General features: G+C 43.5%; 96 protein-coding genes and 4 tRNA genes (2 of these 100 cut by a window edge). 51 read left to right on the top strand and 49 right to left on the bottom strand.

The annotated features are described in order from the left end of the window. The 3 genes from lptB to G7092_RS22485 form a co-directional block, all read left to right on the top strand. A protein-coding gene (lptB, locus tag G7092_RS22475) for an LPS export ABC transporter ATP-binding protein (protein WP_166092786.1) crosses the window boundary here: on the top strand, positions 1-143 show its final stretch. 598 nt of this gene lie to the left of the window's left edge; only the last 143 of its 741 coding nucleotides appear in the window; the start codon falls outside the window, past its left edge; the stop codon is at positions 141-143. Positions 144-332: 189 nt separating this feature from the next. Beyond that, entirely contained in the window at positions 333-1,856 is a 1,524-nt protein-coding gene (locus G7092_RS22480) for a GH3 auxin-responsive promoter family protein (protein WP_166092788.1), read from the top strand. A gap of 245 nt (positions 1,857-2,101) precedes the next feature. Further along, positions 2,102-2,566, top strand: coding sequence for a transposase (locus G7092_RS22485; protein WP_369074295.1), 465 nt, complete (start codon positions 2,102-2,104; stop codon positions 2,564-2,566). A 209-nt stretch (positions 2,567-2,775) separates the two neighbouring features. Here the strand turns inward: G7092_RS22485 and dnaA are convergent, their stop codons facing one another. Together dnaA and G7092_RS22495 are read right to left on the bottom strand one after the other, a co-directional pair. After that, positions 2,776-4,200 carry a chromosomal replication initiator protein DnaA gene (gene dnaA / locus G7092_RS22490; RefSeq protein WP_076371801.1) on the bottom strand — a complete coding sequence of 475 codons (1,425 nt, stop codon included), beginning with the start codon at positions 4,198-4,200 and terminating at the stop codon, positions 2,776-2,778. Between the two features lie 532 nt (positions 4,201-4,732). Next, positions 4,733-5,263, bottom strand: coding sequence for a DUF7935 family protein (locus G7092_RS22495; RefSeq protein WP_166092791.1), 531 nt, complete (start codon positions 5,261-5,263; stop codon positions 4,733-4,735). Positions 5,264-5,355: 92 nt separating this feature from the next. Between G7092_RS22495 and G7092_RS22500 the strand changes: the two genes are divergently transcribed. Beyond that, positions 5,356-5,703, top strand: a complete 348-nt coding sequence (locus G7092_RS22500) for a HesB/IscA family protein (protein ID WP_166092793.1) — start codon at positions 5,356-5,358, stop codon at positions 5,701-5,703. Positions 5,704-5,762: 59 nt separating this feature from the next. Here the strand turns inward: G7092_RS22500 and G7092_RS22505 are convergent, their stop codons facing one another. Beyond that, complete coding sequence (locus G7092_RS22505) at positions 5,763-6,485, bottom strand: TlpA family protein disulfide reductase (protein ID WP_166092796.1); 723 nt, start codon at positions 6,483-6,485, stop codon at positions 5,763-5,765. Between the two features lie 143 nt (positions 6,486-6,628). Between G7092_RS22505 and G7092_RS22510 the strand changes: the two genes are divergently transcribed. Then, complete coding sequence (locus tag G7092_RS22510; RefSeq protein ID WP_166092798.1) at positions 6,629-7,867, top strand: ABC transporter permease; 1,239 nt, start codon at positions 6,629-6,631, stop codon at positions 7,865-7,867. Between the two features lie 92 nt (positions 7,868-7,959). Here G7092_RS22510 and G7092_RS22515 read toward each other — a convergent pair whose 3' ends face one another. The 4 genes from G7092_RS22515 to G7092_RS22530 all read right to left on the bottom strand — a co-directional run bounded on the left by G7092_RS22515 (position 7,960) and on the right by G7092_RS22530 (position 11,944). After that, positions 7,960-8,700, bottom strand: a complete 741-nt coding sequence (locus tag G7092_RS22515) for a tyrosine-protein phosphatase (protein WP_166092800.1) — start codon at positions 8,698-8,700, stop codon at positions 7,960-7,962. Between the two features lie 47 nt (positions 8,701-8,747). Next, positions 8,748-9,800 (bottom strand): dTDP-glucose 4,6-dehydratase, encoded by a 1,053-nt coding sequence (gene rfbB, locus G7092_RS22520; protein ID WP_166092802.1) that lies wholly within the window; start codon positions 9,798-9,800, stop codon positions 8,748-8,750. A 126-nt stretch (positions 9,801-9,926) separates the two neighbouring features. Continuing rightward, the gene (gene galE / locus G7092_RS22525; protein WP_166092804.1) at positions 9,927-10,946 is read right to left on the bottom strand and encodes a UDP-glucose 4-epimerase GalE; all 1,020 of its coding nucleotides are present in this window, start codon (positions 10,944-10,946) and stop codon (positions 9,927-9,929) included. A gap of 14 nt (positions 10,947-10,960) precedes the next feature. After that, the gene (locus G7092_RS22530; RefSeq protein WP_166090053.1) at positions 10,961-11,944 is read right to left on the bottom strand and encodes a UDP-glucuronic acid decarboxylase family protein; all 984 of its coding nucleotides are present in this window, start codon (positions 11,942-11,944) and stop codon (positions 10,961-10,963) included. A gap of 169 nt (positions 11,945-12,113) precedes the next feature. Here G7092_RS22530 and G7092_RS22535 point away from each other — a divergent pair, with 169 nt between their 5' ends. From G7092_RS22535 to hemH, 9 genes are all read left to right on the top strand, one after another. Further along, on the top strand, positions 12,114-13,316 hold the full coding sequence (locus tag G7092_RS22535) for a 3-deoxy-D-manno-octulosonic acid transferase (RefSeq protein ID WP_317170010.1): 1,203 nt from the start codon (positions 12,114-12,116) through the stop codon (positions 13,314-13,316). A gap of 142 nt (positions 13,317-13,458) precedes the next feature. Continuing rightward, positions 13,459-14,268 (top strand): alpha/beta fold hydrolase, encoded by an 810-nt coding sequence (locus G7092_RS22540; RefSeq protein ID WP_166092808.1) that lies wholly within the window; start codon positions 13,459-13,461, stop codon positions 14,266-14,268. Positions 14,269-14,271: 3 nt separating this feature from the next. After that, positions 14,272-14,895 (top strand): 1-acyl-sn-glycerol-3-phosphate acyltransferase, encoded by a 624-nt coding sequence (locus tag G7092_RS22545; protein ID WP_166092810.1) that lies wholly within the window; start codon positions 14,272-14,274, stop codon positions 14,893-14,895. Between the two features lie 28 nt (positions 14,896-14,923). Continuing rightward, a complete protein-coding gene (locus tag G7092_RS22550) occupies positions 14,924-15,550 on the top strand; it encodes a 1-acyl-sn-glycerol-3-phosphate acyltransferase (RefSeq protein ID WP_166092813.1) in 627 nt (208 codons plus the stop codon). A gap of 2 nt (positions 15,551-15,552) precedes the next feature. Next, positions 15,553-16,641: a glycosyltransferase family 2 protein gene (locus G7092_RS22555; RefSeq protein WP_166092816.1), complete on the top strand. Its 1,089-nt coding sequence runs from the start codon at positions 15,553-15,555 to the stop codon at positions 16,639-16,641. Further along, entirely contained in the window at positions 16,620-17,294 is a 675-nt protein-coding gene (locus G7092_RS22560; protein WP_166092818.1) for a carotenoid biosynthesis protein, read from the top strand. The genes G7092_RS22555 and G7092_RS22560 overlap by 22 nt, the downstream gene beginning before the upstream one ends. 242 nt (positions 17,295-17,536) lie before the next feature. Further along, positions 17,537-18,388, top strand: a complete 852-nt coding sequence (locus tag G7092_RS22565; RefSeq protein WP_166092821.1) for a 4-hydroxy-3-methylbut-2-enyl diphosphate reductase — start codon at positions 17,537-17,539, stop codon at positions 18,386-18,388. Between the two features lie 30 nt (positions 18,389-18,418). Next, positions 18,419-19,111 carry a fatty acid desaturase gene (locus G7092_RS22570; RefSeq protein ID WP_166092823.1) on the top strand — a complete coding sequence of 231 codons (693 nt, stop codon included), beginning with the start codon at positions 18,419-18,421 and terminating at the stop codon, positions 19,109-19,111. A 173-nt stretch (positions 19,112-19,284) separates the two neighbouring features. Beyond that, positions 19,285-20,316 (top strand): ferrochelatase, encoded by a 1,032-nt coding sequence (gene hemH / locus G7092_RS22575; RefSeq protein ID WP_166092825.1) that lies wholly within the window; start codon positions 19,285-19,287, stop codon positions 20,314-20,316. 112 nt (positions 20,317-20,428) lie between these two features. On the opposite strand, the gene G7092_RS22580 is transcribed toward hemH, so the two are convergent. From G7092_RS22580 to G7092_RS22605, 6 genes are all read right to left on the bottom strand, one after another. Next, entirely contained in the window at positions 20,429-21,829 is a 1,401-nt protein-coding gene (locus G7092_RS22580; RefSeq protein ID WP_166092828.1) for an aminopeptidase P family protein, read from the bottom strand. Positions 21,830-22,356: 527 nt separating this feature from the next. Next, positions 22,357-23,826, bottom strand: coding sequence for a 1-hydroxycarotenoid 3,4-desaturase CrtD (gene crtD / locus G7092_RS22585; protein WP_166092830.1), 1,470 nt, complete (start codon positions 23,824-23,826; stop codon positions 22,357-22,359). A gap of 158 nt (positions 23,827-23,984) precedes the next feature. After that, positions 23,985-24,182 (bottom strand): hypothetical protein, encoded by a 198-nt coding sequence (locus G7092_RS22590; RefSeq protein WP_166092832.1) that lies wholly within the window; start codon positions 24,180-24,182, stop codon positions 23,985-23,987. A gap of 323 nt (positions 24,183-24,505) precedes the next feature. Then, positions 24,506-25,399, bottom strand: a complete 894-nt coding sequence (locus G7092_RS22595; RefSeq protein ID WP_166092834.1) for a LysR substrate-binding domain-containing protein — start codon at positions 25,397-25,399, stop codon at positions 24,506-24,508. Positions 25,400-25,408: 9 nt separating this feature from the next. Further along, on the bottom strand, positions 25,409-26,197 hold the full coding sequence (locus G7092_RS22600) for a hypothetical protein (protein ID WP_166092836.1): 789 nt from the start codon (positions 26,195-26,197) through the stop codon (positions 25,409-25,411). 76 nt (positions 26,198-26,273) lie between these two features. After that, a complete protein-coding gene (locus G7092_RS22605; RefSeq protein WP_166092838.1) occupies positions 26,274-27,281 on the bottom strand; it encodes an aspartate-semialdehyde dehydrogenase in 1,008 nt (335 codons plus the stop codon). Between the two features lie 793 nt (positions 27,282-28,074). Here G7092_RS22605 and G7092_RS22610 point away from each other — a divergent pair. The 4 genes from G7092_RS22610 (at position 28,075) to G7092_RS22625 (ending at position 31,268) form a co-directional block, all read left to right on the top strand. Further along, positions 28,075-29,025, top strand: a complete 951-nt coding sequence (locus G7092_RS22610) for an NAD-dependent epimerase/dehydratase family protein (RefSeq protein ID WP_166092840.1) — start codon at positions 28,075-28,077, stop codon at positions 29,023-29,025. 100 nt (positions 29,026-29,125) lie between these two features. Then, complete coding sequence (locus G7092_RS22615; protein WP_166092842.1) at positions 29,126-29,851, top strand: YebC/PmpR family DNA-binding transcriptional regulator; 726 nt, start codon at positions 29,126-29,128, stop codon at positions 29,849-29,851. Positions 29,852-30,009: 158 nt separating this feature from the next. Then, complete coding sequence (locus G7092_RS22620) at positions 30,010-30,225, top strand: DUF2442 domain-containing protein (protein ID WP_166092845.1); 216 nt, start codon at positions 30,010-30,012, stop codon at positions 30,223-30,225. An 89-nt stretch (positions 30,226-30,314) separates the two neighbouring features. Next, on the top strand, positions 30,315-31,268 hold the full coding sequence (locus tag G7092_RS22625; protein WP_166092847.1) for a hypothetical protein: 954 nt from the start codon (positions 30,315-30,317) through the stop codon (positions 31,266-31,268). Positions 31,269-31,370: 102 nt separating this feature from the next. Here G7092_RS22625 and G7092_RS22630 read toward each other — a convergent pair whose 3' ends face one another. The 5 genes from G7092_RS22630 to G7092_RS22650 form a co-directional block, all read right to left on the bottom strand. Continuing rightward, positions 31,371-32,168, bottom strand: coding sequence for a carboxylesterase family protein (locus G7092_RS22630; protein ID WP_166092850.1), 798 nt, complete (start codon positions 32,166-32,168; stop codon positions 31,371-31,373). A 258-nt stretch (positions 32,169-32,426) separates the two neighbouring features. After that, complete coding sequence (locus G7092_RS22635) at positions 32,427-33,779, bottom strand: glucoamylase family protein (protein ID WP_166092852.1); 1,353 nt, start codon at positions 33,777-33,779, stop codon at positions 32,427-32,429. Positions 33,780-33,890: 111 nt separating this feature from the next. After that, the gene (locus G7092_RS22640; RefSeq protein WP_166092854.1) at positions 33,891-35,375 is read right to left on the bottom strand and encodes a RagB/SusD family nutrient uptake outer membrane protein; all 1,485 of its coding nucleotides are present in this window, start codon (positions 35,373-35,375) and stop codon (positions 33,891-33,893) included. Between the two features lie 11 nt (positions 35,376-35,386). Next, on the bottom strand, positions 35,387-38,431 hold the full coding sequence (locus tag G7092_RS22645; protein WP_166092856.1) for a SusC/RagA family TonB-linked outer membrane protein: 3,045 nt from the start codon (positions 38,429-38,431) through the stop codon (positions 35,387-35,389). A 261-nt stretch (positions 38,432-38,692) separates the two neighbouring features. After that, positions 38,693-41,584 (bottom strand): ligand-binding sensor domain-containing protein, encoded by a 2,892-nt coding sequence (locus G7092_RS22650; RefSeq protein WP_166092858.1) that lies wholly within the window; start codon positions 41,582-41,584, stop codon positions 38,693-38,695. 169 nt (positions 41,585-41,753) lie between these two features. Between G7092_RS22650 and G7092_RS22655 the strand changes: the two genes are divergently transcribed. After that, positions 41,754-41,957, top strand: coding sequence for a hypothetical protein (locus G7092_RS22655; RefSeq protein ID WP_166092860.1), 204 nt, complete (start codon positions 41,754-41,756; stop codon positions 41,955-41,957). A 120-nt stretch (positions 41,958-42,077) separates the two neighbouring features. Here G7092_RS22655 and trhO read toward each other — a convergent pair whose 3' ends face one another. The 3 genes from trhO to G7092_RS22670 form a co-directional block, all read right to left on the bottom strand. Continuing rightward, a complete protein-coding gene (gene trhO, locus G7092_RS22660) occupies positions 42,078-43,037 on the bottom strand; it encodes an oxygen-dependent tRNA uridine(34) hydroxylase TrhO (protein WP_166092862.1) in 960 nt (319 codons plus the stop codon). Between the two features lie 202 nt (positions 43,038-43,239). Further along, positions 43,240-45,720 carry a DUF5686 family protein gene (locus G7092_RS22665; RefSeq protein ID WP_166092864.1) on the bottom strand — a complete coding sequence of 827 codons (2,481 nt, stop codon included), beginning with the start codon at positions 45,718-45,720 and terminating at the stop codon, positions 43,240-43,242. Between the two features lie 553 nt (positions 45,721-46,273). Continuing rightward, positions 46,274-47,518 carry an alpha/beta hydrolase-fold protein gene (locus tag G7092_RS22670; protein ID WP_202985380.1) on the bottom strand — a complete coding sequence of 415 codons (1,245 nt, stop codon included), beginning with the start codon at positions 47,516-47,518 and terminating at the stop codon, positions 46,274-46,276. Positions 47,519-47,767: 249 nt separating this feature from the next. Here G7092_RS22670 and G7092_RS22675 point away from each other — a divergent pair, with 249 nt between their 5' ends. The 5 genes from G7092_RS22675 to G7092_RS22695 all read left to right on the top strand — a co-directional run bounded on the left by G7092_RS22675 (position 47,768) and on the right by G7092_RS22695 (position 55,328). After that, on the top strand, positions 47,768-48,991 hold the full coding sequence (locus G7092_RS22675) for a glycoside hydrolase family 76 protein (RefSeq protein ID WP_166092866.1): 1,224 nt from the start codon (positions 47,768-47,770) through the stop codon (positions 48,989-48,991). A gap of 305 nt (positions 48,992-49,296) precedes the next feature. Then, positions 49,297-50,484, top strand: a complete 1,188-nt coding sequence (gene kbl / locus G7092_RS22680) for a glycine C-acetyltransferase (RefSeq protein ID WP_166092868.1) — start codon at positions 49,297-49,299, stop codon at positions 50,482-50,484. A 496-nt stretch (positions 50,485-50,980) separates the two neighbouring features. Beyond that, complete coding sequence (locus G7092_RS22685) at positions 50,981-52,264, top strand: glycoside hydrolase family 99 protein (protein WP_166092870.1); 1,284 nt, start codon at positions 50,981-50,983, stop codon at positions 52,262-52,264. Between the two features lie 27 nt (positions 52,265-52,291). Then, positions 52,292-52,828: a hypothetical protein gene (locus G7092_RS22690; protein WP_166092872.1), complete on the top strand. Its 537-nt coding sequence runs from the start codon at positions 52,292-52,294 to the stop codon at positions 52,826-52,828. Positions 52,829-53,063: 235 nt separating this feature from the next. After that, positions 53,064-55,328, top strand: a complete 2,265-nt coding sequence (locus tag G7092_RS22695; RefSeq protein ID WP_166092874.1) for a glycoside hydrolase family 3 N-terminal domain-containing protein — start codon at positions 53,064-53,066, stop codon at positions 55,326-55,328. Between the two features lie 550 nt (positions 55,329-55,878). Here the strand turns inward: G7092_RS22695 and G7092_RS22700 are convergent. The 6 genes from G7092_RS22700 to G7092_RS22725 all read right to left on the bottom strand — a co-directional run bounded on the left by G7092_RS22700 (position 55,879) and on the right by G7092_RS22725 (position 65,187). Then, positions 55,879-57,174 (bottom strand): glycoside hydrolase family 99 protein, encoded by a 1,296-nt coding sequence (locus G7092_RS22700; protein ID WP_202985381.1) that lies wholly within the window; start codon positions 57,172-57,174, stop codon positions 55,879-55,881. Positions 57,175-57,221: 47 nt separating this feature from the next. Further along, positions 57,222-58,220, bottom strand: coding sequence for a family 43 glycosylhydrolase (locus tag G7092_RS22705; RefSeq protein ID WP_202985382.1), 999 nt, complete (start codon positions 58,218-58,220; stop codon positions 57,222-57,224). 101 nt (positions 58,221-58,321) lie between these two features. Next, a complete protein-coding gene (locus G7092_RS22710) occupies positions 58,322-59,473 on the bottom strand; it encodes a hypothetical protein (protein ID WP_166092876.1) in 1,152 nt (383 codons plus the stop codon). A 21-nt stretch (positions 59,474-59,494) separates the two neighbouring features. Beyond that, positions 59,495-60,199 carry a DUF3823 domain-containing protein gene (locus G7092_RS22715; RefSeq protein WP_166092878.1) on the bottom strand — a complete coding sequence of 235 codons (705 nt, stop codon included), beginning with the start codon at positions 60,197-60,199 and terminating at the stop codon, positions 59,495-59,497. 18 nt (positions 60,200-60,217) lie between these two features. Next, entirely contained in the window at positions 60,218-62,035 is a 1,818-nt protein-coding gene (locus G7092_RS22720; protein WP_166092880.1) for a RagB/SusD family nutrient uptake outer membrane protein, read from the bottom strand. A gap of 11 nt (positions 62,036-62,046) precedes the next feature. Then, positions 62,047-65,187, bottom strand: coding sequence for a SusC/RagA family TonB-linked outer membrane protein (locus tag G7092_RS22725; protein ID WP_166092882.1), 3,141 nt, complete (start codon positions 65,185-65,187; stop codon positions 62,047-62,049). A gap of 313 nt (positions 65,188-65,500) precedes the next feature. Between G7092_RS22725 and G7092_RS22730 the strand changes: the two genes are divergently transcribed. The 3 genes from G7092_RS22730 (at position 65,501) to G7092_RS22740 (ending at position 69,333) form a co-directional block, all read left to right on the top strand. Continuing rightward, complete coding sequence (locus G7092_RS22730; RefSeq protein WP_166092884.1) at positions 65,501-65,707, top strand: hypothetical protein; 207 nt, start codon at positions 65,501-65,503, stop codon at positions 65,705-65,707. Between the two features lie 338 nt (positions 65,708-66,045). Then, positions 66,046-67,416, top strand: coding sequence for an alkaline phosphatase family protein (locus G7092_RS22735; protein ID WP_235953917.1), 1,371 nt, complete (start codon positions 66,046-66,048; stop codon positions 67,414-67,416). Positions 67,417-67,524: 108 nt separating this feature from the next. Continuing rightward, entirely contained in the window at positions 67,525-69,333 is a 1,809-nt protein-coding gene (locus tag G7092_RS22740; RefSeq protein ID WP_166092886.1) for a cytochrome-c peroxidase, read from the top strand. Here G7092_RS22740 and G7092_RS22745 read toward each other — a convergent pair. Both G7092_RS22745 and G7092_RS22750 read right to left on the bottom strand, forming a co-directional pair. After that, positions 69,330-70,949, bottom strand: coding sequence for a rhomboid family intramembrane serine protease (locus tag G7092_RS22745; RefSeq protein ID WP_166092888.1), 1,620 nt, complete (start codon positions 70,947-70,949; stop codon positions 69,330-69,332). The genes G7092_RS22740 and G7092_RS22745 overlap by 4 nt on opposite strands. A gap of 36 nt (positions 70,950-70,985) precedes the next feature. Continuing rightward, positions 70,986-72,044 (bottom strand): helix-turn-helix transcriptional regulator, encoded by a 1,059-nt coding sequence (locus G7092_RS22750; RefSeq protein WP_166092890.1) that lies wholly within the window; start codon positions 72,042-72,044, stop codon positions 70,986-70,988. Positions 72,045-72,155: 111 nt separating this feature from the next. On the opposite strand from G7092_RS22750, the gene G7092_RS22755 reads away from it, so the two are divergent. Beyond that, positions 72,156-73,658, top strand: coding sequence for an RtcB family protein (locus tag G7092_RS22755; protein ID WP_166092892.1), 1,503 nt, complete (start codon positions 72,156-72,158; stop codon positions 73,656-73,658). 59 nt (positions 73,659-73,717) lie between these two features. On the opposite strand, the gene G7092_RS22760 is transcribed toward G7092_RS22755, so the two are convergent. Beyond that, positions 73,718-74,221: a DinB family protein gene (locus G7092_RS22760; RefSeq protein ID WP_166092894.1), complete on the bottom strand. Its 504-nt coding sequence runs from the start codon at positions 74,219-74,221 to the stop codon at positions 73,718-73,720. Positions 74,222-74,686: 465 nt separating this feature from the next. Between G7092_RS22760 and G7092_RS22765 the strand changes: the two genes are divergently transcribed. Further along, a complete protein-coding gene (locus tag G7092_RS22765; RefSeq protein WP_166092896.1) occupies positions 74,687-76,294 on the top strand; it encodes a glycoside hydrolase family 99 protein in 1,608 nt (535 codons plus the stop codon). Between the two features lie 49 nt (positions 76,295-76,343). On the opposite strand, the gene G7092_RS22770 is transcribed toward G7092_RS22765, so the two are convergent. From G7092_RS22770 to G7092_RS22785, 4 genes are all read right to left on the bottom strand, one after another. After that, positions 76,344-77,336 (bottom strand): hypothetical protein, encoded by a 993-nt coding sequence (locus G7092_RS22770; protein ID WP_166092898.1) that lies wholly within the window; start codon positions 77,334-77,336, stop codon positions 76,344-76,346. A 494-nt stretch (positions 77,337-77,830) separates the two neighbouring features. Beyond that, a tRNA-Cys gene (locus G7092_RS22775) sits at positions 77,831-77,904 on the bottom strand. 204 nt (positions 77,905-78,108) lie between these two features. Further along, positions 78,109-78,180, bottom strand: a tRNA-Ile gene (locus G7092_RS22780). Between the two features lie 12 nt (positions 78,181-78,192). Beyond that, a tRNA-Pro gene (locus tag G7092_RS22785) sits at positions 78,193-78,266 on the bottom strand. Positions 78,267-78,740: 474 nt separating this feature from the next. On the opposite strand from G7092_RS22785, the gene G7092_RS22790 reads away from it, so the two are divergent. Together G7092_RS22790 and G7092_RS22795 are read left to right on the top strand one after the other, a co-directional pair. Beyond that, the gene (locus G7092_RS22790; protein WP_166092900.1) at positions 78,741-80,285 is read left to right on the top strand and encodes a serine hydrolase domain-containing protein; all 1,545 of its coding nucleotides are present in this window, start codon (positions 78,741-78,743) and stop codon (positions 80,283-80,285) included. Positions 80,286-80,479: 194 nt separating this feature from the next. Next, entirely contained in the window at positions 80,480-80,662 is a 183-nt protein-coding gene (locus G7092_RS22795; protein ID WP_166092902.1) for a hypothetical protein, read from the top strand. 144 nt (positions 80,663-80,806) lie between these two features. On the opposite strand, the gene G7092_RS22800 is transcribed toward G7092_RS22795, so the two are convergent. After that, a complete protein-coding gene (locus G7092_RS22800) occupies positions 80,807-81,157 on the bottom strand; it encodes a hypothetical protein (protein ID WP_202985383.1) in 351 nt (116 codons plus the stop codon). Positions 81,158-81,265: 108 nt separating this feature from the next. Between G7092_RS22800 and G7092_RS22805 the strand changes: the two genes are divergently transcribed. The 5 genes from G7092_RS22805 (at position 81,266) to G7092_RS22825 (ending at position 86,443) form a co-directional block, all read left to right on the top strand. After that, the gene (locus tag G7092_RS22805) at positions 81,266-82,858 is read left to right on the top strand and encodes a TROVE domain-containing protein (RefSeq protein ID WP_166092904.1); all 1,593 of its coding nucleotides are present in this window, start codon (positions 81,266-81,268) and stop codon (positions 82,856-82,858) included. 331 nt (positions 82,859-83,189) lie between these two features. After that, positions 83,190-83,666: a hypothetical protein gene (locus tag G7092_RS22810; RefSeq protein WP_166092906.1), complete on the top strand. Its 477-nt coding sequence runs from the start codon at positions 83,190-83,192 to the stop codon at positions 83,664-83,666. Between the two features lie 683 nt (positions 83,667-84,349). Further along, positions 84,350-84,424 (top strand) — tRNA-Ile (locus G7092_RS22815). 191 nt (positions 84,425-84,615) lie between these two features. Beyond that, a complete protein-coding gene (locus G7092_RS22820; protein ID WP_166092909.1) occupies positions 84,616-85,380 on the top strand; it encodes a nucleotidyltransferase domain-containing protein in 765 nt (254 codons plus the stop codon). Beyond that, a complete protein-coding gene (locus tag G7092_RS22825; RefSeq protein WP_166092912.1) occupies positions 85,370-86,443 on the top strand; it encodes a DNA polymerase beta superfamily protein in 1,074 nt (357 codons plus the stop codon). Before G7092_RS22820 ends, G7092_RS22825 begins: the two co-directional genes overlap by 11 nt. 58 nt (positions 86,444-86,501) lie before the next feature. Here G7092_RS22825 and G7092_RS22830 read toward each other — a convergent pair whose 3' ends face one another. From G7092_RS22830 to G7092_RS22840, 3 genes are all read right to left on the bottom strand, one after another. Next, entirely contained in the window at positions 86,502-88,061 is a 1,560-nt protein-coding gene (locus tag G7092_RS22830; RefSeq protein ID WP_166092914.1) for a DHA2 family efflux MFS transporter permease subunit, read from the bottom strand. 79 nt (positions 88,062-88,140) lie between these two features. Then, positions 88,141-88,833 carry a ferredoxin reductase domain-containing protein gene (locus tag G7092_RS22835; RefSeq protein WP_166092916.1) on the bottom strand — a complete coding sequence of 231 codons (693 nt, stop codon included), beginning with the start codon at positions 88,831-88,833 and terminating at the stop codon, positions 88,141-88,143. Positions 88,834-88,909: 76 nt separating this feature from the next. Beyond that, complete coding sequence (locus G7092_RS22840; RefSeq protein WP_166092918.1) at positions 88,910-89,770, bottom strand: AraC family transcriptional regulator; 861 nt, start codon at positions 89,768-89,770, stop codon at positions 88,910-88,912. 91 nt (positions 89,771-89,861) lie between these two features. Here G7092_RS22840 and G7092_RS22845 point away from each other — a divergent pair, with 91 nt between their 5' ends. After that, positions 89,862-90,305 carry a DinB family protein gene (locus G7092_RS22845; RefSeq protein WP_166092920.1) on the top strand — a complete coding sequence of 148 codons (444 nt, stop codon included), beginning with the start codon at positions 89,862-89,864 and terminating at the stop codon, positions 90,303-90,305. Between the two features lie 122 nt (positions 90,306-90,427). Here the strand turns inward: G7092_RS22845 and G7092_RS22850 are convergent, their stop codons facing one another. Both G7092_RS22850 and G7092_RS22855 read right to left on the bottom strand, forming a co-directional pair. Beyond that, positions 90,428-91,531 (bottom strand): AAA family ATPase, encoded by a 1,104-nt coding sequence (locus G7092_RS22850; protein WP_166092922.1) that lies wholly within the window; start codon positions 91,529-91,531, stop codon positions 90,428-90,430. Beyond that, positions 91,515-92,225: an RNA ligase family protein gene (locus G7092_RS22855; protein WP_166092924.1), complete on the bottom strand. Its 711-nt coding sequence runs from the start codon at positions 92,223-92,225 to the stop codon at positions 91,515-91,517. Before G7092_RS22855 ends, G7092_RS22850 begins: the two co-directional genes overlap by 17 nt. A 220-nt stretch (positions 92,226-92,445) precedes the next feature. Between G7092_RS22855 and G7092_RS22860 the strand changes: the two genes are divergently transcribed. From G7092_RS22860 to G7092_RS22910, 11 genes are all read left to right on the top strand, one after another. Further along, positions 92,446-92,907 carry a DUF1801 domain-containing protein gene (locus G7092_RS22860; protein WP_166092926.1) on the top strand — a complete coding sequence of 154 codons (462 nt, stop codon included), beginning with the start codon at positions 92,446-92,448 and terminating at the stop codon, positions 92,905-92,907. A 465-nt stretch (positions 92,908-93,372) separates the two neighbouring features. Beyond that, the gene (locus G7092_RS22865) at positions 93,373-93,948 is read left to right on the top strand and encodes a TerD family protein (protein ID WP_166092929.1); all 576 of its coding nucleotides are present in this window, start codon (positions 93,373-93,375) and stop codon (positions 93,946-93,948) included. Between the two features lie 99 nt (positions 93,949-94,047). Next, positions 94,048-94,716, top strand: a complete 669-nt coding sequence (locus tag G7092_RS22870) for a TerD family protein (RefSeq protein ID WP_166092931.1) — start codon at positions 94,048-94,050, stop codon at positions 94,714-94,716. Between the two features lie 109 nt (positions 94,717-94,825). Next, complete coding sequence (locus G7092_RS22875) at positions 94,826-95,533, top strand: HAD family hydrolase (protein ID WP_166092933.1); 708 nt, start codon at positions 94,826-94,828, stop codon at positions 95,531-95,533. A 105-nt stretch (positions 95,534-95,638) separates the two neighbouring features. Continuing rightward, positions 95,639-96,484, top strand: coding sequence for a phosphoribosyltransferase family protein (locus G7092_RS22880; protein ID WP_166092935.1), 846 nt, complete (start codon positions 95,639-95,641; stop codon positions 96,482-96,484). Further along, entirely contained in the window at positions 96,474-97,028 is a 555-nt protein-coding gene (locus G7092_RS22885; protein WP_166092938.1) for a TerD family protein, read from the top strand. Before G7092_RS22880 ends, G7092_RS22885 begins: the two co-directional genes overlap by 11 nt. A 6-nt stretch (positions 97,029-97,034) precedes the next feature. Further along, positions 97,035-97,649 (top strand): TerD family protein, encoded by a 615-nt coding sequence (locus G7092_RS22890; protein WP_166092940.1) that lies wholly within the window; start codon positions 97,035-97,037, stop codon positions 97,647-97,649. 79 nt (positions 97,650-97,728) lie between these two features. Further along, on the top strand, positions 97,729-98,877 hold the full coding sequence (locus tag G7092_RS22895) for a toxic anion resistance protein (RefSeq protein WP_166092942.1): 1,149 nt from the start codon (positions 97,729-97,731) through the stop codon (positions 98,875-98,877). A gap of 248 nt (positions 98,878-99,125) precedes the next feature. Then, positions 99,126-100,088 (top strand): hypothetical protein, encoded by a 963-nt coding sequence (locus tag G7092_RS22900; RefSeq protein ID WP_166092944.1) that lies wholly within the window; start codon positions 99,126-99,128, stop codon positions 100,086-100,088. A 35-nt stretch (positions 100,089-100,123) separates the two neighbouring features. Beyond that, positions 100,124-100,945, top strand: coding sequence for a TerC family protein (locus tag G7092_RS22905; protein ID WP_166092946.1), 822 nt, complete (start codon positions 100,124-100,126; stop codon positions 100,943-100,945). Positions 100,946-101,062: 117 nt separating this feature from the next. Further along, positions 101,063-101,527 (top strand): phosphatidylglycerophosphatase A family protein, encoded by a 465-nt coding sequence (locus G7092_RS22910; protein ID WP_166092948.1) that lies wholly within the window; start codon positions 101,063-101,065, stop codon positions 101,525-101,527. Between the two features lie 116 nt (positions 101,528-101,643). Here G7092_RS22910 and G7092_RS22915 read toward each other — a convergent pair whose 3' ends face one another. The 3 genes from G7092_RS22915 to G7092_RS22925 form a co-directional block, all read right to left on the bottom strand. Next, on the bottom strand, positions 101,644-103,368 hold the full coding sequence (locus tag G7092_RS22915) for a GMC oxidoreductase (RefSeq protein ID WP_166092950.1): 1,725 nt from the start codon (positions 103,366-103,368) through the stop codon (positions 101,644-101,646). 85 nt (positions 103,369-103,453) lie between these two features. Further along, complete coding sequence (locus G7092_RS22920) at positions 103,454-104,185, bottom strand: 6-phosphogluconolactonase (protein WP_166092952.1); 732 nt, start codon at positions 104,183-104,185, stop codon at positions 103,454-103,456. Between the two features lie 6 nt (positions 104,186-104,191). Beyond that, positions 104,192-105,277 carry a Gfo/Idh/MocA family protein gene (locus G7092_RS22925; protein ID WP_166092954.1) on the bottom strand — a complete coding sequence of 362 codons (1,086 nt, stop codon included), beginning with the start codon at positions 105,275-105,277 and terminating at the stop codon, positions 104,192-104,194. Positions 105,278-105,657: 380 nt separating this feature from the next. Between G7092_RS22925 and G7092_RS22930 the strand changes: the two genes are divergently transcribed. Continuing rightward, a complete protein-coding gene (locus G7092_RS22930) occupies positions 105,658-107,997 on the top strand; it encodes a glycoside hydrolase family 3 protein (protein WP_202985384.1) in 2,340 nt (779 codons plus the stop codon). A 216-nt stretch (positions 107,998-108,213) separates the two neighbouring features. Here the strand turns inward: G7092_RS22930 and G7092_RS22935 are convergent, their stop codons facing one another. Further along, a complete protein-coding gene (locus G7092_RS22935) occupies positions 108,214-108,525 on the bottom strand; it encodes a hypothetical protein (protein ID WP_166092956.1) in 312 nt (103 codons plus the stop codon). A gap of 192 nt (positions 108,526-108,717) precedes the next feature. Between G7092_RS22935 and G7092_RS22940 the strand changes: the two genes are divergently transcribed. Further along, positions 108,718-110,256, top strand: a complete 1,539-nt coding sequence (locus G7092_RS22940) for a carboxylesterase/lipase family protein (protein ID WP_166092958.1) — start codon at positions 108,718-108,720, stop codon at positions 110,254-110,256. Positions 110,257-110,259: 3 nt separating this feature from the next. On the opposite strand, the gene prfH is transcribed toward G7092_RS22940, so the two are convergent. From prfH to G7092_RS22965, 5 genes are all read right to left on the bottom strand, one after another. Next, entirely contained in the window at positions 110,260-110,874 is a 615-nt protein-coding gene (gene prfH, locus G7092_RS22945) for a peptide chain release factor H (protein ID WP_166092959.1), read from the bottom strand. A 1-nt stretch (position 110,875) separates the two neighbouring features. Next, complete coding sequence (locus tag G7092_RS22950; RefSeq protein WP_166092961.1) at positions 110,876-112,276, bottom strand: RtcB family protein; 1,401 nt, start codon at positions 112,274-112,276, stop codon at positions 110,876-110,878. A 12-nt stretch (positions 112,277-112,288) separates the two neighbouring features. Next, positions 112,289-113,014 carry a hypothetical protein gene (locus G7092_RS22955; RefSeq protein WP_166092963.1) on the bottom strand — a complete coding sequence of 242 codons (726 nt, stop codon included), beginning with the start codon at positions 113,012-113,014 and terminating at the stop codon, positions 112,289-112,291. Positions 113,015-113,537: 523 nt separating this feature from the next. Next, a complete protein-coding gene (locus G7092_RS22960; RefSeq protein WP_166092965.1) occupies positions 113,538-113,840 on the bottom strand; it encodes a winged helix-turn-helix domain-containing protein in 303 nt (100 codons plus the stop codon). After that, a complete protein-coding gene (locus tag G7092_RS22965) occupies positions 113,837-114,457 on the bottom strand; it encodes a hypothetical protein (RefSeq protein ID WP_235953918.1) in 621 nt (206 codons plus the stop codon). Before G7092_RS22965 ends, G7092_RS22960 begins: the two co-directional genes overlap by 4 nt. An 831-nt stretch (positions 114,458-115,288) precedes the next feature. On the opposite strand from G7092_RS22965, the gene G7092_RS22970 reads away from it, so the two are divergent. Continuing rightward, on the top strand, positions 115,289-115,343 hold the start of the coding sequence (locus G7092_RS22970; RefSeq protein ID WP_166092967.1) for a DCC1-like thiol-disulfide oxidoreductase family protein. 770 nt of this gene lie beyond the right edge of the window; 55 of the gene's 825 nt are visible here — the first part of the coding sequence; it begins with the start codon at positions 115,289-115,291; its stop codon lies off the right edge, out of view.

Here is a 115,343-nt window from a genome sequence, read left to right on the forward strand (position 1 = left end):
CTATCACTGATCGGGCCTATTTGCTTTTTGAAGGTAAGATACTGGAGTCGGGTGTTCCGGAGGTACTGGCTGAAAATGAAATGGTACGTAAGGTTTACCTTGGTGCGAATTTTGTTTTGAAAAGAAAAGTATTCCCGCAGTAATTCGGGGAGCAGGGATTTTGAGAATATAGATTCATTTTTTGTCCTGTATTCAAAAACTTACCTTCTACCTGTTAATGTCTTTGCTCTAAAAATCCATATTCATAACGCCGCCTATGGATAGAGCTTTTACGATTAAACAGATTTTTCCTATCTTGACTCTTGATTCTTATATCTTGACTCTACTATACTATGACGATCTTTAATTCGGTATTCACCTGGTTCATGAAAAAGCGTATCCATCAGATAGAGCTTTTTATGAAGTACCCCAATGAGGTGCAGGAGGAATGGTTTGAACAACTGATATCCGGTGCCGAAAATACCGAATGGGGACGCAAATACCAGTATAAAAGCATTGAGAACCTTAATCAGTTTAAAGAGCGGGTACCTATACAAAGCTATGATACGCTTAAGCCCTATATCGAGCGTATGCTCCTTGGCGAGAAAAATGTATTGTGGCCTTCGGAGATTCGCTGGTTTGCCAAATCCTCAGGAACGACCAATGATCGGAGCAAGTTTATTCCCGTAAGCGAGGAAGCGCTGGAGGAATGCCATTTCAAAGGCGGTAAAGACCTGCTCACCATTTATTTTAATAACCAGCCGAATGCCCGCATGTTCACCGGGAAGATATTGACATTGGGTGGTAGTCACCAGATGAGTCAGCTAAGCGCCGATACTTCTTTTGGCGATCTTTCTGCAGTAATCATGAAAAACTTACCTCTTTGGGCTGAGTTTCACCGTACGCCCGATCTGGACATAGCCCTGCTGGAAAACTTTGAGGAAAAGATAGAAAAGATTGCACAGGCCACCAAAGATGTGAATGTAACCAGCATCAGCGGGGTACCCACCTGGAATCTGGTGCTGTTTAAACGTATACTGGAAATTACCGGCAAAAAAAATCTATTGGAAGTATGGCCCAACCTGGAGATGTATTTTCATGGCGCGGTTAATTTTACCCCCTATCGCGAGCAGTTTAAGGCGCTGATTCCAAGTGATGATATGTATTACCTGGAGAATTACAATGCCTCTGAAGGCTTCTTTGGTATTCAGGATACCAAAGAGCCGGGAGATATGCTGCTGATGCTGGATTATGGGATATTTTACGAGTTTTTACCTCTGGAGAACCTGTATGACGAAAATCCCAAAACGCTTACATTGGATGAGGTGGAACTGGATAAAAACTATGCACTCATTATAACCACTAACGCCGGATTGTGGCGTTATATGATAGGCGATACCATTAAGTTTTCCTCGTTGTCGCCATTTCGCATACAGGTTACCGGGCGTACCAAGCATTTTATCAATGCGTTTGGTGAGGAAGTAATTATTGACAATGCCGAGCGGGCCCTGGAAGAGGCTTGTCGCCAAACCGGTGCTATCATCAGGGAATACACTGCCGCTCCGGTCTACTTTAATGGAAATGATTGTGGTGCGCACGAGTGGATCATTGAGTTTGAAAAAAAACCCGCCGAATTTGAACGTTTTGTTGATCTGCTTGATGAAACCTTGCGCCGTATCAATTCCGACTATGATGCCAAGCGTTTTAAAGATATGGCCCTGCGCCGCCCCATTGTGCGCCGTGCACCCGAAGGCACTTTTTTCAATTGGATGAAAGAAAAAGGCAAATTGGGCGGTCAGCATAAAGTACCCCGCCTGGCCAACAACCGTGAATATATTGACGCCATTTTGAAAATTATGGAGCCGGTGGGGAGTTAGATTCGTCGGCAGGGGGCCAGGTTATAACCGTCACTCGGCTGGAGCCAAGCGACTGCAGGAGTCTATTGGATAGATTTAGGTAGAAAATAAAACGATTAAAAAAACAACAGCCGTCGCTCGGCTCCAGCCGAGTGACCACTATTACCCGGCCTCCGGCCGATATCAAAAGACACAAATGTCCGAATTCCGCAAAGCCAATACCGATCGGCCATTTTTTATTACGCTTACAGTAGTTGGCTGGATAGATAGATGTATTTACCAGAAGCGAATACTGCGAAGAGTTTTTAAAGAATCTGGAATTTTGTCGTACCAACAAAGGCCTGAAAGTATATGCTTATTGTATCATGAGTAACCATATTCATTTGATTGTAGGTTGCGAAGAAGCTAAACTTCCTCAAATTTTCCGGGATCTTAAAAGCTATACAGCGAAAAGGTTGATAGAAATGATAAGCAATGACCCTGGTGAAACCAGAAAGGAATGGTTACTTTATCTATTCAGATATTTTGCCAATAGCACCTTACAAAACAAGGAGTATCAATTTTGGCAAAAAACAAATCATCCCACGGAATTAATAACTGCAAGTGTATTTGATCAGAAGGTCGATTATATTCATCATAATCCGGTACAGTCGATGACGGTTAATGATCAGACAGCTTTTGTGTATAGCAGTGCTAATCCAGATTCTACTTTTAAGGTTGATGAAAGTTAATTGTCTTCGTCGGCCGGAGGCCGGGTTATAGTCATCACTCGGCTGGAGCCGAGCGATTGCTTGCTCTTTTTTGTTTCATGATATGATGTGCCGTCGCTCGGCTCCAGCCGAGTGACCGATATTACCCGGCCTCCGGCCGATAGCTTCAACACAAAAAAAGCCCTGCATGAAAAACGTGCAGGGCCCATAGTAATATGATAATAGGTCAGTTATGACATTTTAAGCTTCTTTTGAATGTCGGCAACGTAACCCTTAAATTTCTTATCGGTATCAATAAGGTCTTCAACGGTTTGGCAGGCGTATATCACGGTAGAGTGGTCGCGGCCGCCAAAGAAGTGACCGATTGATTTTAATGAACTTTTGGTGTGTGCTTTGGCCAGGTACATAGATATTTGACGAGCCTGTACAATTTCGCGTTTGCGGGTTTGCGATTTTACCATTTCAATAGGCACTTCAAAATACTCGCAAACCAGACTTTGGATATACTCCATCGAAATTTCTTTGGATGAGTTTTTCACAAAGTTCTTCAGCATTTGCTTAGCCAGGTTCAGGTCGATCTCCTTGCGGTTCAAGGTTGATTGAGCCAGCAGGGATACCATGGCGCCTTCCAGTTCACGCACATTGTTATCAATGTTATGCGCTACATACTCAATTACATCGTTTGAAAGCTCGATGCCGTCCTGGTAGATCTTGTTTTTAAGGATAGCCATACGGGTTTCCAGATCAGGGATCTGCAAATCGGCAGAAAGCCCCCATTTAAACCTCGAAAGCAAACGCTCTTCTAAACCGGCCAGGTCCTTAGGCGCTTTATCTGATGTGATGATCAGCTGCTTGCCCGATTGATGTAAGTGGTTAAAGATGTGGAAGAAGAAATCCTGTGTTTTTTCTTTACCGGCAAAATTGTGCACATCATCCATGATCAGTACATCAATAGCCTGGTAAAAGTTCACAAAATCATTAATGTTATTGTGTTTAAGCGCATCAACAAATTGCTGGGTGAATTTTTCGCACGATACATAAAGTACCAGTTTATCGGGCAATGAGCGCTTTATCTCGTTACCAATGGCCTGGGCCAGGTGGGTTTTACCTAAACCAACACCGCCGTATATCATTAAAGGATTAAAAGAAGTACCTCCGGGTTTTGCAGCAACGGCATAACCGGCAGAGCGGGCTAAACGATTGCAATCACCTTCAACAAAGTTTTCAAAAGTGTAGTTTCTGTTTAACTGCGGATCAACATTTAATTTTTTCAAGCCGGGGATCACAAAAGGGTTTTTAATGTCCTTATTGATCGAGATCGGGATCGGCATTGACTGATTTTTGGACTCGGCACCATTTCCGTTCGAAGGCATATTAGTGGTGTATGGTTTACTTGATGATTGCTCAACAACTATATTATACTCTAAACGTCCTTCGTCGCCTAATTGTTTTTTAATTGTTTTGCGCAGTAAACCTACATAGTGCTCCTCGAGCCACTCGTAAAAGAATAAACTTGGTACCTGTATCGTCAGAACGCTTCCTTCCATGCGTAAAGCTTTTATTGGCTCGAACCAAGTTTTAAAGCTTTGTGCTGGTATGTTATCTTTTATGATCTGGAGGCAGCTATTCCAAACAGTAGTACAGGTTTTTTCCATATAGATATTAGTAATATATTGATTTCCAACCCCCAGCGAAACAATTTTTGGGCCTGCTACGGAACATCGAATATTGCCAAAAAAAGCTTATAAAAAAATTAAATTTTCACTTTTTTGGCAAATAAATTTCTGGCATGATAATCAGCTTTTTAATAAAAAAACCTTATTAAATATTGCTTTTTATGACAAAAATTGCAATTATATTTCCGTTAGTCCCAATTAATATGAACCGATTAATTTAATAAAAAATCAGGATAATTACCAGGGGGATAATTATTTTTTATACCGTGGCGTGCAACAATAGTTGAGCCAAATTGTTGTTTGTACAACTGTTAAAAATTAATGTTCTGGTATACTGGTAAATAAAATATGGCCCTGCTTTTATTTATTGGTATGAAGGTATAAGCAGTGTCTGCAAAAATTTACACTATGTGATACTATCTATTACTAACCAAACGCAGTGCGTCAGCAATTTTCCCAACGGGGCAGGCTTTGCCCATACATCTTTACTGCCGGATGCTTTGCTATGAAGTTAAAATAATTCTTCTATATCCTGCCGTACCAGGCCGGTAGCTATTTCATATGGATCCTGTTCCTGTTTACTTAAATGGATCAATATAGTTTTGCTCATTTCTGTACCGGAAGCATCCTGTGGAAGGGCCTTCATCGTATTGTTCACCAGGGCCAGTGTATCATCCTTTACCCTTTTTACCACATTCCATACCCGTACGCTCACATAAATTTGCTGGGTAACATTATGCTGAAACTCATTCCTGATCTCGGTAACAACCATCATATGTAGTTCGGCAGCCGAAAGGCCCGAAGCGTTCAGGCGGATAAGCATACTGGCCGGGTTAGCTCTTTCAATAAATAAGATAACGCGCTCATAAGCCTGCAGGCGTAAGGGCAGCGTTTGACTGCTAACGGCCCTTTTGAGCTCCAGTATCTGTATTTGTTCGGCTTTATCCAGATAGGGTTTAAATAAATAAAGGGCTACCCACACCACCCCAATGCCGGCAACGGTGTATTTTAAAATATCAAGTATATAGGGTAATGTTTGCATGTTTTATAAAATGTTAAACTGAGGTCATAAAATACCGGTTGCAACAAAAATCTACATTTTACATTATATTTGTATAGTTAAATAAAAATAAGATGAGTACTGCTGTTGAAATTGCACCGGTAACCTTTACTCCGGGAGCCGTTAAAGAACTTTTTAAATTAAAGGATCAGCAAGAGATAGGCGATGATTTTGGCCTGCGTGTTGGTGTTGAAGGTGGTGGCTGCTCGGGCATGAACTATGTGCTTGGCTTTGATCAAAAAAAGGATGGCGACCAGGAATATGATATCGACGGTATAAGGGTATTTATGCATAAGGCCCATGGTTTGTATCTGGCTGGTATGCAGATTGATTTTCAAGATGGCTTAAATGCACGCGGATTTACCTTTAATAATCCTAATGCTGCCAGTACCTGCGGCTGTGGCACTTCTTTCTCGGTATAATTTCTAATCTCCAGATAGAAGATATTATTTTAAAGGCAGCCCACGGGCTGCCTTTTTTGTTAGTTAATTTCATCGATAGTTTTCCGTATCCAATATGGAACAGCGCCTTCGCCATACCCCTGACTGTTAAATCTGATGGTCCCATCTTTATCCACTACCAAACTTGCCGGACATTGGTCAACTCCATAGTAAGCAAATAATGGCATTGAATCACCTACGATGTGGTATTTAAATGGCGATACTTTCAGAAATCGCTCAATATTATCCGTTTTATCTAAAGAAATTCCAATAAACACAACATCTTTCCGGCCTTGATAGGCTTCTGTGAGGCGGTTAAGTTCGGGCATTTCATACCTGCATGGCGGACAGGCTATAAACCAAAAATTTAATACCACAATTTTTCCTTTCAGATCAGCCTGTCTGAGTATGGTGCCATTAACTTCTTTCATGTCAAAAAAGGTGAATGAATTGCCGTTTTTAAAAAACTTGGTTTCTTCAGGCTTAGGGGCTTTAGCCATTACCTTATTTTCAGCGGTTTCATCCCTTTCTGTCAGTATAAAAGCAGTGCTGTCGCTATCATGTTGAACGGGGCTTAATTTGTACTTACCGGTTGACATTAATTTACTCCAATCCTGATAAGTGAGTTTTTTACCCCGGGCGTTGGTAACTATAGTGGTTTTGTTAAACCCTAGTTGTTCAATAGGGCGTGTGATCTCAATTTGAGCCTGAACGCTTAATGCAAAACTGAAAGCTATAACGAATGATAGTAGAATTTTATTCATGAATAAGGTTTTTCTCCCTGAAAGTAGATGATTATTGCTATACAAACAAGTAAGCTGTATATTATTTAGTTTAACGGTTGAGTTTGCTGTAACAAAATGATACGGTGCACAGTCAAACCGCAAAGTTTTTTTATTTTTATACCATGCCGGTAAAAACGTCCTACAAAGAAAATGTCTCCATTGCATTACAATCTATAGCCGGCAACAGGCTGCGTACATCGTTAACTTCGCTCATTATTGCCATAGGTATTATGGCCCTGGTAGGTATTTTAACCGCCATTGAGGGTATACGGCAGTTTACTAATGATGCCTTTGCCGATTTGGGCGCCAATTCATTCACTATTCAAAACCGGGGCGAAGGATTAAACTTTGGTAATGGTGGAAACCACAAGGCTTACCCGGCAGTTACTTACGACCAGGCCGAACGATTTAAAAATACGTTTAAATTACCTGTATTAACGGCCATCAATCTGGATGTTACAGGTACGGCAGTGGCTAAGTATGGTAGTGAAAAGACAAACCCCAATATTTCTATTTCGGGATCTAATGAAAATTATCTGGCTACCAGCGGCAAAAAATTATCCTTCGGGCGTAATTTTTCATCGTCAGAGCTGGAGCACGGCGCCAATGTGGTGCTTATTGGTGACGAGATCAAATCAAAACTTTTTAAAAAGGAAGATCCTATTAATAAATCGCTTTTTATTGGGAGTAATAAATACCGTATAGTTGGCGTAATTGCGTCAAAAGGATCCAGCTCATTTGGCGGCGACAAATTTTGCATTATACCTATTTTGAAAGCCAAACAGATAGATACAGTACGTAATATATCCTATACCATAACTATTAAGGTTGCCACTCCGGGTGCGCTTGATGCCACTATTGGCGAGGCTACCTCTTTATTCCGCAATATCCGCGGCCTCAATATCGCCAACGACACTAATTTTGATATTACCCGCAGCGATTCTATACAGAAGGAGCTTTCGGGCCAGTTAACAGGTATTACAATAGCTGGCTTTGCCATAGGTATCATTACCCTCATCGGGGCCGCCATCGGGCTCATGAACATTATGCTGGTATCGGTTACCGAACGCACGCGCGAGATAGGTGTGCGTAAAGCTATCGGCGCCACGCCTGCAGTGATCCGCAAACAGTTTTTAATTGAAGCTATTGTAATATGCCTTATAGGCGGGGCCGTTGGTATATTATTAGGAATGGCTATAGGTAACCTGATAGCGGTTCAAATCAGCGGAACGTTTGTTGTGCCATGGGCATGGCTGTTTTTTGCTGTACTGTTATGTACTTTTATTGGTCTGATATCAGGCTATTATCCGGCAAAAAAAGCCTCCAGGCTTGATCCGGTAGAGGCGTTGAGATACGAATAAGAAGAGATGCAAGAAGTAAGAGTCAAGAATCAAGACTCAGTATTTTATATCTTGATTCTTGACTCCTATGACTCCTATCTCTTGCATCTAAGTTAAAGCAGTAAAGTATTTTTCAACGGGTAGTCAAAAAGCAATTTCTCCACGTAAGTAGTACGCAGTGCCTCTTTTAACGCAGCAGCGTGTTTGGGATGGTGCATATCACTTGATATGAAATCGATCAGCTCATTATCAATCAAACTTTCGGCCATTTTCTTTGATTCGCGGCCATAATAACCGGTTAGTGAAATGGTATTCAACTGAAAATTACAACCCCAGGAATGCAGGTTTTTAAACTGTTCCAAATCCATGTAAGGATACCTTTCGGGATGGGCCAGGATCGGCTTATAACCCATGTCGTTCATTTTTTGAATAACAGGTATGGCATTTGGAGGTTTATTAATAAATGAAAATTCAAATAGGGCATAATTATCCCCCATCGTAAGCAGTCTGCGTTCTTCTACACGGGCCTCAAAAGTTTCGTCGAAATAGTGCTCTGCGGCCGCTTCAACGGGTATATCAATGTTTTCTTTTACCAGCTCGGCCTTTAATATGTTAAGTGCATTATTAATGGTTTCAGGGGTGTTCCTGTAAAAATCAACCATGATATGCGGGGTGGCAATAATTTTTTTTATGCCCAGCTCCATCATCTTACGAATCAGTATAATGGAGTCTTCCGGCGTTTTGGCGCCATCATCAATTCCGGGTAATACATGCGAGTGCATATCAACCATGATAGAATCATAGTTAAAGTGTGCATGTCTTTTTTCCGGTTTCTTTTTAAATAACCCAAACATATTATTCGCAGTTAATCATTGCTCTGGCGCTCATGCCCATGGTGCGGTTAACGGTTAGCATACTGTTCACTATAATATTGCTGATAATGACCCGATGTAACGTTTTCCAGCCATTCTTCATTCGCCAGGTACCAGTCAACAGTTTTTTCCAGCCCCTCTTCAAAGGTTATCCCGGGTACCCATCCTAATTCATCTTTAAGTTTGGATGCGTCTATAGCATATCTTAGATCGTGCCCGGCCCTGTCTGTTACAAAAGTGATCAGTTTGGCCGATTCACCTTCGGTCCTGCCCAATTTCTTATCCAGTATAGTACATAACAAATTGATGAGGTCAATGTTCTTCCATTCGTTATGACCGCCGATGTTATAGGTTGAGCCAGCTTTTGCCTTGTGGAAAATAAGGTCGATAGCGCGGGCATGATCTTCCACCCAAAGCCAGTCGCGTATGTTTTCGCCTTTGCCGTATACCGGTACAGGTTTGCTTTGTTTAATGTTATTAATGGCTAAAGGAATCAGTTTCTCCGGAAAATGATAGGATCCATAGTTGTTTGAGCAATTGGATAGTACCGTGTTCATGCCATAGGTGTCCTGATAGGCACGTACAAAATGATCAGAACTGGCTTTTGATGCCGAATATGGAGAATGCGGATCATAGGCTGTTGTTTCAGTAAACATGCCATCATCGCCCAGAGTGCCGTAAACCTCATCGGTTGATACATGATAAAAACGGGTTTGGTCATAGCGGCCTTTCCAGTTTTCGCGCGCAGCGTTAAGCAGGTTAACGGTGCCCACCACGTTGGTCATCACAAATTCCAGCGGACTTACGATAGAGCGATCCACATGCGATTCTGCTGCCAGGTGTATCACCGCATCGGGTTGTTCTGTGGCAAATAGTTCGTTAATAAATGCAATATCAACAATATCGCCTTTTACAAAACGGTAGTTGGGTTCATTTTCAATATCGACCAGGTTGGCCAGGTTACCGGCATAGGTAAGCTTATCTAAATTGATAATGGTATAATCGGGATAGTTTTTTACAAAACGCCGCACCACATGTGATCCTATAAAGCCAGCACCACCAGTAATAATTATTTTCTTCATCGGTAGAATATTAATAAACACTAATTGCACGAATTTAATCGAATTTGATTAATTGGCGCATTTTGATCAATGCAATTTAACCCTTGAAATTGGATTAAATTCGTGCAATTGGGTTTATTTTGTTTTTTATAAAGGATTTTGTGATATGTATTTTTCCCATTCCCAGGCTGATTGCATCATGGTTTCAACACCCAGTTCGGCTTTCCAGCCCAGTTTATTAGTTGATTTGGTTACATCGCCCCAAACTTTTTCTACATCACCCGGGCGGCGCGGGCCAATCTGGTAATTTAATTTTACACCCGTAGCGCGTTCAAAGGCGTGTATTACCTCTAATACGGTGCTGCCATTCCCGGTGCCTATGTTAAACACATCATAACCGGTAAAGCTTTCTTTTTCGGCCAGTTTTAGGGCGGCCACGTGCGCTTTGGCCAAATCAACTACGTGTATGTAATCGCGAACACAGCTTCCATCTGGAGTGTCGTAATCGTTACCAAATACGGTCAGTTTTTCGCGTTTACCTATAGCTGTTTGGGTAATAAAAGGTACCAGATTTTGCGGCACACCAATAGGTAGCTCGCCTATAAGTGCAGTTTCATGAGCGCCTACCGGGTTAAAATACCGTAACGCTATTACTTTATAATTGCTTCCCGAAGCTACCATATCGCTCAGTATCTCTTCGGCAATTTGTTTGGTGTTGCCATAAGGTGATTCTGCGGGTTTTACCGGTGCGCTTTCGGTAACGGGTAATATGTCTGGCTGCCCGTAAACGGTACAGCTTGATGAAAATACAAAGTTTAATGATTTACCATAATAAGCTTCCAGCAAATTGATGAGGGAGTAAAAATTATTGCGGTAGTATTTTAATGGTTTTTGTACCGATTCTCCTACTGCCTTGAAAGCAGCAAAATGAATGATGCCGTCAATATCGGGCTCATTTGCAGCCAGCTCTTTTACGCTATGCTCGTTGCTGAGGTCAAGTTTATGGAAAACGGGCTTGTAGCCTATTATCCTGGCTATCTGATCCAATATTTTAGGATCGGAGTTTGACAGGTCGTCAACAATAACAGGCTCGTAGCCTGCATTTACCAATTCAACAACGGTATGTGAGCCAATAAAACCCAAACCGCCTGTTACTAATATTTTCATTTTAAGTAGGTATGTTATTTATTATAGTACGCAAAATCCTTGTGGTTTATTTCTTTTTCGGGCAGAGATTTAAAATAATCCAGCGTGATCTTCAAACCCTCGCTCCGGGATACTTTGGGCTCCCAGCCTAAAATGGCTTTGGCTTTAGTGATATCCGGCCGGCGTTGTTTAGGATCATCAACCGGCAATGGCAGGCTGATGAGTTTTTGATCGGTACCGGTTAGCTTGATAATCTCTTCGCCAAATTGTTTTATTGTGATCTCATCGGGGTTACCGATGTTTACCGGCTGTGCATAATCACTGTGCAGCAGGCGGTAGATGCCTTCAACCAGATCGTCTACATAACAAAATGAGCGGGTTTGTGAACCATCGCCAAACATGGTTAATGATTCGCCCCTCAAAGCCTGACCAATAAAGGCGGGTAATACACGTCCGTCATTTAACCGCATACGCGGGCCATAGGTGTTAAAGATTCGCACAATACGGGTTTCCAGTCCGTGGAAGGTATGGTAAGCCATAGTTATAGCTTCCTGGAAGCGTTTGGCCTCGTCATAAACACCACGTGGCCCAACCGGGTTTACATTGCCCCAATATTCTTCGGGTTGTGGGTTTACGTTAGGGTCGCCATAAACTTCTGATGTAGAGGCAATCAGCATCCGGGAACCTTTGGCACGGGCCAGCCCAAGCAGGTTATGGGTACCCAGCGAACCCACTTTTAGGGTTTGGATCGGTATTTTTAAATAATCAATCGGACTTGCCGGCGATGCAAAGTGTAGTATATAGTGAAGTTCGCCGGGAACATGCACAAATTTGGATACATCATGGTTGTAAAACTCAAAGTTCTCCAGTTTAAACAAGTGCTCAATATTACGCAGATCGCCGGTAATCAAATTATCCATACCAATTACATGGTAGTCTTCTTTGATAAACCTATCGCACAGGTGCGAACCCAGAAAGCCGGCTGCTCCGGTTATTAATATCCGTTTACGAGTTGACATATTTGTTCCGTTATCACGGGTGAGTGGTTGATTGGGTGAGTAGGTGAATGGTTAAATAGAAACAGTTATAAACTTAATCAACTACTCACCCAATCAACTACGCACCTCATATTGTAATTATTGTTATTACTTTTATGCCCGGCTAAGATAATCATTCATACTTAAATTGATGTTTTTATATAACATTGGGATCAAATTATATTACTTCGTTATATGGCTCGCTTCGTTTTTTAACACAAAAGCCGGCCTGTGGATAAACGGGCGCCGGCAACAAAAAATAAAGCCACGTAATAGCAGCATCTGGTTCCATTTTGCATCCCTTGGCGAGTTTGAACAGGGCCGGCCTATTTTAGAAGCTGTGCGCGAACAGTACGCCGGCAAAAGTATTGTGATTACTTTTTTTTCGCCCTCCGGTTATGAGATCAGGAAGAGCACTCCCCTTGCCGATGCGGTTTACTACCTGCCTTTGGATACCCCAAAGAATGCCCGCGAGTTTATTGATACAATAAAGCCGGATATGGCCATATTTACCAAGTACGAGTACTGGTATCATTATTTTAAAGAGCTGAACAGGCAAAACATTCCACTATATATCGTCTCGGGTATATTCAGACCAGGACAGGTTTTTTTTAAATGGTACGGAGGCTTACACCGTAAAATGTTAAGTTTTGTAACACACTTCTTTTTGCAGGACGAAAGTTCCGAACAATTGCTCAACAAGCTTGGCCTTACTAGTATAACCGTAAGCGGCGACACCCGTTTTGACCGGGTTTGGGCCAACGCGCAAAACCCAAAAGAAATAGCCGGAGTAAGAGAGTTTAAAAACGGACAAAAACTTTTTATAGCAGGCAGCACCTGGTCCGAAGATGAAAAGCTGCTGGCTACCCTGCCTGCCCTGTACCCTGACTGGAAATTTATTTTTGCCCCGCATGAAGTTGGTGAGGAAAAAATAAACCACCTGATAGGTTTATTACCCTCAAGCTTAACCGTCAAATATTCACAACTCACAACGCACAACGCACAACTCCAAATCCTCGTCATTGATAACATTGGTATGCTGTCGTCTTTATATGCCTATGGTGATATTGCTTATATTGGTGGTGGCTTTGGTGCCGGTATCCATAACACGCTCGAAGCCGCGGCTTTTGGTCTGCCTGTAATATTTGGCCCCAGGTATTTGAAATTTAATGAGGCTCGCGAATTAATAGCACTGAAAGCTGGTTTCAGTATCAGCAATGAAACCCAGCTAAAAGGCATTGTGGATACTTTGATTACCGATGAGGCTTTTTACAGTACAACCAGCAAAAAAATATACAACTATGTACAGGAACATACCGGTGCCACGGAAATGATCATGAGCCATATTGTCTGAACCCGAATTTTTAGAATGAAAGAATTAATGGAATCTGAATGAAATAAATTCATAAAATTCCCTAATTCTAAAAATTCAGGTTCAGACAATTTGCATATTTGCAGATCAAAAATTCCCCCTTTAGGGGGCTAGGGGGCTAACAATGGGTTTTTTACATCTGCCCGGTTTGGGTAAAGCGCATTTTCATGAATATGGTACCGGTCATAGGCCGCTGCTGGCTTTTCATGGCTATGGCATGACGGGGAAGCAGTTTCAGGTGCTCGAGCGTTCTATCCTGCCCAAATATCATATTTACGGGTTTGATCATTTTTTTCATGGAGACAGCAAACTGGAAGGCTGGACAGAGGAACAGATTACCACTGGAATGTCCAAAAACATGGTGCATAGCTATATGCGGGAATGGTTCAAAATGTATGGTGAACAGCGGTTCTCGGTGATGGGTTATTCCATTGGCGCCAACCTGGCCCTGATATTATTGGAAGAATATGCGCATTTAATTGACGATGTGATATTAATGGCCCCAGACGGGCTGTCGGTATATAAAGGTTTTCATTTTTTATTGCACAACCCCTTGGGTAAATTTATGTTCCGCAGGGTAACCAAAAGTAAATGGCTGGCTCCTTTTGTATTGAAAACCGCGAAACGGGCAGGCATGATAGATGATAACCTGTACCAGATAGCCTATAATGAAATTGATACGGAACAAAAACGGCTGGATACATATTATACCTTAAATTTGATCCGTTTGCTGAAACCAGATGTGGAAAAAATAGCCATGCTGATCAATCAATATAAGATCAATTGCCAGCTGATATTTGGTAAAGACGATAAGCTGTTCCCCAAATCGGCAGCGATGCCCTTTATTGAAAAGTTGGATAATGCCGAGGTGCACGAACTGGCCCTGGGCCACTGGTTGGTTATTAAAGCATTGGATGAATATTTAGTACGATAAATTATGTTGCCATCGCGCCAGAATGATACTTTAAGCCGAATGTTTTACCGCTTTATGCGTTGGTGGATGGGGCGTAATTTTAAAGAGATCAGCATACAGCCATTTGAGCCGCGTCCCGGGCATTCCATCCTGTTGCTTACCAACCATTTTAGCTGGTGGGATGGTTTTTTTGCCAATTATGCAGCCTTCAATAACTTAAAGCGACGCCTTTATATTATGATGCAGCATGATCATTTTTTAAAGCATTGGTATTTCAAATACCTGGGAGCTTTTTCCATGAAAAAAGGATCGCGCGAAATGCTGGAATCGCTCACCTATTCGGCCGGACTGCTGAACAATCCTGAAAACCTGGTCACCATATTTCCGCAGGGGGCGCTTTACTCTAATCATGAAACGTATATCCATGTGGAGAATGGGATTGAGCGGCTGATCAAACAGATCAAAGGCCCATGCCAGATAGTTTATCAATGTACGCTGATTGATTATTTTGAGGGTCTGAAACCGCGGGCCTATATGCATCATTTTGATTGCGGTGTTGCCGGCGAGGTACCCTTTGAAGAACTGAAACAACGCATTAACGATTTTCATCAGCAGGCCTTAAAAAAACAGGCCAACATGGAACATTGATAGCTGTTATTAGTTAACTTGCGATAGCATGCTGTACGATAAAAAGAACTTTTTTATTAATCGCTTTATGCACCACTATATCAGGTGGATAGTTGGCAGACATTTTCATAAATTATCGTTTAACAGTATCGATGTTGACCCTCAGAAATCGATCCTGCTCATCGGCAATCATTTTAGTTTTTGGGACGGACTGATATTATACTGCGTTAATGACCAGCTACTAAAAAAGAAATTGCACGTGATGATGCTGGAGGATACGGCCCGCAAAACACCCGCTTTACGATATGCAGGTGCTTTTTCGGTTAATAAAAACTCCAGGGATGTGTTACAGTCAATAAACTATGCCGCCGGGCTGCTTGATGATCCGCAAAACCTGGTATTGATATTTCCGCAGGGAAAATTGTACTCCAATTTTATTGATCAAATACATTTTGAAAAAGGGATCTGGCGGATCATAGAGCAGGCACAGGATAAGTTCGGGCTTATATTTTCGACAACATTTATTCAGTACCTAAAACATAAAAAGCCAACAGCTACCGTTTACTTAAAAAGTATCGAAAGCAATTCGGCTTATAAAAATATAGATGAGCTGACAAAAGCTTATCAGCAGCATTATGATTCATCAAAACAAAGTGAAACCGAAATAATATTATAAAAGTGATCATTGCCATATCAATAACCCTCTTTTTTATTATTCTGCGTTTTACAGTTACCCTGTTTAATTTTATATCCAACCCCAAATTACACCGGGTAGCTAAGGCCTATCAGGATAGGGTATCCATCCTCATCCCCGCTCGTAACGAGGCCGATAATATTCTTTTGCTATTACAATCTATCCACCAGCAAGAGTACCAAAATTATGAGGTGATCATATTGGATGATGAATCAACGGATGATACCTATGCTGTTTGTGCTGCTTTTGCCGAAAGGCACCCACGTTTCCGGGTAATTAAAGGCGGCAAACTTCCCGATGGCTGGATAGGTAAAAACCACGCCTGTCATCAGTTGGCCCAACATGCCGACGGTAAGTATTTACTCTTCCTGGATGCAGATGAAGAAGTAAAGGAGGGTTTGATCAACAGCGCGGTACACCGGATGCACCTGCACCAGTTGGGTTTATTGAGCCTGTTTACCAACCAGCAAATGGAAACATTAGGCGAAAGAGCTGTTGTGCCGCTGATGCATTTTATATTGTTAAACCTATTGCCCGTAAGGCTCATCTATTTGGTGAAAAATGCTTCGGTAGCAGCGGCGAGCGGGCAGTTTATGCTGTTTGATGCCAATACTTACCGCCTGCACCAATGGCACAAAGCGGTAAAAAATAAAGTGGTGGAGGATGTAGAGATCATGCGGCTGGTTAAAGCCAACGCCTATAACGGTGAGGCCCTGCTGGCCAATGGTATGATTAGCTGCCGCATGTATAAAAGCTATAACGAGGCCATCAACGGGTTTAGTAAAAATTTCCTGGCGGCGTTTAACTACAGTATCATTGGCTTTTTAATTTACATTGTACTCATCATCGGCGGACCGATGATCGTGATCATGACATTAAATCTGCCCTTACTATTTTTTATGCTGGGATTAATAGCTTTGAGCCGTATTATGATCTCGCTGTTATCAGATCAGAACCCGGTGAGTAATATCATCATACACCCGGTGCAAATGTTCAATATGCTCATCATCGCGGTTTTATCCATACAAAAGCATCTCACCAAAACAACGGTATGGAAAGGTCGCAGGATTTGAAAAATCCATTGAAGGCAGCCATTACACGGCCGCAGCGGATATCCATTATCATCATTATATTATTTCATGCGGTGGGCTTAATAGGATGCTCGCTGCCGGCAACCGATGTGTTGTTTTTAAAACTGGTGCCCTGGCATTTACTATTGATGACCGTTGTAATTATATATAACCATGACCAGTTGGAAGGCCTGTTTTTTCTTTTTGCCATGATCGTTTTCCTTACTGGTTTTGCTGCCGAATGGATAGGTGTGCATACCGGCTGGCTGTTTGGTAACTATGTTTATGGCGAAACACTAGGTATTCAATTATCCCGGATACCGCTGATGATTGGTGTAAACTGGTTTTTGCTCATCTACTCCACCGGAGTATTGCTGCAACGAACCCGTATCAAAAGTAGAATCATAAGAATATTAACCGGCGCAGTTATCCTGGTATTGCTGGATATATTGATAGAGCCCATGGCTATCCATTTTGATTACTGGCACTGGGCCAATAACCACATCCCTTTAAAAAATTATGTTTGCTGGTTTGGATTGAGTGCTGTGCTGCTTTTTGGTTTTGACCAATTTAAGTTTAAGCAGCAAAGCATAGTTGCGCCCGCATTGCTCATCATACAGTTTGTTTTTTTTATGGCACTGGAATTACTAAACTGAGGCCCACAGCCTCCTGAAGGGGGGATTTAAAGATGATGATATCGAACACAGAATATTCAATATCGAATAATGAAGTAAAAAAGGTTGGTGTTGGGCATTCGAAATTCTTTATTCGATATTATTTTATCACTGGTGCATCACCACAAGACCTGTGCTAAAGCAAGATATCGTTTTAACAAAAATCAACGAAATCACATAATCATTACCATCAACGGTTATTTTTGCTGTAAATTTGCAACACCATGGGAGAGTATCAGTTAAAGGTTACTATTGATCAGGATTCGGGCTTTTGCTTCGGGGTGGTATATGCTATTGATATGGCCGAAGAAATACTGGCCGAAGAGGGCTATCTGTATTGCCTGGGCGATATTGTGCATAACGACGAGGAGGTGGAACGCCTGAAAGCACTGGGCCTGCGTATTATTGAACATGCCGAACTAGCCAACCTGCATAACGAAAAAGTGCTGATCCGCGCGCATGGCGAGGCACCTGATACCTATCGTATAGCTTTAGAGAACAATATTACCCTGATAGATGCCTCTTGTCCTGTGGTTTTAAAGCTGCAAAACCGCATCAAGACATCATATGATGCCAATGAGAAGATCCTGATTTTTGGCAAGCATGGGCATGCCGAGGTTATTGGCCTGGAAGGACAAACCAATAATGAGGCCATCGTTTTTCAGGATATTGCCGAGCTGGACAATGTAGAGCTTCCCGAAAATATCACGCTGTACACCCAGACTACCAAAAGCATGGAAAAGTTTTATGGTATCAAAGACGAGCTGATATCCCGCGGATACAATCTTAAAGCAAATGATACTATTTGCCGCCAGGTATCCAACCGGGATAAGGATCTGCCCAAATTTGTAAGTAAGTTTGATAAGATTGTTTTTGTATCCGGTCGCAAATCATCAAATGGGAAGGTATTATTTGAAGTATGCCGCAAGCATAATCCCAATACCTACTTTATATCGTCGGCAAGTGAGCTGGATAAAGCCACGTTTTCGCCAAATGATACTATTGGTATAGCCGGGGCCACATCAACCCCCATGTGGCTGATGCAGGACGTAAAAGCCGCGCTCGAACAATTTTAACAGCACGCTTTTTGCGGTTGTATGATCACCATGCCGAAAAAGCCATCAAATACAGGTTTATTTATTGCTATACTGCTCATTGGCTGCTGGGCTACCAGTATTGTTTTACTGATGCGCTGGCATTTCAGCTTTGCTAATCCCCTGGTATATTTATTGATGCTGGTTCAAATGCACCTGTACACGGGTTTGTTCATTACCGCGCATGATGCCATGCATGGCACTGTATCACCTAACCGCATACTGAATAATCTTACCGGGTACATTTGTACCTTTTTATATGCCTCGTTCTGGTATCCCAAACTTTATACCAAACATCACCTGCACCATAGTCATGTACATACTGCCGATGATCCCGATTATCATGAAGGCGGTTTCTGGAGCTGGTATGTAAGGTTTATCCGTAATTATCTGTCTATATGGCAAATTGTGGTGATGGCTATTGTATTCAATATTTTAAAATTGTGGATACCGCAGCCCAACCTGATACTATTTTGGGTGGTGCCCTCATTGCTAAGCACGCTGCAGCTATTTTACTTCGGCACTTATCAGCCACATAAAGGTGAGCACGATAATCCATATTTTGCCCGAAGCCAGCGGCGCAATCATGTACTGGCTTTTTTGAGCTGTTATTTTTTCGGTTATCATTATGAACACCATGATGCGCCGGGGATACCCTGGTGGAAATTGTGGAGAGCCTTGCCCGGTGCTGAGTCTAAAAAATAGTTTGTCATTCTGAACGGAGTGAAGAATCTATTAATCTACAAGCATAGTTAAACAATAGATCCTTCGTTCCTCAGGATGACAAACCTGCGGAACACGTACCGATCATTTATTTGTAAATTGTTCCCCCTTTAGGGGGTTAGGGGGCTAATATTTTTTATTTTTGCAGCTTAGTTATGGGTAAAAAAGCAGTTTTATTAGTGAATTTAGGTACACCTGACAGTCCTTCAACGGCGGATGTACGTACTTATCTGAATGAGTTTTTGATGGATCCGAGGGTAATTGATATCAACCCTATATCACGCACCCTTTTAGTTCGTGGATTAATTGCTCCGTTCAGGGCACCAAAATCGGCTAAATTATACCAGGCTATCTGGGATAAGGAAACCGGTTCGCCATTAATGCATTATAGTTTGTTACAGCAAAAGGCTTTACAACAGCGCCTGGGCGATGAATACATTGTAGAACTGGCTATGCGTTATCAGAACCCTTCTATTGAATCGGCATTGAACAGGCTTAAAGCCGCTTTGGTGGATGATATACAGGTTATCGCGCTGTTTCCGCAGTATGCATCGGCCAGTACCGGCTCTGTTTATGATAAGGTGATGGAGCTATTGGCAGCCTGGGGTACTAAACCCAATATCTCTTTCGTAAATTCTTTTCATGACAACGAAGGCATGATAGCCACCTTTGCCGATAACGCCCAAAAATATAATCCCGAAAGCTATGATCACGTGTTGTTCAGCTTTCATGGTTTGCCACAAAGGCAGCTGATTAAAGCCGACCATACCCAGAAACACTGCTTAAAATCCAGCGATTGCTGCGAAACACTTACCGATGCCAATAAAAATTGTTATTCGGCGCAATCCCATCATACAGCTAAACTCATTGCCGGGAAGCTGAATATTCCCAAAGATAAATATACCATTTGCTTTCAATCGCGTTTGGGTAACGACCCATGGGTACAGCCTTACACTAGCGAAATTGTAGCCAAACTGGCCAAAGAAGGTAAAAAGAGCTTGCTGGTATTTTGCCCGGCTTTTGTGGCCGACTGTCTGGAAACGGTTTACGAAGTAACTACCGAATACGGCGACGAATTTAAAGCCCTCGGCGGCGAGAAAGTTCAGCTGGTAGAAAGTTTGAACGATTCACCAATTTGGATAGATGCTTTGGAGAAAATGGTTAGGGAAAACCATATTGCAGTTTAAGATATTCAAACAAATATGTCATTGCGAGCGTAGCGTGGCAATCTCGTCGCATGTATAAACGCGAGGAGATTGCTTCGTCGTTCCTCCTCGCAATGACATAAAATAATAGACCTTACCCTCTCAACCCTTCAATCTCTTTCAAAGTCTTCGGTAAATATTTACCTAATAGATGACTGCCGGTATCGGTAATCAAAAAGTTGTCTTCAATACGGATGCCGCCAAAATCACGATAGGTGTTCAGTACATCGTAATTGATAAAATCAGCGTATTTGTTTTCAGCCTTCCAGCGGTCGATCAGTTCGGGGATAATGTAGATGCCCGGTTCAACGGTAAGTACATAACCAGCTTCCAGTTCGCGTCCCAGGCGTAGGGATTTTAACCCGAACACGGTTTCTTTTTTCAGCGTATCAGTATAACCTACATATGGTTCGCCTAAATCTTCCATGTCATGCGTATCCATGCCTAACATATGACCCAATCCGCATTGGAAAAACATGGTATGCGCACCCGCGGCAACAGCTTCGGCAGCATCGCCTTTCATCAGGTTCACTTGTTTTAACCCTTCTACCAATTTTTGGCAGGCGGCCAGGTGAATATCTTTATAACGTGTACCGGGTTTTAGCAGGCTGATGGCATGGTCCATAGAGTTAAGCACCACCTCGTATAATTCCTTTTGTTTATTGGTAAAGCTACGCCCAACCGGGAAAGTGCGAGTAAGATCGCCGCCATAGTGCATATCATTCTCGGCACCAATATCACTTAATACCATGTTACCATCCTGCAGGGTATTGCCATAATAATGGGTATGCAACGTTTGGCCATGCGTAGTAATAATGGCCCCATAACCCAGGCGACCGTTAGCTGCCAGGGCTACTTCGTTGGCTATAGCAACCAGTTCATACTCCTTAATGCCGGGGCGAGTAGCTTTAATAACGGCCAGCTGCATATCTACACTGATAGACACCGCTTTTTCCATCTCCTGTATCTCTAAAGGCGTTTTGATTACCCGCTGCGCAATCACCGCTTTAATCAACTTAACGGATACATGATCCTGTACATCCTCTAAACTTACATTAAACCAGTTAGCCAGTTTTATGCGGTTTTCGGGGCGGTATGGAGGCAGAATATGCACTTTTCTGCCGGCGATCAACGCTTTGTGTACATAATGCAGTATCTGATCGAGCGGTTTGGTTTGGGTAACGCCAACCAATCCGGCCATTTCGTGTACAGTAGGCAGGGTGCCTGTCCAGATGATATCGTCAATGGTCAACTCGTTGCCGAAAACTACTTCTTCGCCGGTATCGGTATCAATGATGGCAGCCAGGTTTTGCACATCCAGGCCAAAGTAATAAAGAAAAGTGCTGTCCTGCCGAAAGGGGTAGCAATTGTCTTTATAATTCATGCTGCTATCCTCGTTCCCTAATAACAGGATAATGCCGTCATTCGGCAGGCTTTGCTTTAATATATTTCTTCTGTCGGTATAAACCTGTTTATCAAAAAGCTGAAGTTTCATAGGTTATTATATTGAATGGGTAAAGATAAAGGGTTTTTGCTTTATCATGCAATGGCGCAACGTGGTCTTTACTTTGTTGTGTGATACTCCTTTAACTGTACCTGCTATTTTCTCCACACGTCATTGCGAGGTACGAAGACAACCCCCGTTATACAGGGCGAATAATACAAATCGTAGAGCGCTCAATTGCCGCTGGGGCTGTCACTTTTGTCGCCACAAAAGTAACCAAAAAGGCTGTCACCAGAAATGCTTCTTTGCGCTCATAGCCTCTGCCCTGCAAACCGGGCAGAACCACGGGCTGCAATTATTTTGCGCGACTTCGTTCGCTCTTACCCCCGCCCTTCAGCAAAAACTTGCTATGCCCCTCCAACCGCACTTGGCCACCATTGTTCTTCCCACTTTCGCCCGAAGCTTATCTGCTGACGGGAAAGGAATAGAATCAAGATATTAGAATCAGGAATCAAGACAATTGCAACTAAATATGTCCCCGTCCCATTCAATAATTCACTAAATCACTAATTCAATAATTAAACGAGGTCGCTTACAATTTTGGCCGAAAGCAGGCAGAGTGGAATACCGCCGCCCGGATGCACGCTGCCGCCGCAGAAATAGAGGTTTTTAATGGCCGACGACCGGTTGGCATGTCGTAAAAACGCAGCGAACTGACTGTTGGAGCTGGTGCCGTATAACGAGCCTTGGTATGATGATGTTTTACTTTCGATGCTACGAGGGTCGAGGATGCTTTCGGATACGATGAGGGGACTAACATCTTCGTTCAGAATATAGCTCAATTTGCTTAATATATTTTGACGTGCGGTGTTGATCAGGCTGTCCCAATCCTGCCCGGTATTGGCCGGCACGTTGATCATGGTGAACCAGTTTTCGCAGCCCTGTCGGGCATCATCAGATTTGTATTTGGAGCTGATATTAAGATAGATGGTTGGATCGTGGTAAATGTCTTTTTGCTGCCAGATATAATCAAACTCGGTTTTATAATCGTTACTGAAAAAGATATTATGCAGGTTTAGCTGCGCGAATTGTTTGTTGATACCCCAATAAAATATCAGGGCCGAGCTGCTGCGTTCCTGCCTCAATATCTTTTTAGGAAACAGGTGCGGATGTTGCCTTAACAGCCTGTTATAAGTGAACCAAACATCCATGTTGGATACGATGCTGTCGGCAGGTATCAATTCCCCCTTTACTTTGATGGCTTTTGCGCTTTGTTTTTCCAGGATGATCTCATCAACTGGGGAATTATAATGAAATATCACACCCAGCGATTCGGCCAGTTTTACAAGGCTGTTTACGATGCTGTACATGCCGCCATCAGGAAAATAAGCACCGTAATGCTGTTCCAGGTGCGGGATCACATTGAGGGTAGCCGGCGCCGTGTACGGGTTAGAACCATTGTATGTAGCATACCGGTCGTAAAATTGAGTAAGGCGTTTATCCTTAAAAAAGCCTTGATTGGCTTTGTGCATGGTGCGGAAAGCATCAATCTGCGGAAACCGAAAAACAGAGCGCACCGTATCCCAATGCAAATAAGTTTTTAGTCGATGTAATGAGCGCTCCAGGAAAACATGATTGGTAATGCTGTATATGTTGGCGCTGTTCTTAAGATAATTTTTAACGGACATGACCGGCTCTCCAATGTGGAGGTTTACCTCCGTTGCGAATCGTTCTTCATTGGCATAGGCACTCAGGATAGTTCCATCTTCATAAAAGTACCGGCAAACTATATCCAGTTGCTGGTAATTGAAATAATCTTTTGGGTTTTTACCGGCAAGTATAAACAGCTCATCCACATACTGCGGCATAGTAAACAAGCTGGGCCCGGCATCAAACCTGAAACCATCCTGCTCAAACTCCGATAACTTACCGCCGGGATAATCATTGGCCTCAAAAACATCAACCTGGTAGCCTTTTATAGCCAAACGGATAGCTGCGGCAATACCGGCGATACCGGCACCAATGATCAACACTTTTTTTACAGGCATGGGGTAAAGATAAAATCTATGAACATAAAAAAGGGCAGAACCACGAATGATTCTACCCCCAGTTAGGTTATTGTACTGAATTTGTCCTGAATGATTTATGGAGCATGCTTCACAGCGTGCCCTGTTGACAAACTCGGCATCATAAGCCTAATATATACTCAACAGGATTTATCTGTTATTGTTTCCTTGCGCTTATTTTGGATAAGGTATAGCACCAGTAAACCTATGCTAAAGCCTTTTAAAAGGCCATCGATGGCATCGGGCTCGGAACTATAAAAGCGTTTAACAAAAAAGCTTAGTGCCAGCAGGAATAATCCTATGGGTAGCATATATTTTATGGGAATAAGCGGCTTCATGATCTATTATGTTTATGGCCCTAAAATTAGGAGATAAGTATTAAAATTCAAAAGGCAGCATTTAGCGCTCATTTGTAACACCACCGGCGAAATGTGGGTGGCTTCTGATATTCTCATATAGCATAAAGTGCGAACGCCTAAATGAGTGAAAAAGTGGGTTTACATAAATTTAACTCTTTTTTTATATAATTTTTTGATTATCAATATAATAAATTAATATTTATCATAAAAAGTGTAAACCATGTAAACCCACTTTTGCCCGACGCTCGTTACAAATGGTGCAGGTTTTAGCCCCCTCTCCTTTGGAAAGGGCTGGGGTGAGGCTATTGATGCCCCAAGGCAAAATTGATAAAATTGCTGGTAAGTCCGTAGTCCTCTGTTCCTTTACGACGGATGAAAAAGAAATCGCGGGTGATCTTGAGACCTTCAATGGGTACCTCTACCAGATCGCCTTCGGCCAACTGACGGATGATAGACGGGCGCGGCATAAAGCCCAGGCATTGATCGGCTAACAGGAAGTTTTTCAGGGCCTCTGTACCACCCAGGCGAATCTTTACCGACAGATCGGCCGGTTTGATGTGCAGGGCTGATAACGATTTTAATACCGCGTTCAGCGTTCCCGAACCACGTTCCCGAACGGCCAGCGGTGTTTTAACAAACTGCTTTAAAGTTAATGATCTGCCCGCCAGCGGACTTTTAGCCGAACATACCGGTATTACTTCATCGCTCATAAAAGGTTTGTACGATACGGTGGTGAGCTTGTTATCCACCTCGATGATGCCGATATCTACCTCGTGATTGAGCAGAGCATTCAGAATATATTCTGAGTTGCGGTTTACTAGTTGTACATCTACATTGGCATATTCGCGCTGAAAGCCCGAAAGTATGGAGGGTAAAATATACAGGGCGATAGTTGTACTTGCTCCCAAACGCAAATGCCCGGCTGCCTGCGACAGGTTACTGAGTACCGAAAGATCATATTCGATCTTCCGCTCAATTTCGGTAGCCTGCTGCAGGTATTCGTTCAGTTTGTTGCCAGCATCGGTAAGCAGAATGCTGTTGCCTTTACGTTCAAACAAAGGTACTTTATATTGATCTTCCAGGGCTTTAACATGTTTGCTGATGGCCGGTTGCGTAATAAACAGTACCTGAGCCGCCTTGCTGAAACTCAGGTTGGCAGCTACTTCCATAAATACACGGTGAGCAAAGGATATCATTTGGCTAAGTTACTTGTTTAACTTCTCAAAAAAACGACCAGTAAATTTATAGGTGATCAATTTGTGCGTCATTTTATGATTATAGTCAACCAGTGGTGTGCGGATAGTTTGGGAAGCTTTGTCAAAATAAATGGCCGGGTACGATGACCAGTCGGCAATGGAGCTCACGTCAAAATCATAGTGCAACTGGCTGTATACACCGGTAGGCGTTTTAATCAACGGCGGATTACCAATCAACTTACCTTTGTCAATAGTAAATATTTTTAAACCCTGCCCGGCTTTAGTAGCCGAATAAACCGAATTATAAGTAGCCAGGTAATAGACTTTACCGGCAGTGCTAAACGTGTATATTTTAGGGTACCAGAGCGATACATATCCTTTTTTACCAATGGTATCCATCTTTAACAGCGACACCGTTTGCCCGCCGTTTTTGTATTGCAATACATTATAAATATCAAAGCCTCCCTTAACCCCCAGTTGTGTGTTCCAGGAGTAGGTACGAAATATGCCATCGGCAGAAGTAGCTATCACCAGGCGCTCTTTAACCAGTGAGGTAAAGAGCAAACTAATGGTTTCGGGATATTTGGAGGTATAGTATTTGAGCTTAACGGCAAAAATCTTGTTTTGCTTCAGCAGCGAATCCATCGCTTTCCAATCCTTTTTGTGCGCCCCGTAATAGTTTACTTTTTTCAATATCCGGAGCAAATCGCCCTCAATAGCCTGCGGACTATTTTGCGCAAACACAAACTCTGATGCTAAACAACAGCACAATACAACTATCAGCTTAATGGTTTTCATGGCAAACAAGTTTAAATAAAAAAAGGGATAATCAATTGATTATCCCTGCCAAAATGTTATTTAAATGGCTATCTGCTTACGCTTCAACCGGCTGACCGATCAAATGGGCGGCTGCCAGGTACTCGGCAATTTGCACGGCGTTGGTAGCGGCACCCTTGCGCAGGTTGTCTGATACTATCCAACAGTTCAGGGTATTGTCCTGAGTTTCATCGCGGCGGATACGGCCTACAAAAACTTCGTCCTTATCATGCGCGTCGAGCGGCATTGGGTATTTCAGGTTGGCAGGATCGTCAACCACAACAATACCCGGCGATTTGGCTAACAGTTCACGAACTTCGGCCAGGTCAAAATCATTGGCAAACTCAATGTTTACCGACTCCGAGTGACCACCCATAACCGGGATACGTACGGTGGTAGCAGTAACCTTAATACTATCATCACCCATGATCTTTTTAGTTTCCAGGATCATTTTCATTTCCTCCTTGGTATAGCCGTTCTCGGTGAAAACGTCAATCTGGGGGATCACGTTAAGGTCGATAGTATAAGGATAAACTTTCGGTCCGTCGATACCTTTACGTTCGTTAAATAACTGGTCAACAGCTTTTACACCGGTACCGGTTACCGATTGGTAGGTAGAAACTACTACTCTTTTAATTTTATATTTATCGTGCAGCGGTTTTAAGGCCACAACCATTTGTATGGTAGAGCAATTGGGGTTGGCGATGATCTTATCGTCAGCGGTCAATACATCAGCGTTCACTTCGGGCACCACCAGTTTTTTGGTAGGATCCATGCGCCAGGCCGATGAATTGTCAATAACAGTTGTACCAGCGGCTGCAAATAAAGGAGCCTGCTGTAATGAAGTGCTTCCGCCGGCCGAGAAAATCGCTACGTCCGGCTTCATCTTAATCGCATCCTCAACAGAAACCACCTTAAACTGCTTACCCTTAAAAGTAATTTCTTTACCAATACTTTTCTCTGAAGCTACGGGAATTAATTCTGTAACGGGGAAGTTGCGTTCTGCAAGAACCTGCAACATTTTGGTGCCTACTAATCCTGTAGCACCTACTACTGCGACTTTCATTTGTGTTAATTTGTTATATAATAAAACATTAAACTCCAAATATGCAGATTTTTTTTGAGGAATTGAACTTAATCTATCAGATTGGTAGTTTAATATAATTATTGAATTAATGATTTATTGAATTATTGAGTTGATTTTCCCTCTTGTCTTGATTCTTGTCTCTTAATTCTCATATCTATTAATAATGGCGTTACCTCCGGCCCGCGCTATCCGCTCATACGCCACAAGGCATTAGCCACGGGCCGGTATCCGCTGCTATCGCTAACGCAGGGGAGTAATTATTGAATTATTGAATTAGTGATTTAGTGAATTATTGAATGGGACGGGGACATATTTAGTTGCAGTTGTCTTGATTCCTGATTCTGATATCTTGATTCTATTCCTTTCCCGTCAGCAGATAAGCTTCGGGCAAAAACGGGCAGAACAATGGTGGCTTGTGCGGCTGCGGGGCATAGCAAGTTTTTGCTGAAGCGCTGGGATTGCGCGAACGAAGTAGGGCAAAATAATTGCAGCCCTGGTTCTGTCCGGTTTGCAGAGTAAAGGCTATGTGCGGCAAAGAAGCATTTCTGCTGACTTGATTTTTGGTTACTTTTTATCAAGAAAAAGTAACTGGCCCTCCCGCGGCCAAGAGCGGGTCTGGAACTATTCAAAACCGCAATTCACTCAAGTCAATTCCACGGGCAGAAGCGAGGCCCGAACCATTTAAAACCGCAAATTAACCACTCACATAATCTAACCTAATCAACTACTCTCCTAACAAGAAATTTTTACCTTTGCCTAAACTCAAAAATACATGAGCGAAAAGATCTTAGTGATAGGAGCCAACGGCCAGATAGGGACAGAACTGGTTGTTGCATTACGAAAAATACACGGTGCCGAGAGCGTTATAGCATCCGATATCAATGATCCGGGTTATGCCATACGTCACAGCGGCCCATACGAACTGGTGAACGTGCTGGATAAGGACAATCTGCACCACATATTCGAGAAACATCGCCCAACCCAGGTTTACCTGCTGGCAGCCATACTATCGGCCGTGGGCGAACAAAAGCCCAAAATGGCCTGGGATCTCAACATGACCGGCCTCATCCATATACTTGATTTTGCCGTGGAGTTTAAAACTGCCAAGGTTTTTTGGCCAAGCTCCATCGCGGTATTCGGACCAAACTCGCCGCAGTTCCATACCCCGCAGTATTGTGTAATGGACCCCAATACCGTTTACGGTTTCAGCAAACTTGCCGGCGAACGCTGGTGCGAATATTACTTTACCAAATACGGATTGGATGTACGCAGTATCCGTTACCCCGGCCTTATCGGCTGGCGCGCCAATCCGGGCGGCGGCACAACCGATTATGCGGTGCATATATTTCACGAGGCATTAAAAAAAGGCAAGTACACTAGTTTCCTTTCGGCAGATACCGCTTTGCCTATGATGTATATGGATGATGCCATCAGGGCCACGATATCGTTAATGGATGCCCCGGCCGAACAGCTCACCATCCGCTCATCATATAATCTGGCGGGTATCAGTTTTACGCCAACCCAACTGGCCGAAGAGATCAAAAAACAGATCCCTGATTTTGAGATCAGCTATGCCGAAAATGATCCGCGGCAGGCCATTGCCGATAGCTGGCCAAAGTCAATTGATGATGAATATGCCCAACGCGATTGGGGCTGGAAGCTGGAATATGACCTGGCTGCCATGGCCAATGATATGTTAACTAATTTAAAAAATGTAATTTAGAGCCCCCTAACCCCCTGAAGGGGGAATAAGTAGGCTTAATGGTATAACAAATAAAAATAACTCCTTGCTCCCCCTTTAGGGGGCTGGGGGGCTAAGAATTATGGGAAGAGCATTTGAATTCCGCAAAGAGAGAAAATTTAAACGCTGGGCCAAAATGGCCGTGCAGTTTACACGTTTAGGTAAAGAGATTGTGATGGCTGTAAAAGCAGGTGGTGGTGACGTTAACACCAACTCGCGCCTGCGCACCGCGGTACAAAATGCCAAAGCGGTAAACATGCCAAAAGATCGCGTGGAGGCCGCTATAAAACGCGCCAGCAGTCGCGATGAAAAAGATTACGAAGAATTGGTTTATGAAGGTTACGCACCATATGGTGTTGCCGTTTTGGTTGAAACCGCAACCGATAATACCAACCGTACCGTTGCCAACGTACGCAGCTATTTCACTAAATATGGAGGTTCATTAGGTAAAACCGGCTCATTGGATTTTATTTTTACCCGTAAATCGGTATTCACATTTGAGCCTGGCGACCGCGATCTGGAAGAACTGGAGTTAGAGCTGATAGACGCAGGTTTGGAGGAGATATTTGTGGAAGCTGATGAAAATGGTAACGATATTGCCGTAATTCATACCGCGTTTGAAGATTTTGGTAAAATGCAGAAAGGGCTCGAAGAGCTTGGCATTGAAGTAAAATCGGCCAAACTAGAACGAATTGCACAGTCGTTCCACGAAGTTACCGAAGAACAGGTTACCGATATCATGAAACTGATTGACCGTTTAGAAGAGGACGACGACGTACAGGCGGTTTACCATAATATGGCGGAGTAAGCCCCACCCAACCCTCCCCTGAAGGGAGAGGGCTTTAAAATAAAACAAAAACAACTTGTCATGCTGAACGCAGTGAAGCATCTATTATGCAGCATGCAAATCTGAGAATAGATCCTTCGCTATCGCTCAGGATGACAAAGTAATAAAAGGAGTTTTTCATGCCACTATTCAGTTCACGTAAGGAAGAAAAAAAGGTAAAGGTAACTTTTGCCAATGGCTTGCTTTTTGTTGAAAAACCAGATGGCAAGCAGCAAGCCTTTCCACTGGAGTGGTTCCCAAAACTGATGAACGCCACCGATGAGGAGCGGGATGACTGGAAACAAACCGATAAAGGCATCCACTTTAACCAATTGGATGTGAACGTGGATCTTTAAAATAGATATGAGAAGCTAGATGTGAGATATGAGATTGAGCGATATCGGATTGTCTCACGTCTCATATCTCACATCTCAAATCTAACCCTATGTTATTCGAAGAGTTTTTTAAGAAAAAAAAGATCGACCTGGCTGCGTTGCAAGCGGCAGAAGGCGCGTTGTTTTCTGAATTTAAAACTCACTTTGAACAAATGGGCGAAAAAAGTTTCGACCATACCAAAAAATACTGGTTCAATAAACTCAGGCGACAGTTTCCGGCCGCTCCTGAAGTAAAAACAGAGAAAGTACGGATCGAAAACCCGCTGGCCGAACAAACCATTACAGAAAGCCTTACAGAGGCTGCTGCCCCTGCTCCAAAATTGGGTTTCGCACCCAAATTCCGAGCTGGTGGAGTTGCCAAACCCGCCGAAGAGAAGCCGGAAACCCAGGCAGAGGGAACTACGCCTGCTGCTGATCAAGCTGCTGCCAAGCCAGCATTTAAGCCTCGTTTTAATCCCGGTATGGTAAAACCTAAACCGGCGGAAGAGGCCACGGAGCCAGAGAAAGAGCCCGAATCCAAAGACGAGAATACTAACCCGGCTCCTGATGCCCCAAAGCCTGCATTTAAACCCCGGTTTAACGCTGCTATGGTGAAACCGAAACCCGCTGAAAAAACGGATGAGTCACCAAAAAAGCCCGAAGCAAAAGAAGAAAATACAACGCCAGTAGCCGATGCTCCCAAGCCTGCATTTAAGCCCCGGTTTAATGCTGCTATGATGAAGCCGAAACCTGTTAACAGCGAGCCTGCGGCGGAAGATCCGCAGAAAGAAAAACCAGAACCATCGCCAAAAGCCGAGGTGCCGGCTCCCAAATTGGGCTTTAAGCCTCGTTTTAATCCCGGCATGGTAAAACCAAAGTCTGCGGAAAATGAAGTTCAGCCGGAAGAAGAAAAGCCGGAAGATAAAACTGATACCCCGCCACCTGCGGAAGAGTCCGCTCCCAAACTTGGCTTTAAGCCCAGGTTTAATACGAAAACCCCTCCGTCAAAACCAACTGAAGAGTAAATTTCCTATTTGTCATCCTGAGCGCAGCGAAGGAGCTATTAGCCGATTTGCATGACGTATAACAGATGCTTCACTGCGTTCAGCATGACAAGCGATAGGAAACTACTTACTATGCGAAAATAGCCAGCTAAATAGCTCCGGCTCTTTAAAGGCGTAATCCCAGCTGTTGTGATCAACGCCGGGGTAAAGGGTAAATTTAGGATCGCCGCCTGCCTCTTTGATCGCCGCTACCATTACTTCGGAATGATCGGCTGGAACAACGCTGTCCTTACTGCCATGGAAGATCCAGAGCGGTACCTTTTTGGCATACTTTTTAGCATTCAGGCTGTTATCGCCACCGCAGATGGCAAACGCTGCGGCAAATATCTTGGGTTCGCGGCCAATAATTTCAAATGTGCCCATGCCGCCCATGCTCAGACCGCCTACATAAACCCGGTGTTTATCAACAAAAGGTTTTTCTAAAAACTGGTCGACCAGGCCCATCAGCAAACGCATGGCAATGGTAGGCTGCTCATTTACCTGGAAAACGAATTTGCGCTTCTGGGTAGCTGGATCGGTTTCCTGTTGTACGTTTGACCAGTAACTATTGGCCGGGCACTGCGGAAAAACTATAATGGCTTCATATTTCTCCCGTACACTATCCTGTAACAGGCGTGATGGGCCATATTTTAATTGTGACTCATTATTATTACCACGCTCACCGGCACCATGCAGCACAAATAGCAATGGGTATTTTTTATTGGGATCAAAATGTTTGGGGAATAGTAAGCGGTAAGGTAAAGTATCGCCTTTTACAGCAAAGCTGCCGCGATCAAAAGACGATAGATTTTGGGAACGGGCCGAAAAAGAAAATGCTAAGAGTAAACTTAGCATTCCTATAATAATTTTTTTGTGGATCATGGGCTATGTTTAAGATCTGTTTATTCAATAGTTGTTAAACAAATTTAAAGCCTTTTGATCTACATTTTTTTAATATTTTTTATTCTTAACTATTCTTGTCATTTCGAACGAGGGACGAGGAGAAATCTTATACGTCGAGATGAGCAAATCGTACAAGATTTCTCTTCGCCCTCCGGCTCTAGCCCAGCTTCTGCTCATCGAAATGACAGCGTTTTTTTGTCTACTTGCGCTCGTTTGCAACGAGTGCAAGGGCATTTTTTACTTTTTAGCAATCGCCGGGCTTTCAAAACCTAGTTTGGTAAGACCTTTCTGTACTTCTGGGCAGCTCATAAACAGTTTCCATAACAAACCCGTGCGGTAGTTTTCAATCATTACGATGATAGGTCCCTGGTCAATGGCCAGGTATGATTTGGCGTACCAGTTATGCGATTCGCTGAAGGCATCCACAAAACCATACTCACCCCAGATCTTATCGCCCAGGTCATAATAAAAATGACGCAAGGCTTTCATCGAGTATGCCGGTGTGTACGGAAATGCCGACAGCGCAGCAGTAGGTGTGATCACGCCCAGGTCATTAGTTGGCGAATGGGCATTGTAGCCTTCGTAATTATCGCTGGCGGTAAGTCCCCAGCAATTTTCGCCATAACCTTTAAACTTTTTAGGGTTATCAACACAATAGGCATGATTGATCAATGTATGATTTTTGTTCTGCTCCCAATAATCAGCATATTGGTCCTTTAAGCCTGTAGGGTTTAAGCCCAGGAACGAGTATTGCGAAAAGAAAAGCGGACCGCCATAATCAAAGCCCAAAGGCAGCTTAAAGCCGTAAAATGTTCTGCCGTTCTTGAAGAAATCGCTTTGAGCCCAGCCCCTGTGGTATACATCGGCACTTACCGGGTAACGCTCTGCCGAGGCGGCCAGTACGTAGGTGATCAGGCACTCATTAAAGCCATGTATCGGGAAGTTCATGGCCCAGCCGTTGTTTGGGCTCCAGTGCCAGTACAAAGCGTCGCGGCCATCACGGGTGTACCAGTTCCATTCCATTTCGCTCCACATCCAGCCAATCACATCGCGTATGCGTTGCTCTTGCGGAGTATTGGCAGTAAAGTATTGCCGGGCACAAAGTAAGCCCTGGAAAAGATAAGCCGACTCTACAATATCGCCACCATCATCCTTACGGCCAAATGGGATAATCTTGCCGGTTTCGCCGTTCATCCAGTGCGGAAACGCACCGTGGAAAGAGTTGGCTTTAAATAAAAAGTTAACAATTTTTACCATTCGGTTAACGGCCTGCTCATGAGTTATCCATTTGCGGCTGTCGGCCACGATGATAGACATGATGCCGAAACCAGACCCTCCGGTAGTTACCACCTCGTTACCATAATCGAAAGAGATATTACTACGTTCACGGGCCAAACCGCTTACCGGGTGACCAAAATCCCAGAAATAACGAAATGTTTGGCGCTGTACCACATCAAGCAAAGCATTATCGCTCAGGTTTTTGATAATGCCAAAGGTTTTAATGGTATCGGTGTTAGCCGTTGCAGGCTTTTGCGCCAGACAGTATATGGCCAGGCATAATAAAAATGGGGTTAACAGTATTTTTTTCATGTTTAATTAGGAGATGCCTTGTATTATAAAAAGCTGGCTTGATAATGGAACAGTTCGCCTTGCGACGGCAGAACTGTTCCGATGTTTATCAATTAACCAAAAGAGAGTTTTTTAGTAACCCGGGTTTTGAGTTAAGGCGCCGCCACTCAGGTCAATTTCTGTTTGAGGGATAGGCCATACTTCGTTTTTGCCCGCTTTCCATCCGCGTGAGCCAAAAACAGCGGTACCGCGTCCCTGGCGTATCACATCAAAATAGCGTTCAAATTCCATCGCGAATTCAAAACGGCGTTCATTGTAAATAGCTGCACGAAGCGCCGCCTGATCTGTAGTAGTTACCGGGGGTAATACACCTGCATTTACACCGCGTGCACGGGCACGTACCTGCTCTATCAGCGGAAGAGCTGCTCCTGAATTACCCAGCTCGTTATTAGCTTCGGCGTTCATGAGTAATACATCAGCATAACGTAAAACGATCTTGTTTTGCTGACAGCCTTCGTTAAAACCAGATACATACAGCGCAAATGGCACATATGATTTTTGATTGTACATCGGGTTATCGCCCGTTGCCGGGATCTTATCACCCTCTGGTGTGGTTTCGCCCCTGAATATAATGGTAGCGTCGCGACGAGGGTCGTTGGTTTCATAGGCCGCTGCCAATCCCGGGCTTGGTACATTAAAGCCCCAGCCACCGCCGGTTACACCGCGAACACCCTGTACCTGTGAGTACTGTGAGTTAGAGGCAGGCGGGTTGTTGGGTATCAGGTTACACTGTATCTCGAAAATAGATTCCTGATTGTTTTTGTGTGTTGTTCTGAACATTTGCTCATAATCAGGATATAGTGAATAGCCCATACCCATTACCGCAGTAGTGTAAGTGGCTACATCGGTCCATTTTTTCAGATACATGGCAACCTTGGCGTGCATGGTTAAAGCAGCTCCCTTGGTAACATGGCCAATATCAACAGCGCTGTAGCTTTGTGGTAATACAGCGGCTGCATCTGTTAAATCCTTTTCAATCTGCGCCCATACCTGGTCTTTTGGAGTACGTGGCAGGTTGTATTCAGAAGCATCTTTGGGCAGGGTTATGCGTAAAGGCACATCGCCAAAAGCCCTAACCAATCTGAAATATTCATAGGCCCGTATAAATTTGGCTTCGGCCACGTAACGGGCTTTTAATGATTCGTCCATGCTGATGCCAGGTACATTGGTAATTATCTGGTTGGCAAAGTTGATGGTTTGATATTGGCCTTTCCAGAAACCACCCAACTGGGCATCACCTGCGGTGATAGTAAAGTTATGATAGTCATTAAAAAAGGTAGCATCGCTGGCGGTACTGCCTTTTTCTACATCGTCAGAGCCCATGCTTTCTACAGCGATGGGAGCAAACGCAATGTTGTTCCACTCGTGCAGGTTAGCGTACATGGCATTTACGGCTTTGGTAGCATCATCCTGTGTTTTAAAAAACTGGGTGGCTGCTGTATTTTGAGCCGGGTTAACATCTAAAAAGCTTTTTTTACAGCTTTGAATGGATATGGTGGATGCAATAAGACCCCAAACAAGGGCTTTACGCATGAATAAGTTTTTACTGTTCTTCATCTTTATACTGATTAAAAAGTAACGCTAACGCCAAAATTATAGATGGCATACAATGGATAAACGTTGGCATCAATGCCACGGCCGGTAACAATTCCGCCATCGCCCACTGTTCCGCCTATCTCTGGCGAGAAGCCTTTATAGCCAAAAATGTTAATCGGGTTTTGAGCATTGGCGAATATTCTTACTTTAGATATTTTCCATTTACTGAGCAAACTAGCCGGTAATGTATAACCTAATTGAGCATTCCTTACCCTAAAGTATGCGCCGCTTTCGACATAAAATGAATTTGGCGCTGCGTTGGAGTTTTTGCCCACATTAACAGATGGATAGGTGTTTGAAGTTCCGGCACCATGCCAGCGGTGGTCATAAAAATCCTGGGTAAAGTTTTCATTACCAAAGCGGTAAGCAATATTGGCGTTATACACGCTTACACCGGTTACTCCCTGGAAATCAATAGCCAGATCGAAGTTTTTATAGGTGAAAGAGGTGTTGATACCATAGTTATATTTTGGCAGCGGATTGCCCAGTGCTACCCGGTCGCGGCTGTCAACAATACCATCATTGTTGGTATCCTGGTAAATAAAATCGCCGGGAGCTGCTCCTGGTTGTTTGGAATTGGCTACCTGTTGCGGGGTTTGGAAGATCCCGGTGACTTTGTAGCCATAAAACTGACCAATAGGCTGACCCACAACCGTACGCGTTGCCAATGCCCCGTTGGCAATGCCTGCACCACCATCATAAATAGGGTTTTGACCGGTTATTACACTCAATACCTTGTTGTTGTTGATACCCAGGTTGGCACTGATACTGTAAGAAAAATCTTTGGATGCCTGATCTTTCCAGCTTACTAAAAACTCAAAGCCCCGGTTACGGATAGTGGCCTGGTTGCCGATGATAGAGCTGTTGTTGGTACCCAATGAACCTGCTACCGGTATAGCGAAAATGGCATCCTGTGTTTCACGATTATAATAATCGGCTTCGAAGGTTAGTTTATTAGAAAACAGACCGCCTTCTAAACCAAAGTCAGATGATACTGTTCTTTCCCATACAATGGATGGAGGCACAATACTGTTGATGCTTGCTCCAGGATAGGCCACCTGCGGGTTACCGAATATGGCTGTCAGGTACGGATCTGTTGCTATAACCTGAACAGTTGGGTTGATAGGTACTACAGAGTTACCTACTTTACCCCAGCTTCCGCGCAGTTTCAGATTGCTGAATATCTGCTGATCTTTCATGAAATCCTCATTGGTAACTACCCAGCCTGCACCTACAGAAGGGAAGTAGCCATAAGTATGGGCGCCATAAAACTGTGAAGCACCATCGCGGCGGATAGAGGCATTTAACAAATATCTGTCTTTGTAGGAGTAATTAACACGGGCAAACTGTGATAATGCACGTGAACGGATCTGCCTGCCCGGAGTGGCCAGGTAAGTTACCTTCGCTGTATCAGGGAAGGATGTTTGCAGGTTGCCGTTGGCCTTGTAAGGTACATTATCTGCCTGGCCATCATTTTGCCTGGTTACGTTTTCAAGGGCACTGTAACCTACCAGGGCGGTTAGCTTATGATCGTCGTTGATTTTAACATCATAAGTTAAGGTATTTTCCCAGATCCAGTTACGCACATCGGTATGATCAACATTCAGGTTGGTTTTATTGCTGAACTGTTTAACCGTAGCCTGATATTGTGGTACGAATGTCCTCACCTCTGCCTGGCTTACATCGCCGCCGAAGCTCGATCTGAATTTCAGGTTTTTAAGGATGGAAACTTCGCCATATACATTATAGGTAACGCGTTTGTTTTTGCTACGTTGATTGTAGAAATCAATTGTTGCCTGTGGATTGTAGTTATTACCATCACCTGTGCCATAATCATTAGGGTCGCCGTAGCCACCGTTTGCTTTACGTACGGGTAAGGTAGGCGCTGCCCCATACAACTGATTGAAAATGGTTGTCGGGATATCTCTTGATGTGCTGGATAACCCACTGGCAGTATAGCCTAGTTTTACAATTTTCCCTATTTTAAAATCGTTTGATAAGTGCAGGGTATAACGTTTGTAATTGTTGGTTTGTACCAGGCCATCCTGATCAAGGTAACCAAACGAGTAGTTGTAAGTGTACTTATCCGTACCACCGCTAACCGATAGTTCATGATTGGTGATGAAAGCTTTGCGCAGGATTTGCTTATACCAGTCGGTGCCGTTACCAAAGCTGGCCGGATCGGCAAATACAGGTTTACCATTGTTAAGCGCCGCCAATTCATTTACAGCAGTAGCATATTCGGTACCGTTGGCCACTTTTACCTGGTTGGTAACTGCCTGAAAGCCCACAAAGCCATTATAGTTAATAACGGGTGCGCCCTTGGTACCACGTTTAGTGCCAATAAGCACTACGCCGTTAGCGGCTCTGATACCGTAAATAGCCGTACTTGAGGCATCTTTCAGGATGCTGAAACTCTCGATATCCTGTGGATTAAGAAAGCTGATATCATCATACCACACACCATCAACCACAAAAAGAGGTTTGGTATTACCATAAATAGTACCTAAACCCCTAATGGTGATATCCGGCGATTTGCCGGGTGTGCCGTTGTTGGTGATCTGAACACCCGCTACCTTGCCCTGCAAGCCGCTTACGGCGTTTGGAGAGGCTTGTTTTGCCACATCTGCTCCTTTAACGGTAGTTATGGAACCGGTAACGTCAAGCTTACGCTGTGTACCATAACCAATAACTACTATTTGCTGCAGCTCGTTGGTTTGTGGCAGCATAGATACATTAATGGTGGTTTGGCCACTAACCGGAATTTCCTGACTGGCATAACCTATATATGCAAATTTTAAAGTTGCATTGCCTGGCGCACTAATGGAGTAAGCTCCATTAACATCTGTTTGGGTACCTGCTGCTGTTCCTTTTACCGAAACGGTTACACCTATTAAGGCTTGTCCGTTGGTATTGTCAGTTATTTTTCCTTTTACTGTAACGTTCTGTGCAAACGCGGCGTCATAAGAAAACAAGAACAATAACATTAACCCCGAAATAGTAAAAAATCTCTTCATAGTGGTTAATAATAAAAATAATAGAATGGAATAATTGGTTTATTAGTTCTACAAAACTGAGGAGATATTAGGCGTTTATCAAAAAAACTAACTCAACATTAATACATCATTAACAAAACACTTTCTCAAGAGTAAATATTTTTATTTACAAGTATTTGATTGTTAATGAATTAATAATGACTGATAGGTTGTGTGTGTACTACAGGATTAAACTCCGTCGGTTAAACATTTATAAAGGCTGTGAGAGGTAATGATGTAGTGTTAAAGCTCAATAAGAAACTCTGTAAGGTTCTTATCATGCTCCAGATTGAGCTTTTTACGCAGCCTGTAACGCCTGATCTCGACACCCCGAAGCGATATGTTTAAGAGTGAAGCCATTTCTTTACTGCTCATGTTCATGCGCAGATAGGCGCATAATTTCAGATCATTGGGCACCAGATCCGGGTGACTGGATTTGAGTTTTTTGAAAAAGTTTTCATGTGCCTCGTTAAAACTTTTTTCAAATATGTTCCAGTCGCGCTCATCATTCATGCCCTCGTCAATCACTTTTTGTATGCGACGTAATTGATCGTCGGCCAGTTTTTTGCCCGAGCTGTCTTTCAAGTGTATTATTTCTTCGCTTATTTTTTGCAGCAGTTCATTTTTATAAACCAGGTTCATGGCTGAGTTGGCCAGTTCGCGACTTTTACCGGCGAGATCTGCCTGCAGCTGTTCATTTTTTATGTTGATGATATGCTGCTCGTTGGCAATAGCTTCCTGTTTTAAAAACTCCTCTTTTTCTTTTTGCAGTTTTTCCTGTATATGCTGCTGGTGGCGCCTGAGCTTTAAGCGGTAATAGTATCTGATAAGATAATAGCCCCCGATAAGCAGCAGTATATAAAAAAAGATAGCCACTTTGCTGGCATACCAGGGAGGCAGCACGGTAAATGTTAAAGTAGTTATGGTCGATATATTTTGATCATTGATTTTGGCCCGTACTTTAAAATGATAGGTGCCCTGGTTAAGGTTGGTAAACTCTTTCTGGCTTTGCGGTGCCCAGTCAGACCATTGCCGGGAGTATCCTTCCAGGTAATATTGAAACTTGATTTTGGCCTGCTTGTAATAGGGCAAAGAATAAGCTATGCGGATATTGTTTTGCGCGTAAGGAATCTCAATGGTGTTATGAGTGCTGTTCATATCGCTGATCACGTAAACCTTGTCGGTTACGTTTTCGATGCGGCGTATCAGTACCGGGGGGATTTTTATTGTGCTGGGCAACAGAGCGTCGTCATCATTCAATATCACAAAACCATCGTCGATGCTGATGAGGTAAGTTAAATTATTGATGCGGTTAATGGTTTCGTAGTGCTGTACCATTTGTCCGTTAAGCACAGCAAACTTATTGGTGTCGATACTCGGTTTGCCGGCTACCGAAAAGTCGGCTAGCGCTACACGCCCATGATTGATAAACCAATACCGTTTGCCCAGCGCTTTGATGATCTTACCCGAAGCCGCGAAGGTGCCCAGTTTTTTATTGAGCTGGGTGTATTTAAAAAAGCGGTCGGTGATATCGTCGTAAATATAAAAACCCGAGTCGGACGAGAAAACCACGTGGTTGTCCAGGTCAAATACATTTACGTTGTAGTTGCCGGGCAGGCCGTATTGCCTGTCGTAATATATACTGGAAGTTACTTTTTTAAGATCGCTGCTCAGCGTGAGTTTATAAATACCCTTGTACGCATGGCTTACCCATATCTGGCCTTTGCTGTCCCGCTCCACATAGCGCGATGGTTCGCCAAAATTTTCCACTTTATGACTGAATATCCAGTTGCCGGCTGCATCTTTTTTATAAACCGCCAGCCCGTTATAAATGCCCTGTATCAATAGGTCGTTGCTGAGCTTTTTGATGGTCCAGCCACCTGTCATTGCCGAAATTTTGGTAATGGTATTCCCGTTTACCTGGTACGTGCCGTTATTATGACCGCAAAGCAAGCGCCCATCCTGTAACGACAGATCCCATACCTGCCCTTGCGAACCAGGTATCAGCTTAAAATCAAATGATTGAAAAAGCTGATTGTCAGCGGTCATCCAGTCACTATAAAAAAGACCCTGGTTGGTACCCAGGTAGATCTTGTTGTTAAAAATAATACTGGCGTAAACGGTTCCGAACTTGCCGGTTTTATCAAAATAAAAGTACAGCGGAGAGTTTACCTCAATACGGTCGATGCCATTATCCAGACCCGCCCACAGGTTTTGCTCACTGTCGGTATATAAGCTTAATACGGTATTGTTTTGCAGCCCGCTTGCCTTATTGATGTGCTGTACCACGCGGCCGGCAGTATCCACTATTACAATACCGTTAAGTATGGTACCGTAAGCAAAATATTTGCCAGGTATCCGCACTCCGTTATTCAGCTGATAGGTTTTTAAAAAATCATTAGCCTGATTGGCCCAGGGAATTATACGGGAGCCATCATAAATAAACAGTCCGTTTTGCGCGGTACCAATAATATATTTATTACCCTGAAACGGAAGTATAGACAGCACACCGCTGGTGCCTAATATATTACTGCCCTGCACATACTCCAACCGGTTGCCCTTTAGCTCAAACAAACCTGCCGATACCTGTTCCACAAAAAAACGTTTACCGGCCTGGAATAAAAACAGATAAGGCTTTGGAGCTTTAACAACGCTGATATTACCGTTTGCGTAAATAAATATGGCACCGAATGATTGAAACAGCACCCTGTCGCCATCGATATATATTTTCCAGATCTCTTCGTTAATAGGACGATACTTTTTAGGCACCAGGCTAATGAGCGAGTTATACTTTAAAAAGCCTTTATTATCATCCTGCCAGTAGCCAAATTCGCCAAAGGCGCCGGTGTATATTTTGCCTTTGCCGTCGGCCGAAACTGAGCGTACTACCAAATCATTAGGCATATGGTGCTGCTGCCAGTATTTACCGTCGAAACTTAACAGACCTTCGGCATTGCCAAAGTACATGATACCCTGTTCATCTCGTGTAACCGACCAGTTTTGGTTACCCGACTGGTACATGTTTTTGGTGTAGTTTTGAACATAAGGTACACCTATGCTTTTGATATCAACCGCGCCGGAATGAAAAATAGCAGTGAAAAACAGGTATAAACCAATCCAAATAGCTTTACGCATAGTGCTTATAACAGATACCCGAATGTGATCAGTTGCACGAAAATACAGTTTGCCCCGGATAAAAAACAATAGCCGCCCTATAATTGTATTATTAACAAGCACAAAATGGCTATTGCAGATACTAAGCTATTTTGTTAGCTTGCAATTAAACAACGATAAACTAACAAACATGAAGAAACTATTTACCATGCTAATGCTCGCAGTAATGAGCTTTGGCGCCGTTACCAGCTACGCACTACCTCAAACTAAAAAAGATGGCACTGCCGATAAAAGGTACAAAGCAAATAAAGTGAAATTAAAGAAAGACGGAACTCCAGATAAGCGCTATAAAGCCGCTAAACCAGCAGCAGCTCCGGCTAAGAAAAAAGCCTAATAAAAAAGAATCCCCGATGATATTTTCACCGGGGATTCTTTTTATGGAGTTAGACTTACGAAGTTTTAAAAACTTCGTAAGTCTTTATAAGTACCGGGGATTCTTTTTTATTGGTCAAACTTATTCGGCCAGGTGTATCTTTCCTTTTTTCTGCACGTTTACAGGTTGAGGTACTTTTACATAATAGCCCGTGCCATCGTACTCCCTTTTGCGGGGATGGCTTTGACAGGCATCGCTGCAGCAGCCTTCCATTTTGGTGCCGCATTCATCGCATTGGGTAAAATGCTCATTACACTCCGGATTGGCGCAATTGATCATTTTGGGCGTAACCTTACCGCAGTTGCGGCAGGTTGATATCACCACCGGGTTCACACTGTTTACATCAACAGAAAGGCGGTTGTCAAAAACATAGCATTTGCCTTCAAAATCTTCGCCACCGGCTTCTTTCCCGTATTTGATGATGCCGCCATGCAATTGGTAAACATCCTTAAAACCTTCATGCAGCAACAGTGCCGATGCTTTTTCGCATTTAATGCCACCGGTGCAATAGGTTAATATCTTTTTGTCCTTGTATTGGGCCAACTGATTGATCATCTCCGGAAAATCCCTGAAATTTTCAATATCCAGCGTTACCGCGTTTTTGAATTTGCCCAGGGAGTGTTCGTAGTTGGAACGCACATCAAGAACCACCACATCGTCGCGGTCCTTCATCGCCAGGAAATCTTTTGGTTCCAGGTGCTTGCCGGTTTGCTGCTGCGGGTTAATCACATTAGGATCGCGCAGGCCAGAGTGTACAATCTCTGATTTATACCGCACGTGCATTTTTACAAAAGAAGGGGTATCTACCACATCCAGCTTAAAATCAATACCGGCAAAACGCGGGTCGGCATGCACCGTATCCATATAAGTTTTACAGGCTTCGGCTGAGCCCGAAACGGTACCGTTAAGCCCCTCGGTAGCTACAATAATGCGACCGGTTAAACCTAAACTTTTACAAAATTTTAAATGATCGGCAGCAAATTGCTCCGCATCAGCTATTGTTGAATAACAATAGTATAGTAGTGTATTATATTGTGCCATAATCCATTGATACCGCTGCAAACGGTGTTAAATGAGGCGCAAAGATACGATTTTGAGCTTTAAGCTCAAAATCGGAAGTCAATATTGAACATCGAATGTTGAATTTCGAATAATGAAGTTGTTTTAAGAAAATGTAAGTTCTTATTTTATCCTTCGATATTCGAAATTCAGCATTCGGCGTTCATTATTAAATACTTTCACCCTACCTTATGCCATAAAATATCCTGAAACCTTGTATATATTTTTGGTTGCCGGCGTAGGAAATACCATAGTCAACCCGGAAAATGAGGCGTTGTACACCGATATAAAACTCGCGGTAATTGGTATTGCCTTTGGTAGTAAGGTAATTGGCGCCTATGAGTTCTTCCAGTTTTAACTTCCGTAGCAGGGGTATTCTGTTAAATATCGATCCGGCAAAATTATGCTGATAATGGGCTTCCAGGAACGCGCCGTTGGTGCTGTAAGTATAAAAAGGTAAAAAGTGGAAACTGCCCACATAAGTTGGGTCGAAGGTTAAACCCTGGTTACCCAAAAAGTGGTTATAATCCATATAATACAACTTATTATTATTGAAAAAGCCACCGGCAGATATCTTAAACGACGAGAAACCGGTTAACCCGAAACGGATGTTATTTTGCGAAATATCAACTGAAGCAAAATCATAATCAACATCAGAACCAAATGCATTTTTGATACCCTTACGGTAGTTCACAGTGAGGGTTGGGTATTTTGAAGGCAGATTGAATTTACCGGTTGGCCTGGTTTCATACTGCTGATCAAAAGTAATGGTAGCCGATGCCGTGAAAACAAGGGCCTGATTATCCGGAAATAATTCCGAGTGATCATTAGCAGGTGTTCCCGGCGGGGCCAAAGGATTATTGGAGGTAAACTCCCGGTCCTTTACATCCTTAAACTTGCCAAAAGCGGTATTATATAACTGGCTGCGGCTGGCATAACTCAGGTTGCCATTGAGCAAAACACCATTCAGTATTTCGCGCTGATAGCCAAACATGCCGTAATGTGAGCGATAATATTTTACATAGTTGTTTTCGCTGAGCAGCGTACTCAGTGTATTAAAGTATAAGGAACGTGTACCTACGTTATTCAAATCGAGCACATCACTGCCAAAACCGGCAAAGAATTTGGCGTTATGGAAAGGATCATTCAGATACTCGCCATACATATTGGCGCTTAATATTTTGTTGGAGAAGCCATACCGTACATCGGGTGTAATGCTGTACGATCTTAAGCTATCTAAAACATGTGTATACTTTATTTTGGCATTGATACCGAAGCCCTCCACCGTGTTGTAATAAAATGTTTGGATGAACGGGAATATATACAGGGAGTCTTTTTCATTGCGGCTGCTGGCATGATATCCAAATATGAGGTAGCCCGGATAATTAATATGATTTTTGTGGTGTTGCAGGGTATCCAGGTACCGGTCTGTTTTTTTGAAAGCCGCTATACTATCCTTTTTCTGATAATCACGGGCTTCCTGTTTGGTTAAAGGAACCGGACGTGCCGAAGCCCAGTAATCCTCCTTTTTAGAGTTGGCAGTAGTATCAACCTTTAATATTTCACCGGTAAAAAATCTATCCGGGAAGGTAGGATTAATTTTATAGTTGTTGTAAATGGTGTTATAATAGCCGCCAAACCTAAATCCTAACACCTTACCCTTAAAGTTAAATTGTACCGATGCGGGCATCCATACACTGTCGGTAACGGCAATATATTGTTGTTTTATTTGTAGTGTATCAATCAGGTTAATGTTGCTTCTTTTATTGGTTACATATAAATCGGCAGCGTATATGCGCCAGTCGCCCTCTACTATATATATATTGCCTTCAAAGTACTGGCCGTGTCCGCGGCGTGGTATTACCTGTATTTTATCAATAGTACGGCCATTCTCAACCGAGGTGCCCAGCAGCTTATAGCGATAAAAAATACCGGCGAATGCGGCTACAGGCGATACAAATCCCCGGGTACTTAAACCGTTAATGGCAAACACATTCTGATAAAAATTTACCTGCAAATCCGAAGCCTTATTATAGCTGAACGCGGTGTTGATACCCGCCATTTTTTTGGCGATGGTTATTTCTCTTATCTTATTTGGTTTTTGAAAGCTGAGGTCGGATAATGACTCCGACTGGTAAAGAATCCCCCGGCCGTTAGAGTCGAGATCAAGGGTTTGCCTTACAGCCGGTGATAGCAATGATTTGGGTGCGCTCAGTAACCTTTGTACACCTTTGATATAAACCGCGCAGGAGTAGGAAGTAGCTTCCTCGATATAGTACTTACGTTTTTTGATCACCTGTTTCATGATGGTATCTCCGGCATCATGGTTTTTCTGGTAAACAGATGCCACCCGGCCGGTAGCAAACACTTCATCCTGCATCTGCACATTCAGCTGTTCATCATGGTTGGCTATAGTTACGCTTACAATTTTTTCATTATAACCCACCACCCGGTAAATGACACTATAGGTACCCGGACTCAGTTTAAACTGGTAAGCCCCATCCTCATTGGAAGTGGTACCATAAGTGGAGTTTTTGATGTATACCGATGAGAATGGTACCACGTTATTGTTCTGATCCGTTATCCGGCCCGATAGTAAATATTGTTGTGCCGATGCGCTTATAGTACCTAACACAATAAAAATCAATAGTATGCAGTTTTTCATATTCTATAACTAATCAATACGTTTTAACTGCAAAATGTTTTAAATCCGCTTAATAAATATTTAACAATAAGATATAATATCGAATGTTGAATAATGAAGTGAAGGGATTGGTGTTCGATATTATTTCTCAGTTCCCTCCCCACGGGAGGGGTGCGGCTGGATGGGGCTGCTGCAGGGAGAGGTTTCTGCATAATGAAAGTTTACAAAGCGCATAAACCCCTTCCTCCCCTTCCCGAGGGAAGGAATCACACGTGGCCCGGGCTTTTAAATATCGAAAACTGAATATCAAATGTAGAATAATGAAGGAAAAGATAGCCTTGCGCATAGCCTATTCACCCGGTCTGCGCTTCGCTGGACCCCCCTCTCTTCGCCTGCGGCGGAAAGAGGGGAGTATGAATTTTTGGAACAAGGAATAAAGACCGTTTTACTCCGTCCTTGCTCTTTGATCCAAAAGTCTTTGTTCTTTCCTCCCCCTCTATGCGCGAAGCGGAGAGAGGGGTGACGAGCGTAGCGATGTCGGGGTGAGTCGAATCGGCGCCAAATTGCGGTTATTTTAATCTTTCGTGGCCAGTAGTTTGTTCAGTTTGGAGCGGGTATCAGGAAATTCTTTAAGGGTCAGCGCTTTTCTATAATAGGCTATGGCTTTGGTTTTGTCCTTTTCGGCATCGTAATAATCGCCCATGCTGTCATAAACGTTATAACTGTTGGGGTAGTTTTTGATATTTAATTGCAAGAAAGCGAAGGCCATTTTGGGATTGTCTGTTATAAGCCTAATGCCAAAATTATTGATCACATCTTCCGGTAGTGCAACTTTGTAACCCATTTGTTTGGAGATATTATCGTAATGCGATTGGATTTCGGCCAACACTACCTCCGGATTTGAATTCTTGCCGAAGATCTTCATGATCGTTTCCTGGGGAAGGCCGTAGTTTTTAAAGAAAAAGCGTAAAGCATCATATTCCGTGATCAAGGGCACCGAACCATGCGTATCGTTTTGGTAATATTTGTACGCAAACTTTAGTTTATTGACAGCAGTATCGCTTTGAATCATATCCCTGAGCTTTAATATCGCTCGGATATGAGAGGTTGCAGCCGAAGTGTCTTTCCTGGCTTGGGTGGTGTCCATCATACCCTTAGGCATGGTGTTGGCAATGCCTATGAACAAAAATTTGCCCGAATAATTTTTTTGTTTCAGTGCTTCGCGGGCCTGATTTAGCAGAATGCCCCGATCCCACCACATACTGGGATCGATAGCGATAAAACCGTTGAACATATGGGGATGATTGACCAGTGTATTGATCACCATCGATCCGCCGAGCGAGTGGCCGATGAGTATCTTGTAGGAGGTGGTAGGATAAATAGAATCGATGTGCGGCATTAGTTCCTTCTCGATAAAGGAGGTGAAGTTTTCGCCGCCGCCCGAAGTTTTTAAAGCAGCAATGCTGTTGGTAGTTAAGTCGCGCATCCTGTCGGTGTTGGGTATAGCCACAACAATCATGTCGGGGCACACGGAGTTACCAAGCTGTTGTATCATGCCCGTAACCGAAGGGAAATGAGAGTCGCCATCCAGGAGGTAAACTACGGGGTATTTTTGCTGGGCGAACGTTGAATCACGTGCCGGAACATACACCCAGAGTTTACGGGTTTCATTCAATATTTTTGAGTGGACACTATCAACAACACCCATAACAATAAGGTTGTTTTTGATAGTTTGCGCTTTCAGTGCTGTTACCGAGAACAGACCCAAAAAGCAGAAGTAAATGGATTTCTTTAAAGGGATAAGATCTACGTTCATCATAGTTAGGCTTCTTTAGATGGATGGCTCCATCAAACTTACCCATAAAAATGGTTAGAAGTTTTAAATTTTAAGGTGAATAATTTGGCTGGTAATCAATATTATCACTGTAGTACCTAATTAACCATTAGTAACCCAAGGCAACTTTTTAACGTATTAATCCAACCCTAAATAGTATAGATCAATAGATCTTTCCTTTTTGCCGACCTGAACGAGCAAGTAAACCTACAATAACCAATTATCAACTACATTATGAAAAGAAGAATCAACAACTGTTATCAACAACAATCAAACTTATTCCTGTATCGCAGCAAACAGCTAGCTGTAATTTTAATCTTAGCGACTGGTAGCATTTTGACAGGCTGTAAAAAAGAACAGGTGGCCGGTAAGGGTAATGATAAAGCAAGCTCTACAGCCGCAAATATTAACCTGGCTGCGGTAACTTTCCCTGCCAAAAGTGAGGCCTTAGTAGCCATGCAGGTTTTCAATAATCATTTTTATAATCAATATGGTACTTACGGACCTTCATACAAAGCTTACTATTGGAAAGATGATAGTCATGCCGGGCGCATGGATTTCTGGACACAGCAGGAAGCCATCGAAACGCTCATAGATGCCTACAACCTAAACCCCAGTACCGATTTTTTGAACAAGATCCAATATTTGTATAATGGTGTTCGTGATGGTTACGGAACCCTATGGTCAAATAATATCTATAACGATGATGTGGTTTGGGGATCGTTAATGTGTATACGGGCTTATCACCTCACTAATGATGGCGGTCAGCTGGATATGGCCAAAAATAACTTTAACATGATGTGGAACCGTGCCTGGGATACTTCGGCATTGGGCGGTGGATTGTGGTGGAACACCAATAACAACACCAAAAATACCTGCGTAAACGCACCGGCCGTTATCTGCGCCATGTTGTTATATCAGGCTACTGGCGACAGCTCCTATAAAACAAAGGCCAAGCAAATTATGGATTGGATGGTAGCACGCCTATACGATGCCAATACCGGCGAAGTTAAAGGCGCTATTATTCCGAACGGAACCATTACGGAAGGAGCACTTTCCTATACGCAGGGAACTTTCATTGGTGCATGCGATTTGCTGCGGGCCGAATATCCATCAGTTGATTACCTGGGGATAGGCAAAAAGGCGATGGACTATGCCATGGCCAGTTTATGCAGTTCGCCCAATGGTATATTGAATGACGAAAACGGTAACGGAGATACACAGGGCATGAAAAGCATTTTTGCCCGCTGGGCCTGCCAGTTTGTGCAGCATACCGGAACAGCAGGTACTTATGGCGCATGGCTTGATCTGAATGCCGGGCAGGCCTGGTCTATCCGCAACTCCTCCGGACTCATGTGGAACATCTGGGGAACCCGAACTTCAGATACACAGGTAATCAATGCGTTCCAGGCTACCTGCGGTGTTTCAATGATGAACAATGCCTATCTGTACCATTAAAAACTAAACTTGCTCGTTTGGTAAAGTAAAAAGTCCAGGGTTAATAGTCCTGGACTTTTTTTATAGGCTGTCATGCTGAGCTCCGTCGAAGCATGGTGGGCAGGCCTCTGAGCGCGTCCTTCGACAAGCTCAGGATGACACCTCCGCTCTTTAAATATCGAACACTGGATATCGAATGTTGAATAATGAAGTAAACATTCGATGTTCTATATTCAATATTCATTATTCGATATTATTTTTCCTTTCAGTTACCTCGCCAAATGCCTGTTAATGTTTAATTTTACCCTCTCTAAAACAGTATAGATATGTACAATACACTAAAACCGGTTTTACAGCAGGAGCTTGCCGACATTGAAAATGCAGGGTTATATAAAAAAGAGCGGATCATTACATCAGCGCAAGGTGCTGATATTACTGTTCTGGGTGGTCAGGAAGTGATCAATTTTTGTGCAAACAATTATCTGGGTCTGTCGGGCAATCCCCAAGTGATACAGGCGGCTAAAAACGTGATGGATAACCATGGTTATGGTTTATCATCCGTGCGCTTTATTTGTGGTACACAGGATATCCACAAACAGCTGGAAGCAAAAATATCGGAATTTTTAGGTACCGAAGATACCATACTATACGCTGCGGCATTTGATGCCAACGGTGGTGTTTTTGAACCCCTGTTTAATGAGCAGGACGCCATCATATCCGATGAGCTGAACCATGCCTCGATCATCGATGGCGTGCGTTTATGCAAGGCCCAGCGTCATCGTTACAAACATGATGACATGGCCGACCTGGAAGAAAAACTAAAAGCCACTAAAGATCTGCGTCACCGCATCATCGTCACCGACGGTGCGTTCAGCATGGACGGAACCATTGCCCAACTGGATAAAATTTGTGCCCTGGCCGAGCAATACAACGCCCTGGTAATGATCGATGAGAGTCACTGCTCGGGCTTTATGGGTAAAACTGGTCGCGGTACGCATGAGCACCACAATGTAATGGGGCAGATAGATATTATTACCGGCACTTTAGGCAAAGCCCTGGGTGGCGCGTCGGGTGGTTTTACATCAGGTCGTAAAGAAATTATTGATATGCTGCGCCAGCGTTCGCGCCCGTACCTGTTCTCCAATACCCTGGCTCCGGCTATTACCGGCGCTTCTATAGCGGTGCTGGATATGCTGAGCGAAACCACCGCCCTGCGCGATAAGCTGGAAACCAATACTCAATACTTCCGCAAAAAAATGACCGAAGCCGGTTTTGATATCAAACCAGGCGTGCACCCTATTGTACCGGTGATGCTTTACGATGCCAAACTGGCCCAGGAATTTGCCGCTAAAATGCTGGACGAAGGTATCTACGTAATTGGTTTTTACTACCCGGTAGTACCTCAAGGCAAGGCCCGCATCAGGGTACAAATATCAGCCGCCCATGATACCCATCACCTGGATAAGGCCATTGCGGCGTTTACCAAGGTAGGTAAAGAGCTGGGGGTGATTTAAGCCCCCTAACCCCCTGAAGGGGGAACTATAGGCTAACCAGTCATGCCGAATTTATTTCGGCATCCCATAGGACAAACGACGTTTTGGCATACGATTTAATTTTCTTATATTGTATAAAACCACAGCCCGGCTCCCATAAAACAGGAAGCCGGGCTGTTTAGTTAAAGAGAAATAAGACCCCGAAATTGATCGTTTAATCCGTAGTTAATTGATTATCAAGTATTTAATACTTTTTAAAGTCTCAAAAACTACTCAAAACCACGTTGAAATTTGTTAAAAAGTGTTAAAATAGATGGTTTTAAGCCAATTTTTGAACGTTTTTAACCCATTTTCAGACAGAAAAGTGTTAAAATTTAAGGTTTAAAAAGTTTTTGAGAGCGGCGCACCAAAACATCGGATCATTTATTTGTTAAACAATTTTTCAATTAATGATTTTTTAAGAATTAATTAAGTGGCGATAACAAATTTGGGTTTTATAACCTTTTATAATAAACCCATGTTTAATTCTTCCAGATTGCAATTCATATTATTGGCTTGGCTACTATTGACCGGAACTCTGGTTTACGGCCAAAGCAAGCACAGCCAAACTTCGGCATTTACCAGTTATAAGGGCCTGGTGATGGCGGGCTACCAGGGCTGGTTCAATGCCCCGGATGATGGCGGCGGCCGCGGCTGGAACCATTATAATTCGCACGGAAAATTTGAACCCGGTTATACCAATATAGATATCTGGCCGGATGTAAGCGAGTACAAAAAGACTTATAAAACGCCCTTTAAACATGCCGATAGCAGCTATGCCTACGTATACAGCTCGCACGATGCATCCTCTACCGAAACGCACTTTAAATGGATGCAGCAGTACGGTATAGACGGGGTGTTTGTACAGCGCTTTATTGGTGATGTGCAGCGGGGCCGGGGTAAAGCGCACAACGATGTGGTGCTGGGTAATGTGCTCAGATATGCACAAAAATATAACCGGGCCGTATCGGTAATGTATGATCTTTCGGGCATGCAGGCCGGCGGCGATTCGCTGGTGATCAAAGACTGGAAACATTTGGTCGACAGTATGAAACTAACCAATCGGGGCAACAAGCAAACCTACCTGTATCATAATGGCAAACCACTGGTGGCCGTATGGGGAGTCGGTTTTAACGATCATCGCCGTTATGGCTTAACCGAGGCCGAAAAGATCATTGACTTCCTGAAAAACGACCCGGTTTATGGCGGATGCTCTGTGCTGCTGGGTGTACCCACCTACTGGCGCGATTTTGGAAATGATACCGAAAAAGACCCACGTCTGCATGATATATTGCGCGAGGCCGATATTATCCATCCCTGGTTTGTTGGCCGGTACAATGAGCAATCGTACCCCGCATTTAAACACCGCATTGCCGAGGATATAGCCTGGTGCAAAGCCAATAAGCTGGATTATGTACCCGTGGTTTTCCCGGGTTTCAGCTGGCATAATATGAATCCTCGCAGTCCCCAAAATCAGATCCCGCGTAACCGCGGGCAGTTTTACTGGAAACAGATCACCGGGGCCATATCCAGCGGTGCCGAAATGCTTTATGTAGCCATGTTTGATGAGGTTGACGAAGGTACGGCCATACTTAAAGCATCCAAAAATCCGCCGGTAGGCTTAAGTACTTTTGTGAAGTATGAGGATGATATCCCCAATGATTATTACCTGTATTTAACGGGCTATGCCGGTAAAATGCTTCGGAAACAAATACCGCTTCAGGATAGTATACCGCCACCAATTAACAGGGGCAAAAAATAAAAAGATTATGTAATTTGTGCCTAAATAATGCCCAAACTACAATTGCTCTCCTTTATTAACCGTATAAATACATCCTTCAAAAAGAATGGCGGTAAGTATATCATCAATTTCTTGTTATGGGGAGCGGGCATCGCTTTATGCGGACAATTAATTGCTCAGTTATTTACCGTCAATCAATTAAATAAAGTTACTGGTATCATCGCGACAAAAGAAGCCGAGATTACATCTTATGAGGCTGGGCGAAAACGAAAACCAAATTATTCATTGGTAGTTACCTTAAAAGATAAGCAAACCTATAATATCGATTTCGATACGGACAGAGATTGGGCAATAGCTGATCAACTGCGTATCAACGAAAATATCACGCTTTATAACCCTTCTTTTATTTACAATTTACTAAGTCTCGACTGTCTTGATTTTGGGAGCAGGGTTAGCCAGGTTGAGGCAAATGGAAAAATTATATATAGTTTTAAAGCTCATCAAAGCAAAGCTTGGTTCTTCATCGCTTATTTGATTACTGCTATCCTGATACTGGTGTTTATAAAAAGCAGACTAAAAAATTGATCAGGCCCAGTCACTCAATATTGGGTGCCAATTTCCCATACCCTGGAAAGAATAGTGCCATTTATGTTTAGATAAATCGATTTTAGCAAAATTCTATAACATTTTATAATTCAAGTGTGCGCTGTTAATGTTTTATTAATACGTTATTATTTGCGGCGCATAGCTTAGCTCCCGGTCGGCAGTTCATCCCGGTTGCCGATATACAAAATATTTAAACCTGATAACTGTACATTTTATGAAGAAAAAGTATGCCGGTGCGCTGGCTATTTTAATGATGGCGTTTTGCTCTTTTGAGTCGCCTGAACCACCTGTTAAATACCCTTATCAAAATGCCGCTTTACCGGTTGAAAAACGGGTAGCCGATCTGTTAAGCCGGATGACGGTTGCCGAAAAAATAAAACAGTTGGATATGTACAGCGGTCATGAAGTGGCCAATATGAAAGGCCATGAATCCGTTTCCTATTCAGATAGTGCCCGCATCGCTATAGGTACCGAAGGCATTGGCTCGGTACATGATCTGTATCCCTTAACTTCTGATATCAGCAACCAGATACAGCGGTATGCTGTTGAGCATACGCGTTTGGGTATCCCAGTGCTGTTTATTGAGGAAGGCCTGCACGGCTACTCGGGCTTGGGGAGTACTACTTTTCCTGTTCCTTTAGCGCTGGCCGGAGCCTGGGATACTACGTTGGTACATCAAACAGGGCGCATCATCGCTACCGAAATGCGGGCGCATGGGATTGCCATGGTATTGGGCCCGGTGCTTTGCCTACCGCGCGACCCACGCTGGGGGCGTGTAGAAGAAACCTATGGCGAAGATCCTTACCTGGCTGCCGCCAATGGTGTGGCTATGGTAAAAGGTCTGCAGGGTAATAAAGTAAGTGATCCTGACGCCGTACTGGCCGAGCCCAAACATTTTGCCGTACATGGTATACCCGAGGCTGGTAGCAATACCGCCCCGGTGAACATGGGCGAACGTGAAGCGCGTTCCTCATTTTTATATGTGTTCGAAAAAGCCGTTAAAGAGGGTGGCGCCCTGGGCATGATGGCTGCCTACAGCGAGCTTGACGGCATCCCCTGTGTGGATAACAAATGGCTGTTGAAAGATGTGCTGCGTAAAGAATGGGGCTTCAAAGGCTTTGTATTGTCAGATCTGGGGGCTATCAAAATGTCGATGATCAATCACCGGGTAGCAGCCAATACTGCTGATGCTATGGCGCAAACGCTTACTGCCGGGCTGGATATGCAGTTTTATGATTTTCCGCATACGGAGTTGATGAGCGCCATCAAAAAAGCACTGGCCACCAAACAGCTGAGCATGGCTGAGCTTGACCGGGCCGTGGGTGATATATTGCGCGTTAAATTTATGCTGGGGCTGTTTGAGCACCCTTATGTTGATGAAAGTCTGATTAAAAAAGTATTTCATACCGATGCGAGCCGCGCCGTGGCCCTCAAAGCAGCCCGGGAAGGTATCAGCCTGTTGAAAAACGATAATGCGCTGTTACCGCTTAATTCAAATATGCGTTCGTTGGCGGTTATCGGTCCGCTGGCTACCAGTACTTATCTGGGTGGTTATGCTAATACGGATGGTAAAGGTGTAGCCGTATTGGAAGCCCTAAAGCAAAAAGCGGGTAGCGATATGAAAATTGAGTATCAAGCTGGCTACTCTACCAAAGATACCTCCGCAGCTAAGCAAAGCGAAGAACTGCAAAAGGCGGTCGACCTGGTAAACCATTCGGATATGGCAGTAGTGGTGCTGGGCGAAGATATCAATGAGGTGGGCGAAGGAAAAGACCGGTCGAACCTTGACCTTAATGCCCGGCAAACCCGCTTGATAGAAACTCTTCAAAAAACGGGTAAACCCATTGCTGTGGTACTGTTTAATGGCAGGCCGCTATGCATCAACTTTGTAGCTAAAAATATACCCGCCATTGTAGAGTCGTGGTTTTTGGGCGAAGCCGGAGGATTGGCCATTGCCGATGTACTGCTGGGCAAGGTCAATCCATCGGGTAAATTACCGATGACCTTTCCGCGGTCGACCGGGCAGATACCTTATTATTATGACCATAAACCAACCTCAAGACACGTATATGTTGATCAGGATACCTCGGCACTGTTTGCGTTTGGACATGGCCTGAGTTATACCACGTTCGCCTATTCGGGTTTAACCGTTAGCCCGGGGACTATACCCGTTAATGGTACGGTGAATGTTGGTGTAACGGTGAAAAATACCGGGAAGGTGGAGGGTACTGAAGTGGTGCAATTGTACATCCGCGATGTGATCTCCAGCGTTACCACCCCGGTAAAATCATTAAAAGGCTTTAGCCGAATCACACTGAAACCCGGTGAAAGCGGCAAAGTGCAGTTTAAGTTAAATGCAGAAGAGTTAAAAATCTGGAACCGCCAGATGAAACATGTGGTAGAACCCGGCGAGTTTAAGGTGATGATAGGTTCATCATCCGAAGATATCAGGCTGCGGGGGAGCTTTTCGGTGAAATAGATTGGCAGATGTGCAAATATGCGGATGTGAAGATGTGCAAATGAGTTAAAAATATTCTGGAGTAACATTATCCGGGATTTAGTTGATGTTACCGGTATTATGGTAACGGGTATGCCCGGGGTGAGAGCCGGGCATATTTATAGACAAGGCGTGAGACGCAAATATGCATCTCTACATGGTTGTTTTTGTCGAGGCACATATTTGTGTCTCCCTTTTGGATATAATATAAAAAGCCCACTGTCAAATAACAGCGGGGTTCTTAGTGTGCTGTGGTTAATAGGAATTTATGGTTTAGGTACCGTTGGCCTTACGGTGGCCAGTGCTTTTGTTTAGGAAATCTGGCAAAAAGTGGGTTTACACTTTTTGTTGATAAATAATTATAATTATCTGATTATCAATTATATAAATCCATGTCAACCCAAAAAAGTGTAAACCATGTAAACCCACTTTTACAACGTGTTTATATGGAGACGCATGTGATGCGTCTTAACATAAACAAAAGCCCTGCTTTTATTAACAGTAGGGCTTTTGTTATGAGATGATTGCAAAGTTATGGCTTAGGTACCGTTGGGCGTATGGTGGTCAGTGCAATCTGCCCCTTGAACATCTTCGCCCCATCGCCGGTGAGCCTCAGGTAATAGTCGGACGAGCAGGGTGTACCATCTTCGTCGAGCGATTTAAAACCTGAGCCTGCAGGTACAAATGCCTGAGTTTCGGCGGTCTTAGCAATCTGGTTGCTTTCGTTGTATTCGTCGAACATCGAGATGTAGATACCCTGCGCGCCGGCCCGTTTCATATTATAAAACTGGCGCCACATGAAATCGCCGTGAGCCCGTTGCTGGGCGCTCAGGTCGCCAGGCAAAACGCAGGGTTGATAATCAATACCATTAGCCGCGCAATAAGCTTCATCCGGAACATTAATGGTATTATAAAAATTGTCTGATTCGATCACGTTACCTATGCGGCCGACCATCCAGGGCGATAACATATTAAATGCCTTATAAGTATTCAGAAAGCCGGGCCTGGAATCGCTTTCTTCCTTACGCCAGTGTGTTGGCACGCCACCAATAACGTAACAGCCCTTGCCCTTAAACCAGTTGATCACATCCAGACAGGTAGCTGCCGAAAAGTTATGATTGTCATCATTAAAACCAAAGCCCCAGATGCATACCACCGGCTTACCATTTTGTTTGGCATAGGCTGGCGAGGATGTATAGGCAGACATTTTATTGGTCCAGTCGGTTTCCATTTCTGTGGCCATGTTGGTCCAGCCGCTTACATCGTACATAATGTAAAATTTTACGCCGTTCTTTTCTGCGGCGATCTTTACTTTGGCGGCCATGGCATCGCGTACCGGGCCTTCCAAACCGCTGGGATTAAAGCGCTGCAGGGCGGCACCGTCAATACCATAATCTTTCATCCATTTAAACTGTACATCAACCGTTTGATCGGTATAGGACGAAAACACACGGGCCTCGCTGCCGTTGTTCAAATTGGCAAAATCGGTTTTAAAGGTAGTGGTGTAATCACGTACATCCGGCCATGCAGATATAGCTTTATTGGTTGGCGAAGGCGCTTTTGCCCAGTCGTTTGACCAATGCCAGAACATGTTGATGGGCGATCCGTCGCCGGTAGCGGCAAACCATCCCTGGTAACCAACCACAACTTTACCCACTACATCGCCTACCGGCGAAGGTGTAACAACCGGCGTGGTTGTAGGGGGAGTTACTGGGGGTGGTGGAGTGCTATTATCCGTTGTTTTTTTGGAGCAGCTACTCATAGAGCAACTACTGATCATGGCCAATAAGGTTATTAAGCCTATGGTGCCGAATTTATACTTTCTCATTAATTTAGGTTTTAATTGAGGTAGGATAGTAGGGTTGAGTTAATAGATTAGTTTTTTATTCCTGTAGTTGGGATCACCTTTTTAATGGTGCCATCGGCATTATAATAAAGCTTATCTACACAAACCGATCTTTCCCAATCCTGGTGCGAGATAGCGCTGGTGTGGTAAAAAGAATACCACTGCCCTTTATATTTTACAATAGAACCATGATTGGTATAGCTGTCGGTTGGGTCCATATAAATGCCTTGTGATTTCCATGGCCCCAGCGGGCTGTTGCTGGTAGCATAGCGCATTTGGTTGTGTTTACTGGCTACATCATGATTATCTGAGTAGGATAAGTAATAAATGCCATTGCGTTTATGAACCCAACTGGCCTCGTGAAAATCCTCCAGGCCTTCCATGGGTTTCATTTCGCCGTCTATCTCCATCATGTTGTTTTTTAGCTTACCGCCTTCGCATTTGGCGCCACCGCCATAGTAAAAGTAGGCCTGGCCGTCATCGTCAACAAAAACGCAGGGATCAATCATGGATTTAAGACCTTTGATATAACCCTGTACCGTAAAGCCACTTGCCGGACTTTTACTGGTAGCTACACCAATTTTCCAGCTGTCGTTCCATTTAGAATCACTGGGGTGAGGGAAGTAGAAATAATAAGTTCCGTTTTTATACGCACAGTCTGGCGCCCACATGAAGCCACCCTCGGGCCTACCCCAGGATATCTGACTGGCACGCAGTATTTCGCCATGGTCTTTCCAGTGCACCATATCGTCTGTCGAGAAAACATGGTACTGATCCATCAGGTCGCAGCCACGCGATGGCGAAATATCATGCGAAGCATATACATACAAACGCCCATCTTTCCAAACATGGGCCGATGGGTCGGCAGTGTACATTGACCTGATAAAGGGATTACCTAAAGCTGTATCGGCTTTGTTTTGGGCCACAACAGGGGACACCATTAACGTAGCCAAGCCAAAAATTGAACAGAACCGTTTTAACAAAGTTTTGCCCGTTAATGGTTTTAATAAATGAGATATAATGATCATTACAACGTGTTATTAATGATGAAAATGTAAAGGTTTAACTGGCAGAGAGATATGCTCTCCGCCAGTTTGATTGTTTAAATTGATTAGGTTAGGTATGAAAACTATTTTGGAATAAATTGGATGCCATCAATACCCGTAGTCAGATCGGCAGTTGTTGCGTTGGTAGTCCAGAAAAATATTTTGAAATAATTAATGGCCGACATGTCCGCTTCTCCATCACCTGCTGCCTGGGCATCGGCAAAATCAAGTGTAATTTGATTCCAGCCATTTTTTAGCTTAGGTATTATAGGTGCCAAAGCCCAGCCAAATCTTTTAGAATCGGGCCCGCCTGAGCTACTGATCTGTATTTGGCCATCTGCTTTGAGCTGACTAACATCGGCCACATTAAACCAAAATGAAACTCTTGAATTATCTTTCGTGAACGTTGTATTTAATGGAACAGGGAGTGTTTTAATAAACTGCATAAAGTTTTGCCCGGCTTTAATGGTACCCTGAACATAGCCTGTTCCTTCTTTTTGACCAACAGTTATTAAAGCTTGTGTACCACCGGCAGCGTCCCAGCCGTCAACCTTGTCGCAATTATCAAATACAACAGGCGGTGGTGGTGGTACAATTGCTGCCCTGATATCATCGATGCCATAATTTTGATCTGCTGTTACTTTTGCAGTCGTCGAGAAGAAAATTTTTATAAAGTTCATGGCTGTTAAATCGGGACCGCCATCGCCGGTTGGCTGTGCGTCTCTGAATTTCAGCTCCAAATGGTTCCATCCGGTTTTTAAAGTTGGGAGGATTTTATCGAATCCCCAGCCAATACGTTTCTTATCCGGATCGGCAGCGCTGCTAAACTGTACCTGGCCGTCTGTACTCAACAAAGAAACATCCTGAACATAAAACCAGAATTTTAATTCGCCTGTAGATAAAGTTGCTTTTGTATTCACGGCAGCGGGCAGCGTTTTAATAAACTGCATAAAGTTTTGCCCTGATTTAATTGTTCCCTGGATATAACCTTTTCCTTCCTTTTGGCCGGTTGTCACCAAAACGGGATCGCCGCCTGCTACCTGCCAGCCGTCGGTTTTATCAGCATTGTCAATTACCACCGATGTATCAACCACCGGCGGCTTTGTGGTATCAATAGGCGCAGGTGGTTTAAGGCCCGAGGTATCCCGCGAAACATATTTTTCTTTTTTGCAGCCGGTAATGATAAGGCCTGTTATGAGGATGGAACATACCATCAATGTTTTTATAAATTTCATTTCCTTTTTTGTTTAGGTTAATTATTTAGGAACATCTACCTGCACTATTTCCGAAAAATTGGAGCTGTTAAAGCTGTCGCTTAAACGTACCCCCACACGTACATAAAATGTACGGCCTGGCAGCAGGTTGGGCACGGTTAAGGTTACCGACTTGTCGGCGTCGCTCATATCCGTGAAATTTTTGTTGATAGTTATCGCGTTCACATCCGAAAAATCCCGGATAGAGGCTCCGGCACCCACCAGTTTGGTGCTATTAACGTAAGGCTGCGTATCCTTAATAGTTGGCAAGCCTGCAGCAATAGGGGCAGTGAGGGTATACTTAAGCGTTAAGGTTGTACCGCTTAAACTTGTAGTAAAGTTTTTGATAATGATGTATGGGGTAACCGTAAAATCGTGCTTGGTGCCCTGGGCAATGTTTACCACTATAGTATCGGTAACCGGCCAGAAAGCTCCCCCGGTTGGTACTACTTTATAGGCGCTTTTAAACAGCTTGGTGTCTTCAAATGTACCATCAAACTTACTGGGGATAGTTTGCGGGGTTGTCCAGCCGATTTGCTGTAGCTTGATCTGTGTACTGCCACTGGATGTTTGTAAATTACCTCCTGCAGATGAAATGATATTGCCCTGAAATGAGGCGTTAGGGCCATCATAGTTATCTATTTTTGTACAGGCAGAGATTGTAAAAATAGCTGCCACCACTAAAAAATTGCTGATTAACTTTTTCATATTTAAAATTTTTAATGCTTAATAGTTAGGGTTGTTTGGAAGCAGGTTAGGATTTTTGCCGATCTCGCCGCCAGGGATACCTTCGTAATAAAATTGTTTCTGGAAGGTGTATTCTCGGTTAAACAGTTCGGGCTCGGCCAGGAAAATGAATTTGTTTTCGTTAAATATGTAATAAGGCATCAGGCCTTTAAAGTGCGCGCGGTCAAGAACCACGTCGGCAGTACGCCATCTTTTTAAGTCCCAATAGTATTGATTTTCGAAGGCAAGTTCCATGCGTCTTTCATTACGCACCTTAGTCAGGTCAATTGATGTGTATAGTGTAGCGCCGGCCCGTGTGCGGAGCTGATTGATAGAGCTTAGTGCATCAGTAGGGTTGCCTAATTCCATTGCGGCCTCGGCGCGGTTCAGTAATATTTCACCATAGCGCAGGTCAATCCATGGTTGTTCGCTCCTGTTCAGATCAACCGCAGCCTGCGGTTTGTTATAGTCAACATACTTACGTACATAAAAACCTGTACGGGTTAATTCATCACCGCCGGTCCAGGGACCGGTAAAGCCGATAACCTGTTTACCCTGATACAAGGTTTTGGTATCGCCTGCCAGTATGTAGGAGCGGGAGTTGGGTTGTTTGGCCACTTCGGCCGCAGCAGTTCCGCTAAAAGAAGGATATATACCCCGTTGCATATCAAAGGTGAGTCCTCTTAAAGTAGCGCCGGGAAAATAAACGGTAGCCAACAGGCGTGGTTCAAGACCCTGCATGAGGTCGGCGCGGTTATCAAAACGTTTAGGGGTGCCGTCGTCATTGGTTACTTGCAAATTCCCCCAAAGTTGTACCAGATCTAACGTTGGGTACGAGCGGGAAAGCGCGTTGGCTGTCATGTAGCGCGGCGACATGGTAGCATCCCAGCTGTGCGCAGTTTGGTTAGCGATAGAGTATTGTTTAATGAATATGTTTTCCGGGCTTCCGCTTTTCAGGAACAAGTCGACATAGTTTTGTACCTTATCTGAATTGGCATTGTAAAGGGAATAATGGCCTTCCAATGCTTTTGCGGCGTCATAAGCTGCCTGGAAGTATTTAGTAGCCTGATCGGCCGGGATACCTACCAATCCAGCGGAGCGTGCCGGCCCATCAACAAAGTTTACGGAACCGTATTTGGCTATACAGGCTGCATACAGCATGATCCTTGATTTTAATGCGATAGCCGCGTATTTATTGGCCCTGCCGGCATCGCTGCTTTCGGGCATCATCTGGTAACCCAAATCAAGCTCCGATCCAATAAAATCCCAGGTTTCCTGTTCTTTATTACGATGTACCTGAAGGGTTGACAATGGAGCTGCCGGATCTTGTGGTTCCTTGATAAGCGGTACTCCTCCATAACGTTTGGCCAAACCAAAATAATAGTAAGCCCTTAAAAAGTGAGCTTCGCCCAAAAGCGCGTTGACAGTTGGCTGGGTTAGGGTAGCCACATGTTTAGGTAATTCAGATATCAGAATGTTCACATTCCGGATATCGCCGTATGGCCAGTACCCGAAACCTCCGGCAATATCCACGCCGCCCCAGGGCCCAACTTCCTCACCGGTTACACCAGCCGAATTGTAAAAATTTTCCCAATCATTACTCCCTGTTTTAAATCCCTGATCTGGCCTGTATTTGAAGTCCTCGATAGGTAAATTCTGATAAATAGTTGCTAAAAACGATTTAACACCCGCCTCACTGCTGTATATAACATCGGGAGTAAATATATTAGTTGGCGGGATGTTCAACTTCTGACAGGAAGTTACCGAGGCTCCAACGGTGATAGAAATGGCTATGATTAATTTATGTATACTTTTCATATGTCAATAGTTTAAAAGGAAACGTTAGCGCCCAGATTAAAAGTCCTGTTCATAGGGTAGGTGTATCCGCCCAGGGCTACGCCGAAATTGCCGTTGTCCCGAGGATTGGGGCCCTGGTGTTCCGGGTCATAGTTCTTTAATCCGGTGAAGGTTAACAGGTTGTAGCTGTTTACATATACCCTGAGTTTTTTAACACCTATACTTTTTAAAACAGAAGGAGATAATGAGTATCCAAACTCTAATGATTTTACACGCAGGTAGCTGGCATTTTGAATGGCTTTTGTGCCTTGTGCATCCGGCGAACCCATTGCAGGATAAAATCCGGGAACCCATACTGTGTTGGGGTCAAAAACATTGGCATAAGGATCTGCCGTGTGCCAGCTGTCCAGAAAGCGGGTGAGGGCGCTTCGGCCATACATCAGCGGTGATGCAAATTGTTCACCGTATTGTACATAAACGCCTGCAGCACCTTGTAAAAGCATATTCATATCAAAACCTTTATAGCTCAGGCCAATGGTAAGCCCGTAGTTATACAAAGGGATATCGGTAGTGGCAATAGGGTGGCTGTCTTTATCATCTATTACCCCATCATTGTTCCAGTCTTTATAGTAGTAGTCGCCGGGAACAACATTGTTATTGCCTCCGCCCGTGTTAACGCCATAATTGTATATCTGGTTGTAATTGGTGAATTGCCCCGCATATTCAGGTCCCCACCAAACGTTTTGGTACCTGTTGGTTTGGTTTTCCTTCCAGTTTAAATACTCGTTGCCTGATCTGCCTCGAAGAACATTCAATGCTTCTAACCGTGTAGTACCTATGTTACCGCTAAGGTTTAACCCAACCTGACCAAGGGTGGTGCGATATGCCAGACTAAAGTCAAGGCCCTGTACCCTGTCGCTGTTATAATTAATCTGTGGTACAGCCGCTCCTACTGTTCCCGGTAAGGCTACAGAAGGTTGGGCAGGTAATCCGGTCCTGTCGTTTCTGAAAACTTCAATGGTACCATCTATTTTTCCGCCAAACAGACTAAAGTCCATCGCGATGTTTTTGATGGTATTTACAGACCAGGTTAAACCGGGATTTCCCAATTTAGGTGCCGATCCGTTTACTGCTCCCGCACCAAAAATATAACTGCCTATAGGATAGGTGTATCCGTTAACATAATTGAATGCCGGAGCATTGGCTTCATCACCGGTTTGGCCATATGATGCCCTGATTTTTAAATTGGTAAGGATGTGTTCAGGTATAAGGCTTCTGAAAAAGTTTTCCTTAGTCAACACCCAGCCTACTGATCCGCCGGGAAAAAAGCCCCATTGATCCGGTCCGGGCTGATACAGGTTATTGCCATCCCGGCGAAAGCTGAACTCGGCCAGGTACTTACCTTTATAATCGTAATTGAACCTGCCGATAATGCTTTTATGCGCACGATCCTGCAAAGCACCGGCATCCATACCGCCAGACATATTGGAGTTTTGCAAACCCCCGAATAAATAATCAACCGGGATTTCGATGTCGCGGTAGGCGTTAAAGTTATCGGCGGTTTCATGGCTTTGCTCATAAGTAGCCATGGCTGTTATGTGATGATCTGTAAAAAAGGTGTGGGCATAGTTTAAAGTTACCTGTGCCAGTGTGTTGAAGTGGGTATAATAAGAGCGCGTTATACCTGCCGGCGAATTAACTAAACTGGGTATATATGTATCATTGGCCGCGCTGTAAGTATATAAAGAAAAAGACCTTTTGATTTGGTTATTATCTGCCGTGCCATAATCAATGTTAAACAAGGCCTTGGCGCTTAGCCCCTCTATGCCGGGTATATCATAAGTTAAATTTAACTGGCTGGTAATGTTCTTATTTCTGAACCTTTTTGAACCCACTTTACTGGCATCTGTAATAATGGATGGATTCATATTGTCGTCCATTACAGCAGGGTATAAGGGGTTGTCGTTAGCATATATCTGGTGTGTGGGTATCTGGTTCCAGGTATATTTATAAACAGTCCATTCATCAGTGTATGGCTGGTTTTTCTCATCCATCCAGGCCGATGTTAATACCTGTGCTTTAAGTCCTTTGGTTATGCTGGCGGTAACATTTGAGCGGAAGTTATATTTGTTGTAATTCAGATCGCCGGTTTTAAAAACACCATCTTGTTTTTGATAACCAAAGTTGAAGAAATAGCTTATTTTATCGCTGCCACCATCAATGTTCAAATTGTGTTGTATCTGGTTAGCCGTTTTTCTGAAAACCATATCTATCCAGTCGGCTGATTTGCGCGTACCGTTAAGATAGGGCTGGATATCGGCATAGGAAAATTGGGGGGTAACGTTGGATATAAAGTTATTGGCGAAATCGCGTTTAACCTTTTCATTGGTCAGCATCATATAATCTACAGCCCCAACTCCTTCCGGCATACCTAAAAAGGTTTGTATCGCATCGTTAACAGAGTAGTTGATGTTGATTTTTCCGTTCTTCGATCCCTTCTTGGTGGTGATCAGGATAGCACCTCCGGCGGCACGCATACCGTATATAGAAGCAGCAGCATCTTTCAATACCGAAATACTTTCAATTTCATTAGGGTCCATGCGGCCTATGGTCGACTGGTCGCCACCGATAATACCATCAATCACCACTAAAGGAGCGCTTTGGTAACCCCTGATGTTTAAATTGTTGGCATAGGAACCCGGCTCTGCGGTTGTTTGAACGATACGTATCCCGGGGATTTTACCGGTAAGCATATTAATCACACTCTCGTTTTTGGTGGTGACGATCTCTTTGCTTTGTAATGTTGCAATTGAACCGGTTATGGTGGCTCTTTTTTGTACACCGTAGCCTACAACTACTACCTCATCCAGACTTTTATTGGTGGTTTTTAAGGCGATAACACCACCTTTAATGTCTTTAACCGCTATTTCCTGGGTTACATAGCCAATAAATGATAGTTGTAAAATGGCATCGGTATTCGGGACGTTGAGTTGGAACTTTCCGCCTACATCAGTAATGGCGCCTGTGGTTGTTCCTTTAATTTTTACACTTACCCCCGGAAGTGTCGACCCATCGGTTAAGTCAATTACTTTTCCGCTGATCGGGATCTGCTGGGCGAACAAACTGAGCGGGAAAAGGAAAAATAGAATAAGTGAGTATTTAAGTTTTTTCATACTGTTTCTCGTTAATGATTAAGTTTAAATTATTGGTTACCTGGTTAAGGTGGTAGGTATAATGCGGCAGCATACCTACGGAGGGTACTGTTGATAGTGATTCATGGTTATATCGGTTAATCTGGTACACTAACTCTTGGCCGGTGGGTTGGCAAAAGCGGTGTACAACTGGTTTATAATTGGATACAAAACAAGAGCAGACGATTAATAAAAGATAAATAATTGATTAATATGGGAGCTATTTTGAATTTTATCGCAATCGATTGTAATTATTTTTGATAATTGCTGATGTACTTTATTAAGTACTGATTCAATGATGGTTACTGCTCTGTATGTGATAGTAGCGGGCTTAATTAAAGCGCTAATTAATGGTCATGTTATGAGTATGACGCTGGTTGAAATGATCAATATCGTTTGGCGGTATTCCAGAATAGTAATTTGTAAAAGAGTTATTAACCCGGGAATTAAGAGTTTACACTTTGGGAAGGCTTTTGCTAATGGCTTGGGCGACAATTTATAACCTTACGAGGATGAAATGAATTTTGAATTTTTGGGTTAACATGTTAACCCACTTTATAACACCAAAATTAACTTAAATATTTGATTTTCAATTACATAAATTAATTTTAACCATGAAAAGTGTAAACCCATGTAAACCCACTTTTATAAAATGGCCAGCCTGTTCGGGGAGTATGCTTAATCCATCTTTTAATATAATGTCATGGAGGGGGAAGATTTGAAAACCAGGCCAAAGAATATTATCTTAACACAAAGATTATTTTAAACTAATATTCAATTGATGCTTAAGGTTGTTTTTTGCAACGAAAATTTAACAGATAGAAAACCCACCCCCTCATTATGAAAACTAACTCGCGCTATTTAAAAATCGGAACGCTACTGATTGCGGCCATGGGCACTGTAGCTGTAAGCGCGGCCCTTATGAGCTTCAAAAACAAAAGTAACCCCATTACCGATCCGGGGATCAATAAGGTTGGCCACGTAGTGGTTATTTATTTAGAGAACCATAGCTTTGATAACCTGTATGGTCAGTTTTCTGGTGCCAACGGATTATCAACAGCGGCAATTGATAATGTTACCCAGGTTGATGCCAGTGGAAAGGCTTACACTTATTTGCCTCCGATATCAGGTACAAGCGTTTTTCCTACCAATTTACCAAACACCTATTTTAATATCGACCAGTATGTTCCTTCCGATCAGGAAACACCCGATGTGCTGCACCGCTACTACCAGGAACAAATGCAGATAAACCGGGGTAAAATGGACAAATTTGCCTTGTATAATACAACGGCCGGTCTGGCTATGGGTTACTATAAAACCAATTTACTGCCTTTGGTGGGTATGGCTCAAAAATATACCCTTTGCGATAACTTCTTCCACAGTGCCTTTGGAGGATCGTTCTTAAATCACCAATGGCTTATTGCGGCTGCAAGCCCGGTATTCCCTAACGCACCGGCTAATATGGTAGCTAAAGTCGACGCTTCCGGTAATGTAACCAGCGATGGCGTAATTACTCCCGATGGTTATGTGGTAAATACCTGTTACAGTGTGAATGCGCCACACCCGGCCGGTTCAAATGCGGCTACGCTGGTTCCAAATCAAACCGCACCAACCATTGGCGACAGGTTAAGCGATAAAAATATTTCATGGGCCTGGTACGCCGGCGGATGGGATAATGCCCTGGCAGGTAAGCCAGATGCCACCTTCCAGTTTCATCATCAGCCATTTGTTTATTTTGCCAAATATGCCGATGGTACCCAGGCCAAGAAAGATCACTTAAAAGACGAAACCGCTTTTATTGAAGCTGCCAAAAATGGCACCTTACCAAGCGTTTCATTTATAAAACCGTTGGGTATAAATAATGAGCACCCGGGTTATTCTGATGTGCAGGGTGCCGAAAGCCACACCGTTGAATTGATAAACGATGTGCTAAACGGTCCTAATGGCAAAGACGCCGTCATAATTATAACCTATGACGAGAATGGTGGATTCTGGGATCATGTGGCTCCGCCTGTAATTGATAAAAAATGGGGACCCGGTACACGTATACCTGCATTGATCATTTCGCCGTTTGCTAAAAAGGGATATGTAGATCATACACAATATGAAACGGTAAGTATACTATCATTCATCGAAAAAAGATGGAATTTACAGCCACTTACTGATCGGGATAAAAATGCAGATCCGATGCTTAACGCATTTGAGTTTTAAACTCAGGTTAAGTACAGCGTTTTATAAAATAATATTAATCAGGGGACAGTTCGATGGAACTGCCCCTGTGCTTTTTTACCATATACCGGGCAAGGGAAGTTATTATACATGAAGAAAGTTGTTTTGATAGGGATAATGCTGGTTGTGGTAGTAAGCTATGCTCTACTATCAAGCGGAGAAGAGAAAGCTACCCCGGCAAAAGCGATAGCACATGTGTTAATAGCACAGGTTGATGATCTTTCATTTTTTTTGAAAGATCAATTCCAGCCAGCGGCCGAAAGTAATTTACCCAACGAAAAACAGTTACAGCAGCTATTCCTGCAGGCGCGTCTCCGATACAAAAAAATAGAATGGGCTGCTGAGTATTTTGATGCTGCTACTACCAGGGCGGTAAACGGGGCGCCGGTGCCTGAGGTAGAAATGGGCAGCGGACAAGTGTTTGAACCGGCTGGGCTACAGATTATAGAAGGGTATCTATTCCCCCGGTATGATGCCAGCAAACAAAAGGATCTTGTAAAACAACTTAAAACTATACAATACGGTTGCAATAAATACAAAACGTATTTCAGCAATATTGATATCCTGGATGGACAAGTGTTTGATGCTGCCCGGCTCGAAATATTCCGGATATTGACGTTGGGTATAGTTGGATTTGATGATCCGCTAACACAAAAAAGCATGGCCGAAAGCGCCGTAAGCCTGGAAAGCCTTAAAAATATTTTAAAGTATTACGCTGGTAACGATGAGCAATCCAAAAAGTTGGCATCGCAAATTTCGGCTGCTGTTGTATATCTGAAAGCCCATCCCGGGTTTAATAGTTTTAACCGGGCCGAATTTATAACGAGGTATGGTAATCCAATCAGCCGCAGCATTGCCGATCTGGAACAGCATTTAAAGATTCATGTGATCAGGTATAACCGTTTGCTGAACCAGGATGCCAAAACCCTTTTTGACCTCAATGCTTTCAATGTAGATGCGTACACACCCAATGCCGATGCAGTATCGACCTCACAAAAAATAATGTTGGGCAAAATGCTGTTTTCTGATCCAATATTATCTGGTACCAGAACCAGGAGCTGCCGCTCCTGTCATCAGCCCGAAAAAGCTTTTACGGACGGATTGATCAAAAACACGGTGATTGGTACTAAACAGCTATTGAAAAGAAACACGCCTACGCTATTAAATGCAGGCTTACAGCCAGCTCAGTTTTATGATCTGCGCGCAATTACACTAGAAGATCAGGTGAGCAATGTTGTCGATAATCCTGATGAAATGCATGGTTCAATGGCTATGGCTGCCGAAAGATTATGGCAGAATAAAAACTACAGGCAGCTTTTCATGAAGGCATTTCCTGTAGTAAATAAACGTGCAGCAATAGATACGCTTGAGGTGATGAACGCCATTGGTTCTTATGTGCGCAGTCTTACCGCCATGAACAGTCGTTTTGATGCCTATATGCTTGGCAATAATAAAGTGATGACCAAGGATGAACTGCATGGTTTTAACCTGTTTATGGGTAAGGCCAAATGCGGTACCTGCCATTATATGCCCCTGTTTAACGGCAATCTCCCTCCCCGGTTCATTAAAATGGAGAGTGAGGTTATAGGCGTACCAGAATCGGCAACAGGGCATGTTATTGATGACGATCTGGGCAGGTATAATCAGGTACAAACGCCATCGTTTAAGCATGCGTTTAAGGTAACTACAGTTCGTAATTCCTCACGTACAGCACCGTACATGCATAACGGGGTATTTAAAACACTTGACGAGGTGATGGATTTTTACAACAAGGGCGGAGGCGCCGGCCTGGGTATAAAAATTGATAATCAAACCCTGCCTCTTGATAAATTAAACCTCAGCGCTAAAGAAAGCAAGGATATTATCGCGTTTATCAAAAGTTTGGATAGCCGGTATTAAGCCGGTTCTGCTGTCTGCCCGGTATCCGGAGTTATCGTTTCCTGTTTTATTTTTATGCGTTTTTTTCGGGGAGGTTTTGGGGCTTCTATAAAGAAATACAGAACGTAACCCATGATCAGTCCTGATACTAACCCACCGATATGTGCTGCGTTATCTGTATTGCCAATCAAGCCAAACAGCAGATTAACCCCTACAAAAAACAGGAAGCTGAGCAAAATGCCTTTTTTATTTCCTGTACCGCTTTTATTAGTTGTTAGCAGTGCAATCGCGACACCATACAACCCAAATATGGCTCCGGAGGCACCAATGCTTACAATAGTTGGATTCCACCAGATGCTTGCAAGGCTTGCCAATAAGCCACATATAAAATAAGTTATGCCCAATTTTAAATTATCCAGCAACGACCTTAAAAAAGCAGCTACCAATAGTAAACCGAACATGTTCATCAACAGGTGCATTACTCCCCCATGTAAAAACATGCAGGTAATAAGCCGCCACCATTCACCGTTTTTTACAGCAGGCCCGTAGTTTGCCCCCCATTTGTACAAGTCGGCTGTATCAAAAGATATCACGCCCAGACCAGCGAAAACCATAATGGTAAAGATGAGCACATTTACCCCGATTAATATACCAGTAATACCGGTGTCACGCCATTTCATACCTGCGAATGGTTTGAAAAATGCCATTGCATCTGCCTGCCAGGTACGGGGCGTATATTTCTTTAATCCGGCACGATTGAGTTTTGGGATAGCTATCAGGATAAGCCATATCCCCGCGCCTATTCCAAATGAATAAAATATCCATTGTAGTTTGTCTCCGTTTCGGTTTTCAAATACTCCTTTCTGAGCAATCAGAATAACCTGGCGGTCAGCATCCCCGGAATACGCAGATGATGTTTTAAGTGCATTTATAAAGCCTCTGTGAGTATCACTATTTCCGATATGATCCAAATAATCGAAAAGGTCCAAATCTTTGCTGTTAAATTCCTTCTCTGTATCTTTTGCAAACGCTGTATAAGCCTCATGTTTTTCTGTATTGCTCATGCTGCTGCTAACGGATTTGCTGTATTCTGTGCCTAGCCAGGCTACGGGTGAATTATATTTGCCTGCAGAATCGAGTATGGGCGATACGATGTCAATATAAAAAACAATGTGTTCGCTGTTTCTGCCGGTTACTTCGCTGCGTATGTAAAAGGCACTACGCTTTTTATCAATAAAGTGTTTTTTTAAACGATAGTATTTAGTTAAATGATGGCGATCGATCTGCTCAATGGTTTGTAAGCTCGTTAGCTTGCCGGTGGCGGTAATAAGATATTCTTGAGCGATTATAGTAGGAGCCAGAATGGCCAGAGCTGCTACAAAATAGTATAAGAAAGGTAAATTGTTTCTTTGGGTTTTTAAGGACAATAGCTTCACGCGGGGCCTTAACCATATAGCTACGGCTAAAATGCTTATGGCCATAGGGAGCCAAAAATTAACCAATTCCTCGTTAGGCGATATTAACTGCCAGTACATGATCAACAACCAATTTAAAAACGAATAAATGCTGATGACCAGCAAGGAAATAATGAGATATGGCAGATAGATGAGCTTTAGCTTCGTTAAAAAATTGGTCATAATTTAAACTGTGAAAGTGTTGGTTAAGGTTATTTATTATTCTGGGTTTTCTCCGGCGTCCTCATGCGTAAACCCGGGATTGGGAGCGTTGTAATGATCCAGTGTTTTTTGAAGCTGCTGTCTGATCTGTTTGACCAGCAAGCGCGGACCAAGTACTTTCATCTTGGAACCAAAACCCAATAACTCGCGTTCCAATTCAAAGTTCATGATCACTTTGATGCTGAATATTTTGCCGGTTTCATCCTCCTTTAATAGTTTCTGGGTATGGTGCAATGGTTTGGTGATTACGTAAGGTGCATTGGCAGCATCTATCCAAAACACCACAAGATTATCACGCTGTCCTAAACTTTTGGTAACGCCCAGCACATCATTATAATAAGTTGCCAGATCGATATCTTTATTTTCACGATAAGGGTCTTCGTGTTCTTCAATGGCTTGTACCCGGTCAAGCGCCAGAGTTAGCAGCGGCGAATAGCGGTTATGTGACCTTCCCAACATAAACCAGCGGTTACGATATTCCTTCAATAAATATCCGCTAAAGCAAAAAGTGCTGGCCGCACGGGCCTTAAATGACTGGTAGGTTACACACATGGTTTTACGAGCTACAATGGCCTTACGAATGGTTTCGATCCAGTCAAGTCCTTTCAGGTTATCATTCTTTTCAAAATCAATTACCGGGGCGCTCTGTGTTTTTTGGGTGTAGATCTTATCCTCGAGTTTACTCACCATCTCGTTCAGATCGGTAAAATGGTTAAAGCCTTTGAATTGTTTGAGCAGATCAGATACCTCGCCCAATACCTGCATGTCCTGCTGGTTAAGCGGAATGTTGGTAATGCTGTAGCCTTTATCGGCATAGGTGTAATATTTTTTATCGGTAACAATAATGGGCGCTTCGTAACCAAGTTTGTTGCTGCGCATCATTTCGATATCGGCCTGTATGGTGCGGCGGCTTACGCCGCTGTCTATCCCCTGATATTCATAAAGTGCATCAGCACAAGCGTCTATCAGATCATCGAGTGTCCATTTTTTTTGACGATTTTGCAGGCAGCCGTCAATGGTTCGATAGCGGATAAGAGCGTTGCGGTTTACTGGCATAACTTTATTATTTCGGATATCGGATGTTCGAATTTGGAATTTTTTTAGAAAATTATGATTTTATTTCTTACTGCGCAAATACGTTGCGCAGTAGGTATTTTACTTTGTATCATGAGAAAAGAAAATGAGGCTCATAACCTCCCCCTTCAGGGGGCCGTGGGGCAAAAAGAAAAAGTAAGCAACAACGAGTTAAAAGCCCTGGGCATTAACGACGTTAAAATATTAGAGAGCTTTAGCCGCGTAGCTAACGGGTTATTGAAACATGGCGTAATGGATAAAGCCACCATATTAGCTAATCTGGAAGCACTGATTGATGATCCCATACCATATGCCATGAAAAAAGGTGGTAAATTCAAGAACCTCGCCGAAAGCGTTGTCGACTTGCGTAAAGAAGGGAAATTCATGAAACAGCAGCGTACCGTACATGCCTTAAAAACAGAAATGGCCGATTTCCCGGTTTATGGTTTAGAACATATTGAAGTGGGCGCCTTGGCACAGATGAAAACAGCTGTAAAATTACCTATAGCTGTTGCCGGCGCTTTGATGCCTGATGCACATCAGGGTTATGGTTTGCCCATTGGCGGGGTGCTGGCAACTACAGCCAATACCATTATTCCCTTTGCTGTTGGCGTGGATATTGCCTGCCGAATGTGTCTGAGCATTTTTGATTTACCTGCAATTGCCATAGATACCGAGACAGATAAATTAAAAAACTTGCTGAGCGAACATACCCATTTTGGCATGGGTTGTACCACTAAGGTGCACCATGACAGCTCCTTATTTGATAGCCGTACCTGGGGCGAAACCAAGGTGATCCGTATGTTGAAAGATAAGGCTTATGCCCAACTGGGTACATCTGGTACAGGTAACCACTTTGTGGAGTGGGGTGAGCTTACTTTGGCAGATGGCGCTTTGGAGGGTATACCTGCCGGTAATTACCTGGCTCTGCTTTCGCACTCTGGTTCGCGTGGTTTTGGCGGTAGCATTGCCGATCATTACTCAAAAATTGCCATGAGTAAAACCAAATTGCCAGCAGAAGCTAAACATCTGGCCTGGCTCGATTTGGATAAGGATGAAGGGCAGGAGTACTGGATTGCCATGAACCTGGCCGGCGAATATGCCAGCGCCAACCATCATGAGATACATAACAAAATAGCCAAAGCGCTTAACTTAACACCGCTTACCCGCATCGAAAACCACCACAACTTTGCCTGGAAAGAGCAACTGGCTGATGGTACCGAAGTGATGGTGCACCGAAAAGGAGCAACTCCTGCAGGCGAGGGTGTACTGGGTATTATTCCCGGCAGCATGAGCACGCCCGGCTTTGTGGTACGTGGTAAAGGTGATGTACGATCTATCAATTCTGCTTCACATGGGGCAGGGCGATTGATGAGCCGTAGCGCGGCTTTTAAGACTATCGACCGTGCCTCGGTAGCTGCCAACCTGATAGATAAACGTATCACACTCATGGGCTCAGATGTTGACGAGGCCCCAATGGCCTATAAGGATATCCACACCGTAATGGCCGCCCAAACCGATCTGGTGGAAGTACTGGCTAAATTTGAACCACGCATTGTACGTATGGCCGATCCTAAGGAAAAGCCTGAGGATTAGGATCAACGGATAATATATTAAACCCAACATCCGGATATTTAAACCAGGCCAGAAATGACTTAGTTTAAATACTTCCGGATGTTTTTCATTTGATGTATATGCCGTTGGGTATGAAAACAAATAAAATACAGCCATTCTAAACGGGTCAGGGTGCCGTATTGGGGTAATTCAAAATCAGGATAAATCAGGGTCAGGTCAGTAGTTCTTGACAGATTGATCATCGGATCGAAACCATTTTCAAGCGATCGTAAAATCGCTTCTTTTTCTTTGGGAGTGCTGGATGGCTGTATAAAATTGGGTGCCGTCATTTTGATGTCGAAATTCAGAAAAAGATCACGTAAGGGCTCGATCTTTTCTGCCGGATCGCGTTGCGTGTCTGTACCTGTGGCTTTTAAGATTTCTGCCCCGCCCGATGAGAATTTAACAATATGCTCTGCTACCTGACCTGCGGTCCAGCTGTTTTCAAAAGGTATCTGGTTAAATTGCTCCTGGGTAAAACCTGAAATGGTTTGCAGCAGATCCTGCCTGGTGTTTTCCAATGCTGTGGTGATAGTGGCTATCATAATTATAAGGATGATGTGAATATTATTATCCGGTAAATCAATACATAAAATTACAGTCCTTTATTTAATTTGCGGGATGTAAGCACGACAAAGAATAGGCAATATGCGACAAAGTTTTATTGTGCCTGTTTGCCGTATGGCCTGTAGCTTATGAAGCCTCTTGAGAGTTCGAGTCTCTCTTCGGGCATGAGGATCTAAACACGATCCTAACTCATAATTGGACTTATTTTTTCATTAATTATAATTCTAATAGTTTATATTTTTCATCACTCAACAAGTGCTTGATTTGTATTTATATTATTGATATTTAGTTTGTTGTAGATATTTTCAATCAATTATTGATTTATATTTTCTCTCCGCCACCTGATTTTTAATACATATTACGCCATATACTTCCCTCCTTTGTATTAATACCGGGCTGCCCTAAAGCCCGGCAGCTGTAACCAATTAAAAACCAATTACCTTATGAGAAAGCTCACTGTTTGTATGCTTATGGCCATGCTATGTTTTGGCTGCAAGAAAAACTCTACGGGAAACAATCCTGATCAACCTAATTCTATCAAGAACAAAACGCTTGCTGCTGTTCAGATAGGGAAGTCTACCTCCAAAAAGATCTTTATGCACTGGATGCCCTGGTTCGAAACACCAGAATCAAAAGGTGCCTGGGGTTATCACTGGAAAATGAACACTCAAAACCCCGACATTATTACCAATGGCCGTCGCCAAATTGCTGCTTATTATTACCCGCAAACCGGCCCCTACGCCTCTAGCGATCCAGATATTATTGAGTATCAGCTCCTGCTCATGAAATACTCAGGCGTTGATGGGGTTACTATCGATTGGCCCGGTACCCGTGTACTTTATGATTATCCCGACAATCTCAATAACTCCAATGCCCTTATCGCTAAGCTGAACGCGGTAGGTCTGCAGTTTTCTATTGTGGAGGAAGACCGTAACTGGGATGCCGGCCAAACCAGCGGCGCCCACGGCGATTTTACCTACATGCAAAACAATTACTTTAACCAAGGTAATTACCTTAAGGTGAACAACGTGCCGGTAGTGCTCAATTTTGGTCCGATAACTTTCCATTCATCCAGCGAGTGGGATCAGATACTGGCTGGACTGAGTCCCAAACCAAAAATTATCCCATTGTATGGCTTTACCAGCCAGGTTGGTGCTAACAATGCAGGCGGTGAGTTTCCGTGGATATATCAGGATCATCCAACCGTTGTGGATAATTATTACGCGCAGGCATCCAGTTTCCCTATCTCGGTGGGTGTAGTATATCCGGGCTTTAATTCGTTTTACGCCGCTGGCGGTGCCAGTGGGCCAACCTGGCAAATTGCCTATAACGGTACTTCAACCTTTAGCACTATGCTGGATAAAGCGTTGGCATCAAGTGTAGGCATTATTCAGTTTGCCACCTGGAACGATTACGGCGAAGGTACCATGATTGAGCCAACCGTTGAGTTTGGTTATGGCTTTTTAACCACCATGCAGCAAAAGCTGGGTGTACCTTACCATCAGCATGAGTTGGAGCAGATCTACCGTTTATACCAATACCGTAAGCAATACAAGGGCAATTCCAGCGTGCAAAATCAGTTGAACCAGGTATTTACCTATTTTGCCAATGTGCAACCTGCCGATGCCGAAAATTTAATGAACACTATTAGTGGCGGTGGTACCACACCTCCTGTAACTACTGGTGTCAGTATCAAAAATAAATGGCTGAGCACTTATCTGTATGAGGATAACGGGCAGGCAAAATACAGCTCGTCGAGCACCGTAGCCAATGGCAAATGGACGTTGGAGCAGGTTAATGGTCATACCCGCATTAAAAATGTAAGTACAGGTCATTATCTCAACATTGAGCACCTGTACAGCTATGTTGAATGTACTTCCGTGCCGGATAGTTTTTACAGCAGCTATTGGGTACTGGAAGATTACAATGGATACAAACGCCTCCGTAACGAATGGCAGAATACCTACCTGAACCTCGAAAACCAAAGTGGCCTGGCGCAATGCACCGCCATTGGAGCCACCGCCGAAAGCAGTCAGTGGACGCTTAATTAAATTTTACCAGTGTACCGGGTTAAATTATCGCCCGGTACACTGTTTTGATCTATTTCAGTTTCGTGGTCATATCAAAATGATCAACAGTTTTTATGCCTGTTGGCGATTCATTGAATGCAGAATACAGCACATATTTTTTATCCTGATCAATACCGGGTAACGTTTGATTGATCACTTTTTTGATGTTTTCGTTTTCCTGTTTGATAGCTGTTGTATCTTTTAGTTTGATAGATGATATGTAATAGATCATCGGAAAAACGCCCTCTGGTGTAGTTTGGTTCATTATCCGGATAATGTGCGGATGGGTTGAAACCAGTTTAATAGCCAGCGGGAATTTATAGGTGCTGTAAGCCTCTTTCAAAACTTTATTGTAAAAGTTGCTCATCTCCTCTTCGCCATTGTATTTCCACAGATCGCTGGGGCGCGAGCAATCTATGGCTGAGGAGGATATATTTAAAGCATCTATTAAAAAGCCTTTGTTGTAGCACTGTTGAGCCTGGTTTTGCAGTTCAGGAGCTGTTTTGCCGTTAAACGTGTAGTGACTTACATCCAGCTGACTCAATTTCCAGCCATAGTTATATTTACAGTAAACAGCCGCGATCATGTCCTGGTTGGGTATGGCTTTATTTTTAGGCACAAAAAACGCAAAGTACATTTGGTGTGTTGCGCCCTGGTAGGTTAGCGAATAGCCGTTTGGGCCCTTGATACCCGAGCTGATGGTATCGCCGCTTATATAGCGGTTCACCACATAATATTCATCAAGCAGGGTATAGTCGTTTGCTTTTACCCGGTTACTTACCAGTTCTATTTTTCTGTTTCTATAGGGATGGTCAATAAAATCCCTCGACATCATATTCTCCAGTTGCTTTTCATCGTTTACTTTCAGTTGTTTAAAAAGCTCAGTGTTAAGCTGATGGAATTTATCAGGGCTGCTGATCTGTTCATTTTTCCAGCTGCCGGGTTGTGTGGGTTCGCAACTTTGCAGCGCAACCATGACCAGCAAAAGGCCAAGTACCTGCGATAAGGATGGTTTTAATTTCATTGTGAATATTAAAAGTAATTAGGAGATACTATTTTAGTCATTTGCGATCATATTGTCAAATGTCCGGCGTAGATATTTCCAGCGTTGAAAGGAGCTTTTAAAAACTTTTTAAACCCTGAATTTTAACATTTTTCCGTCCAAAAATGAGTGAAAACAGGCTTGAAAATCATTAAAAAAGCCTCGTTTTAACACTTTTTAACAAATTTTAACGCGGTTTTGAGCGTTTTTTGAAACTTTAAAAAGCACTAATTAATTGATTGTCAAATAACTATATGTGAAATGGCCTGTTTTGGACTATTTTTCTTCTTAGCAAAACAGCCCGATTTTCCTTTTGGATCAGGAAAACCGGGCTGTTGATATATACAAATATACACATTTAAAAGGAGAACCAGCTTTGTTATTGCTTATCAAAGAGCGCTCAATAGCCGTTGCAGATTTTTTTAATAAGGCCAAATTCAATAATTCAATAACTCACTAATTCAATAATTACCCTGAGGCCGGTACAAGATTCGAACTTGCGGACATTCCTTTTGCAGAGGACTCCCTTGAACCACTCGGGCAACCGGCCATTTTATAAAATTTATTACAGAAATTTCTGTAATAAATGCGCGCTTCACCCTACCCGGCCCAAGCCAGCTAAGCAAAACAAATCAGAGCAAAAACAACTACTGTTATTTTTAAATACTCCTGTTTTCCTACGTGGATTCGAACCACGACTCTCAGATCCAGAATCTGATGTGCTGCCATTGCACCATAGGAAAATAAACACCTGTGGAAATAAAAGGACTTGAACCTTTAACTGGCACCGTATAAGGGTGCTGCTCTAACCATTGAGCTATATTTCATTTATAATCAGTAGGGTAACCCGGACTCGAACCGGGAACCTCCTGCTCCCAAAGCAGGTAATCTGGCCAATTGATATACTACCCTGAAATTTATCACCCAAACAAAAAATCCCCTTAGATTTATCTAAGAGGATTCACGTGTTTGATTATATTTTTCTCAATACATAGCTATCCCCTCCGATAAATCGGTTGCGGTATGCAGCATTGTATTGTTCTTGTTTTCATGATGATGATGATACGCATTTATTTTATAAAATCAAGAAATTTCTGAAATTTTTTTAAACTGCTTGTATTCTGAATATCCAGATTTTGTAGGTTTTTTATATCAGCTTTTTAAGTTAGCCAGAGTTGGCAAATCATTATTGCTGTTCAACAACGTACAGTAGTTGTAATATTTCCGAACGGTGCATCTTTTTAAAAATTTTATATAATTGATTATCAATTATATAAATAATTGGTACGTAATTAGTATGCTAGAGTATATCTCGTATAAATCTATTTGTCAGATCTCTGGATTGGGAATAACCGAGCATTTTAATAAACTGCAAAAAAATAAATAATGAAAAGAATAGTCCCCTTATTTTTCTGGTTGTTTGCAGGTAGCGTGGCAGCACAGTCTCCAAATAAATCTTCTTGGGCTCCTTCCGATAATTCAACCATTGTCCGTATACATCGTGTTGAACAGGTAAAACTGGAAATGCCGTTTCCTGATGGAAGCTCCTTCAAGAATTTGAAGCTTGATGAGGTAATGGCAGCTTATCATATTCCAGGACTTAGCATCGCGATCATCAGTAATTATAAAATTATTTTTAGTAAGGGTTATGGAGTAGTAACCCCAGGTTCATCGCGGCCGGTAACTCCTACCACCCTATTTCAGGCCGCTTCTGTGAGTAAACCTATAACAGCAATGGCATCAATGGCGCTGGTAGATAAGCATGTTTTAATGCTTGATGAAGACGTTAACCATTTTCTTACAACCTGGAAAGTTCCATCGAATACTTTTACCGAACAGCACCCCGTTACCTTACGGGAATTGATATCTCATCGTGCCGGGGTAAACGTACATGGTTTTGCAGGATACAACAGGAACCAATCTTTGCCAACATTAATACAAATTCTGGACGGCGTGAAACCTGCAAATAACCCTCCAATACGGGTAACTGCCGTACCCGGAGAACAGGAAAGTTATTCTGGTGGGGGAATTGTTATTGAACAGTTACTCCTGACAGATGTTACACACAAGCCGTTTTCGGCTATCATGGATGATCTTGTGCTGCATAAGCTCGGGATGATCAATAGCACGTTTACCCAGCCATTAGCCAGCCAATGGCGCTCAAAAGCAGCTTCCGGAACAAATTCAAATGGAAAGGCTGTTCCAAATCAATGGTTTGTTTATCCTGAGCAAGGCCCGGCAGGTCTTTGGACTACAGCTACAGACCTGGCCAGATTTGCTATTGGACTAGCCCGCGCCTGCAATGGTACGCCCAGGGCTATCCTGTCACAACCTCTTGCCAAAGCCATGGTTACGCCATTTAATGATGGAGGTGCACAATGCTTCCATCTTGATCCTATAAATAAAGGTCTATTCAGTCATAACGGGCAAAATGAAGGTTTTGAAAGCCTTTTGGTTATGAATTGGAAAACGGGGAATGGGCTTGTTTTGTTAGCCAATTCTGATAACGGGGAATATCTTTGGGATATATTACTGCAGGGCGTTAGCAAAGAATTTGGCTGGAATTATCACTTTGATCAAAAGCCAAAGGAATGGTTGCTTATGGCGCAGATAGTCGGGGTTGACGCCATGTTAAAGTATTTTAATACTCAAAAGGCAACTGGACTCTCGGAAAATGAAGCAGGAGAAGGAGATTTGAATCAAATGGGATATTTCTATCTTTCCGATGGCGAGGTATCTAAAGCTCTTTCAATTTTTAAGGATATGGTACAATTATATCCTACATCTGCCAACGCTTATGATAGTCTTGGAGAAGCTTATATGGCAGCAGGAGAGATGGGTGCTGCAAAAGAAAGTTACTCAAAATCACTGGCCTTAAATCCGCAAAACGATAATGCACGCGAAAAAATCCTCCAATTGGAGCGAAAGTAAAAGGATAGTCAGTTCTCTGTGTCTCCTGAACCGGGCTTGAGGTTTATCAATGCCATCACATCCTTATAGATATTTTTATCCATCTCATAAATAAAAAATAATATTTTCTTCGTAAAATGCTTGCAATGAGTAAGTTTTATGCTTAAATTTATATAACCAATTGCTCTAAAACCTTAATTTCAGGAGGATTCGTCATGAAGAAGAAAGCTACGATAGTTCCTCAGCCTGATAAGACTGAAGCTACCCACTCAGAATTACTTACCAATCACCCCAACAACCCTAAAATGTACCGCGATCATAAAGTATGTGATCATTACACACATGGAAGGACTAACAAATTTCCATTTGGCAGCAGCCATGGGCCGGCCTGTTTTTAAGGGCTCCCGTTTATAAAAATGTTTGCTGTATGGGTGCTCATCAGTACCCAATTCACTACTTCTGCCTATACTGATAAAATATTTTATGCATTTAACGCGCCTGTGTTATTTGCTCTTTTACTTATGCAGTTATACCTGGCAGTATCAATGCCAATCATGCCCACACCAACGGCATTGTTTGGCAAATGGAGTCCGGGCTAGTTTTTTGCACACAGGGCATAAATTAAAAAACACTTCGTCTGGATTATCTTTGAGGATGCGTTCGGCACAGTTTAGCGTAAATTGAATATAGCCTTCGCTCAAGTAATTTAGTATCAGAGGGTCATCACTGAGCCAACCGGTTTTTAAATACACGCGGGTTAATCGTACGTCTTTGGTTTCGTCCAGTTTAAGGGTTGATATGTGGTGCCTTAAAGCCTTCCTTTCTTCCAGGTTCATTAAATGAGCATAATGGGCTACAATGTAATCGGCTTTTTCTATGGTGATATCCTCCATTTTATAAATATCTCAAAAAAAATTAAAATATTTTTTAACTGCGCAAATACACTGCGCAGTGCCTCCCAATCTTTGTATCAACAAACAAAAAAAGAAGGGAGGTTCCCAATGAAATTTAACTTATTAAGCCGTAACAACACACAAACCGTAAACCACGCAGGTGCAAAAGCCTTTGTGATGAGTGCCGAAATGGAACTATACACCGCGGTTGTTACTTGGAGCTTAAATGATTCTTTTTACGAAAAGAACGATACGCGTATGGAACGCCTGCGCACATTGATATATGCTTGTAACCCGGTGTTTGTGGGTAAGCTGGCTGTATATGCACGTACAAAAATGTATTTGCGTTCGGTTCCGCTGGTTTTGGTTACCGAATTGGCTAAGCTGCACTCGGGCGACGATCTGGTTGCCCGGGTTACCGCCGGGGTGGTGAACCGTGCCGATGAGATCACCGAATTGCTGGCCTGCTACGAAATGCTGAACAAGCGTACCGGTACCAAAAAGCTTAACCGCCTGAGCAAGCAATTGCAAAAAGGCTTACAGGCTGCATTTAACCGTTTTGACGAATATCAGTTTGCTAAATATAACCGTGATGGCGCTATCAAACTGCGCGATGCATTGTTCCTGGTGCACCCAAAGGCAAAGGATACTGTACAGCAACAACTGTTTGATAAAATAGTGAACGGTACCCTGCAAACACCTTATACCTGGGAAACCGAATTATCGGCCCTGGGCCAGGTTGGATTTGATAGCGAAAAGCATAAAGCCGAAGCATTTAAGGCCAAATGGGAAGAATTGATAGACAGTGGTAAGCTGGGTTATATGGCCTTGCTGCGTAACCTGCGCAACATACAGGAAGCTGGTGTAAGCTACGCGCATTTCCAAAAGGTATGCGCCCGTTTGGCCGATGCCGATGAAGTTGCCAAAGCAAAGCAGTTTCCGTTCCGTTACCTGGCGGCTTATCGCGAGCTGATTATTGATCAGGGTAGCCAAAAGGTGCCTGTACAGCACTTTGTCAAAAGAATAAAGGGTTTACTACAGGATAATAACAAGGGTTATACCGGCGAGTTACTGGGTGCTTTAGAAAAAGCGGTACAGGCAAGCGCTGCCAACATCAGAGGTTTTGGTCATGAAACCCGTGTGCTTTTAGCCTGCGACGTGTCGGGATCAATGCAGACACCGGTATCGGCAAAGTCCAAAATACTGCTGTATGATGTGGGTTTGATGCTGGCCATGCTATTACAATCACGTTGTACAAACGTAGAGGTGGGTATGTTTGGCGATACCTGGAAAACGATAACTGTGCCACGTCATAATATATTGGGTAACGTGCAAGAGTTTTATCGCCGCGAGGGCGAGGTGGGTTATGCCACCAATGGCCACCTGGTTATCCAGAGCATATTATCGCGCAGGGTAAAAATAGATAAAGTGATGTTATTTACCGATTGTCAATTGTGGAACACTCCGGGTGTTGGTTACCATATCAATTCATTATGGGTGCAATACAAAAAAACGATAGCGCCAGATGCAAAGCTATACCTGTTTGATCTGAAAGGTTACGGACAAGCGCCACTGCAGTTACTGCAAAATGACGTTTACCTGGTAGCCGGCTGGAGCGATAAAGTTTTTGAGGTGCTTGACGCCTTGGAAAACGGAGGCACAGCACTGGATGCTATCAATAACAGCCCCCTAACCCCCTAAAGGGGGAATAGAGGGGGCTTAAGCATATCGAACAATGAATTTTGAACGCCGAACATCGATTTGTTTTTCACTTCATTATTCAGCATTGGAAATTCTATGTTCGATATGATTTAAATAAGGAAGAAATAATAGAGTTTAATAAAAAAGTCATCCCACCTCCTTTAGGGGGCCGGGGGCTAAGGATGCCGTAGAAAAGGGTTACTTCGTCACCATTTAGGGGAGGGCAGTATAGCGTAAAGTTATGCTGAGGGTTCGAGTCCCTGCTTGACAGCCCCCGCTACCTTTTTCGCCTTTGCTCCTTATTATTAAATGAAACTAAAAAATATATGCTATGAAGCAGGAATATCAACTAGAGAAAACACTTTGGACAGATACCGATTTTGACGTAATGGGTTGGCACGATTGCCCTGTTCATGCGTTATCATTTGACGATGAGGATAGGTTTCTATTGGATATTGATTATATGTTTGAGTGGGTACTGAAGAAGAATAAGCGAAACTATCTGTTCCGGATATCGCCTTGTACTTTGGTATTTGACAATGTGTATGACATCGTTTTGGAAACAGACCATACAAAAATTATTATTGACAATATTTCAAGAGAGAACCCGCGAAAGCCAAAAAACGCTGCACCCTTGAATGAAGATTTGGAATATGATTGGACAATTGAAACCACCGTTGGAGTGATACTATTTAGATCAACCGGTTTTAAACAATATATCAGAAAGGCGCCTGTTCTAATCGGGATGCAACAATTGAATTTAGAGGAAAGAGGTGGTATTAGTTTTAATAGAATGTCTTTTGCATAAATGAAAGTATTTAAGAGAAAAAAGATGCCGTAGATCAGTGTTACTTCGCCTGTCACGCAAAATCAAACGCTGATTAATTGTAGCTCTTTTTTAATCAAAACAAAAGAAGGTGCCGTAAATAAGTGTTACTTCGAACTCCAAATTCCCAGGTCGCCGGTTCGAGTCCGGCCTTTAGTTTAGGCTAAAGTAGCTCAGATGGTCAGAGCAGGCACACCGCAAGGTGTAGTAATACACTTATTGAATTGTTGCCCTTTTTAAATGATAGAAAACTAACGATATTGAAAATAAAAGAAGGTGTCGTAAAGGAGTGTTACTTCACAATCCAAAGCTAAGGTCGCCGGTTCGAGTCCGGCCCCGAAAGGGTAGTTGAGATGGTTAAAACGTAGAGAGCAGAACACTGCTTGCCTGTAACCCTTTTTAAAGAATGAAAAACCTCTGTAAATTCCCCCTTTAGGGGGCCAGGGGGCTAAGGTGCCGTAAATACGCGCTACTTCGTGTCGCCGGTTCGATCCCAGTTCCTGGATTCAAACTTCCGGGGTAGCTCAGTTGGTAGAGCAGATTAATGCGTGTATTGCTTTTCGCCCTTAAAACAAAGGAGATGCCGTAGAATAGCGTTACTTCGAAACCTTAACTCAAAAAGCGCTATTTGTTTTTCGCTCTTCTTTTTAAAAATATAAAGGTGCCGTAAAATGGCGATGCTTCGGTCAGAGCGCCCCGATGATATCGGGGAGGCGCGGGTTCAAATCCTGCCTTTGTAGCTCAGTTATTTTGCCATTTGTTATTAGCCCTTTTTTAGTACTTTATACCTAAACCTGAAATAAAAGATGCCGTAAGCTGGTGTTACTTCGCCTGGTTGAGGCCGTGAAAGCGGTCCGGGTTCGAGTCCCGATTCGTACACCTGCTGCCTGTTGCTCTTTTATCTTTTGTATTATTGTTAATCATAATGATCATGACTGAAACTATCCAGCAAAAACTCCGGGAACTGGAGCAAGTTCAAAATATAAAAATATTGTACGCCTGCGAATCGGGCAGCCGGGCCTGGGGCTTTGCCTCGCCCGACAGTGATTTCGACGTACGCTTTATATACGCCAGGCCGCTTAATGATTACCTGGGTATAAGCGATATGCCCGACGTGGTTGGTCTGCCCGTTAATGAGGTACTTGATATAGGAGGTTGGGACCTTCGTAAATCGCTGAAACTATTCCTGAAATCAAATGCTCCACTGTATGAGTGGCTGCAATCACCTATCGTTTATAAAGAGGATGATAATTTTGCTGCCGAATTACGGCAACTGATGCCCACTTATTTTTCGTTACGTTCGGGCGCTAACCATTATCTTTCTATGGCGCATAACACGCTTACTGATGATCTGCAGGCGGAACGGGTAAAGCTCAAACGCTATTTTTACGCGCTGCGCCCAACCTTGGCCTGTTTATGGACGGTTGAAAAACAAACTGTACCGCCCATGGAGTTTGATCATCTGCGGGTACTGATAACCGATGATAAGATACAAGATGCCATAGATAATTTGCTGAAACGCAAATTACAGGCCGACGAGAAAGCATTGATAGCACCGGTTAGCGAGCTTAATGAGTGGCTTGCGGATACATTAAATAACTGTCGCCATAAAATAAGCGAACTGCATGCTGAAAAGCATCAGCCTGATGAACTTAATGCACTGTTCAGAAAGTATGTAACAAGCCATGACTTTTAAAGAATTAAAACAACACCCACAGTATCTGCTGCTTGATTGTATCAGCGGAAGTACCGCTTATAACCTGAACGTACAGGGATCCGACATTGATAAAAAAGGGATCTTTATACTGCCCCGGCAACAATTATATGGATTTGCGGGTACGGAACAGGTGGCCAATGAAAGTAACGACGAGGTTTATTTTGAGATAGAACGCTTTATTGATCTGCTAACCAAAAATAACCCCAACATACTGGAGTTGCTGAGCACACCCCAGCAGTTTATAACCTATCGTCATCCTTTGATGGATTTGATACGACCGGAGGATTTTTTATCGAAACTTTGCCTGGGTACTTTTGCCGGTTATGCGCAGACACAGGTGAAAAAAGCCCGCGGTTTGAATAAAAAGATCAATAAACCACTGGGGGATGATCGAAAAACCGTACTTGACTTTTGTTATGTGCTGCACAATAATGGCAGTGTTACTTTACAGCAATGGCTGCATGATAACAGATTGCAGCAACAGGAATGTGGCTTAACGGCGCTTGATCATTTCCGGGGAACCTATTTGCTTTATCACCAAAGGCAAATGGAGGGGAGTGTTTGGCTGCGCGGCATTTTGTCGGGTATGGATGCCGACGATGTGCAATTGAGCCAGGTGCCAAAAGGTGTGGAGCATATGGCCGTATTGCATTTTAATAAGGATGGCTATTCGGTTTATTGCCGTGAATATAAGGAGTATAAAGAGTGGGAGGCAAAGCGTAACCAGCAGCGTTATCAAAGTACGCTGTCGCATGGTAAAAATTATGACGCCAAAAATATGATGCATACGTTCAGGCTGTTGAATATGGCCGAAGAAATAGCCGTGCATCAGCAAGTGATGGTTCACCGGCACGACCGGGAGTTTTTACTAAACATCCGCAATGGTGAATTTGAGTTTGACGACCTGATGAAAATGGTAGAGGAGAAAATGGAGTATATAAAAGAACTGTACGCGACATCAATATTACCAGATAAACCCGATATGCAAAAGGCTGAAAATCTGCTGGTGCGGATACGGGAAAAGTTTTATGGAGATAAATAAACTGCTAAACAAAACGCCTCAGATTGAAAGATCTGAGGCGTTTTGTTTGGGATATAAATTAGTGCGCATCAGGTATACTTACCTTTGTTGCTTTTACTTCCTTTCTTTTTTTAATGGTGATAATCACCAAGGGGATGCAGCAGGCATTTAAAATAGCCAGTAGTAAAAATGCATCCATGTAGCTTAGTAAAAAGGTTTGTCGTACTACGATGTTTTCCAGTGCGCCGATGGATTGCTGGATAGCACGCAGGTAATTGGAGCCATGCGCCATAAAATTCTGGACAAGGGATTGCTGCCGCATGATGGTTTGCGGGTCTGAAGCGGTAACATGTGTAATTAAGGCGGTTCGGTTGGCTGCCTCGCGGTGTGCTATGTAGGTATTAATTAAAGCAATGCCGAATGAGCCACCCATTTGCCGCATCATATTATTGAGTGCCGCACCCTGTGGTATCTCGGCCGGTTTCAATTCCGAAACGGCCAGTGCTGTTAACGGAACGATCAGCAGGGCCGCGCTAAGTCCGCGGAAGATCAGCGGAATAAAAAAGTAAGCACTCCCGGTCGCCAGGTTTGATCCCGACATGATGTACCCGAACGCTGCTGATAAGCCAAACCCTAAAATGATGAGGTATTGCGGTCGCAAACCACTTTGCAGCATCTTGCCTAAAAAAGGCGAGATCATGGCTGCCATTAAAGTCCCGGGCAGCAGCATAGTTCCGGTTTGGAAGGCAGAGTAACCAATGATGCGCTGTGAAAACAAAGGAAAAACGAACACATTACTAAACAATCCAAAGCCCAAAACAAAAGTCATGATGGCCGAAATGGATAAGGTAGTGCTCTTTAACACCCGCAGGTTAATTACCGGGAAGGGGATCCGCAGTTCCCACCAGATCAGAATGGCTATTGATAATGCCGAAATGATGCTGAGTACCAGGATATAGGTTGCCGAGAACCAATCGTCGGTTTGGCCGCGCTCTAAAACTACCTGGAGCGAGCCTACGCCTACGGTAAGCAGAAAGATGCCGAGCCAGTCGATACTTCGCCCATCGGTTGATCTTTTGGTGGGCTTCAAATAGATATATGACAACAGCGCTGCCATAATCCCGATAGGGATATTGACATAAAAAATCCACTGCCATGATAAATTATCCACAATATACCCTCCCATTACCGGGCCAATAGACGGGCCGATAATGATACCCAGGCTGAATATGCCGCTGGCGGTTGCCCGTTCTTTTGGAGGAAAAGTTTCAAAAAGGATGGATTGTGAGGTAGATAACAGCGCACCACCTCCGATACCCTGTAAAAAACGAAAGGCCACAAGCTCCCACAAATTATCCGAGAACCCGCACATGGCCGATGCCAGTGTAAACAATAAAATAGAGCCGATGTAATATTGTTTCCGGCCAATCTTTTCGGCTAAAAAGCTGGTCATGGGGATGATGATCACGTTGGCAATGGCGTAAGAGGTGATTACCCAGGCGGTATCTTCTAACGAAGCGCCTAAGTTTCCACTCATGGTGTTGATAGATACGTTAACGATGGTAGTATCGATCAGCTCAATAATAGTGGAGGTGATGATCGTGATAACGATGATCCATTTTCTGAAACCGGTTTCCATAAAGGATGTATATGTATATGATTTTAAATAAACAGGAGTTTAGTCATGTATTCGAATGGAATTGCCCTAATTGGACAATTCATGACCAAAAACCTTTTGCCTGGATGTTGGAATGTCCCAGGTTTCTTAATAGGGAGCGCAGCTCCACAACCAACTGGCGATTCCCTGTCAGGTAAAATGAGGTGTGTGCAGTGCAGTAACCCTGTTCTGCCAGCCAGTCGGCCAGTTCATATGGGTTGGTTAGTGTACATAGCGGCGATCGGAAATAATCTTTAACTAATTGCCCGGCGTGTTGGCTGCCCAGTAATACGGCGCCATCAAAACGGATCCCGGGTAAGGTGAGCTGCTGTAAGGCGAGCAGGTGCCCCAAACTACTGGCATCGCCAAGGCCCACAACCAGGTTGGTGGGATGAGGTGATTGATGCGTATCGCCTATTTTTATGTATTGAACAGCGTCGCCGGCACTAAGCTGCTTCGCCCAGTTGCTTCCACAGCCTTCGTGCGCGATATCGACGAGCAGCGAGCACGTGGCTGTTTCCGCATCCCAACCAAATGGGGTATAATCGCGGTAGCATGAGTCGCCCACCCTGAATTTAATATAAGGAATTTCGGTCCATTGGTGCATAGCAACAAGGGGTAAATGCAGGTCGATCTCTATGATGGTAGCGGGCTCCCAAACACGCACTTCCAGCACCCGCCCGGTTTGGAGCAGCTGCGGTCCGATGAATCTTGCCGCTTTGTTTTTGAATTGTTGTAAAATAGATGTTTCCATGTAACATTTTTTTGATGGTACAAAGAAACTGGCTTTTTAAGTATAAAGAAATGGCGGCTTTGGCGTAATGATAGGACTATTTTCGGTATTGTTCCCGAAAGGCAATTGCTGAGGTGCCTGTTACTTTGCGGAACAAGCGAGAGAAATAAGAATGATCGGTAAAGCCCAAAGTGTGGGCAATTTCTTTAACGGTAAGCTGGCTATAGTATAACAGGCGTTTGGCTTCCATGGTTACTTCCTGCTGTATCCAGTAACTTACCGGGAACCCGGTGACTTTCTTCAATGCTTCGCTTAGGTAAGCTTCGGAAACATTGAGCATGGCGGCGTAATCTGCCGGACTTTTATTGGATCGCAATTCTGCTACCAGCAGGCTTTTAAACTGACTGGTGAGCTGAGCCGGGCGGGATACTTTTAAATTTGTACCTGAATATCCGTTATAGCAGCCTGCTGCGATATTTAAAAAAGATTTTAGTAAAGCATGAATGGTTGTTGCATAAAAGGGATCGTTATCATCCTCATGATATTTTTCGAGGAGCAGCGAAAGCAGGTTTTGACACTGTCTGAGTTGGGTATCATTGAAGGTATAGGGCTGCTGAAGAAATAGCTGCCCCTCAAATACTTTCCGGCATTGGGGGGATATCAGTGAGGTATCCACAGCAATATACCAGCCGCCAACTTCTTCACTAAGGATCCGGTGATGTACCTGCGTTGGCAGGATATAATAAAGCATTCCTCCTGATAATTGAACTTTATTGAAATCGATCACCACAGAACCGACTCCATCTTCCAGCACAAAAAAAATATAATGATCATCCCGGTGCGCACCCAGTATAGCGGGATCACGCTCTGATGGCTCTCCTTTTATAAAATGCTTAATGTGTAAACCCAGGCCAAGGCCGGTTTTATCCTTTAATAAATGAAGAGGGATATTGTTCATTACTCAAAAGTAATCATTTTGGATATTGATGCATGGAAAGCGCCAATTTTAGTAAATTCAATTTAGTATTTTAACCTTAAATATGATGCTTATGCTGAACGATGTATTAGCCGGTTTTTATGAACGCGACCTCCGCAAACTGATAGAGGAAGTGAACTTGTTTAAAAATGAAGAAGACCTTTGGCGAACCCAGGGCACGGTGAAAAACCCGGCCGGAAACCTGGTGTTACATCTCATCGGCGGCCTCAATCACCTTATTGGTAAAACACTTGCCAAAAGCGGTTATGTGCGTAACCGCGACGAAGAGTTTAGCCGGAAGGGTGTAAAAAGAGAAGAACTTGTAACCGGACTTGAGGAATTGATTTTGCTGATCAATCGTACCATAAAAAGCCTTACTCCGGAGCAGATGGATGGAGAGTTTCCCATCTTTTTTGACAAACCACATACGTCTGTTAGTTACGTATTAGTACAATTGATGGCCCATTTGAATTATCATTTGGGGCAGGTGAATTATATCAGGCGGGTGTTGGAGTAACAAGGATGATATTTCAATTAACGGGCAAAAAGTATAAAGCTCGTCTATTCTCATACCGGAAACTTTCATGTATAAGTACATAGATCAAACCCCGCACTTCAGTAAAAGTGCGGGGTTTATTTTTATACCACATAGGTAACCTGATGAGCTTCCCAATGCCTGGGTACCTCCAGTTTAGCTATCAGTTTTTCCATGGCGGCATGTGGTACTACGGCATCCCTGTTTTGGTTTTGCTGATGCAGCTGTGCATAAGGCACTTCGATATAAACAATATGGGTACGGGCCTTGTATGTACTGAAAAGATCAATCAATTGCATACGCATCTGGGCGGTAGTATTGGTCGCGTTCCATACAAAGCTTTGTTGCTTGCGCAGATATAGGCGGGCCAGTTCTTTAGCTGCCTGTACTACCCGGCCGTTGCCTGCCCGATCAGTTGGCGATACACCCTGTTCATTTCTGAGTTTATCCAAAGATATCACAGGCATATCCGGATAGGTCTTTTTAATAAAAGTATCCTTACCCGCACCGGGCAATCCGCTCAATAAAATAACCTCGAAAACAGGTTCTTCAAAAGGAACATAATCTACATAGGCATCATCATTTTGCATATAATACCACATCGCTTCGGTTGTAGCGAACGGATGGCTTGAGCCCCAGCAGTTGTTTTCCTGGCAAAAAGCCTCAAAGCAATCTATGCGATACAGCATCTCGGCCTGATCGTCACAGATGCGACCAAGCATATCGGCCCGGGCAAGCAGCGCGAGCCATTGCGTATTTACCTCCATACTGGCTTTGACCAGCGCTTTTAACGGATCTGGTTTCTCAAATATCCACAATGGCAGGCCGTGATACCGTACCAGCCCGCTGATCTGCTCGCGTATGGCGAATGGGGTCGGGATAGTAGTATATAAAAGCTGCCGGGAGGTAAGCGCACCCTTGCGGGCGTGCCCGTGCGAGGTAATACTACCATCAGGCTCTAATACAGTAGTGCTGTACTTTTCTACATCATGTAATAATGCCGATGCCCATAATATTTCCTGCTCCTGTGCTGTTAGCACCTGGTAAGATACTTGCTGCTCCAGGGAGGTTAATACCATCTGCGTATGTATGGCTACATTGCCTTCGGCATGGTAGCGTTTATCCTGTGGAACTTCGCTCATGCGTTTCACCCAGTCAAATTGCTCCTCGAGGTAGTTCCAGTTTTTATTTTCAGTGATGGTCCACATAGGTGCCTCCTTCGTTATTTAGTTTGGCCCGTTTCCAATGGCGTGTCCAGTGCTCATCGGTTTTCACGTGCCCTTTTCTTACATATTTAAATACATTTTGTGCAAAAGCCGTTACCGGGTAGGCGGCAGCATTGCGGGTAACAATACCTTCCATGGTTACCGGGCTGCAAGTTGCTGCATCATACGGTTGCAGCGCGCCGGGTTTCCGGGTAATATCTATAACCTGCTGTTCAAACAATGTCTTATCGGCAGGTGGTGTAAATACCGAAATCTCGGGTACTACGGGCAGCCCCAGCATTGCCGCATAAAATTGGGTTTCATCCCAGCTTAGCCACTGATCATGCTCGCGAATGGCAAACACGTAGAAGTGGTGTTCCAGGTTGCGATATTCTATGGAATGAACCGCATAGAGATTCTCGACAAATATTTCCAGCGAGCCCAGGTCATTTCTGACCAGCTGCCAAAACCGGCGAATACTTTCGGTCCATGGTGATATGGTTGGTGCCGCGTGTGAGCGTGCAAAGACACCATGTCGCGAAAGGCAATTGTTTTCACCATCGAGTTTTTCGGTATGTACTAAAAGGGGAATCTTTCTAAGATGATCCCAGTAGTCGTGTTGTATCCTGTCATCGCTGGTAGTGCCGGGCGAAAACGGGTAATGATACGTACGGCCATATTTTTGTGAAATAGCCATGTTATAAAAAGTTAAGTAAAAGAAAATAGAATTTTACTCCTTCCCGGGATTGGGAAGGTCATTTAACATCAATATGCAAATGACATTACATGGCTCAAGATTTAAAGCGTTTTTTAATATGGATGCAAAGATAATAAATTATTATACCTGTGGAGCTTTGAAAGCCAGGTATTTGAGATGTAACTTTATTGATCGTTAAAAATTATAAACCAGTAGCCATATGCCCATAGAAGAAAAAGCCGATCTGCTGAAATTTCTCGCGCCCTTCCAACCTGATGTGCAGGAACGGGCCTTGTGGTTGCGCGATTTTGTTTGGGACCTGTTTCCACAAGCTAATGAACTCATTTATGATAATTATAATGCGCTGGCATTTGGCTGGTCGCCAACGGAAAAAACAGGGCATACTTTCTGTACCATCGCTGTTTTTCGCACCAATAATAACCTGCAGTTTGGCTTTTATCAGGGTGCCGGGCTTACCGATCCCGAAAAGTTACTGATAGGCAATGGCAAGCAATACCGGTACATCACTGTTCCGGATGTTAAGGCCTTTCCGGTTACTTATATCAAACAACTTTTGCAGCAGGCCTGGATCAATTCACTTAAACTGGTAAAAGATCCAAAGCAAATGATGCAAGGTGAAACTATTACCAAATCAATTTCGGCTAAGCAACGGGGAAAGTAATTTTTCACATACATTTTGTATTGCCCCTATCCAAAGATGGTAGGTAACAACAAACACTACATGATTTTTGGCTAAAGCCCATATAGTTTTACTTGATAGCCCGTTGGTTGAAACCAACGGCAATGAAAACCAATTGACTTTCTTATTCATTGCCGTCACATTTATGTGACGGATAATCAGGGTTGCAAGTCAGGCTTTAGCCAAATCTGATCTTCTCAAAACTTATAGGGCTTTTTTGTGAACATTCCAACATCACTCCAGATTAAATCCCCCTGTAACATTCCGCATTTTCCTTAGTCACAATCCTCAGATGTAACCTAACATATTTGTTATACTGTTTAGGATGCACGGATTAAAAAAGCGTATATATTAGACTAATATTTAAAATATCAATTCACGAACAAAACAAACTTGGTCCCTGCAATATTATAGGGATGCTGAAGTTTTTAATAAAATACTTTTAACATGGCTATCAACTTACAAAAGGGACAAAAAATAGATCTCGGTTTATCAAAAATGACAGTTGGTTTGGGCTGGAACCCGAACGAAGGTACAGGTTACGATTTTGACCTGGATGTATCGGCAATTATGATAGACGAGAACAGATTTGTACCTCAGGATGAATTTTTTGTTTTTTATAATAATGTAGATTCTCCCGATTCGGCCGTTCACCATACCGGAGATGACCCATCAGGTGGCAACAGCGATGGCGGCGATGATGAATCCATCAATGTGGATCTGACCAGAGTAGATTCCAAGATACAGGAAATATTATTTGTAGTAACCATACATGAGGCACAACCCCGCAGGCAAAATTTTGGCCAGGTGCGCGATTCATACATCCGCATTATCGACGAGTTGACCGGCAGCGAAGTATGTAAATATGAACTGGGTGAAGACTTTTCGATCGAGACGGCTATCGAATTTGGCAGATTATACCGTCGCGGCGGTGCCTGGAAATTTGAAGCATCGGGCGTGGGTTATAAGGAAGACCTGGCCTTCTTTTTAAGTAAATATTTTAAAGGGCAAATCATTAAGTAAGAGCCCCCCGTCTCCTGAAGGGGATGCTTTTTTTAATAAGAGAGTTTTAGAGCCCTTTCCTTTAGAGAGGGCAGGGTGAGGCTATTAAATTATACAACTATGGCAATTAATTTAGTAAAAGGTCAAACTATTGACCTGCGTAAAAATGATAAAGGCGAGAGTTTTGATCTGTCGTCGGTTACTATTGGTTTGGGCTGGGATGTAAAGCAAAGTGGTGGTGGTGGCTTCCTGGGTAAACTGTTTGGCGGTGGCGAAGAAGCTGAATACGATCTGGATGCCATCGCATTTCTGCTGGATAAAAATGGCAGAGTGGCCGACAGGGGGCGCTCGTTTCAAAAGCCCAATGGTAACACCGTTAGCTTGTACGAAGGCGATGTGATCTATTTCAATTCTATGCGTCACCCATCGGGTAATATCTGGTTGACTGGCGATAACCGTACCGGAGCGGGAGATGGTGACGATGAGCAGATTATCGTAAAGCTGGATTCGCTCGACCCAAAATTCGACCGGATCCTTTTCATTGTAGCTATATACCAGGGCCGCAAAAACAACCAGCATTTTGGTATGGTGGATAACGCTTTTATCCGCGCGGTGGATAACCACGGCAAAGAGATAGCCAAGTTCAGTCTCTCAGGCGATTCAACCTATAATGGCATGTGCTCCATGACCTTTGCCGAAGTTTACCGTAAAGACGGCACCTGGAAGTTCCGAGCCATTGGCGAACCGCACACTACCGATAATTTTTTAGAACTACTTAAACAATATTAAAAAAGAAGAGAGTCAAGAGATAAGAGTCAAGAATCAGGATAGGAAAATAAACAAACTTTTTTGTCTTAATTCTTGACTCTTATCTCTTGACCCTGTTCCCCAAAAACCTATGCCTTATTACCAGCACTATTCTTTTGATCTTTGGCTAACATTGATCCGATCCAATCCTGACTATAAAACCGAGCGTACCAAAATATTTCACCGCGATTTTAATCCATCGGGTAAAAATATTGATGAAGTGGCCAAGGCATTTCGCACCGTCGACCTGATGTGTAATGCCATTAATGAGCGTACCGGTAAGAATATAGATTCGGAAGAAATGTTCCTGATGGCGATTAGCCTGATTAATGATAATCAATTGAATTTGAATGATATCGATACCCAAAAGCTTTATGCCGATATGGAAGCGCTGGTGTTTAACTATTTGCCTACGGTTTATGAATCTGTAACAATTGAGGTATTGGATAATCTAAAACAAAAAAGCGGTGCCACATTTAGCTTGCTAAGCAACACTGGTTTTATAAAAGGAGCAACATTAAAAAAAGTACTGGCCAAATTAAAGATGGATAAATACTTTGATTTTCAGCTGTACTCAGACGAGGTGAGCATGTCGAAACCAAACCTGGAGTTTTTTAATCTGATGCTTGAAAATATTAAACAGATCAATAAAGAAAAAAATATAACTTTAACGGGCATCATTCACATTGGCGATAACCCTAAGGCCGATATTGAAGGTGCCACGACGGCAGGCATAAAAAGTTTGCTTGTCAATTCAAACAACACATCCATTTCTTCATTATTAACTTATTATAGATAAAAGGATTTTTGGAACAAAGAACAAAGATTTTTGGAGCAAGGATTTTTTGACTTACAGAATAAAGAAATCACTAATTCACTAAATCATTAATTCAATAATTGCTTAATGAACACTACCTACTCATTACATCATATTAACCATGCGCAGGCATTTGGGTTTAACCCGGATGATTACAGCCGTTTTAAATTTGGCGATGATGCGGTGGCCAGGCACTTCGGTGTTCACCTTGCCGATGGTTTTATCAGGGATTACCTCATCGAAAACCCCATTAAACAGCAAATTGTGGTGATATCGAGCCCGTACTCGTTTATCCCTACGGCCACCTTTGCCATGAAAAACTGGTTTGTGGCCCGGCTTAACCGCTGGCTGGCCCGGCATGGTTATCCCGTAGTGCAGGAAACCAAGGTACACCGTACTATCACCTACAAGGAAGATTACGGCGAACTGGATGCCGAGCAAAGAATGAGCCTGATCGGTAACGACTCGTTTCATATCGATAAGAATTTTTTGCAGGGCAAAACGCTGATATTTCTGGATGATATCAAAATAACCGGCAGTCACGAACGCATGATCATGAAAATGGTGGGCGAATACGGGCTCAGCAACGATATATTCATGCTGTACTTTGCCGAGCTGGTAAACAAAAACATCCATCCCAATATCGAGAACCATTTAAATTATCACCAGGTAAAAAATATTTTTGATCTGGATGGCATTATCAAAAGCAACAGCTTCAGTATCAATACCCGTATCGTAAAGTATATTTTAAATTACGATTTTGAGAGTTTTTGTATTTTTATTCAGGATCAAACTTTTGATTTTATAAACTTGCTTTATGATATGGCTTTGGGCAATGGCTATCATACCATTGAAGCTTACGAACATAACCTAAACTTTATAAAAGAAAACCTATTTTTAAACAATCATAAATTAATTCAACATGGCAATTAACTTGCAAAAAGGTCAACGGGAAAGCATTAATGCCCCCAAATTTACCATTGGCCTGGGATGGGATACCAACAGTTCTTCAACAGGGAGCGCGTTTGATTTGGACGCTTCTGCTTTTATATTAGGTGATAACAAAAAAATTGTAGCCGACGAATACTTTGTTTTTTACAACAACCTGAAATCGCCGGATGGCGCTGTTGAACATACCGGCGACAACCTGACCGGTGATGGCGATGGCGACGATGAGCAGATTAAAGTTGACCTGTCGAAAATTGACGCTAAAGTAGCCGAAATATGCATCGTGGTAACTATACACGAAGCCGAGGCACGCAAGCAAAACTTTGGCCAGGTACGCAACTCTTTCATAAGGATATTTGATACCGCAACGGGCGCTGATATTTTAAAATATGAGCTGGAAGAGGATTTTTCGATAGAAACTGCTGTTGAGTTTGGCCGTATCTACAAAAAAGATAACAACTGGAAGTTTGAGGCTGTAGGCGTTGGTATGAAAGGCGGTTTACAGGATTATTTAACCAAATACCAATAATATCATATGGCTATCAATCTTCAAAAAGGACAAAGGATAAGTCTGGAAAAAAGTAACGGCAGCAAATTGCAAACTGTTTGTGTTGGCATTAACTGGGGCGCTATTGAAAAAAAAGGCCTGTTTGGTTTTGGCACTACAAAAGAAGCGGTTGATTTGGATGCCAGCTGCGCACTATATGATGATAACAAACAACTGATAGATGTAGTTTACTTCGGTCACCTGAAATCAAAAGATGGAGCGGTAAGGCATAGCGGCGACGATTTGACCGGCGATATGAGTGGTGATGACGGCCTGGACAATGAAGTGATCACGGTTGATCTATCGGCCTTGAGCAGTTCTGTTGGTTACGTGGCTTTTATCCTCAATAGCTTCCGCGGGCAGGATTTTGGTACTATTCCTTTTGCATCTATCCGCATTTATGAAGGTACCCCAACCCGGGTAAACGAAGTATTTGCCACCTATGATATTGCGCACAGCAAAGATTTTGCCGGCCATGTATCTATGGCGATGGGTGTATTTTACAAAAAGAACGGCGAATGGAAATTTAACGCCATTGGCGAACCAACCCGCGACAGGAAACTGGAAGAGTCGGTTAAAACCATGGCACAGAATTATTTATAGGGAGTTGTCAGTAGTGAGTGGTCAGTTAAAAGGAACTCACTATTCACCACTCACGATTCACAATAAAAAACTCAATACAATGGAAGGCACACCAGGAAATAACGAACTAAATATAACACCGGTTAATTTAGATATTAATCCGGCTCCGGTTAATAATCCTAACACACCGGCAAAATTGCTGGATAAAGAAGGTAATGTCGATTTAACCAATATTACCCCTACCGAGGTGCAAAAATATGGCGAGGTAGCCAAGGCCCTCGACCCTAAGGATGTAAACTCCATCCTCAATTATGGTACAGAGGTTCAAAACTCGATGGAAAAGTATAGCAATACTTTCCTCACTTCGGTACGTACCTATAACTCGGGCGAGGTTGGTGGTCTCATTAACGAGCTGCTTACCGAACTGAACTATATTGATGTGGATGAACTGAACCAAAACGCGTTCACCTCTTTTATATCGCACATACCTTTTATGAAAAAGCTGGTGGTTGATGCCAAAAAGCTTTTCCAGAAGTATGATACGGTAATTAACAACATTGATAAGATCACCAATAAGATCAAAGCAGGTCGCGTTAATTCATTAAAGGATAACAGCTCGCTGCAAACCATGTTTGACAGCAACGTGGGCTACATCCACCAAATGGAAGAGCTCATTATATCGGGCCAGTTAAAATACAACGAGCTGAGCGAGCAGCTGGCACAAATGGATGCCAATCCATCGGCCTATAACGATTATGAAATTGCCGATATGCGCGATTTTGTGAACCGTTTAGACAAACGCCTGGCCGATCTGAAAGTGGTACGTTTCATCATGCTGCAATCGCTTGCGCAAATACGCGTGGTGCAAAGCAACAATACTACCATTGCCGAAAAAGCGCAGTCTATCGTATCTACCACTATCCCGGTTTGGAAAAACCAGCTCACCATTGCTGTGGCGTTGAACCGCCAAAAGGAGAACGTGGAGATGCAGAAAAAGATCTCGGACACCACCAACACCATCTTGCAAAAGAACGCCGAACTGCTGAAACAAAACAGTATCGATGTGGCCAAGGAAAATGAGAAAACCGTTGTGTCGCTGGATACTTTGAAGAAAACAACCGCGTCGCTTATTGAAACCCTTACCGAGGTTAAACGCATCCATGAAGAAGGTACTGCCAACCGCAAAACCCTCAACACCGAACTGCAAAACCTGGAAGTGGAACTGAAAAAGACAGTGACCAACGCATAAGCCCAATTTGTCATCCTGAGCGGCAGCGAAGGATCTGTTCTGCGATTAGCATAGTTCATGAATAGATTCTTCGTTCCTCAGAATGATAAGTTTAATATATTACTCCCATCGTCTGTGTCTTCACAGACGATTTGCATTCCGGGGTATTGGTTACCTGTGAGGACACAGGCAACGGGTTTGGGAAGATTTAGTTATCACTCATATTTTCGTAAATTTGCATTTAATCAAAATTTGAGGTTGCCAAATTGATGGATGAAAGCAGGTTAAATATTTTAAATCAGTCAAACCGGATGCTCAGTAAGCTGCAATTGCTTTCTGTTTTTTTTGGTGATGACATTATTTATAAAATATATCTGCGCAGCCAGGTGATCCACAAGCTTTTTGAAACCAATCCCGAGCTGGATATCAATAAGCTCGATCTGTTTCACCTGCAATTTACCCAAAGCCTCATCGATCTGCTTCGCAAGATCAAAAAGAACAACGAAACCAATGTGAGTTTACTTTTTGACGAGATCCAGATCAACAAGGAAATGATCGACCGGCTGAATGATCCTTACTATACCCAGGCAAATTTTAACCTCGAAAAACAGCGCCAGGCACTCAAGGTTAATTTATCATTGCGGAAACTGTTCCAGGTATTGTCGGATAATTCGACCGATAATCCGTTGTCTAAAAATATCAATGCGTTCAGTTCCCGGTTTGCGCCCGACTTTTTTTACCCCATTGCACCTGAGTTATTGCAGGAGATAACGGCCTACAACGATAAAGATGTTTACACCGACGAGTATGCCATTATTCAGCGTAAACTGATGGGGGTTTTGTGTAAATATGAATTCAAAACTGAGTTTTACTGCGGATTAAAAGCTGGTACCCAGGTTGCGGAAGTATACAAGTTTGTGGATGATGACCGGTACTATATCTATTCACTTGCTGATAACCTGTTCCTGTTTCTGGATATTGCAAAGTTAGCCGGTATCGATATGACTAATAACCTATCGAAAAAGGAAAAACTGGTACACGAACTGCGGGATAAGAACGACAAGCTGGAGGGTAATGCCGCCGCCATGAAAGCAGCCATGCCCACAGAGATCAAAAACCTGCTGGCCGACAATTATAAAAAAATATCAGACATGAGCTTTATGGAAAACATCAGCAACATTGATGTACAGGCCAATATTTTAAAAAGCATGCTGAATACCGATTTAATTTAGTTTATTTAACCCGAAATTAATTCCTTACCTGTTCTATGGATTTCTTACACACCATCCTGGGCCCCGACATTAAAGCCGGTTTGCTCATTATTTTAAACCTTATTGTGATCGAGAGTTTGCTTTCGGTTGATAACGCCGCGGTACTGGCTACCATGGTTTTGGATCTGCCGCCCACCCAGCGTAAAAAAGCGCTGAGATATGGGATACTGGGCGCTTATATATTGCGCGGGGTATGTTTGTTTTTGGCAGCCTGGCTGGTAAAAATATGGTGGTTAAAACCTATTGGGGGCTTATACCTGTTGTACCTGAGCTTTAATTATTTTAAAGGGAAAATTCAGGCGGCCAGCGGCGATGGAGGGGATGAAGAGGTGGATAAAAGCAAGAACTGGCTGTACCGCTCAACCGTAGGTGTATTTGGTGTATTTTGGGCTACCGTAGCATTAGTAGAACTGATGGACCTGGCCTTTTCTATCGATAACGTGTTTGCCGCCGTGGCCTTTACAGATCATGTAGTGTTGATATATATTGGCGTATTCATCGGTATACTGGCCATGCGTTTTGTAGCTCAAGCCTTTGTGAAGCTGATGGAAAAATTTACTTTTCTGGAGACGGTTGCCTTTATCGTGATTGGTGTTCTGGGAATTAAATTATCGGCATCACTGTTTGTGCACTTTAATGAAACATCGTCCTTCTCCAAATTTATGGAGAGTGAAAAGGCTGATATTTTTACCTCGGTATTTACCGTTGGCGTATTCATTATCCCGGTATTAACATCGCTGTTATTTAACTTTCCCAAAAGGCACACCACCGAACCTGAAGTAGCCGAAGCAGCCGAGGATGTGCTGGATAAGCAATAATGATGTTCATTGGTTCATTTGCTCATTGGTTCATTCGTAGTAAATCGGCAACAATGAAGGTTTATACTGCTAAAACCAATGAACTAATGAACCAATGAACTAATGAACCAATAAAAGATGAACTTAAACAAAATAATAGCATCCATATTTGGCATCGGGTTTTTAAAAGGTGGCGGTACCTATGCGGCTATAGTAACCTGCGGGTTTATTTGGCTGCTATGGCAAAGCCCGGTATTGCAAAATCCCTGGTATCTGCTTGCCATTACCATTGTAATAACCCTGCTGGGTGTATATGTAAGCAACAAGGTTGAACCAGATTGGGGCGAAGACAGCTCACGCGTGGTAATAGATGAGGTTGCCGGTATGCTGATAGCGGTTGTGTTTGTACCCATAAATATCTATTGCCTTATCGGCGGACTAATCCTGTTCCGCTTTTTTGATATTGTAAAACCCCTGGGCATCCGCAAAATGGAAGCCCTACCCAGCGGCACCGGCGTGATGATGGACGACGTACTGGCAGGCGTTTACTCCAATATACTGGTATGGGCAGGCTACCTGCTTTGGCTTAAGTTTGGTGGATAAAAAGTCGGAAGTCATCCCGAATTTATTTCGGGATCCCACATGGAAAGCTAATCACATGCACGGTTCAACCCTGCTGATGAGATGCTGAAGCAAGTTCAGCATGACCCATGCTCCATTTACAAATTGCCTTTCCTAATCTCTTCCACGGCATAATTCACTGCGCGAGCCGTTAAAGCCATGTACAGTATCGACGGACTTTGATTGCCGGTGCTGGTCATGCAGGCGCCATCGGTCACAAATACATTTTTGCATAGGTGTAATTGATTCCATTGGTTTAACAAGGAAGTTTTTGGATCCTTGCCCATGCGTACGCCACCCATTTCGTGGATGTCCAGCCCGGGAGCTTGTTTGTTCTCATGCTTCTCGATGTTGGTACAGCCTGCTTTTTGCAGCATATCAGCGCTTTGGGTTAAAAAATCCTGTATCATACGTTCATCGTTATCATCGTACTCTACTGAGGTGATCAGGAGTGGAATGCCCCATTGATCTTTCTGATCTTTACTAAGGCGTACGTGATTGCTTTCTTTGGGGATAGTTTCGCCCTGCAGATACATGTATACCTGCCAGCCTCCGGGTTCAGTCAGCGAGTCTTTATAGTCGCCGCCAATTTCTCCTACAGGCTTTTCGGCCGGATGTTGGTGACGATAAGCACCCATAAAGGTAGTAAATCCCCCTTTGTAGTCGGTTTCCTGTTGATGGAGGTTGCGGTAATTGGCCAGGATTAATTCTGTTGGATTCCGGCCAAAATAATATCGGTCTAAAAAGCCATCCATGCTGGCGGTTACCGACGCGCGATAGTTTTGGAAGGCTACGTATTTGCCCAGCAGTCCGTTATCGTTACCCAAGCCATTAGGAAAGCGCGCCGAGGTTGAATTCAACAGGATGAGGTTGGTGTTCAATGCCGAAGCATTCATGAAAATGATCTTGGCTTTATATTCGATCACCTCTTTGGTGTTGGTGTCAATCACTTTAACACCTGTGGCTTTACCCAGCTTTTCATCATAGATAACGGAGTGCACCACTGAGAATGGTCTAATAGTAAGGTTGCCTGTTCTTTTGGCCCAGGGCAGCGTTGAACTTACCGAACTAAAATAACCCCCAAAAGGGCAGCCGCGCATACACATATCGCGTGCCTGGCATTTGCCGCGTCCCTGATCAAGATGAACCTGGTTGGGTTTGGTTAGATGTGCCCATCGCGCGTGTACCAGGTGACGGTCGGGGTAATACTCACTGATTTTTTTGCTGATCACCTCCTGCACACAATTCATATCAAAAGGAGGCAGAAACTCGCCATCGGGCATGGCCTCAATGCCGTCTTTATTGCCACATACACCAATAAATTTTTCTACGTGCGAATACCATGGCGCCACATCATCATAGCCGATGGGCCAGGCAATACCGTAGCCAAAACGCTCGGGATTGATAAACTCATATTGGCTCCAGCGCTGGCAGGCCCGCCCCCAGGTGAGTGATTTACCGCCAACCTGGTAGCCCCGTATCCAGTCGAAGGGTTTTTCCTGTATATAAGGATGGTCCTTATCTTTTATAAAGAAATGCTCGGTAGCTTCACCAAAACCGGCCGCTTTGCTGATCAGCGGATTCTCTTCCAAAAACTCCCGGGTCATTTGCCCGCGATGTTTAAACTGCCAGGGATCCATGGTGGCTGTTGGATAGTCTTTAATATGTTCCACATTCCGTCCGCGTTCCAGTACCAGGGTTTTTAAACCGAACTCGCACAATTCCTTGGCGGCCCAGCCACCGCTAATGCCCGAGCCTATAACAATGGCATCATAAGTTAAATGATCTGTGTTTGCAGTTGGTCTTTCTGTTGAATCAGGCATGGTGATTGATGGTTATATATAAAAGCTATTCAATATTTTATTTGTATAGATTTCGCCGATATCGATGTGTAGTTATTCTTTTATTTTACTGCTTATTGAGCTTTTCTGCTGCACCATGATCCAAAAAGATCTGTGCGTTTGGCAGATTTTGAAAGATGGAAGCTGGTATATCGATAGTCGTCGGTCCATTCAAAGCCTGTGCTATAATACCCGCCTTTTTCGTGCCGCTGGCAATCAGTACCGGGGTTCGTGCTTCGGTCAGATGACGTAAGCCCAGCGTAATCCCCTCGGTTAGCTGCGGTTGCTGTGCGAAATACTTTTTGGCCACATCGATAGTTACCGGGGCCAATGCGGAGTGATGTGCATACGTGTTAAAATCTGTACCGGGTTCATTCAAACCGATATGGCCGTTCATCCCAATACCCACGATCATCATATCCATTCCACCCAGATTAGCAATATGCTCATTCATTTTTTGACACTCTTCATCAAGATCAGCAGCTTTCGCATCGAAAAATCGTACTTGCTCTGGTGCTATCTTTAATCGTGAAAAGAAATGCTCATGCAGGTAATGACTGCAACTGCCTTCATCGTTTTTATCCATACCAACCCATTCATCCAAACCCACAAAATGCGCTCGACTAAAATCTATTTTCCCCTCCTTGGCATATTGTACCAGGAATTTAAACATCCCGGTTGGCGATTCGCCCGAAGGGAAGCAGATCAGTGAATCGGGCTTCTGCTTGATCTGCCGCCACACCCAATAAGCTGCCGCGGATGATAAGGAATCGTAATCTTTATACAGTTGAATAGTCATGTCCGCTTATTGATGGTTTAACCAAAGGTCGATAGGCTTAGCTACTTTGGCCGAGAACGGCAGGTTGATCTTTTTACCCTGTCCAGCCGAAGCATAGGCCGCGTAAATGATCTCCAGTACGGCGCGACCATCTTCGCCAGTTACCAATGGGGGTTTATCGTGGCGCACACAATCAATAAAGTGTTTCAATTCATGCGGATAGCCCTGGTTAAAAGCTTCCTCAAAAATGGTGAAGCTCCAGCCCTTGGAGGTATCGGCTTTTTCCATCGCGTAACCGTAACCGTCGCGACTATAGGTTACCGCGGCATTGCCCATAAACAGGTCGGCATAAATTACGCCCCCTGTGCCATATATTTCACAGCGGTCGTCCATGCCGCCATGTTTGGCCCAGCTATTTTCGGCTACAGCGGTTACGCCATTCTCAAATTCTACAATAATCACCGAATTATCTTCGCCTTTAGTACGGTCCTTATGAAATACGGTGCTCATGGTAGCGTATACATTACTCACTTTGGCGTGGTTAAGCATCCACCTAAACCAGCCCAGCGCATGGCAGCCCATATCCATAATAACACCACCGCCGGCCAGGTTTATATCATAAAACCAATCGCTGTGCGGTCCCGAATGTTTTTCGCCCTGTTTCAGCATAAATACCTCGCCTACGGCACCATCTTTTACCAATTGCCGGGCACGCTCATATTTTGGTGCGAAGCATAATTCTTCGGCGTACATCAGCTTTACATTGTTGGCTTTGCAAACGGCAATCATTTCATCGGCTTCTTCCAGCGTTACGGCCAGCGGTTTTTCAATAATGATATGCTTACCGGCATTGGCCGCTTTGATGGTAGCTTGCGCGTGGAGATAATTGGGCAGGCAGATATCCACCACCTCGCAACCAGATTCGGCAATAAGCTTGTCGATATCATCAAACCATTGTGCTATCTCATATTTTTCGGCAAAGGCTTTGGCTTTATCCGGGTTGCGGCCATATACGGCAACCACTTCGGCCTCGGGTATAAAACGATGGTATGATTCCATGTGGATATCGGTAATGAAACCGGTCCCGAGTATGGCCACTTTGGTTCTGTTCATGGGTATAATTATATTAATTGGTTCGGGAGGCGCATGTGATGCGTCTCTAATTTAAATTTCATGCTCGGCACTTGTAAGCCAGGCGTGTTAGGTTTATTCAAGATTACTGAATTAAATACTAAATCAAAAAAAACAATTAAAGTTTTAAAAAAGGATTTAGCATCGGCAGCAGGCAGCATTTGAATGGCCTTTTACAAATTCGCTGGTTTATTTCTGCGGATAAACATTTGCAATTTAAAAAGTTAATACATAGTATTGTGTAATATTGACACAATGATTGTTGTTTGTTGTTAATTAGATATTTATAACCAAACTATTGCCAGTGCTGCATCATCTGTTGCCATGGCATTTATAAACTGTACATAACCTGTATAAATTTTATGGCGAATCAATTTAAACTCCTGGCTTTGCTGGGACTGCTGCCTGCAACCGTAGTAATGGGGCAAAACAAATGGACAGAAAGCAAATCGGGCGACGTTGTTTGGGTGACCAATTCCGGCGGCCAAAACCTGGGTTATTCCATCACCTCCGGCGTAAAAATATTAACGGTAGATGGACTGGCGTTTAAAGACCTGAATAAAAATGGCAAGCTGGATAAGTATGAAGACTGGCGCCTGCCGGTTGATATACGGGCAAAGGATCTGGCCTCCAAAATGAGCGTGGAGCAAATTGCTGGTTTGATGTTGTACAGTAAGCATCAGCCTATACCCGCCGCACCAGCCGGGCCTTTCGCCGGGACTTATGGTGGTAAGGTATTTGCCGAAAGCGGTGCCAAACCTTATGATCTGTCTGATCAACAAAAGCAGTTTCTGGAAAAAGATAATGTACGGCATGTGCTCATTACTTCGGTGCTGAGCCCGGAAGTAGCAGCGCAATGGAATAATAACGCGCAGGCATTTGTGGAAGGTTTAGGATTGGGCATCCCTAATAATAACAGTTCCGATCCGCGGCATGGCACTGTAGCAACTGCCGAGTTTAATGCGGGTGCCGGGGGATCGATCTCGATGTGGCCAGGTTCGTTGGGTTTTGCCGCTACGTTTGATCCTAAGGTGGTGGAAGATTTTGGTCATATCGCCGCATTGGAATACCGGGCCCTGGGTATCGCTACGGCGCTTTCGCCGCAAGTAGATATCGCTACCGATCCGCGCTGGTGGCGGGTTAGTGGTACTTTTGGTGAAGATCCGCAACTCTCGGCCGATATGGCGCGGGGGTATATCGATGGTTTTCAAACTTCTGTTGGCGATAAGGAGATTAACGGAGGCTGGGGATACGGCAGCGTGAACGCCATGGTAAAACACTGGCCAGGCGGTGGTGCCGGGGAAGGCGGCCGCGACGCGCATTATGGTTATGGCAAATATGCCGTTTACCCCGGCAATAATTTCAAACAACATTTGATCCCCTTTACCGAAGGTGCTTTTAAGCTGAAAGGCAAAACGGGAATGGCTGCGTCGGTAATGCCTTATTATACTATATCTTTTAACCAGGATACCAAAAACAAAGAAAACGTAGCCAACAACTATAATTCCTATATCATTAACGACCTGCTCCGGAAGAAATATCATTTTGATGGCGTGGTATGTACCGACTGGCTGGTTACGGGTGATGAGACCGCGGTCGATCAGTTTTTGTCGGGCAAATCATGGGGTGTAGAAGGGCTTTCGGTAGCACAGCGTCACTATAAAATACTGATGGCTGGTGTCGACCAGTTTGGTGGTAATAATGAAGTGGCTCCTGTGGTGGCCGCCTACCAGATGGGGGTAAAAGAACATGGCGAAGCGTTTATGCGGGCAAGGTTTGAGCAGTCGGCAGTGCGGTTGCTGCGTAACCTGTTCAGGACGGGTTTGTTTGAAAATCCATACCTCGATCCACAGACGTCAAAAAGTATTGTGGGCAATCCCGATTTTATGAATGCCGGTTACCAGGCGCAATTGAAGTCCATTGTGATGTTGAAGAACAAGGGTAATGTGCTGCCGCTAACTAAAAACAAAACGGTATATGTGCCTAAACAATTTACCCCGGCGGGCAAAAACTTCCTGGGTATGCAAACTCCCGAAAAGCTGGAATACCCGGTGAATATAGAAACGGTAAAGAAATATTTTAAAGTGACCGAAAACCCTGATGAAGCTGATTACGCCCTGGTGTTTATCAACAGTCCGAACAGCGGCGGTGGTTATAATAGTGACGATGCCAAAAATGGCGGCAACGGTTATGTGCCAGTAAGTTTGCAATACCAAAAATATACCGCAACCGATGCCCGTGCTACCAGTATAGCCGGCGGCGATCCGCTGGAAAAATTCACCAACCGTACTTACAAAGATAAATCGGCAACGGCTATCAATGTAACTGATTTGGCTATGGTGAACGACACCTATGCCAAAATGAAAGGCAAGCCGGTTATTGTTTCGGTAAATATGGCCAACCCAATGGTGTTTTCGGAGTTTGAGAAGAATGCCAATGCCATTGTGGTTGATTTTGGTGTACAGGGACAAGCTACATTGGATATTTTAACGGGCAACAATGAGCCATCGGCATTGTTGCCGCTGCAAATGCCTGCTGATATGCACACGGTTGAAAAACAGTTTGAGGATGTACCCCACGATATGAAATGCTATGTGGACGAGCAGGGCAATACCTATGATTTTGGTTTTGGTTTAAACTGGAAAGGTGTTATTAATGATGCCCGTACCGCTAAGTATAAAAAGGCTGGAGTAAAACCGTAAGTTATAAGTGGTAGGTTAACTGTACTGATAGGTTTTGGGCTAAAGCCAATAGTTGCTCATTTGAAAACCGTTGGTTAAAACCAACGGCAATGAAAGGGGAATAAGTTTGTTTTTGTTCATTGCCGTCCCATTTATGGGACGGATGATGAAAACATTTGCTGGCTTTAGCCAAACCGTGATTTTGCGAACACTTGCATTGAATAGACCAAAATTTTTTTACCCCCAAAATTCTTCAGTAGATGCAACCGGGGAAAGTAGTTCGAGCACGGGTTCAATTTCAAGGCCGCTGGCCCAAAGGTCGGCATCAAATTTTTTGAACGATGCTAAAGATGTCAGTAGCTCATGGGCTGCTTCATTTTCCAATTGATCAAAATGCATGAATGTTTTTCCGTCGGGTAGTAACCAGCAGCCATATTTAATTCCCGGATGGTTAAGTTCTTTTAATTCTTTTACAATACCAGCAATATTAGCCTGGTTGAGGGGGGCAAATTCTGGCGTAGTGGTGTATTGTACTCTTACTATTTTCATAACGGTTTGTTTGGGTGATTGGATGAATAAAAGTACTGGCTAAACAGCAATTGTAAAATGGGCAAAACTGACATTTTACAGGGCGTTTTGCGACAGGATGATAAAACGAATGTGATGATGCCCGTTCTGTTAAATATAAAAAGACCAGGGTAAAACCATAAATTAGCTGATGGTAAACCTTAAAATAGAATCATGAAAAACTGCTTGTTATTATCTGTAATGTTGTTGTACTGCACTTTGGCCCAGGCTCAAAAAGCCGATATGACCATAGTTAAAACCGATGCAGGGCTCGTTTCGGGCAGTACCAATGTTGCAGGAGATGTGCATGTATTTAAAGGGATACCCTTTGCTGCGCCGCCAATTGGTGATCTGCGTTGGAAAGCGCCGCAACCGGTAAGCCCATGGAAAGGTGTAAAACAATGCACCGCTTTTTCTGCCAGCCCCATGCAGCCAAAGCCCCATGAGTTTGGTGTTTATACTAAGGAATTCCTGATCCCCGATGAACCCATCAGCGAGGATTGCTTGTATCTGAACGTATGGACAGGAGCCCGGTCATCCGCAGAAAAACGACCGGTTTTGGTTTATATCTATGGTGGCGGCTTTTCTACAGGAGGTGCGGCCGTGCCCATTTATGATGGCGAGGCCACCGCGAAAAAGGGGGTAGTATTTGTGGTGATCAACTACCGGGTTGGGATATTTGGTTTCCTGGCTCATCCGGAATTGAGTAAAGAGTCGGGTCATAATGCTTCGGGAAATTATGGCTTGATGGATCAGCTGGCCGCCTTAAAATGGATCAAACAGAATATCAAAGCTTTTGGCGGCGACCCCGATAATGTAACTATAGCGGGGCAATCTGCGGGTTCTATAAGTGTCAATTGCCTGGTAGCTTCGCCGTTGGGAAAAGGTCTGTTTCAAAGGGCTATTGCCGAAAGTGGCGCCGGTTTTATTGGTCAGGGAGCGTCTGAACTGGCCGGGGCTGAAGCCAATGGCGTAAAAACAGCGCAGGCGCTGGGTGCTAATTCCATTGCCGAATTAAGGGCAAAACCAGCCGCTGAACTGGTTGGTAAAGGCCAGCAAAATCATCCCATTGTAGATGGTTATGTATTGCCTCAAAGTATAGCACAGATTTTTGCCGAAAGTAAACAGAACGATGTGCCGCTGCTTACCGGTTGGAACGAGGACGACGCATTTATAGGAAAATTGAAAAACGCCACAGATTACAGGGCCGAAGTATTGGAACAATACGGAATCAGGTCCAATGCTTTTATACAGCTTTACCCTGCAAATACCGATGCCGATGCTGCAACCGCGCAGATCAGGATAAACCGCGACAAATTATTCGGCACTCAAAATTATACCTGGGCGAATACGCAAAGCGAAAAAGGCCACGCCAAAGTTTACGTTTATCGCTTTACCCGCCGTTTGCCAGCCACGGCCGATTTTGTAAAATATGGTGCCTTTCATTCCGGCGAAGTAGCCTATGCTTATGATAACCTCCGGTTTTTAAATCGTCCATGGCAGCCGATTGATCATCAGCTGGCCACCATGATATCAACTTACTGGGTGAATTTTGCCAAAACAGGCAACCCCAATGGTAAAGGATTGCCCGTGTGGCCTGCGTATAATAGAAGTGATAACCAGATCATGGTATTAAGCGAAAAGCCAGCGGCGACTACTTTGCCTGATAAAGCGGCTTTAGACTTTATGCTGAAAGAGGTGAGCGGAAAGTAAGTTTTATAATTTTTGCTCAATTACTTTTACCGCATTACCCCGCTCCAGTGAATGATGGGCCATCCACTGGCTTTCATGCTGTGCAATCTTCTTTTCAACCTGAATTGCCATTACCTTGGCTTCCAACCTGCTTAAACAAAGCTTTTTGTTTTGTAATTGCGAACGGCTGTCCATAGTCATTACCTGTATACCGGTAGGGATGTGTGTGCCGCGTACGGCTGTTTCCACCTTGTTCACATTTTGACCACCTGGGCCAGATGCCCGGGTAGTTTCCAGTTTTACGTCTTTACTATCAAAAGACGAATGTTCGTCCACATTAAAAATCCCAACGCCCACAAACCAGTTTTTGCGTTTGTGAAATTTGCGATAAGGGCTTTGCGCTATCCATTGTATGGTGCCCTGCCATTCTGCTATAAAGGCATCCAGCTTATTACCTTGCGCAAGCAAAGTGGCCGATAATAAGGTGCCGTTTGTACCTGCTGATTTTTGTTCAACTATAGTTAATTCCACCCCTAATTGCGCGGCTTGTTTTAACATTAGTTCCAATATTTTGTATACTACCCGGCAACATTCCAGCGGGCCTTTACCCGCTGTTATTTGTATAATCACTTTTTCCATTTTACTCGTTATTCATGCGTACAATGCTGGGCGAAAACACACCCTGTACTGTTATTAATTCTGTTTGTGCCTGCATTACCATATCGATATCCTTATAGGCCAATGGGTTTTCTTCCAGACTGCCTCCAATGAGCGTGACATCTGCCTGTGTTAGCATTTTTTTAAGTGCCGAGTTGGTATTGCTTTCCCTGGCTTGTTGCCTGCTCATAGCCCGGCCCGCGCCATGTGCCGCGGAGTATAAGGCTTCGGGTTTGCCCTTGCCCGTCACCAAATAAGCTGGAGCGGTCATGCTGCCGGGGATAATGCCCAATTCGCCATCATGAGCCGGTGTGGCGCCTTTACGGTGGATGATCGCTTCTGTACCATCGGCAAGCTTATCCTTCCAGGCAAAATTGTGATGGTTCTCTACTTTATACAATGCCTTTAAACCCAGTGCCCGCAATAAATTGCTGTGGATACGGTCGTGACAGGCCCGGGCGTAATCGCCGGCGAGGGTCATACTTAGCCAATACTCCTGTCCGGCTTCGCTATTCAGATCGAGCCAGGCCAGCGGTTGTGCTTCACGTGGCAGTTTACAGTTATTCATAGCGATCTGCGTATAGTGGCGGGCAATATTGGCTCCCAGTCCACGGCTACCCGAATGACTAAGCAGGGCCATATACGTATTGGCAGGTAGGCCCACCACATTGTTATCCGTCAGACTGATCACCCCGATATCCACAAAGTGGTTGCCGCCACCCGAAGATCCCAGCTGTTTCACAGCCTTGCCATGCAGCTTTTTCAATAGCGGTGTTTCCCTGAATGCAGGATCATCAAGTACTTCATGATCCTGTGGCATCTCCAGGCCGCCTTCCATTCCAAAATGGGTATGGATATTGATGGCCTGTTTGATCTGGTGGCTATACCGGTCGATAAATTTTTCATCTGCATCAATAATAGTCAGCGCCATGCGGCAGCCAATATCCATGCCCACGCCATAGGGGATCACCGCGTTGCGAGTAGCCAGCACACCACCAATAGGTAGGCCATAACCGCTGTGCGCATCGGGCATCAATGCCCCCTGTACACTTACCGGTAAGGATAAAGCCAACTCCATTTGTTTTATAGCCGATGCCTCGATATTATCCTCGCCATAAATTTTAAATGGCAAGGATTGTTGTGTCAGCTCAAATGAATTAACGGTTTGCTTCGTAGCATCATCCATAAACAACCCAGCTATTTTTTGTGTAGCAGGATCATGAATATAAGCTTCAGGCCGGTTCCGGATATCGGTTAATAGCGTAATGATATAGTTAGTGTTCCGGTGTTTAAAATGTTTGGCTATAGTATTGATGGCCATGCTTTTTTGCTTATCGGTACTGTAGCCTATGTTGGTTAGTTCTTTTGTTTTTAAATTGCCCATAGTGGGTTTATTTTAATAATCCAGGTAGGCTTCTGTTGAAGCGTACTTGGGTTTGTTTTTTAATGGGTTAATGTATTGGAGCTTTTCAAAAGCATCAACTTTCCAATATCTATGATTCACATTTTTTATTTTATCAATGCGTGGCCATAGATGATTGCGCCTGATATGACTTGCGATTTCATTGATCTCTTTTTCGAGCAATTCATCGTGTTGTTTTTTCTCATGGATGATATGAGGTTTTATCGTCAACACAAATCGCCAGGGTTCAATAAATACATATTCAATCATCAGCCGGTTGGAATAGCGCGACAACACTTCTCTAGGGCTAAAAAGCGCCTTTTCAGCTTCTGTAAGCTCTCGCTTATTATGAAGCCAGTCATAACTGTTAATAGCTCGCAACTCCTGTGGTTTTTCCAGGAACGTATAGCGTTTTCGCCTTCTTTTTCTTTGTTTAAAAGAGCGGTCGTGATGATAATAGCAGGTATTTATTTTGTTGAGCAAGTTTTGGTAAAACTCAGCTTTCGGGCCTCGCTGTATATCATCGCGCAATATAAAAAAGCGCTTCCATCCCTTTTGGTATGGGTTTTCGAGCGGAACCATTGGCAACGTGCGACGTTTCTCCCACAAACTATCGCGTAGTTTATCCAGCCTTATCAGCTGCTTATCAAAATCTTTTTTAACAAGCCGCTTCTTTCTTCTGGCCGATTTTTTAATGTACGGCCAATCATGTATGTCCATCGGACTTTACGTTTTAACGTTTTCAATTTTATTGGTGATTTTTAAATTTCGTCCACGGTGTGGATATACCCATTTTGAAAAGCGCGGCGTAAAACCTGGAACACGAAGAATCCGGACAAACAAAATTTGAAGCTGATCAAAAGATCATCAGCAAACGGGTTTCAGTAAAATGAAATAGCAATGATTGTCCGCCTGGTGCAGGCAGCCGACTAATGGGATATGTTGGAGATACTTTCTTGCATGATTCCCGGTATTAAGTAATTAATAGTGAGAATTGATCGCAAAGATGGGAAATGTTTTTTAAAATGCAAAATGGGCCGCTTCCCGGACAATTGCTTTTTAAGGCAGGGGGGCTCCGATGGAGCCGTTAAAATAGTTGCTTATACTATAAACAGGTTGTTCCTCTGGAACCATCATCTTTTGGAGTTCTGGACTCCGGCGGAGTCTCCTGTTTATAGTATCAAATAAATTAGGTTTTTGGCTCCATCGGAGCCTCCTGATAGCTTTTGGTACTCCGGTTTGTTTAGTTCTTCTGCTGCCGGATGAGGTTTTCCAGCGCCTGCAAATGTTTTTTGAAGGCAGCACGGCCTTTTTCGGTCACGGAATACCGGGTATTGGGTTTACGGCCGATAAAGCTTTTTTGTACCTCCATATAGGCCTCCTTTTCCAATGCTTTCAGGTGCGAGGCCAGGTTGCCATCGGTAAGCTCTAATAACTCTTTAAGCGAGTTAAAATCGTAGCTTTCATTGGCAACCAATACGCTCATGATCTGCAGGCGTATGCGGTTTTCAAATGCTTTATCAAACTGGTCTAACGATATTTTCACGAATCGTATTTAAAGTGCATCACCGCACCGTATATAATATGCAGCACGCCAAAACCGATGGTCCAGAGCAGCAGGCCATATCCCGGTATCAGCGCGGCAAGCAAACCTAATAAAATCTCAATTATCCCCAAACTCTTTACGCCCGAATAGGTATAATGACTGCCTGCAACCAATGCCAGCCCATAAAATATCAGTGTAGCTGGTGCAACAATACCATAATGGGCATGGTAAATAAGGATGAATGTAAACAAGCCACCACTTACCAACGGAATAGCCATATTGATCAGCAATCTTTTGCTGCCCGTGCTCCAAAAAGGCTGATTGTTTTTCTGCGCTTTTCTGTAGGATAGCCAAATACCTGTACCAATGGAAAGGGTCAAAACAGCGAAGGCTACAGCGAATAATTCGGCAATGGATATGATATTGTGACGTTCGTAATTGCCGGATTTAAGCAGGGTATAGCCAATACCCGCCCCGATGAGCGCATAAATACCGGCCATAACGCCCGACAGGCCACTAAGCGAGATGAACTTGGCCGAACGTTCCATCAGGTCGCGGATGGAACTGAGCTCGGCGTGAATGTCTTTTTCTTCCATTAAAAGTGCTTTGATTTTCAAAGTTAATAAGATAGTTTGGAATTGCAAGAGGAGGAGAATAAAAACACGGTAAGTGCGAAGTTTAGATTTGTCATCCTGAGCGGAGCGAAGGATCTATTTTTCAGTAGGTATGGCGTATACCCGCTCTTGGCCGCGGGAGGGCCAGTTACTTTTGTCGCCACAAAAGTAACCAAAAAGGCTGTCAGCAGAAATGCTTCTTTGCGCTCATAGCCTTTGCCCTGCAAATCAGTCAGAACCAGGGCTACAATTATTTTGCGCTACTTTGTTCGCTCACATCCTTCCGCTTCAGCAAAAACTTGCTATGCCCCGCAACCGCACATGGCTAGCATTGTTCTGCCCGCTTTCGCCGGAAGCTTATCTGCTGACGGGGAGAAAATTCAATAATTCACTAAATCACTAATTCAATAATTGGTCCCTGCGTTAGCGATAGCAGCGGATACCGGCCCGTGGCTAATGCCTTGTGGCGTATGAGCGGATAGCGCGGGCCGGAGGCAACGCCCTTATTTAGAATTAAAAATCAAGACAAAAGCAAAACCCAACTCACTAATTCAATAATTAATAAGGCTTATCTGCTGACGGGAAAAGGAAAAAAGTTATTTCCAATCACTAATTCACTAAATCAATAATTCATTAATTAAGCACCTCCACCCCGCGTTTTCCTGACAACAAACGAAGAGCCTTAATAAGATATAACCAATGATGATACCGCGTGACAAAAGAATAAAGATTGGAGTATTGATTATTTTAATTATATTTTCAATAATTATTGAAAATTCAAAATAAATAGTAATTTTGTGTTGTTGAATCATCAGAACATAAAATTATAGCAGTATGAAAACGCTAAAAGATCATATGGTACTTTTTGATGCAGAATGCCCCATGTGTA

Source organism: Mucilaginibacter inviolabilis, assembly GCF_011089895.1.
GTDB classification, from domain to species: Bacteria; Bacteroidota; Bacteroidia; order Sphingobacteriales; family Sphingobacteriaceae; genus Mucilaginibacter; species Mucilaginibacter inviolabilis.

Excerpts from the sequence above, each read along its gene's own strand:
- G7092_RS22480 (WP_166092788.1), top strand. The coding sequence starts at position 333 with ATGACGATCTTTAATTCGGTATTCACCTGGTTCATGAAAAAGCGTATC.
- dnaA (WP_076371801.1), bottom strand. The coding sequence starts at position 4,200 with ATGGAAAAAACCTGTACTACTGTTTGGAATAGCTGCCTCCAGATCATA.
- G7092_RS22495 (WP_166092791.1), bottom strand. The coding sequence starts at position 5,263 with ATGCAAACATTACCCTATATACTTGATATTTTAAAATACACCGTTGCC.
- G7092_RS22500 (WP_166092793.1), top strand. The coding sequence starts at position 5,356 with ATGAGTACTGCTGTTGAAATTGCACCGGTAACCTTTACTCCGGGAGCC.
- G7092_RS22505 (WP_166092796.1), bottom strand. The coding sequence starts at position 6,485 with ATGAATAAAATTCTACTATCATTCGTTATAGCTTTCAGTTTTGCATTA.
- G7092_RS22510 (WP_166092798.1), top strand. The coding sequence starts at position 6,629 with ATGCCGGTAAAAACGTCCTACAAAGAAAATGTCTCCATTGCATTACAA.
- G7092_RS22515 (WP_166092800.1), bottom strand. The coding sequence starts at position 8,700 with ATGTTTGGGTTATTTAAAAAGAAACCGGAAAAAAGACATGCACACTTT.
- rfbB (WP_166092802.1), bottom strand. The coding sequence starts at position 9,800 with ATGAAGAAAATAATTATTACTGGTGGTGCTGGCTTTATAGGATCACAT.
- galE (WP_166092804.1), bottom strand. The coding sequence starts at position 10,946 with ATGAAAATATTAGTAACAGGCGGTTTGGGTTTTATTGGCTCACATACC.
- G7092_RS22530 (WP_166090053.1), bottom strand. The coding sequence starts at position 11,944 with ATGTCAACTCGTAAACGGATATTAATAACCGGAGCAGCCGGCTTTCTG.
- G7092_RS22535 (WP_317170010.1), top strand. The coding sequence starts at position 12,114 with ATGTTTTTATATAACATTGGGATCAAATTATATTACTTCGTTATATGG.
- G7092_RS22540 (WP_166092808.1), top strand. The coding sequence starts at position 13,459 with ATGGGTTTTTTACATCTGCCCGGTTTGGGTAAAGCGCATTTTCATGAA.
- G7092_RS22545 (WP_166092810.1), top strand. The coding sequence starts at position 14,272 with ATGTTGCCATCGCGCCAGAATGATACTTTAAGCCGAATGTTTTACCGC.
- G7092_RS22550 (WP_166092813.1), top strand. The coding sequence starts at position 14,924 with ATGCTGTACGATAAAAAGAACTTTTTTATTAATCGCTTTATGCACCAC.
- G7092_RS22560 (WP_166092818.1), top strand. The coding sequence starts at position 16,620 with ATGGAAAGGTCGCAGGATTTGAAAAATCCATTGAAGGCAGCCATTACA.
- G7092_RS22565 (WP_166092821.1), top strand. The coding sequence starts at position 17,537 with ATGGGAGAGTATCAGTTAAAGGTTACTATTGATCAGGATTCGGGCTTT.
- G7092_RS22570 (WP_166092823.1), top strand. The coding sequence starts at position 18,419 with ATGCCGAAAAAGCCATCAAATACAGGTTTATTTATTGCTATACTGCTC.
- hemH (WP_166092825.1), top strand. The coding sequence starts at position 19,285 with ATGGGTAAAAAAGCAGTTTTATTAGTGAATTTAGGTACACCTGACAGT.
- G7092_RS22580 (WP_166092828.1), bottom strand. The coding sequence starts at position 21,829 with ATGAAACTTCAGCTTTTTGATAAACAGGTTTATACCGACAGAAGAAAT.
- crtD (WP_166092830.1), bottom strand. The coding sequence starts at position 23,826 with ATGCCTGTAAAAAAAGTGTTGATCATTGGTGCCGGTATCGCCGGTATT.
- G7092_RS22590 (WP_166092832.1), bottom strand. The coding sequence starts at position 24,182 with ATGAAGCCGCTTATTCCCATAAAATATATGCTACCCATAGGATTATTC.
- G7092_RS22595 (WP_166092834.1), bottom strand. The coding sequence starts at position 25,399 with ATGATATCCTTTGCTCACCGTGTATTTATGGAAGTAGCTGCCAACCTG.
- G7092_RS22600 (WP_166092836.1), bottom strand. The coding sequence starts at position 26,197 with ATGAAAACCATTAAGCTGATAGTTGTATTGTGCTGTTGTTTAGCATCA.
- G7092_RS22605 (WP_166092838.1), bottom strand. The coding sequence starts at position 27,281 with ATGAAAGTCGCAGTAGTAGGTGCTACAGGATTAGTAGGCACCAAAATG.
- G7092_RS22610 (WP_166092840.1), top strand. The coding sequence starts at position 28,075 with ATGAGCGAAAAGATCTTAGTGATAGGAGCCAACGGCCAGATAGGGACA.
- G7092_RS22615 (WP_166092842.1), top strand. The coding sequence starts at position 29,126 with ATGGGAAGAGCATTTGAATTCCGCAAAGAGAGAAAATTTAAACGCTGG.
- G7092_RS22620 (WP_166092845.1), top strand. The coding sequence starts at position 30,010 with ATGCCACTATTCAGTTCACGTAAGGAAGAAAAAAAGGTAAAGGTAACT.
- G7092_RS22625 (WP_166092847.1), top strand. The coding sequence starts at position 30,315 with ATGTTATTCGAAGAGTTTTTTAAGAAAAAAAAGATCGACCTGGCTGCG.
- G7092_RS22630 (WP_166092850.1), bottom strand. The coding sequence starts at position 32,168 with ATGATCCACAAAAAAATTATTATAGGAATGCTAAGTTTACTCTTAGCA.
- G7092_RS22635 (WP_166092852.1), bottom strand. The coding sequence starts at position 33,779 with ATGAAAAAAATACTGTTAACCCCATTTTTATTATGCCTGGCCATATAC.
- G7092_RS22640 (WP_166092854.1), bottom strand. The coding sequence starts at position 35,375 with ATGAAGAACAGTAAAAACTTATTCATGCGTAAAGCCCTTGTTTGGGGT.
- G7092_RS22645 (WP_166092856.1), bottom strand. The coding sequence starts at position 38,431 with ATGAAGAGATTTTTTACTATTTCGGGGTTAATGTTATTGTTCTTGTTT.
- G7092_RS22650 (WP_166092858.1), bottom strand. The coding sequence starts at position 41,584 with ATGCGTAAAGCTATTTGGATTGGTTTATACCTGTTTTTCACTGCTATT.
- G7092_RS22655 (WP_166092860.1), top strand. The coding sequence starts at position 41,754 with ATGAAGAAACTATTTACCATGCTAATGCTCGCAGTAATGAGCTTTGGC.
- trhO (WP_166092862.1), bottom strand. The coding sequence starts at position 43,037 with ATGGCACAATATAATACACTACTATACTATTGTTATTCAACAATAGCT.
- G7092_RS22665 (WP_166092864.1), bottom strand. The coding sequence starts at position 45,720 with ATGAAAAACTGCATACTATTGATTTTTATTGTGTTAGGTACTATAAGC.
- G7092_RS22670 (WP_202985380.1), bottom strand. The coding sequence starts at position 47,518 with ATGATGAACGTAGATCTTATCCCTTTAAAGAAATCCATTTACTTCTGC.
- G7092_RS22675 (WP_166092866.1), top strand. The coding sequence starts at position 47,768 with ATGAAAAGAAGAATCAACAACTGTTATCAACAACAATCAAACTTATTC.
- kbl (WP_166092868.1), top strand. The coding sequence starts at position 49,297 with ATGTACAATACACTAAAACCGGTTTTACAGCAGGAGCTTGCCGACATT.
- G7092_RS22685 (WP_166092870.1), top strand. The coding sequence starts at position 50,981 with ATGTTTAATTCTTCCAGATTGCAATTCATATTATTGGCTTGGCTACTA.
- G7092_RS22690 (WP_166092872.1), top strand. The coding sequence starts at position 52,292 with ATGCCCAAACTACAATTGCTCTCCTTTATTAACCGTATAAATACATCC.
- G7092_RS22695 (WP_166092874.1), top strand. The coding sequence starts at position 53,064 with ATGAAGAAAAAGTATGCCGGTGCGCTGGCTATTTTAATGATGGCGTTT.
- G7092_RS22700 (WP_202985381.1), bottom strand. The coding sequence starts at position 57,174 with ATGAGAAAGTATAAATTCGGCACCATAGGCTTAATAACCTTATTGGCC.
- G7092_RS22705 (WP_202985382.1), bottom strand. The coding sequence starts at position 58,220 with ATGATCATTATATCTCATTTATTAAAACCATTAACGGGCAAAACTTTG.
- G7092_RS22710 (WP_166092876.1), bottom strand. The coding sequence starts at position 59,473 with ATGAAATTTATAAAAACATTGATGGTATGTTCCATCCTCATAACAGGC.
- G7092_RS22715 (WP_166092878.1), bottom strand. The coding sequence starts at position 60,199 with ATGAAAAAGTTAATCAGCAATTTTTTAGTGGTGGCAGCTATTTTTACA.
- G7092_RS22720 (WP_166092880.1), bottom strand. The coding sequence starts at position 62,035 with ATGAAAAGTATACATAAATTAATCATAGCCATTTCTATCACCGTTGGA.
- G7092_RS22725 (WP_166092882.1), bottom strand. The coding sequence starts at position 65,187 with ATGAAAAAACTTAAATACTCACTTATTCTATTTTTCCTTTTCCCGCTC.
- G7092_RS22730 (WP_166092884.1), top strand. The coding sequence starts at position 65,501 with ATGATGGTTACTGCTCTGTATGTGATAGTAGCGGGCTTAATTAAAGCG.
- G7092_RS22735 (WP_235953917.1), top strand. The coding sequence starts at position 66,046 with ATGAAAACTAACTCGCGCTATTTAAAAATCGGAACGCTACTGATTGCG.
- G7092_RS22740 (WP_166092886.1), top strand. The coding sequence starts at position 67,525 with ATGAAGAAAGTTGTTTTGATAGGGATAATGCTGGTTGTGGTAGTAAGC.
- G7092_RS22745 (WP_166092888.1), bottom strand. The coding sequence starts at position 70,949 with ATGACCAATTTTTTAACGAAGCTAAAGCTCATCTATCTGCCATATCTC.
- G7092_RS22750 (WP_166092890.1), bottom strand. The coding sequence starts at position 72,044 with ATGCCAGTAAACCGCAACGCTCTTATCCGCTATCGAACCATTGACGGC.
- G7092_RS22755 (WP_166092892.1), top strand. The coding sequence starts at position 72,156 with ATGAGAAAAGAAAATGAGGCTCATAACCTCCCCCTTCAGGGGGCCGTG.
- G7092_RS22760 (WP_166092894.1), bottom strand. The coding sequence starts at position 74,221 with ATGATAGCCACTATCACCACAGCATTGGAAAACACCAGGCAGGATCTG.
- G7092_RS22765 (WP_166092896.1), top strand. The coding sequence starts at position 74,687 with ATGAGAAAGCTCACTGTTTGTATGCTTATGGCCATGCTATGTTTTGGC.
- G7092_RS22770 (WP_166092898.1), bottom strand. The coding sequence starts at position 77,336 with ATGAAATTAAAACCATCCTTATCGCAGGTACTTGGCCTTTTGCTGGTC.
- G7092_RS22790 (WP_166092900.1), top strand. The coding sequence starts at position 78,741 with ATGAAAAGAATAGTCCCCTTATTTTTCTGGTTGTTTGCAGGTAGCGTG.
- G7092_RS22795 (WP_166092902.1), top strand. The coding sequence starts at position 80,480 with ATGAAGAAGAAAGCTACGATAGTTCCTCAGCCTGATAAGACTGAAGCT.
- G7092_RS22800 (WP_202985383.1), bottom strand. The coding sequence starts at position 81,157 with ATGGAGGATATCACCATAGAAAAAGCCGATTACATTGTAGCCCATTAT.
- G7092_RS22805 (WP_166092904.1), top strand. The coding sequence starts at position 81,266 with ATGAAATTTAACTTATTAAGCCGTAACAACACACAAACCGTAAACCAC.
- G7092_RS22810 (WP_166092906.1), top strand. The coding sequence starts at position 83,190 with ATGAAGCAGGAATATCAACTAGAGAAAACACTTTGGACAGATACCGAT.
- G7092_RS22820 (WP_166092909.1), top strand. The coding sequence starts at position 84,616 with ATGACTGAAACTATCCAGCAAAAACTCCGGGAACTGGAGCAAGTTCAA.
- G7092_RS22825 (WP_166092912.1), top strand. The coding sequence starts at position 85,370 with ATGACTTTTAAAGAATTAAAACAACACCCACAGTATCTGCTGCTTGAT.
- G7092_RS22830 (WP_166092914.1), bottom strand. The coding sequence starts at position 88,061 with ATGGAAACCGGTTTCAGAAAATGGATCATCGTTATCACGATCATCACC.
- G7092_RS22835 (WP_166092916.1), bottom strand. The coding sequence starts at position 88,833 with ATGGAAACATCTATTTTACAACAATTCAAAAACAAAGCGGCAAGATTC.
- G7092_RS22840 (WP_166092918.1), bottom strand. The coding sequence starts at position 89,770 with ATGAACAATATCCCTCTTCATTTATTAAAGGATAAAACCGGCCTTGGC.
- G7092_RS22845 (WP_166092920.1), top strand. The coding sequence starts at position 89,862 with ATGCTGAACGATGTATTAGCCGGTTTTTATGAACGCGACCTCCGCAAA.
- G7092_RS22850 (WP_166092922.1), bottom strand. The coding sequence starts at position 91,531 with ATGTGGACCATCACTGAAAATAAAAACTGGAACTACCTCGAGGAGCAA.
- G7092_RS22855 (WP_166092924.1), bottom strand. The coding sequence starts at position 92,225 with ATGGCTATTTCACAAAAATATGGCCGTACGTATCATTACCCGTTTTCG.
- G7092_RS22860 (WP_166092926.1), top strand. The coding sequence starts at position 92,446 with ATGCCCATAGAAGAAAAAGCCGATCTGCTGAAATTTCTCGCGCCCTTC.
- G7092_RS22865 (WP_166092929.1), top strand. The coding sequence starts at position 93,373 with ATGGCTATCAACTTACAAAAGGGACAAAAAATAGATCTCGGTTTATCA.
- G7092_RS22870 (WP_166092931.1), top strand. The coding sequence starts at position 94,048 with ATGGCAATTAATTTAGTAAAAGGTCAAACTATTGACCTGCGTAAAAAT.
- G7092_RS22875 (WP_166092933.1), top strand. The coding sequence starts at position 94,826 with ATGCCTTATTACCAGCACTATTCTTTTGATCTTTGGCTAACATTGATC.
- G7092_RS22880 (WP_166092935.1), top strand. The coding sequence starts at position 95,639 with ATGAACACTACCTACTCATTACATCATATTAACCATGCGCAGGCATTT.
- G7092_RS22885 (WP_166092938.1), top strand. The coding sequence starts at position 96,474 with ATGGCAATTAACTTGCAAAAAGGTCAACGGGAAAGCATTAATGCCCCC.
- G7092_RS22890 (WP_166092940.1), top strand. The coding sequence starts at position 97,035 with ATGGCTATCAATCTTCAAAAAGGACAAAGGATAAGTCTGGAAAAAAGT.
- G7092_RS22895 (WP_166092942.1), top strand. The coding sequence starts at position 97,729 with ATGGAAGGCACACCAGGAAATAACGAACTAAATATAACACCGGTTAAT.
- G7092_RS22900 (WP_166092944.1), top strand. The coding sequence starts at position 99,126 with ATGGATGAAAGCAGGTTAAATATTTTAAATCAGTCAAACCGGATGCTC.
- G7092_RS22905 (WP_166092946.1), top strand. The coding sequence starts at position 100,124 with ATGGATTTCTTACACACCATCCTGGGCCCCGACATTAAAGCCGGTTTG.
- G7092_RS22910 (WP_166092948.1), top strand. The coding sequence starts at position 101,063 with ATGAACTTAAACAAAATAATAGCATCCATATTTGGCATCGGGTTTTTA.
- G7092_RS22915 (WP_166092950.1), bottom strand. The coding sequence starts at position 103,368 with ATGCCTGATTCAACAGAAAGACCAACTGCAAACACAGATCATTTAACT.
- G7092_RS22920 (WP_166092952.1), bottom strand. The coding sequence starts at position 104,185 with ATGACTATTCAACTGTATAAAGATTACGATTCCTTATCATCCGCGGCA.
- G7092_RS22925 (WP_166092954.1), bottom strand. The coding sequence starts at position 105,277 with ATGAACAGAACCAAAGTGGCCATACTCGGGACCGGTTTCATTACCGAT.
- G7092_RS22930 (WP_202985384.1), top strand. The coding sequence starts at position 105,658 with ATGGCGAATCAATTTAAACTCCTGGCTTTGCTGGGACTGCTGCCTGCA.
- G7092_RS22935 (WP_166092956.1), bottom strand. The coding sequence starts at position 108,525 with ATGAAAATAGTAAGAGTACAATACACCACTACGCCAGAATTTGCCCCC.
- G7092_RS22940 (WP_166092958.1), top strand. The coding sequence starts at position 108,718 with ATGAAAAACTGCTTGTTATTATCTGTAATGTTGTTGTACTGCACTTTG.
- prfH (WP_166092959.1), bottom strand. The coding sequence starts at position 110,874 with ATGGAAAAAGTGATTATACAAATAACAGCGGGTAAAGGCCCGCTGGAA.
- G7092_RS22950 (WP_166092961.1), bottom strand. The coding sequence starts at position 112,276 with ATGGGCAATTTAAAAACAAAAGAACTAACCAACATAGGCTACAGTACC.
- G7092_RS22955 (WP_166092963.1), bottom strand. The coding sequence starts at position 113,014 with ATGGACATACATGATTGGCCGTACATTAAAAAATCGGCCAGAAGAAAG.